This window comes from Fructilactobacillus sp. X2R1C3 (assembly GCF_059901425.1).
This window is the reverse complement of record NZ_JBWXUW010000005.1, coordinates 1-115,343: the sequence shown is the minus strand read 5'-3', so window position 1 is coordinate 115,343 and position 115,343 is coordinate 1. Positions and strand designations below refer to the sequence as shown.

Below are 115,343 nucleotides of genomic sequence, written 5' to 3'. Positions count from 1 at the left end.
CCCTTTCATTTTCTGGAGGGCAGCAACAACGAATCTGTATTGCCAGACTTTTGGCCATTCAACCCGATGTAATCCTCCTCGATGAACCAACCAGCGCATTAGACCCCATTTCGAGTCAGATGATTGAGGACACCCTCCTAAACATCAAGGACAAGTATACGATCATCATCGTGACTCATAACATGTCACAAGCTTCTCGAATCTCAGACAAAACGGCATTCATGCTGAACGGTCGACTGGTAGAAGTGGGCAAAACCAAAAAAATGTTTATGAACCCTGACAAGCAGGAAACAAGTGACTACCTCAACGGAAAATTTGGATAAGGAGAATGACTATGGGAGCATTATTTGATGATGAATTAAAGAAACTTAAGGGACACTTCATGGAAATGGGATTTGATAGTAGTGAACAAATCTATCAGGCCACCAAATCTTTCATTGATCATGATAAAGATCTGGCACGCAAGATCGTCGCCGAGGACCCCAAAATCAACAACGAAGAAATGGATTTAGAGAAACAGTCTTTACAACTGATTGCACTCCAGCAACCAGTTGCCAGTGACTTTCGCCAGATTATCAGCATCCTAAAGGCCAGTACCGATATTGAACGAATCGGTGACCACGCCAATACGATTGCGAGAGAAACCATTAACGCCAAGGGACACGAACGAATCTCAGCGGTTGAAAAAGTCATCAGCGAAATGACCGAGCAGGTCCGTTCAATGTTAGAACAGGTGCTCGAAGCTTTCTTTGAGGGAAATGCCTCTGAAGCAAAGGAAATTGCTGACCAGGATGAATCAATTGACAAGTATTACCATTCCACTAGAAAATTAGTGACCGAATCACTGAAAAAGAACAGTAAAACGGCGCAAGCAGCCCTAAGCTACTTAATGGTGATCCGATTACTCGAGCGGATTGGTGACCACGTCGTGAACCTCGCCGAGTGGCTCGTTTACAATCAAACCGGCAAGATGGTCGAACTAAGTCACAGCACCAATCACGATGAAGAATACTTTGAAAACAACAAGTAACAAAGAAACCACCCTGATATTTCTATCAAGGTGGTTTTCGCTATTTATTGGTTACTGATTCGCTCAAAGAAGTCGAGAAACAACCGTTCCTCTTTTGGATCGTTTTGCCACAATAATTCTGGATGCCACTGGATTCCCATGATACTAGCGTCCTCATTTTCAACTGCTTCGATGACGCCATCGGGAGATTGGGCCGTGACGGTCAGACTATCTCCGACCCTTTTTAGGGCCTGGTGATGAATTGAGTTCACCACCGGATGGTTGCCAACGGAATGGACCAACTGGCTTTTGGGTTCCACTTGCACCTCATGAAAATTATGCTTCGGGTCGTCGTGCTTCACGTGTTGCACGTTTGATTCGGGTAAATCAGTGGGGATATCTTGATAAAGACTCCCACCAAAAGCTACGTTTAAGACTTGAAGCCCCCGACAGATTCCTAAAAGTGGTTTTCTCCGGCGCACCATTTCTTTAATCAGTCCCATTTCCCACTCATCATGGGGTCGATAGTGGGCACCGTCTGGTTCGACTGATTTTTCGTGGAATAATTCCGGTTGAACATCTTGACCACCAGGAATAATTAAGCCGTCAACTAAGTCAACGTATTCGGAAATCATGTCAAGCTCAGCCATGGGAATAATAACAGGCAGGATGCCATGTCTTTGCAGTAAATCAATAAAAACTTGAGCGGTATAATTGGCGTAATCAAGGTTATAGTTAGGCGTCTTAATCCGGTTAACGTTTGCCGCAATTCCAATTCTCAAAATGAACCCCTCCATTACAATTTAGTAATTCCTAATGAATAAGAGCCATCCCGAATTAACGAGATAGCTCTTATTTGGTTTAGAAGTTAGTTTGGTCCAACTTCCCTATAATTGCAATAGCTTAATTAATTTTTTAACCTTTATTCGGAACTCAGACTCACAATTGGATCTAACTTAGCGGCCTTGGCTGCTGGTGCAAGTGCTGCCAGTAAGCAAATAATAATAAATACTAGCGCACCAATTATGGCATTGGCCGGTGAAATTTGAACAATTGCGTATTTAATCGCTCCATTTGAAATTACATCCGCACCCCATTCGGCCAGGTATGCGATGATAACCGCAAAGATCGACGAGAAGACTCCCAGAATAAAGGCCTCGGAGAAGAATAGGTTTCGAATGTTGCCCTTGGTAAATCCGAGTGCCCTTAGAATTCCAATCTCCTTGGTTCGTTCAGCAACACTAATGTAAAGCACCACGATGATCATGATTGCTGACACAAGGAGCGAGATTGCCGCAATTCCTGCTAGAACCCAAACAGCGACGTTAATGTAAGTGTTCAGTGTTGATACAATCGCACCCGCACCAGTAATTTGGTACTTAGCTTGTTTATTGGACCCCTTCAACGCCTTAATCTTATCTTGAACGGGTTGAACGTTTGGAACCCCACCAGCGATGTTCACCGCGGCAAAATTCGGTTCGTACTTCATTTTAGCCTCACTAAACATTGACTTCATCGTGTTGGAACTAATTAGTGCCATTGGATTCACGTCACTAGTTACCCCACTTACGGTAACTTCTTTTGATAGGACGTGCGGTTGACCGTTATCATCAGGAGCATTCGCAAACAACTTAATTTTTTGGCCTGTCATGTCGTATGGCTTCTTTTTGTTAAAGCTTTGGGCCGTCTTCTTATTAATTAACACCTGATTATCTTTAGTGGGAACCGCTCCGGACTTAATATTCTTCTTTAAAACCGCTCCCTGATAGTACGTCTGAATGTACTGGACGGACGCAGTTTTATCGGCCGCCTTAAACTGACCACCAGCTAAAAATTTACCCAACGTTGAACTTTTGACATTCTTTAGGTCCTGTAATTGTTGGTTATCTTGGTTGGTTAGAAGTGAATTTTTGGGGTTCGGATCCTCTCCCTGCTTCTGCTTTCGACTGACTTGAATGGTAGTAGGATTAACCTCTGAATAAATTTCATGGTTGATGTATCCCTTGACCCCATTGCCAAGCCCTAACATGAAAATGACCGAAAAGATGCCAATGGCCGCTCCAAAAATAATTAACAGGTTGCGCTTTAGGTTATAACGAAAGTGTTCAAAGGCCATCGTAAAGATGGAAGAAATCTTGGCAGGACGCGCCTGAAAGTCTGCCTGCGTTTTATTAACCGGGTAAGCGGGCTTTAAAATCTTATCTTCATCAATCTTCCCATCGGCTAAATGAACGATCCTCGTTCCATAATTAGCGACCACCTGGGAATGGGTGACAGCGATGACCAGCTTCCCATCTTCAGCAATTTCGTTCATTAGTTCTAAGATGTCATCGGTATTTTGCGCATCCAAGGCCCCAGTTGGCTCATCCGCAATGATGATATCCGGGTCAGACGCGAGCGCTCGAGCAATTGAAACCCGCTGCATTTGGCCGCCTGAGAGTTGATTAGGGTACTTGTTGCGGTGGTCATACAAACCAACCTTCTTTAAAAGCTCAGTAGCCCGTGCTTCTTGTTGTTTATGCGTTAACGTCGTCATTTCTAGTGAGACCATCACGTTCTCTTTAATGGTCAGATGATTCACGAGGTTAAAGTTTTGAAAGATAAAACCAATCGTGCTGCGCCGGTACTCATCAAGCTGTTTACTGGTATCTTTTTTTAACGATTTTCCGTCAATTAAAACGTCACCGGAATAATCACTGTCTAGTCCAGCGATAATATTCATCAGGGTCGTCTTTCCACCACCAGATTCTCCAAGGATGGAAACAAATTCCCCACGATCGAAGTTGAGACTGATCCCGTTTAAAACATGAAAATCCTGATTATCAACATGATAGGATTTCTTGATGTTTCTTAGTTCTAAATAAGCCATTTGGTTCTCTCCTTCTTTTTTAGTAGTGTCCATTTTAAACTAATTTAACCAAAAGTAAATTTTAACCTGAAAGTAAAGCCGTCCTTAAAAGAAAATTAAAAAAATAATTTTGTGAAATATTTTCGTACTTTTTTCATAACCACATTCAAAATTAATTGCTTAATTCCCACTCTAATGCCGTTATCTATTTCACTTATCAAATTCCCGCTTTGTTCAATTTTTACTGGATCCACTTCAGATGCCTAGATGCGCTTGCAAACAGCTTTCAAACGGTTTACATTATTACTTGTAAACATATCTAATATTGTTGGGTGGGGAACTTACATTTCCTCTTTTCAATTTAGTATGTTCAGATTGTAACGATATTAATTCATCAACTTTTCGAAAGGAAGTTATCTTATGTCAAAAATGAAAGCTTTAGTTATGACAGCTAAGCAACACATGGAGATTGAAGACAGAGATGTCCCAACCCCTAAAGACGACGAAGTCTTAGTTGAAACTGCCTACGCTGGTATCTGTGGTACCGACCATGCTTTGTACAATGGTCTCCCAGGTTCAGCCGATGCTACTCCTCCAATCGTGTTAGGTCACGAAAACTCTGGAGTTGTTTCAGCAGTTGGAAAGAACGTTAAGGACTTCAAGAAGGGTGACCGGGTTGTTGTTGACCCTAACATCTACTGTGACAAATGTTTCTACTGTCACACCGGCCGCTACGAATTATGTGAAAACTTATCAGCCGTTGGTGTAACTAGAGATGGTGGTCTTGAAGACTACTTCACTGCCCCAGAAAAGGTTGTTTACCACATTCCTGATGAACTATCACTTCAAACTGCATGCTCAATGGAACCACTTTCATGTGCCGTTCACACGATGAAGATTACCGAAAACATTACCCCTTACCAACACGCTTTAATCATTGGTGATGGATACATGGCTAAGTTGTTTGCACAACTACTTAGAATTTACGGAATCCAGAACATTGACATGACTGGTAGACATGATGAAAACCTTGCTTGGGAAAAGAAAGAACTTAACTTAAACAAAGTTATCAACACTACTAAGGAAAAGATCACTGACAAGTACGACATGGTAATCGAATGTGTTGGAAAACCTGAAACCCAAGAACAAGCTGTTGAAGCAACTAATCCTGGCGCTCAAGTTATGATGTTTGGTGTTGGTGCACCAGGTCAAACATTTAACATGAACACTTACGAAATCTTCAAGAAGCAATTAACCATCAAGGGTTCAATGATTAACCCCCACAGTTTCGAAGATTCAATTGCTTTACTTTCAGATGGTTCCGTTAAGGTTACACCTTTCCAACACAACATCCTTACTTTAGAACAAGTACCTGGTGTATTAGCCGGCACTGATAAGGTTCAAGGCAAGTCAATTGTTAAAGTTAATGGTAATCTTAAATAATTGAACCAAAATCTGATCGTGGAGGGAAACTATGGCGAAGAAAACTGCTAATAGAAAAGCCAAACGTACCATTTCCATGACAGCTTCAATTATGTTCTTTATCCTTTCATTAATAATTAACTCTGCTGGAAATGTTTTGACTCTAGTAACAACTGCTAAGATTCATCCATCTTTTCTAGGTTCAGCATACTGGACCGCAGCTGAAACCAACCTTGGAAATGCATTTCACTGGAACTTATTCTGGGCATTTCTAATCTTGGGAGTTGCCATTACCATTTTAAACGCCTTCTTAGTCGGACACTGGGACTGGGGACGTGCCATCGGGAACGTGATCTTCATGGTTCCGTTCTCAGCACTCATCCAGGTCTTTGATGATTTCTTCATGGATGGTTCGCTTCCGTTAATTGGAAAAGTATCATTCTTCTCTGGTTTTCCAGAAGCCAAGGGTTGGATGATGGTCGTTTTCTATGTCCTCTTGAACTTTTTCGGGGTGGCATTGATTGCGACTGCCATCTCAATCTACCAACGAGTCAACTTAGTCTTGCACCCTGCTGATGATTTGATGCAGATCCTGCGTTTTAAGTACTTCAATGGTGCTGCTGGAAAAGCCATGTGGGCTTCATATATCCCACCGACCGTCATGGCAGTTGTTGCCTTTGCAATGACCCGTCAATTTACCAACCTAGGAGTTGGAACGATCTTTGCGTTCCTATTCCAAGGTGGAATCACCGGATTAGCCGACAAATTCATCTTCCCTCATTTAAAACACCAAGCTTTAGATGTTGGTGATGAATCAACGGTTGCCACTGATATTGACGAAGACGAAACAACAAAGAAAAAATAGGCAAAATAAATAACCGATCTCAAATGAGATCGGTTATTTTTATTTAAACAACTATTTCAAACTTTTTAAAATCTCACTCAAGGCTGGTTGACCATAAACGTTATAACGTTTCTTGTAATCATCAATCGTCTTTTGGTCAAAGTGTTCTGGATCAAGGGGAACAAAACTCGTATCAATTGGATCAAACGCTTTAATCTTAGCGTCAATCACAATTGGCTTCGTGTTACCTTCGTCCAGCATCCGGTCAATCTCGACCATAACACTATTAAGCTCATCTTGACCAGAGACTTTAAAGCCATGTCCACCCAATCCTTCAGCAACTTGGGCAAAATCGGCTTGATAGAGGTCAACACCATAATCACTAATACCAGATTGAACGTCTTCGTGTTCAATGTAACCAAATCGTTCGTTTGACAAAACGACATTGATAATTGGCAAGTTGTACTTGGCCTGCGTAATCACGTCCTGCATGACCATCGCAAAACCACCATCACCTGAAATTGACCAAACCTGCCGCTTTGGATATGATAGCTTGGCAGCAATGGAAGCTGGTAGACCAAATCCCATCGTTCCAAACCACGGTGACATAGCGAACTTTTGTTGCTGATTAAACGGAAGTTGACGAATGGAGTGCATGGTGTTGTTTCCAACGTCCAGACCATAAACCGCATCCGACTTAGAGTGGTCGGCAACAGCCTTTAAGACCGTCTCGGCTCTAAGACCCTCGTCGTAGTCAGTCGCGATGCTATCAAGCCACTTCAACCAATTTTCACGATCAATTCGAGCGGCCTTAAGAAAATCATTCTTGGGGAGCTTAACCCCTGAATTAATCAACATTTCCAAGAATTCCTTGGCATCACCGTGAATTGTCAGGTTAGCCTGATACTGACGACCCAAATCAGCTAGATTATTATTAACCTGAATGATTTTCTTATCTTTCGGCATGAATCTCGCAAATGGAAAGTCGTTTCCAAGCATAATAATCAGATCGGCTGCTTGCGAAACTTCGAATCCGGGTTTCGTTCCAAGCCGACCACGAGCACCCATGTAACTCAGGTTGTCGTTGGGCATAATCCCGGTTGCTGGCGCTGTGGACAAGACCGGCATGCTGAACTGGTCGGAAACTTTTACAATCTCATCTCTAGCACCCTTGGCACCTCTTCCGTACCAAAGAACGGGATGCTTTGCTTCCTTAATCATCTTGATGGCTTCATCAACGTCAGCCTGTTTAGGGTGAACCGTTTTAATGCTACTTGAAACGTTGGCCGTCTTAGTTGGTTCATAGTCAATCTCAGTTCCAAGTAAATCATTAGGTAGGATGACGACCGCTGGACCCTTCTTTTGATAAGCCGTTCGAATGGCCTCGTCAATAATCTTCGGTATCTGATCAGCGGTTGATGCCTGACGGTTATAAACCGAAACGTCAGCAAACATCGGCAGTTCATCCATCTCCTGAAAGAACCGCGTGTTCATCATCGGTTGAGGAACTTGCCCAACGAGGGCTAACATTGGCGTATTGTCCTCTTTGGCATCGTATAAACCATTGAACATGTGAGTCGCACCAGGACCCGCCGAACCAAAGGCAACCCCAATCTTACCGGTATATTTATGGTCAGCAGAAGCGGCCAAAGAACCGACCTCTTCGTGTCTAACCTGAATATATTTAATGTTCTTTTTTTCCTCATCTAGTGCATTCAATAAGTTATTCAAAGAGCCAGCTGTGATGCCATACAAATGGTCGACATCCCAACTCTCAAGCACTTTCACCAGTGCTCTACTTGCTGTCATTTTACTCATAGAATCCCTCTTTTCGTTTTTCCAATTTAACTGTTGACCCAATTGAATTATAAACCACTCAATCCATTTATCCTATCAGAAGCAATAAAAAAGACTCTTAATCAGAGTCTCTCTACTTATTAATTCATATTTCTAAGCTGATCATTTTTAGTGTAAAAACTATGATAACCCATGTAACACGCGATGATTGAACTAACGGCTGTAATCCCAAGTAACATGAAAGTTACCATGATCTGATACTTAATGGCCTTAACGGGATCAACTCCAGCAAAGATTAGACCGGCCATCATCCCGGGTAGACTAACTAGTCCCACGGTCATCGCCGTATCAATCGTGGGTTGCATCCCAGTCTTAATGCTGTCACGCACAATGTCAGAACAGGACGTTTTCACGTCGGCTCCCAGAGCTAATTTCTCAATAATCTGCTGTCTCCGGTCTTTAAACATGGAGTTCATGCTGCGGTAACAAAGCCCCAGGGCAACCATTGAGTTACTGGCAACCATTCCGGTAATTGGCACCACTTGAGACGGGATAAACTTGATTGCTCCCGCAAAGACTAGTACAAAAATGACTACAATCGTGCTACTCCCTAACGCAATGATGGAAATGGGTAAGGCGTGTTCCATGCCGTCACTACGTCCCTTGGCGTTATAAGCCGCGTTAAACAAAATAATTAAGATTAAAATCAGGGTTAAAAAGACGTTATTCATCCGAAAAACGAATCGTAAAACGTACCCAACCACGAATAACTGAACCACACAACGGATGGTGGCAATGACGATTGACTTATCAATACCCAGCTTTTCTTTCCATCCAACAAATAACGCGATTAAGACCAGCAGTCCAGTTAGTGCGAGGGCTTGATTTGAAACAATTAAATTAGGCATCTTTATCTCCTTTAACTAGTCGTCCGTTAACAATTGTGACTAACTCGGTGGCATGGTCAATCTCACCTTGATCATGAGTAATCATGATGACCGTGGTGTGATCCTTTTGATTAATGTAGTTAATCATCTTATGCACACTTTCCTTGGTGTTTTCGTCCAAGCCAGTGGTAACCTCATCTAAAACGAGAACGTCGGGCACAAACATGATGTTGCGAATTAATGCGACCCGTTGGCGTTCTCCACCAGAAAGATTATCGACCGTCCGATCTAAATCACTATCACCTAGGTCGACGGTTTGAAGTGCCTTTAACGCATGCTCTTTATCAAACGGCTTATTTCGAATCTGATATGGGAACTCCAGATTATCCTTGACCGTATTTCCAAACAAGGTGGGCTGCTGAACGGCGTATGATACCTTTCTTCGATACTCAATTGGATTTAAATCAGCGACGTTTTGGCCTTCAAAAAGTACTTCACCCGAACTGGGAGTCAGAAGATCTGCCAAAAGTCTCACAAAAGTCGTCTTACCGCTTCCTGATGGTCCAGTGATCGTAACGATCTCTCCGGCATCAACGCTCCAGCTGATATCCTTGATAATCTCACGTCCATCAGCGTCGTAGCATAGGTTTTTAGTTTCTAATACTGCCATTTTGATACCTCTCTTTTCTTCTTAACAAATTAACAGTATGATTATACAACACTTTTGTATCATATATGAGTCTGCTATAATGGCGTAGACGTTGTTATGAAGAAAAAAGGAGTTCTAATGAGTTATAAAAGAGTTAGAAACGGTTCAAAAAAATCGTCAAATGTTTCGGTAGAACTCCACCAACGAGTTACAGTCACCATCAAGCGTCTCGGAATTAATGGTGAGGGAATTGGTTATTTTCACCGTAAACTAATCTTTATTCCCGGTGCGCTAGTTGGTGAATTAGTTCAAGCTGATGTAACCGAGATTAAACCCAAATACCTACGCGGAAAATTAGTTCAGATTGATAAGGAAAGTCCCTTTCGGGTTCAACCGCGTGACCCATATGCTGGAGAAGTTGGGGGTTTTGAACTAGAAGACCTCGCCTACCCGAAACAACTGGAATTCAAGCGTGATTTAGTTAAACAATCCCTTAGAAGATATCACCCGAGAGCTTACGATCACTACGACGTAAAAGAAACCATCGGGATGGATAATCCATACGAGTACCGGAACAAGGCTCAGTTTCAAGTTCGAACTGAAGCAAACGGGAAAATCATCGCCGGACTATATAAGGAAGGAACTCACGAAGTGGTCGACATGGAGACCTGCTCCGTTCAATACCCGGTGACAATGAAAGTCATGAATGCCTTAGTTGATATGGTTCAAGAGCTAAATATCCCAACGTTTGTTGAGTCCAATCATTCTGGTATTTTAAAGACGCTGGTGGTCCGAGCCGCCCTCAACACTAACGACGTCCAGGTGGTTTTCATCACTAACACGCCTAAACTAATTAAGAAAAATCAACTTTTAGACATGATTAGCGACCGCCTTCCAGAGGTCACCTCCGTCATGCAAAACATTAATCCCGGTGACTCACCCTTGATTTGGGGAGAAAAAACGGTTCACCTAGCTGGCAATGACAGTATTACCGAAAAAATCAACGGGTTATCGTTTGAACTGTCTCCAAGAGCTTTCCTCCAACTCAACAGCATCATGACACCAAAACTTTACGATTTAGCCGGAAAAGCCCTCAATCTTGACTCCGATGATCGTCTGATTGATGCATATTCGGGAGTGGGAACCATCGGTCTTTCGTTAGCAAACCAAGTTTCTGAGGTTAGAGGAATGGACACCATTAAAGAAGCCATCATCGACGCCAATCATAATGCAGCAATCAATCATATTGATAACGCCACTTACTACTTTGGCAGTGCCGAGGATTTGATGCCGCAGTGGATTAACGAGGGGTTTAAGCCCACGGCGCTAGTGGTTGACCCACCACGGGTTGGCCTTGATCAACACTTAATTGACGCCATTTTAACCGCTAAACCACAAAAATTTGTGTACGTTTCATGTAATCCATCAACACTCGCTCAGAACCTAGTTCAATTAACGAAGTCTTATAACGTGGACTACCTGCAACCAATTGATATGATGCCACAGACTCCGCACGTCGAAGTCGTCGTCAAATTTACTTTAAAGTCTTAGAAAGGTCCAATTGTCAATGAATCCATTCGATACCGGCAATAATAGTGGGAATAATGGCATGAACAACATGTTTCTGCCACCTAACTACGCTGTCGTGCAAAATAAAGAAACCCAAGAAGTCAAAGTCCAAAAGGTAGGCTTCTCATTCACTACGCTAGTTTTTGGAATCTGGCCTTCTGTTTTTCGTGGTGATTTCTATAATACCCTTTGTATGTTAGGGGTCGACTTTATCCTAGCGATGGCACTGACTATCCTAACTGGATTAAACATCGCAACCTCTGCTTATGAGATCTTCGCAATTATGCCCCTAGCATGGAGTTTCGTGTACAACATGATGTTTTTCAGACACCTCCAAAATAAGGGATTTGTTCCCATTGACAAACGTTCAGATGAACTTTTAAAACGAAGTCATTACTATAAATAATCAGGAGCACAAAAAAACACTTCACGTAATGTGAAGTGTTTTTAGTTTGAGATTAATGATTTTATAGCATAACGGTAACGGCAGCAGCTGCGATGATCAAAGCTAAACCGATCAAAGTAGCAACCATTTCCTTTGGAGTCTTCTTCTGGTGTAAGAAGTAAACACCGGTCAAGGTAGCAACAACTACTGATACCTGTGATAGAACGAATCCAGTTGAAAGACCTAACATGCCTGGTTGTGCAGCAATCAAGTATGAGAATGCGGCAATTGCAAAGAAGAAACCAGCAATAATCTGTTTGTATGAAACAGCTTCGGAGAAGACGTTTTCACTCTTCATGTTCATCAAACCGTAGATAACAGCCATCAGAACCATTCCCATTGCTTGTGGCAAGAATGCTTGCATTCCGCTCATTGGAGCAGTTTGTGGCAAGAAGCCCTTTGCCCAAGTCAAGTTATCAACTTGTGGTGCAGCTGAGTATAACCAGTAACCAATAACACCGATTAACTGTAAGATAACGGCTTTCTTCAAAGCACCTTTATCAACGTTTTCTTTGTTTTGGCTCCAAGTTGTAAGCGTAGCACCGATAATGATAACGATCAAAGCAAGGATTCCGATGATCTTGTGACCAATGCCAGGCCAACTACTTAATGCAAATGCACCCCACAAAGCAGTTACGATCAACTGAAATGCGGTCGTGATTGGCATAACTCTTGATGAACCGATCAAAGAGTAACCTTTAAAGGCCATGATTTGACCGAAGCCCCAACCCATACCAGACAAGATTCCGTAGACTAAGTTCCAGCCCATTGGGAAGCCAGCTTGTGTGAATAATAAGACCACAATCGCAAAAATCAATGTACCAACCGTGGCACCAAAGATTTGGTTAGTTGGTTTACCACCAATTTTTGATGAAATGGTTGGAAATAGCCCCCAACCAATCACTGGAATTAATCCAATTAATATTGCTTCAAAACTCATATCCCATACCTTCTTTTCAAAATACTTTTGTAACCCTTATTTACGAAATTAATTATAACACGTCAAAAATAAAAAGAAAACGTTTTCATTAAGAAAAATTTAAAAACTTGCTCAAGCAAGTTTTAATTAATGGGTTTAAAAGCTTGTGTGGCCTTAACCGCTCGCTTCCATCCCTGATACAATTTATCTCGTTCAGCCGCTTTCATTGAAGGAGTGAAAATCTTTCCTTCTTCATAAATGGACTGAACTTCATCTAAATCTTTCCAGAATCCGGTTGCTAGTCCACTCAAGATGGCAGCCCCAAATCCGGTCGTTTCTTCATCGCTAGCTCGTTGAACCGGGATATTCAAAATGTCAGATTGAAACTGCATTAAGTAACTATTGCGACTGGCTCCCCCATCAGCTCTAATCTGAAGGATATCAAGGTTGGTATCGGACTCCATCGTGTTGACAATATCCTTAGTTCCGTATGCAATCGACTGAAGAGTGGCTTTTACAAAGTCGTCACTGTTAGTCCCACGGGTAATGCCGAAGACGGCTCCTCTCACGTCCTGATCCCAATAAGGAGCTCCCAACCCATTAAAAGCTGGAACCACATAGATTTCATTGTGGTCGGTCGATCGTTTGGCCGCCTGTCTGGACTCAGGAACACTGGTAATAATCTTCATCTGGTCTCGAAGCCACGTCAAAGCACTCCCGGCAACAAAGATCGAACCCTCTAAAGCGTACGTGACTTCACCATTGATGCCGTACGCGATGGTCGTTAACAGATTTTCGTCTGAAAATTGGGGTTGATTTCCCGTGTTCATCATAATGAAGGCACCATCACCATAGGTGTTTTCAACCATTCCTTTTGAAAAGCCCATTTGTCCAATCAACGCCGCCTGCTGATCACCAGCAATTCCAGCAATTGGGACACTAACACCATAAAACTGGTAGTTTTCGGTTGTTCCGTAGACTTCATCAGAAGCATGAACGGTCGGAAGCATGACCTTGGGAATGTTTAGAATCTTCAAGATGTCGTCGTCCCACTTTAAATCATTGATGTTAAACATCATCGTTCGACTGGCGTTCGTATAATCGGTAATGTGATACTTCCCACCAGACAGCTTCCAGACGAGCCATGTATCAATGGTTCCAAACAACAATTCACCGTCATAAGCCCGCTTCTGTGACCCATTCACGTGGTCTAAAATCCACCTTACCTTGGTGGCAGAGAAGTACGAGTCAATGACGAGGCCCGTCTTTTTATGAATTAAGTCCTCGTACCCACCGTTCTTTAGGTCTTCAGCAATTGAATTAGTTTGTTTTGAAAGCCAACCAATGGCATTGTAAATGGGTTTGCCGGTCACTTTATCCCACACCACCGTGGTCTCACGCTGATTGGTAATTCCCACTGAGGCAATGTTTTCAGGGTGAATGGAGGCGTCAATCAAGGCACTCGCAATGGCAGACAGCACGGAGTTCCAAATCTCGTTTGGATCCTGTTCGACCCATCCGTCACTATTGATAATCTGAGGAACTTCCTTGTAACTTTCAATGACTTTTCTGCCACTATGATCATAGATAATCGCCCTCGTACTGGTCGATCCTTGGTCAATCGCTAAGACGTAATCTTTATCGTCAGCCAACTTATTCATCTCCGTTTCATCGTATTTTTGATACTCATGTTAGCACGATTCCATTCATCTCACTACTTAAAAATAAAAGAGAAAGTAGAATAAAATCTACTTTCTCTTTTATGGCACCGTTAATTAACGCTTAACTTCAACCCGAATGTCAGCATCAATATCTTTTGGCTCAACCTGTTCGTCATAAGAAAAATCAGCATCTTTAAAGTATTCCTTGATTTCAGCATTAATTTCGTTTAAATCACGGACATCGTTATCTTGACGCTTAATCAGTAACGTGTATTGCTTGTTATCTTCATCAACGTTTTCAAAATCATAACCAACGTCAACCGTGTTTAAGATTTCTTGAATCATTTGTCTTTCAGTCATTGCCATAATCCATACTCTCCTTAATAATCTTCATACGCTAAGCTTATTCTATTTTCTAATATTTGTAAAATCATATCTCAAAAAATCATGTGGAACACGGGCTTCATGATATAATTATATTACACTGACATTGAAAGGTGGGTTACATGGAAAACATGGAAAATAAAAGAGTTCTAGCCATTCCAACTGGTGAAAATTTTCGTGAGTTAGGTGGATACCAAGCCGCCGATGGTAAAACCACCAAGTGGCACAAGTTACTACGTGCGGGACACTTAGGCGAGCTCAGTGAAAATGATCTAAAAACCCTTGAGCATTATGGGGTTCGCTTTGACGTTGATCTTAGAAGTCAACCCGAAGTCGACATGCTGGCCGATCAAGTGGAAACTTCTGCGATCGACTACATTTTTGACCCGGTCTTTAAGGAAGACGCAACCGATAATTCAAAGAGTCCAGCTGAAATGAAGAAAATCCTGTGCAATCACCCTAGTTATGGTCATGATCATATGGAACAAGTCTATAGAAGCATGATTAAAACGGAACACTGTCGACTAGCCTTTAAAAAACTATTTGATATTCTACTAGAAAACAAGCAGGACAACCAGTCCGTGCTTTTTCACTGTACAGCTGGAAAAGACCGAACCGGAATGTCGGCGACCATGATTCTTTCTGCCCTTGGGGTCGATCGTAAAACCATCGAAGAAGATTACCTGTTAACCAACCAGGTGGCAAAACCAGTGATTGATGCTCGATTAGAGCAGGCCAAAGAAGAAGGATATAACGATGCAGCACTAAAGAGTCTAAGATCCCTTTATAGTGTCTCATTAGACTTCTTCAATGCCGCAATGGATGAAATCAACCAATTATACGGTGGAATGAACCAGTTTCTTCATGAGGGAATTGGTTTGACCGATTCCGACATTCATCAATTACGTCAAATTTACCTTGAATAATTTGCATATTGTTAATTCAGCTCGGTAATGATACGATAAGTTTATCAAAAGTAGTCTAATATTTAAGCGGTAAGAGAAGTGGCGGTTGGTGCAAGCCACACAGGATATTAGATGAACTACCTAAAATTACACATTAGATAAGTGCAGGTACTTCTGTATCTGAACGTGGGTGGTACCGCGCACAAGCGTCCCAGTAGTCAATCACTACTAGGACGCTTTTTATTTATCAACATAGGAGGAAAATAACGATGAACATCATTGAAGATTTAAAGTGGCGAGGTGCCATTAATCAAACAACTGACGAAAAGGGACTAGAGAAATTAACCAACGAGAAAAAGATTTCCCTATACTGTGGGGTCGATCCAACTGGTGACAGTATGCACATTGGTCACCTAATTCCGTTTATGATCATGGAACGCTTTTCACGGACGGGTTTTCATCCCTACATTTTAATTGGTGGAGCCACTGGTTCCATCGGTGACCCAAGTGGTCGAAACACCGAGCGTCCCCTTCAGACCAAACAGATGGTCAAACACAACGTCGACGCCCTAACGAAGCAGATGAAGCACCTCTTTGGCAGTGACAGTAACATTCACATCGTTAATAACTACGACTGGACGTCTAACATGTCGCTGCTTGATTTTCTCCGTGACTACGGAAAGCTCTTCAACGTGAACACCATGTTATCAAAGGAAGTGGTGGCCAGCCGCCTAGAAAAGGGCATCTCATTTACAGAATTCACCTACCAAATCCTACAGGCACTGGACTTTCTCACTCTTTACCGTGACCATGACGTTCAACTCCAGATTGGTGGTGGTGACCAATGGGGCAACATCACGGCCGGAATTGACCTCATTCATCGCGTTGAGGGTCAAGACGCTGAGGTATACGGATTGACCATCCCATTAATGCTTAAATCAGACGGAACCAAGTTTGGGAAGACCGCTGGTGGTGCCGTTTGGCTCGACCCCGAAAAGACCTCACCGTACGAATTCTATCAGTTCTGGCTAAACCAAAACGATGCTGACGTCATCAAGTACCTCAAATACTTCACCTTTTTACCTAAGGATCAAATTGATGAATTATCCCAAAAAGTCAAAGATGAGCCTTGGAAACGAGAAGCTCAGAAGACATTAGCACGTGAGGTCACAAAATTTGTACACGGTGAAGACGCCGTTAAGCAGGCCGAAAACATCTCAAAAATTCTTTTTAAGGGGAACGTTCAAGACCTGTCAGTAAAAGAAGTCAGTCAGGCATTTAACAGTGTCCCTACATCCGAAATTAGTTCCGATCCCGTAAACGTAATCAACCTAATCATTGCGGTTGGAGCAGATAAATCCAAACGTCAGGCTAGAGAAGACGTTAATAAAGGTGCCATTACCATTAATGGAGCAAAGGTTACCGACGTCAATACTGAAATTAACCCTCAAGTTCAATTTGACGGAAAGTTTATCATCATAAGACGCGGTAAGAAACGTTACTTCTTAGCTAAGGTAAAATAAATAAATCCCAGTATCATAAACATGGTACTGAGATTTTTTGGATTCAAAAAAGGGACGAAGAATTATTCTTCGTCCCCTTTTGCATCTTGTTTTTCGTTTGAGTAATCGTTAACTTGAAATTAAATCTTACCAGTAGTTGTGTGATGCTCTGAATTGAGCAGCGGCAGCGATTGAACCATAACGTGAAATTGCGTATTGACGTGCAACACGTTCTTGGTTAGCTGGAGAGTAATCACCATTTAGATATGATGAAGACAATTGGTATTTACCAATGTACTGACCATTTCGAGCACTGTATGAGTTACCAGATTCAACTTGTGCAATTGATGCTAACCCAGAGTTATCACCGGCATTGCTTGCATTATTGTTACTGCTTGCAGCAGGTTGAGTAGTGGTTGTAGTTGTTGCTTGTTGTGTTTGAGCAGGTTGTGCGTTTTGCTGTGGTGCAGCAGTGTATGAAGCATTGCTACTTACCTGAGCAGATGGTTGTGTTTGAGTATTGTTGCTTTGGTAAGTCATGTTGCTTGCGTTAGTAGGTAATGTTAACTTTTCTCCGACGTGAATCATGTTGACATTCTTAAGGTGGTTAACCTTAACAATGCTGTTGACACTAGTGTTGTGTTGCTTTGCGATTTTTGAGACTGTGTCACCGCTCTTAACGGTAATTTGATTAGTGTTAGTGGCAGCGTTGGCGTTGAAGCCTGCAGTCATTAACACACCGGTTACTGTGAAAATAGATGCTAAAAGCACCTTTACGTTTCTAGATTTTAATAAAATGATAAATCACTCCTATAAATTTTTGCTACTTCCGTTTTCTTAAAACTGAAATATACTCAAACAACAATTTCACATTCTAAATACTGATATTTACATGGCAAAAACAGCAATGTTAAAAAAACAGATTATTTTGTCACGTTGTAACGTCAATGTAACAAAACTCGCAATAATGCCCGTTTTCAAGGATTGATCAACACTTCACAACGCCATTTTTTAGCAAAAGAAAAAGCCTTCTGCCATAAAAAAAGTTATTAAAAGCATAAGACTTTACTTAATTTCATCATTTTTCCGCTAATTTTCGATTAAAATAGTGCTCTAATTTACTCTTAGGATAAACCCCGGTAACCTTCTCAACGCCCTTTCCGTTACGAAATAATACTAGGGTCGGAATACTCATAACCCGGTACTTTCTGGCAATCTCATGATTATCATCGACGTTAAGCCTTAAAAACTTGATCCGCCCTTGATACTCACATTCCAGTTCTAAAATCACCGGGTCCATCATTTTACACGGGCCACACCATGGTGCCCAGAAGTCAACCACGGTCATTGGTCCCGCAATTTCTGAGTCAAAATTATTCTGATTTAGATCCACTGCCATAGTCTTTCCCCCTCTTCACGTTAATCACATGGATAACTAAAGTAGCCACCAGCGTGACAATCACCAAGATTCCAAACCATCCCGCTGGAATTTCGATGTCAATCATTGGAATCGACAAGAAGAGTTTCAACGCAATGATAATAATCAAGAAGTAAGCCATCGGCTGTAATTCCGGAATCTTTTTCATCAACATCATAATGACTTCAGCTACCCCACGCATCGCTAAAATCCCAATCATTCCACCAATTAAGACGATCACCGGATTAGGTGAAATGGCTAACGACGCTAGCACCGAGTCAATTGAAAAAATAATGTCCATGAATTCAATCTGAACTACCACCCACCAGAAGTACTTGCGGGTGTGGTTCTTCTTATTTGGTTTAACCTGATGAGTTCGGCTCTTTTTATGCTTATTCTTGTGCATATTATAGAAGAAACTAAACGCCAGATAAAATAAATAAGCGGCACCTAAGACCTTAATGATCCAAAATTTAATGAGGTATACTCCAACCCCGATGATCAAGAAGCGGAAGATGTAAGCTCCCCACATTCCGTAAAATAAAGATTCTTCCTGCCACTTTTTGGTAGAAAGAACCTGAGTCTGGGCCGCAAGAACGACCGCATTATCAACGGATAAAAGACATTCAATCACTACCAATGAGAAAATAATCAACCAGTCATTTCCAGACGTTATGACGGTTTCCCAGTTGTGTAGATCAAAAAACGGACCATATAATTTAGCAAGTAGGTCGAACAATCAAAGACTCCTCCATTAATTAGTTGTAATTAGTAATTGTTAATTGCTTTAACGTCGTATTTCATTAATTGATGGTTCACGATGACACCGATTAGCTTATTAGCGTAATCAGGATCGGTGGCGTAACCATTCTTTTGCAACAAGTTGGCTTCTTGTCTAAAACTCGTGATGCCCGTTTTCTTTAAAAATTTGGTATTTAAAGTCTCGTTATGATCCTCGATGGCATCAGCAACCGATGGGTATTTTCTAAACTGACCCACTTCGGTCGTTTTCTTGTTATTAACGTACTCGGTTGTATCGTACGAGATTGACTGACCATTGTACGTTCCCTTGATTCCAAACGGATTATTAGCTTTCTTATAGAGTTCGGATTGACCCCAATTCGACTCGAGAATGGCCTGTCCGATCACGATACTTGGCAAAACTTGTTGCTTTTTCTCGTAAATCTTAACGGCTGGGTCACCAATCTTTTGAATAAACTCTTTGTGCTGAGTTTCGATCTCTTTATCACGTTTCTTGGTGGCGTTATTCATTTGTTCCTGACGAACTTGATATGAATGGTTAATCAACATGTGTCTAATCTTAAATGCAGCGAACACGAGTAGTAAGACGACAACTACTCCAATCACAATTGCAATCCACACGTTTTTCTTTTTACTGTGTTTCACGGACAACATCTCCCTATGTGGTTATTATACCTTAGCCAACTATTTTTTGTTGAGTATTTATGATTACTTAAAAAAGTTTCTTACTCATTTCCAATTACGCATTATAATGGAAGAAATGCCCACTAAAATCGACTAACTTAACCATTTAGTGTAGTATGAAGACATCTGACAATATAGTAACGGGAGTAGTTTTGCATTGATTAAAATTGAAAAAATCAACCAAAATATTAACTGGATTAAAACCATCGATTGCCGTCCAGCCGATAAGGAAATTTTAAAAACAGAATACCACTTAAACAACGAAATGCTCTATTATGCACTGGATCGTCACGAACGACCTCGGGTTGAATATTACGATGAAGAGGGAGTCCTCCTCTTCATTTTTGATGTGGCCGAACCAACTCGTTTTAACGGGGATGTTTCTGCTGAACCAATTGGAATCATAACTCACGGCAACATGTTATTCACGTTCACAGCCGATAAAACTAACTTCGTTAACGAACTCATTTCTTCCATTATAAAGAAAGCCAGTTCAAAACAACTCGCAGAATTACAACCAATTGACGTAATTAATAAAACGTTATACCAACTATCCGTCCAATACTTTGATTATATTAACCAAATCAACAGTGTCAGAACTAACATTCAGCGTAATTTACGTGGTAAGGCCAACAAAAGCGCTATTAACCACCTGCTTAATCTTCAGACCGACCTGGTGTATTTCCTAACGTCACTTGGATCAAACAACGACATGATTAACGACTTCAAGCGGCGTTTTACAAGGGACCTCACAGAGGATCAGAAAGCTGCCGTTGAAGATATCAGTATCGAACTTCAACAGGGACTTTCGATGGCAGAGATGGCGAACGCCGCGACCCAGCAAGTGGCAAGTGCTTATTCGAACCTCCTTGATAGTGACCTGAACAACACGATTAAATTTTTGACCGTTTTTTCGTTAATTCTAAGTGTTCCAAACATCGTATTTGGGTTCTATGGTGAAAACGTAAAACTTCCATTTATGGATAAACCATCAGCGTGGATTATAACCATTATCATCACGATCATTTTTATCATCATTGTGTTGCTGTTTTTACGCGCAAACCATTTCTTTAAGAACTAATTTAATATAAAATGAGCATGAGGGGGTAGTGAAATAAAATGAAAGGAATTTTCTTCGATGAAACATTTTATAAGGACGTTACACGAAAATAGGATTTTTTCTTTAATTATTTGGCTAGTTGTCATTTTTATGGCAATTGTCAGTCTCCCCAACCTGAGTCAGGTTGTGATGCAGGCTGGCAACCCGGAAATGAACTCAAAGTCCCAGATGTATAAAGCACAGAATTTACAGAACCAATGGGGCGAGGGTTTAGACGGAACCACCAGTATGAACATCGTTTACCACGCCAACAAGGGTAAAATTACCAATTCTGAACAAAAGGACATTTACAATCGGGTTGGTAAGATTCAGAAAAGTAACGGAGACAACGGCATTAGTCGGATCACCACCGCTCATACGAGTCCGAATGGTGCCTCGAAGTTTATCTCTAACGATCAATCAACCGAGATCGTGAATATTCATGTTCCAAAAAGCAATGCTACAAGTGCAAGTTTTGCTAACACGCTTCAAAAACAATTCAACGTTAATAATGGACTGAAGACGTACGTCACCGGTCCGCAATTAATTAATCAAGATAACAATGAGAAGATTTTAAGCGTCACTAACATTGTGACCATTGCAATCTTCATCCTTTCCTTAGTCTTCATTGCCATTGCATTTAGATCACTGTTAGCACCGGTCTTTACCTTTATCACCATGATCATCGCTTACCTGGTCTCATTAAGTGCAACAGCTTTAATGTCAACTCGACTTAGTCTCCCGTATTCGCCATATATTCCTTTAGTAACTGGCTTGGTAGTAACTTTATTTGGTACCCTTGCTAGTTTCTTTTTGTATCGACGTTTTGAATTGGCACTCAAAAACGAAAGCAATGACCCCAGTAAAACAGCCACTAAAAGTCTTACATATCCACTTGGGGCAACCGCGGTAATTACGTCATTAGCCTTTGGTTCCCTTTACCTGCTCAAGTTTAGCTCGGTTCGAGCCATTGGCAGCGTCGCCGTTGTCGTACTAATAACTCTATTCGCCGTGATGACCGTGACCCCAATGTTCATGCAGCTCCTTGGACCAACTTTCTTCTGGCCAAAGAAGAAGACTTTGAAACTGGCAAACGAGGGCTTCTGGAGCAAGCTCGCTCATGTCTCACTTTTAAAGCCACTTCTGGGTCTACTGATTGCCTTAATGATTACGGTTCCACTGGTTGCATTTTATCGTTCTAATGTAACCTATCTTACTAACAACAATTTAATTGCTAACGATCAGGCTGAAGTCGGTAGACACATCCTTCAAAATCACTTTAATAAAGGAAAACCAACTCCGGTCACTATTTACATCAAAAATAACCAACCCTTTAATAATGACAACACCATTAGTGCCATTGACCAGGTGACAACAAAGCTTCAATCTCAAAAAAACGTTGCGCAGGTGTATTCCGTGACTCAACCGGGTGGGGATGAAATTGATAAATACTATTTACGAGATCAATTGAATAAAACCACTTCAACGCTTAATGGCATTAGTAACTCTCTTAAGGGCTCACAAAGAACCCTTAAGGGTGCAAACAAGACGCTTCAGCAGAAAAACATTAAGAATCAGACTAAATCAGTCGATTCATTGATCAGACAACTTGATCGGATTAGTGATACGAGTGAACAAGCTGACACCAACAATTTCAGCACATTCACCCCACTTGAAACGGCTCAGTCATCTAATCAAGCCCAGAAATCCAAAAAGCTTCGCCAGAATCTCTCGCAAGTATCTGATCAGTTGAGTACCACCAGTCAAAGTTTGACTCAGTTAAGTAACCAAATCTCGGACGCCCAAAATTCTGGACTAGAAGCGCAAGAAGCGTTCCAGCAATACAACGAACAAGCGTCTAAGGTTCGTGGTGAAATTGCGTCCGTTAACCGAACTTTAAAGGAAAGCAAAGATAAGTTAACGCCCGTCACTGGTTACTTAAATGGTGTCAAGAAGTCAAGTGCTGGAAATACCTTCTACATCTCACCGCAACAGATTAATGACACCGACTTTTATCAAACCAAGTATAATTTTGCAAGTGAGAACCAAAAAATCACCAAGCTCGAAGTGGAATTTAACAATGAGCCCACTGGCAACACTAACTTAAATAACGTTCACAACATGCAAAACACCGTTAGAAACCAGTTACAAAACACCAGTCTGGAAAACGCTGAAGTCGCTTATACCGGACAACCAATTGAAAACGCCAACGTTCAAACTAACTTTGACCACGACTTTATTATTGGAATTATGATGCTTATCTTAATCGTTTTCGTCTCCCTCATCGTCGTTAGTCGTTCCATCCTCCAACCGTTTTGGTGGTTAATCACATACGTAATGAGCGTCTTCTCCGCACTTAAGGCCACCCAACTTATCATGTACTATGCCGCAAATGACGGTCAATTAAACTGGGAAGCATACGTTTCCATGCTGGTTCCCCTCTCAATAATTGGAATGTTTGAATTAACCTTTTTAGCCATTTCGTATCGAAAACAAAATCCGGACTTACTAGGATGGCTGACCAGTGGGATTAGTTCATTTACAAAAACGATTAGTTACGTGATGTTTGCCGTAATTATCATTACTTTCGGTCTCTTCGTTAGTTTGCTTCATTCGCTTGACTTCATCGGACTGACCGTCATCATCACGGTTATTATCTTTAATGTCATCCTGCCACTTGTCACGACTGGACTTGGCAAACTAGCAATCACGTTGCCCCGTTCTGATTTGCATCATTGGCATCTTCATAAAAACAAAAACTGAAAATAAATAAGCAAAAAGCCATCAGTTAAACTGATGGCTTTTATTATGCCCTAAAAATTCATTTTACGAATTGATTTAAAGTAAAGAAACAAAATGATCAAAGAACCAAGCATTGCCGTAACACCAAATAATACAAAAATCACCTGAATGTTAATAACTTTTGAAAAAGCACTGATAAACAATGATTCAAGTGCCATTAAAAGAGCCGTAATTAGATTGCAAAAAGACATCAACGTAACTCGCAATCGTTTCACCACTGTATCCTGTAGTTCCGCGTTTAACGTAGTATCCCACACTTCAAAAAGTGAACTAAAAACCACAAACGCAATTAACGCAACGATGAAATTTGAAATTCCTAAAAGTAGTGACATCAATAAGCCCATTGCCATGCTTAAAGAAATCACCCTCATTCGGCCATATTTAGCAACTACTTTAAAGACGTTCGCCGAAAAAACAGCGCCAATGATATCAACAATCGCCAGAATCATCGCAATGTTGCCGGTGCTAAATCTTGTAATGTGTGATAGATACAACGATCCGTATTGATACATAATCGAAGCCGTAGCCTGTGAGATCGCCACTACTAAGATTAACTTCTGGTAGTTTTTATTACTTACCAAGAAGGTCCGTAATTGCTTTAAGACATTTGGAGCGTCGGATTCATCAACTACTGGTCGGGGTTTAATCACTAGTACTGTCATGATTGAAAGAACGTGTGCCACAATTGAGGCGGTAAAGACCAGTGGCCACGAAACGTCAGCTAAATATCCGCCGACCAAGTTACTGAAAGCAACCGTACAAATCATGATGGCGTTGTATCGTCCCCAAAATTTCTGGTAGTGTTGTTTTTCATCCGCCTCATAGATGATGGCCTCATCGGTTCCCGAAATCAGCGAAAGTCCAATTCCAAACAAAACGAACCCGCCAAATACTAATAAATGATTACTCGCCACAAAAAAAGTCACCACGTATAAGACACACATTATCTGACCCAAAATCAAAGTGGTTTTGTAGCCAATTTTGTCTGCAATGACTCCGGATGGTAGTTCGCAAACAACCTGCGTTGCGTTGATCACAAGTTGCAATAATGCGATTTGGCCAACTGACCATCCCATATGTTTCAAGTAAAGCATCCAAATTACTAACTCAAAGGTCAAGTTAGAAAAGAATGCGTACGTATACATTTTCCTGATATTTTTCATAATTTCCCTCATTTCAGTTTAACGATTCATGATGAAGTTGAGGAAATTCAATGATTGATTCAGGATCAATGTTCACCCAAATAATCGAATGAAATTATGACTCAACTTCATTTCACAACTATTTGGGAAACAGTCTGTCTTTGAATAAATACCGTTACATGCCGTGCTGAAAACTTACTGCCAATTTCTTGAAATTTGTCTTCCATCGTTGACGCCTCCGCTATAATTAATGATTATCCAAAAGTATATACTTTTGGTCCTTAAAAACAAGGCTCCTAACAAAAAGGGAATCGGCATCTCTGCCGATTCCCCCACTGGGTTAAATTCTAAAATACTAACAAAACAGCAACTAGTATCAAAATTGATACCAATCCCAGCATTGTCAAAATGACTTTTTCAAGCAATGCCATTATCAAATGACCCTTCCTAGCACTCTACTTTTTCTACTGCCAATAAATATGCTACCGTACATGAGTCATTCCGTCAAAAAACGCCAAAACTAATTATCAGTTTTGGTGTCTTTGTGAGTAATTTTAGTTATCTTTTACGAGGTACTTAACTTCCCCGTCGTCATCAAGGTAGCCATACAGACGCTTCGTGTGTGCATCATCAAAGTATCCCATGTCTGCCATTCGTTTGCCATTCACTTCGTCACAACCATGATCCACTCGCTTGAAAAAGGAATACAAAAAAGCAATTCGTGATTTAAACTGCGTCGCCTTTTGATAGGCAGACGTCAGGGTGTAACCGTCATCTAGATATTCTTTCATTAACTTAATCAGTACAAAATTTGAAAAATCAAAGACTCGTGACGCTAATTTTTCAACCCGGGTACTCCTCACGTATCCTTTTTTCTCCCAGTATCGGAGTTGCCGTGGTGATACCCCCGTCATTTTACTAACTTCACCAATTCGAAAAATAAAGTCCTGCATGTTAAATGAATTGATGATCTTGTCATTAGCTTCATGCATTTGTCGCCTCGCCTCCACTACTTATTGTATTCAGTGACCTTGATTTGATTACCGTCAACACTCATCTTAGTAATACTGCCATTTTCGGGACGTTTTGTCATATCATACTGTCCGTCAGAAAAACGTTCTACTAAACTAAGCAGGGTATTCCCGTGACTAATCAAGAGGACGTTGTCGCCATCTTGAACCTTAGCGTCGTGAGTAATCATATCCAATCCTTTATCAAGTCGTTTCCAGTAATCAGCTGCGTTTTCAGCCATATGGAAAGGATCGGCTTCTTTCATATAGTCCTTAGCTGTATTGATATCATATTTGTTTACAATGTCTTTAAAAGTCGGTACTCCATGAGGTGCTCCAGCTTCGTACCACGCTTCATCCATGTTCAATCCTTCAAAATACCCATAAAATTGTTCACGAAAATTGGGAGATACGACAGGCTCATTGATATCGGAAACTAGATTATCGTTTAGAATAATTTTAGCGGTATCTTCCGCACGAGTAGTATCACTGCAGTAAGCTTGAACAAATTTGATGTTAGATAAACGTTTAGCGGTCTTTTTGGCACCGGTAATTCCCTTGTCGGTTAGTGGTGAATTACTCCAGCCTTGTAATTTGTTAAAAATATTGAAATAAGTTTGTCCGTGTCGGACAACGTATAGGGTAAATTTTGCCATTGTATCTCCTCCATTCACACTCTAAGTATATCACTTGTGAGCTTTAACTTTTCCCTAAGATTCCCCTCAATCCTACCCAAATTTAATAAATCTGATAAGATAGAGGTTGGACTTAAAAAGGGGACTTTATACCTTGAAAACGATCAAGAAAATTCTGTCCAAATGCAATACTAGAATCGGCTTTTTCGTCTTACTAGTAGTGCTTTTTTGGGCTAAAACAATCTACGCATATTTCACTGACTTTAATTTGGGTGTTGACAGTATCTTTCAACTGTTTTTGCTCCTAATTAATCCAATCGCAACCACCGTTATTATGTTAGGGCTGGCACTTTATCTAAAGCCAGCTAAACTTTTTTATCCAGCAATTTTATTTCTGGATTTCCTAAACACGGTTCTTTTATACTTAAACGTAATTTACTTTCGTGAATTCACCGACTTTATGACGGTGTCGACCATGACCGGTTATTCCAAGGTCAACCAGGGACTGAGTGGCAGCTCATTAGCACTGACTTCACCCCACGACGTGTTTTACTGGATTGACATCGTGATCGTCATCCTCTTACTTCTGTTTAAAGTGATTAAGATTGACAAACGACCACTACAGGCCCGAGTTGGATTCGCAGTCTTCTCACTTGGAGCTCTCATGTTAGTCGGTAACATTACCTTAGCCGACATGGATCGGCCCCAGTTATTGACCAGAACCTTTGACCGAACTTACATCGTTAAATACCTTGGGCTGGATTCGTTTACCGTCTATGACGGGATCAAGTCCCAACAAACCAACAACATGCGAGCCAACGCCAATAAGTCTGATTTAACGGGCATTCTTAAATTCAAAAAAGAACACTACGCCGCTCCTAACAAAAAAATGTACGGCATTGCCAAGGGTAAAAATGTCATTATCATTCATCTAGAAAGTTTCCAACAGTTCGTGATTGATAAAAAGATCAATGGCCAGGAAGTTACCCCATTTTTAAATAAGTTATATCACAGTAAATCAACTTATTCCTTTGATAACTTCTTCCATCAGGTCGGCCAGGGTAAGACGTCCGATGCAGAAAACATGCTCGAGACTAGTACTTACGGTCTCCCACAGGGATCCTTATTTGCTCAACTGGGAAGCGACAACACCTTTCAGGGTGCTCCTGCCATCCTTGGTCAAAAGGGATACACGTCCGCCGTCTTCCACGGAAACGTCGCTAGTTTCTGGAACCGAAACAACACGTATAAAAACCTAGGATATGACTACTTCTTTGACGCCAGTTACTACGATACCTCGGGTGATAAATCAACCGGATACGGACTGAAGGATAAGCTCTTATTTAAAGATTCAACCAATTACCTCCAGCACCTCCAGCAACCGTTCTATGCTAAATACATCACGGTTACCAATCACTTCCCGTATCAACTAGACGCTGAGGATCAGAAGGATTCTGATTTCAAGGCCCCTGATACTAATGATGAAGCCGTTAACAACTACTTTGTAACGGCCCACTACCTCGACCAATCCGTTCAGGAACTTTACGAGTACCTTGACAAGTCTGGTTTACTAAAGAACTCTGTGATCGTCCTATACGGAGACCACTATGGATTGTCTAACTCCGAAAACACCAGCTTAGCACCACTACTTGGAAAAGATCCTAACGACTGGAATGACTTCGACAATGCCCAGTTGCAACGAGTACCATTCATGATTAACATGCAGGGCATTAAGAATGGTCATGTGGATCACACCTATGGTGGAGAAATTGACGTTCTTCCTACTTTAATGCATCTCCTTGGAATTAGTTCTAAGAAGTACATTCAATTTGGGACCGACCTCTTCTCAAAGCATCATGATCAGGTCGTTGCTTTTAGAAATCGTGACTGGGTCTCCCCTGAGTACACATCGGTCAACGGAACGGTCTACGATAATAAGACCCAAAAGGTCATCCATCCGAATAAGCAATTAAAGGAGAAGTTAGAAAAGACGCAGGATAAGGTCAATCAGGAACTATCGTTATCGGATACGTTGAATGAACAAAATCTGCTTCGTTTCTATCATCCTAAGGGCTTTAAACCAGTTAACCCGCAAAAGTACAATTATGCTAATGGGCTGGATCACGAAGAGAACATTGAAAAGAAGCTTGGAAAAGCTTCAACCAGTCTCTACTCAGAACGACACGATAAGAGTACGAACGGTTTATACCATACTGATGCTCCGGAGCTTTACCATAGTTCCACTAACTCTAATCGAATTCAGATCACCAATCCTGATTCAAATAAAGAATAGCCACAAAGAACCCACACCGCTTGGTGTGGGTTCTTTTGTTGGTGCTCACATGCTTCTCAGCTGTGCTATAATACGGGTAAATCTAGGGATGAAAGGTCCAAAATCATGAATAAATATACAGTTACTCAACGAGCCAAGCAATACAAACAACCACGTGGTGGCTTCGTACCGGTCTCATCCCTTAACATTAAGCAGTTTACGCCCAACGATTTCTTGCCAATCGCAAGTGAAAACATCACGCCCAGTTTGATGGGACTGGTTGTCGACTACCTAACCAGGTTTGAAGTTACCGGTGAAGTCGTGAACGCGTTCGGTATTCCCGAAATCGGGGCCCATAACGTTGACTTACTAGCGGCCGAAAAGACCGGTCACCATTACGATGGCAACATGAAACGTTTTAAACAATTAACCAGTGAAATCAATCCCGGACTTGATGATGACAGCATTCAGTGCGCCATTCAACTCGTTAATTATGACATTGCCTACCGGATGGGACCTGGTTACTACGTTCCGCGTCCTAAGTATCAGGCGAACGAGGTCACCATTGATCACATTAAACAGATGGTCAACCGGAGCGTTAAGTTCTTAAAAGAAGCATCAGAAGGCGGACCCATTATAACCGATTTTGATTTTCCCGGAGCATACACTGATACCGTCGTAAACGGGGACGGCGACTACCTGACTAAGAATGGTCTGTGGGATTTCAAGGTGTCAAAAGCCAAGCCAACCAATAAATTCACCCTTCAGATCCTGATGTACTACATTATGGGACTCCATTCAGAAAATAAGTCTTATTTTGAAATGGTTAAACAGTTAGGCTTGTTTTATCCACGCCAAAACTGCCTGTACTGGATTAACGTAGCCGATATCAAAACCAAGACGCTAGAAACGGTGGCAGAAGATGTCATTGGATACTAAAATACCACTATCATTGAGATAGTGGTATTTTGTCATATCTTAGTTTGCGGTTGTTTGAATAATTCGGAGGTTCCCCTTTAACTGATACGTTTTGGCTTGCACCGGCAAAATGTAGGTACTACCCTTTTCAAGCGAATATGATTGGTTATCAACAATTAGCGTCCCCGTCCCGTCAATAACAACGTTCACTGAATAAGTCTGCATGTCCTTAATTTCGGTTTGACCGTGAACCACAATTTGATAAACATTAAAGTACTTTGACTTCAATAGACGCGTCCGAGCTGGATTATCTGGATCGACAACCAGTTGGGTTTGCTTGGGGTCTGGTAGAACATTCGGGGTGTTCGTCACCTTAATGGCATCTTCTACTTGAAGTGGTCGCTTCTTCCCTGTCTTCTGATCCACCCGTTCAAAATCATAAAACCGAAGCGTGTTATCAGAATTTTGTTCGACTTCAAGAGCAACAATGCCTGCTCCCAAAGAATGAAGCGTCCCCGCTGGTACGTAAATCATCTCACCTGGTTGAACCGTTTTTGTTTCGAGAATCTGGTCTAACTGGTGGTCTTTAATCGCCTGCCGAATCTCGTCCTTACTTTTGGCAGAATGACCGTAGTAAACCTTTGAATCTGGCTTGGTGTCTAAAATGTACCAACATTCAGTCTTCCCATTCTTTTCGTTAAAATATTTCTGCGCGTTTTTGTCACTTGGATGAACTTGAATTGACAAGTTTTCCTTGGCATCCAAAATTTTAACCAATAGTGGAAAGGATGCGTGAGCCGGATGCCCACCAAATAGTTCCGGATGTTTCTTCCAAACTTCTTTTAAAGTTTTTTCCTCGTAGGGTCCATTCTCAACCATTGATAAGTCATCACCATAGGTCGAAGCAATCCACGCCTCCCCAACGTGGTCACTATCTAACTGATAGTGATACCGTTTTAGTTCGGTGCCACCCCACACCTTATTCTGTAAAACAGGTTTTAAAAATAAGGGAAATACTTCATTTGTCATGACCATCATCCTCCAGTTAAGAAATTTCAACTAGTTTCATGATAGCATCATGTTAATGATTTCACAACATTTGTCCTCCTTGAACCTACTTACGGTGAAGCGAAGTACTGTGGACGGGTCCCCTTCGGTCGGGATAAATTTCTTTCATTAAAACATTAATGGCGGTGGGAGCTTCACCAAATCCAGTCGCAATCAAGTCTTGTTTGCCGGGATAAGTGATCTGATCCCCAATCGCAAAGACCCCTGGCACACTGGTCTCAAAAGATTGATCAACCTCAAGTAAGCGATGATCAAGGGCTGGTTGAATCTGCCATTCCTTTAACTGGCGATTATTCGAAATAAACCCGTAGTTCACCACGAGATCATCCACCATCATTTCCATCTCGTCATCTTCAGTCTTAACCTTTTTACTGGTAACCCTTAGACGATTATCAACCTCATCCAGTCGTTTAATCAAGTATGGGGTAACCACCTCAACTGATGATTCTTTCAATCGGTCAACCATGTACTCAAGACCACGAAATTCGTCCCTACGGTGCAATAAAAACACCTTATTTGCAACCCGTTCCAGCATTAAAGCCATGTCAACGGCGGAATCACCACCACCAGCGACCATGACGTCTCGCCCCTTGAACTGGTTTAAATCATTGATACTGTAAAAAAGGCGTTTCCCAGTGAGTTCTTCGGCATTTTCAGCCCGTAGTTCACGCGGCTTAAAGGCACCGTTTCCGGTCGCAATGATGACGGTTTTACTCTTAGTGGTTCCCTTACTGGTTTCAATCTCAAAATAACCGTCTTTCTTGGTCACATCGAGTACTTTACTTTCGACCTTTTGGTCAACATCAACGGTGTCAAGTTGCTTTTGCAATCGTGCAATCAGCTCGTCACCCGTGACACCCGCAAAACCAGCAACGTCCAAAATGGTCTTTTCAGGATAAAGCGCTTTGACCTGGCCCCCAAGTTCAGGGAGACTCTCAATAATCTGTGTTTTAGCATCCCGCAAGCCAGCGTAAAACCCCGCAAACATCCCAACGGGACCGCCACCAATAATTGTTATATCGTACATATTTTCCATTTTTATCACTCTTTATCTAATTTTATCTTTAATCAAAGTTTACCATGCGAAGACAAAATAAAAAAACCAATCTCATATCTATCGCAATTTCCCACATATTAAAGTATTATAAAGTTGTACTGTAACTGAAGTTATATAGGAGGACTTTAAATGAGTACCAAAAAAATGATTTTGGACCTTGATACTGGAATCGATGACTCAATGGCACTAACCTACGCGGTTGGCAATCCGGAGATTGATTTAATCGGGGTCATTGCTTCGTTTGGCAACATCGAAGCCGAACGGGCAGCCGTTAATACCCTTAAGATTTTAGATTTACTTGGTGCTTCAGACGTTCCGGTCTTCATTAGTGAAACTCATCCATTAAGTGAAGATTATGTCAGAATGCAAGTCAGCGCTGACATTCACGGTGAAAATGGGATTGGCGACGTCGACCTTCCCGAACCAAGCGGTGCGGTTCAAAGCCAAAACGGCGTCGATTTCATGATTGAATCCGCTCAAAAATACGGCAACAATCTAACGATTGTGCCAACTGGTCCTCTTACTAACTTAGCCAAAGCAATCAAACAAGCACCAAAAGCCATGGAGAAGGTTGGCAATGTGACTTTAATGGGCGGTGCTTTAACCGTTCCAGGCAATGTCACCCCCGTCGCCGAGGCCAACATCAACCAAGATGCCATCTCAGCCAACGCAGTTTTTACTAGTAACCTTCACATCAACATGGTCGGCCTTGACGTGACGTTACGAACCCTTTTGACCAAGCAAGAAACCCAAAAGTGGCGTGAATCTGGGACAATGGCTGGAAAGAAAATGGCCGACATCGTGGATTTCTACATCAACATCTACGCTGATATGTATCCGGAACTTGGTGGCTGCTCGCTCCATGACCCACTTGCGGTTGGCGTCGCCGTTGATCCTAGTTTCGTAAAATTTATCGACATGAACATGATCGTCACTACTAAACCAGACGCATACTATGCTAGAACGATTGGTGACAAGAATCGATTAGATGATCCTCACACCAACGTTAAGGTAGCTGTGGCGGTTGACTCCAAACGTTACCTAAAAGAATTTATGAAAAATATGAATAATGCGTTTGAAACCATGTAAAACTAAATAAAAATGAGCTAAACATAATTGTTTAGCTCATTTTTTTATTCGTTGTGCTTATATTTATTGGTCCGCTTTAAAATACTTCTTTAAAAAAACTGCCACGCCATCATCGTCATTCGATTTGGTGACATCCGTCGCGATTTTCTTGATCGGTTCCTGCGCATTTGCCATCGCAACTCCAACCTTGGCCTTCTTAATCATCCCGGCATCGTTTTCAGCATCACCAAATGCCATTAGATTAGAAAAATCATCACCATAGTGACTAAGCAAGGCGCCTAATCCATAAGCTTTATCAACACTGGGTGCCAAAAACTCTAAGATTTTGGGTTGTGAACGAACAATGTGATACTGCTTTTTCACATCTTTGGGCATCTCACTAACCGCTTTATCAAGAACGTCTGGTTCGGCTGCGATAACCGCCTTAGAGTAACTTTCGTCTGGCATCTCAGAAAACTTAGTTGGTACAAACTGCATGTCAGCATTCAACATTTGTTGATAAATCGACGGTTTTAAATCAGAGATTGGATAGACCTGGGTAAAATCAAGAATATCTAATGGGAGGCCGTTTCTTTGAGCGTACTCATAGAGTAATTTGAACGCATCTCGATTCATCCCACGCTTAAATAATTCATACTTATCGGCATTTCGAACCACGAGCCCGCCATTAAAGGTGATGGTATAGTCATCTGGCTCATCAAGGTCCAGTTGCTTAATGTACTTCCAAATGGCATTAATTGGACGACCAGTACAGAGCACCACTTTGATCCCCTGTCGGTGTAATTTTTTTAACTCGTCTTCGTTTATTTTACTGATCTTCTTATCACTTGTAAGCAGTGTGTTGTCAAGATCGAGCGCGATCATTTTAATCATATTAATTCCTCATCATTTAAATTATTCATAAAAAAACGCCCATACCGGGCGTTTTCATATCTTAAGAAGTTAACTTCGACTCTAATTGTCTCAATTCTGCTTCACGAACATCTCGCGGTAAGAACCGTCTAATTTCTTCTTCGTTATAGCCAACTTCAAGACGTTTGTCATCAAAAATGATCGGACGCTTGATTAGGTCAGGGTACTTTACTAATAAATCAACTAACTCGGTTAAAGATAAGTCATCTAAGTTCAAGTGCAGTTTCTTAAAAACATTTGATCTTGTTGAAATAATATCCTCACTGCCATTTTCGGTTAAACGAAGAATTTGTTTTACTTCGTCAGCGTTAAGTGGGTTTGAATTGATGTTTCGTTCCTTAAATGGAATATTATGGTCTTTCAACCAAGCACGTGCTTTACGACTTGATGCGCTGCTTGGTGCAACATATAAATTCAACATGTAATAACCTCCTCATGTCTAACATTTAACATGACTTGTTTAAATGAGTACGAATGTACTTATTAAACAACTAAATTGTATCATATATTATTACTTCGTCAACGTTATTTTAAACTTAAATAAAGCCTGATTTCTAGCTTTTATTTACACTTTCCTTAATAAATATTATAATTTGTACTATATAAAAGGGAGAGGCCAAACTATGAAACTCAAAATACTATGTACGAGCGATATTCACGGTTATTTAGCGCCAACAAATTACGTTAAACCAAATGAAAATATGCCCTTTGGTTTAGAAAAGGCAGCAACCACAATTAAGCACGAACAGGAGGGCTTCGACCACACCTTAATTTTAGATAATGGTGATTTTTTAGAGGGGTCTCCTCTCGCCTACTACACGGCCGAAGTTTTAAAGCTTCCAAGTGCTCAAGCGATTAACGAAGCATACGATACGATTGACTATGACTTTGGCTCGCTCGGTAATCACGAATTTAACTACGGACAAAGCTACCTCAAAAATACCATCAAAAACACTAAACGTCAGTTTATTTGCGCCAACATCCTAAACGAAAAGGATGAGCCAGCCTTTGGATCGGCATATGCCATTAAAGACTTTGGGGATCTAAAGGTTGGAGTCTTGGGACTGACTACTCAGGCCATTAACCAGTGGGAAAATAAAGCCAACGTCAAAGGGCTTAAGTTTAAATCTGGTCTAGAAACGGCCCAAAAATACGTCCCAATTCTTCGCCAAAAGGCTGACGTAGTGGTTATTTTGTATCACGGGGGGTTTGAAAGAGACAAGGTCGGTAAACTTAGTGAAAAATTCACTGGCGAAAACGAAAGTTATCAAATTTTAAAAAAAGTTCCCGGAATTGATGCTTTAGTGACGGGTCACCAGCACCGAAAGCTCGCTAACCATCTCTTTGGCGTTCCGTACGTTCAACCCGGACATCGTGGTGATTACGTGGGCCAAATCACCCTTGATATTAATGATGACGATAAAACGGTGTTTGATAGTAATGCCAAACTAATCTCAACGGCTCAAAATAAACCATTTCAACCGACCAAAAACGTCGTTGATCCAGTCGACCAAGACGTTGAAAAATGGCTCTCCAAACCACTCTCAAAGATTAAGGGCAATCTCAAATATAAAGATCCTTTCGAAGTTAGAACGCATGGATCGGCCTTTATCAATTTCATTCAAAGGGTCCAAATGGAGACGATGGGAGTTGATATTTCGGCAACCGCGCTCTTTACCGACGAAGCCCATGGATTCGAAAATCCAATCACCATGAGAAACATCATCACCAACTATGTCTATCCAAACACGTTAGCGGTCTTAAACATTACTGGAGCGGACTTAAAAGCTGCCCTTGAAAAAACGGCTGACTACTTTGCCTTAAAGGACAATCAAATCATCGTTAACCCGGCGTACACTTATCCGAAACATCGGGACTATAACTATGACATGTACGCTGGCATTGATTATACCATTGACGTCTCCCGGCCGATTGGTTCCAGAATCGTTAACTTAACCTATCACGGTCGCCCCGTTTTAGACCATCAGCCCTTAAAAATTGTCTTAAACGCGTACCGCGCCGTTGGTGGCGGACACTATCCAATGTATGATGAGAGTAAGATCATTTCCTATAACACCATTACCATGAGTAATTTGATTGCGAAGTACCTTCAGGACCATCCCGTAGTCGACGCCAACACCCAACAAAACTTTAAAGTGATCAAATAAAAAAATTCTTTACCACGTAAATATCATCAGTGGTAAAGAATTTTTTTAGCCAACTTTTTTCTTCTTATTATTTTTAGGTTTACCGCCCACGTACTGAACGGCTTGTAACTGCCGAATCGTAGTCACCTTAATCTTACCAGGATAGGTCAATTCGTTTTCAATCTGGTCCTTTACTTCATTGGTTAACTCACTACTCTGCGTGTCGTCAACCTTCTTTGGATCGACCATGATTCGAATCTCACGACCGGCCTGAATGGCGTAACTATCCTTAACGCCCGGATGTTCATTGGCAATCTTTTCCAGACTCTTTAGTCGATTGATGTACTCCTCGACCGATTCGCTTCTAGCACCTGGTCGAGCTCCTGACATTCCATCAGCCACCGCAACCAAAATAGCGTATGGGTTATCTGGTTCAACGTCACCATGATGAGACGCAATCGAGTTTATGACAATCGGGTCTTCACCGTACGCCTGGGTCAACTTAACTCCTAGTTCAACGTGCGTTCCAGAGACCTCCCTGTCAATCGCCTTTCCGATATCATGGAATAATCCAGCTCGTTTAGCCATTCTCACATCTAAACCAAGCTCAGCAGCCATCACAGCTGATAATTCGGCAACTTCAATGGAATGCTCTAAGACGTTTTGACCATACGACGTTCGAAACTTCAAGCGTCCAACCGTCTTCATTAGGTCCGGATGAACCCAGCCAAGGTGCAAGTGACTCACGGTCATCTCACCGGTCTTCCTTAGTTCATCCAAAACTTCCTGTTGCGTTTGGTTGATTTCATTTTCAATCACACCATTATTAACTTGTTTAATGGCCAACAGATCGTTAATGGAATTGCGCGCAATCTCTCTTCTAACCGGATCACTGGTATTAATGATCAGTGTTTCCGGGTGTTCTGGATCAAAGATTAAGTCAACCCCGGTAAGGGTCTCAATTAGCCGCAATCGTTGGTCATCTTTACCCGTAATCTTGGCACGCATCCCAGCATCTGGAATGATCACAGAGCGCTCAATGTGGTCACGAGGAACATCAACTGGTCCCTCTTGAACTGCTTCAATCATAAGATTACGAGCCTGTTTGGCAGCGTTAAACGCCATTAAGTCGTTATTTTCCTTAACGGTAGTATCGAAATCACGTTTTAAATCAGCTTCCAGGCTGGCCAAGACGAGTTGTTTGGCCTGACTTTCAGTTAACTCACCCCGATCGTGGATGACTTGTTTTCTTTGCTGCTCAAGTTCTAAGACATCATTACGAGCTTTTTTAAGGTTTTCAACTAAAAGGTGATTACTGTTCTTTTTAGTTGTTAAAGCGGCCTCTGATTTGTCCAAGCGGGCAATGGAAGTCTCCAGGCTTTTTTCTCTATGATCAACTCGTAGTCTGCGACTCTCATTCTCTTGAACTTGGGCATCGAGTTCAGTTTCTTCTTCTTTACGATATTTCTCAGCAGCTGCTTTGCTTTTATCTTCAAGTTTTCTTTTAGTATCATTAATCTTAACTTGGTTATTATCCTTAATCTTACTAGCGGCGGTTCTGGCGGCTATCAGTCCCTTGTCGATGTGGTTTCTTCGTACGTAATAGCCACACGCTGCTCCAAGTAAGAGGGCAATAATAATCGCAATGGAAGTTATCAATTTGACACTTCCTTTCTTTTCAATTCATTTTAATCTATTTAAATAATAACATTTAAATCTTTATTTTAAAATAAGTCACTCGTGCTTTTTGATGATATCATGAAGTATAATGGTATTAAGGAGTGATTCTATGTTTCCTGAAAGACTCAGAGCTTTACGAACTGGTCAGAAAATCACATTGACTGACCTTGCAAACGGATTAAACACAATGTTTCCCACTGACAAAGAGCATGAGAATACCGCCTCACAAATCGGTAACTGGGAACGTGGAATCCGTAATCCTTCTTACATTGAAGTCAAAAAATTAGCTGAATTTTTTGGTGTATCAATGGATTATTTGAGTGGCCGAGTTGACCATGAAGAATCCGATCTTTCCAAGCTATTTATCTCTGGAAAGCAACTCTTCTTTAACGGCGAAGCCATTAACAACAACGATCGGTACGAGATTTTTCAACTTATCAACGGCTACCTTCACGGCAAACAAAACCGTGATGATGACCACAAAAATCACCAAGAATCGCTTGATTTACACTACTAAGGACACCACATGGATAAACGTAAACTCAGAAAAAAACTTAAAAAACGTCATCAGCTGAAACGGGCAACTCCACCGTACATTCATCAAATGGAACACTATCGTGACGAGTATCGGGAGTATCCTGAGATCAAGTACTTGATTAACAATGTTTTAGCGGCCGACCAATTACTAACGGATGGTAGACTACCTCAAGACCTACCCAAGCTGATTCTTCCCGATAACATTCAGGATCAAATTTATCAAAAAATCAATTCCAAGTACGCCATGAATGATCCTCGAGGTGATTCCGAGTGGAACCAGCTTTCAGGCGATCTATCTGACCTTGATAAGCACCTGCGTGACTTTCGTGATTATCTCGAAAATCAATACGGGATGTGGGCCTACATTTCTTCATCGTTTACCTACCATCTCGCAAGATACTTAGACGGTCATCCTGCCCTTGAAGTAATGGCAGGGAACGGCTACATCTCAAAGGGACTTCGTGACAACCACGCAACCGTCATCGCAACTGACAGCTTAGATTGGCAAAACGAGAACGAAACTGGTCGCCACCCCGTGACTAACGTGGAAAAGTTATCCGCACTAGACGCATTTAACAAGTATCAAGACCAGATTGACTACGTAATTATGTCGTGGTCTCCAGATGGTGTCCCAATCGATAATGAACTTCTTGAAGCAATCAGAAAATCAAATCGTGACATTAAACTGATCGTCATTGGTGAAAAGAATGGCGCCACCGATTCAAAGGAATTCTGGCAGAATGCACAACTTTATGATGACGAGGGGATTAAGAACCTGAATCAACGCTATTCAAACTTCGATTTAATCCAAGATCACGTTTATTTAGCAAAATAAAAGAGCCTCCAACAAAAGTTGGAAGCTCTTTTTTGGCATCTGAACAAATCAGACGGACTAACTAGGTGTTCACATCACCTGCTAACCAAACCATCTGCAATCCGGCAGATAAACATGGTTCCCACAATCAGACTAAAAAGTCTGCTCGGCTCTTCGCATACGATTATTATATCATAATTAGCAATTAAAAGCTATTTGGAACTTTCATCATCCTGTTCATTAGCCGCAATCTGATCTAATTTATCCTGAGTCCAGTCAACAAACTGCGCCAAATAAGTCCCATCGGGCTCTTTTTCAAAACTAGTTGAATCCGCCAACTCATCAATTCGCATCTTGGAACGGTTGACATCTGGTGAGGCAATAATCATATAAACGTTGACAGGCTTCATTCCATCTCCCACCGTTATCTTGGCAATGTTTTTGGCGTAGTCTAACGGTAAATTAATGACCGAAGTTTGCAATTTCAGCTGAATGTCATGATCAGAAACGTTGATTTCCGCACTAGCAATACTGTCTTCTTTCAAATTACTTGCGATAAAATCAGTCATCTTCTTCAGGTTTCCCTTTAGGTCAGATTGTAAATCTTTCAAAGACACTTCCGACTCTTGTTTCTGAAAATCATCATTTCCAGCCGCTTCAACAAACTCTTTTTCATCAATTTTCATTTCATTCACCTAACTTTATTTTCTAAACTTCATATAATGGGCCACACGCTCTTTCGTCGTCGCCTTTCGGACCTGATAAGCAATCGTGAACCAGTAAATATTTACACCAATGGCTCCTACTACCAGCACTATAACGGCAATTCGAAGTGGCCACGTCGCATGACTAATGGTAATCATCGCAATAATCGCTGCAATTAAGCCAATCGTGTAAATGACCTGAACGGCTGCCAACAAATAATATCCTAAACGACTTTTAAACGCAACCAGAATCATCGGAATCAGATACATAACGGCCGCAATTGCTGACGTGCGAACTAAGCCACTGACACTTGTCTTAACCGTTAATTTCATGATTGGCATGGTCATAACCATGTTTACGATCCAGAACAGTATCAGTGAAATAAGCGCCCACGTTAACGTCTGTTTTCTTTTCATTTTACTCATCCTTTTAGCTTCAGTATAACGAACTTCTTAATTTGATACCAACAATTTTTGTTTTAGCTAAATCCGTTACGTAAATTCTTAAAACATGGTATAGTTAGTGTATAAGAAAACAAATGAGGTGAGCTAAATGGCCAAGAATTACAAGAGGATTTTAGCACCGGTGGATGGTGCTGAAGATACAATGCCTGTTATGAGTCGTGCAATCACAATGGCTAAACAAAATGACAGTCACTTAGATATTTTAAATGTAATTGAAGTTAACCAATTCAACCGTAGTTACGGGGATGCAATTACCGCCGACGCTGTTTACCAGTTAACTGATAAGACAAAAAAGATTCTTGAAACTTTGAAACAACAAGCAATTGACGCTGGGGTAACCGACGTATCAATCCATATGCGTTTTGGCAATCCTAAGAAAGTCATTGCCAAGGAATTTCCAAGCGATCACCACGATGACTTAATCATCATCGGTGCTACTGGTCTTTCAGCCGTTGAACGTTTGATGGTTGGCTCGGTCACTAGCTACGTCACACGTGCTGCTACTCAAGACGTATTAGTAGTTAAATAGTCACAAAATCTCTACCCACTTATTAAGTGGGTTTTTTATTTTGAGAAATTTTTTGAGGAATTTTATGAAGAAATGGAAATATGAATTAACCGTTCCTAAATCATTTGATCAACAAACCGTCCGGGCGTATCTGCACGAATATCTCTTAATTCCCAAGCATTTGATTTTTTCACTAAGAAAAAATCACCGCGTGTTAATTAACGGTCAGTATCTGCCCATGAACTTTCTGGTTAAGCAAAATGATCGCGTCTCACTCGAATTTATTGCTGCCGATTTTAAAGCACCGTTCCCACACGTTCCGCCAAATTCATCGAAACCACTGAACGTTGTTTACGAAGACTCTGACTTTTTAATCGTAAACAAAAATCGCGGCGACAAGACCCATGCCAATCAACCTCACGAGATTGGTACCACGCTGAACTTTGCTTCAAATTACCTTCAACCAACAAACGACGCTTACATGGTTCATCGCTTAGATCAACAAACCAGTGGTGCCCTTATCATCGGCAAGAATCCAGCCGTGGTTCCCATCCTAGTCAAAATGATTGAAGATAAGGCGGTCAAACGAACCTATCTGGCGTGGGTGCATGGTCATTTTCAGACTAAATCAGGCCAAATCAATCAACCAATTGGGTTTGATCCTTATGACAAGCGCAAACGTCAAATTAACGGACCGAATTCCAAATCCGCCATTACAAACTACAAGGTAATAAAAACGAATGCGGACAAAACCCTCGTGGCCTTACAACTTCAAACTGGGCGAACCCATCAAATCAGGGTGCATCTGGCTTATATTGGTCATCCGATCATTGATGATCCCCTGTACGCCCCGAACGGCGATCCTAATCGTCCCATGTTGCTTCATTCTTGGCGGGTCCAAATGATGACACCGTTCTACCATCAGCCACTTGAAGTTATTGCCCCACTACCGCCTGAATTCAATATGTAAACAAAAAGAGCGAACTCTTATGAGTTCACTCTTTTCTAATTAATCGTCTAAATTAATTATTTTTTAAGTGGTTCCCATTTCCAGTTAACAACCTCTGGCAAGTCGGTACCGTACTCTCTAATGTAGTGGTCGTGCTTGTCGAGCATGTTGTTCATTTCTTGGATAAATCCAGTACCCTTAAGGGCGTATTCTGGAATATCGGAAACAACTTCCTTAGACAAATTGAATCGGTCTAATTGGTTCAAGACACGCATGTCAAATGGTGTAGTAATGTCACCATTTTCACGGTATCCATGAACGTGAACGTTCTTGTTGTGACGATCAAAGAAGATGGTTCTGATAATATCTTCGAAACCGTGGAATGCGAATACAACTGGTTTGTCTTTAGTAAAGAGTTGATCGAATTCCTTGTCACTAATACCACGAGGGTCTAGTTCTGGGTTACGTAACTTAAGCAAATCAACAACGTTGATGTAACGAATCTTCATTTCAGGGAAGCGCTTGTGCAAGATTGAAATTGCGGCAAGAGTTTCAAGAGTTGATTCAACACCAGCAGATGCCATAACAACGTCAGGTTCTTCACCATTGTCAGTTGAAGCCCAGTCAATGTAGCCAAGACCATTCTTAACAAGGTTAGAAGCTTCGTCAATGTTAAACCATTGTGGACGTGGGTGCTTTGAAGTAGTAATCAAGTTAATTCTTTCGTAACTATCAAATGCTTCGTTACCTACAGCCAATAATGTGTTTGCGTCAGCTGGGAAGTATTCACGGATGAACTCAGGTTTCTTTTCAGCCAAGTGAGTAATCATACCTGGATCTTGGTGAGTGTAACCATTGTGATCTTGTTGGAATACCGTTGATGAATCGATGAAGTTCAATGAAGGATACTTGTTTCTCCATTCGAGTTCAGAAGCTTTTCTCAACCACTTGAAGTGTTGGGTAAGCATTGAATCTACTACTCGACCGAATGCTTCGTAAGTTGCGAAGAATCCATGACGACCAGTGATTACATAACCTTCAAGCCAACCCTCGTCTTGGTGTTCTGATAGTTGTGAATCAATCAAACGACCATAGTGAGCCATGTATTCGTCATATGGAGGGTTGATCTTTGGCAACCATTGACGACGAGTTACATCGAATAAGTGCCATAATCTGTTAGACCATGTTTCATCAGGACCAAAGCCACGGAAGTTATTAGGGTTTCTCTTAGTAACGTCACGTAGCCATTCTGACCAAACAACCATGTCTTCGTTTTCAGTAGCACCTGGAGTTTGAATATCAAGAGCGTAATCGCGGTAATCTGGTAAGTCCAAAGGCTTAGGATCAATACCACCGTTAGTGATTGGGTTCATTGACATCCGCTTGTTACCCTTAGGAGCTAATTCTCTAAGGTATGGCTTTAAAGTACCATTTTCATCAAATGATTCTTCAGGCTTGTAACTCTTCATCCATTCTACGAATTCGTCAGCAGTACCCATGTCATCTGCTGATAGAGGTAGTGGAACTTGGTGAGCTCTGAATGAGCCTTCGATTGGAAGACCTTCAGCGTTCTTCTTAGGACCAGTCCAACCCTTAGGTGAACGGAAGATGATCATTGGCCATTTTGGTTCTGTAGCAGTTTCTGCAGTTTGGTTCTCACGAGCGTTCTTTTGAATAGCTTTAATTTCTTCAATTGAAGCATCCATAACTTTAGCAAGCTTTTCGTGAGTTTCCATTTGGTCAGTACCGTAAGGCATGTTGGTTTCAACGAAACGAGGCTTCCAGCCCATTCCTTCAAGGTACTTAGTAATGTCTTCGTCAGTCATTCGACCTAAGACAGTTGGGTTAGCAATTTTGTATCCATTTAAGTTAATGATTGGTAAAACAGCACCATCAGTAACGGGGTTGATGAACTTACTTGACATCCATGAACCAGCCAAAGGACCAGTTTCTGATTCACCGTCACCGATTTCAACGGCAGCGATAACATCTGGGTTATCAAAGATCGCACCAACACCATGTGAAAGTGAGTAACCTAATTCTCCACCTTCATGAACTGAACCTGGAGTTTCAGGTGCAGCATGTGATGCAATTCCACCTGGGAATGAGAATTGCTTGAACAGGCGAGCCATTCCGGTTTCATCTTGAGTAATCTTAGGATAGATTTCTGTGTAGCTACCATCCATGTAAGAATTTGAAACCATAACTTGGCCACCGTGACCTGAACCTTCAATATAGAACATATTAAGGTCATACTTGTTGATGACACGGTTCAAATGGGTGTAAACAAAGTTTTGTGAGGCAATTGTTCCCCAATGTCCAATTGGCTTAACCTTTACATCTTCAGAAGTCAAAGGCTTCTTAAGCAAAGGATTAGCACGTAAAAATAGCTGACCTACTGACAAGTAATTTGCAGTATTCCAGTATTGTTGCATTTTTTCAAAATATGATTTGGAATCATAATCTACTGCCATGCTATAACACTCCTTTTAAATAATCGGCAGCTCGTTTTCGAGCTGGATCTAATCTGTTTTTGAAAGCGCCAAACTTATTGGCTTACCTACAACAACTATGATAAAGACTTTTGGTGAAATGTCAACCATTTCGACAATTGATACGAACCAATTTAAAGCCCTTAAAAACCCTAATTTCAAGCAATTTTAAGCACCAAAAAAGTCTCCAATTTTTCAATCGGAGACTTAAAATATTTTATTCAATTCCACGGAGTGCTTTATTAATTAACGCACTAATCACCGATGGAGAAAATAGTCCCATAATTTGGGCAACTTGAGGAGCAGACGTGTCCCCGGTAAAGATGACGTTTAATGGGAAGTAGAGTTGTTTACCCTTCATCCCCGTTTCTTTGCCAACCTCATTAACAATTGGGCCATAATCAAGACCCTTATTTTGACCATTCTCACTGGCCTCATGAATCTTGTCTTCTAGCGCATTGAATAACTTCTCTAAATCATCGTGTGAAAAGTCGCTTAACTTTGAGTAATCAATGTTTTGACCCAAAATGTTGTAATAGAAATCAATGTATTCCATGATTTCCGTCAACTTGAACACACTGTGTTTGTAAATATCAATCACCTGTTCAGCGTAATCGTGAAGATTGGGAATGTCGTCTTCCTGGATCTTCTTGGCAATGTCGGTCTGTCCCTCGTCAACGAGTTCAACTACTCGATCGGCAAGCTCGCTGGAAGGCATGCTCTTAATGTACTGCGAATTAATCCAGTCTAATTTGTGTTGATCAAAGAAGGCTGGTGATTTTGACATCCGCTTTGGATCATACGCCTTAATCAGTTCGTCCTTTGAAAAGATTTCCTTTTCACCAACCGGTGACCAACCAAGAAATGCGATGAAGTTAAAGATTGCTTCACGCAAGTACCCTTCACGCTTGTACTCACTGATAAACTGCAACGTATCCTTGTCACGCTTACTTAATTTTTTACCGGTCTTCGGATTATAAATCAGTGAGATGTGACCGAAGTTAGGGTGTTGCCATCCTAACGCATCATAAACGGCCATTTGCTTCGGCGTGTTAGCAATGTGATCGTCACCCCTTAAAACGTCGGTGATGTCCATTAGGTGATCATCAACCACCACGGCAAAGTTGTAGGTTGGTAATCCATCACTCTTCTGAATGATAAAATCGCCACCTAAGTTGTCAGAGTTAAATTCAACTTTGCCTCTAACAATATCGTCCCATTCGTAGGTATGATCCTTTGGCAAATGTAAACGAATTGTGTAAGGTAATCCTTTATCTTCAGCGGCTTGAATATCAGCTTCAGAGGCACCGTACCAACGCCCATCGTAATGTGGAGCCTCTTTATTAGCCCGTTGCTTTTCCCGCATCTCTTTTAGTTCGTCTTCAGTGGCAAAGTCCTTGTATGCCAGACCTTTGTCCATCAATTCACTGATGTATTTATCATACAAAGCTCTTCGCTCGGTCTGGTGGTAGGGAGCGTACTTAGGATTAGGCTTATCAGGACCCTCATCCCAGTCAATCCCTAACCAGCGCAAGTTGTCCATCTGGCTTTTTTCACCACTGTCAACGTTGCGCTTTAAATCAGTATCTTCGATTCGAAGAACCATCGTTCCGTTGAAATGTTTTGCAAACAGATAATTAAATAAAGCAGACTGTGCATTTCCGATGTGTAAAAAACCAGTTGGGCTTGGTGCATATCTAACTCTAACGTTCTTTTTCGCCATCTTAATACTTCCTTTTTTGCCAGCATTGGCACTCTTTTAAATCTCTTCGTACATTCTTACATTACGTTAATTCTGAACTAATGTACGTGCTTACAACAATTCTATTATATCACTTTTGGACTAACTCAAAAAATTGAGTAGAAGCCGATCCTAGTTATTCAAATCAACAAACGTGTTGTAATTAAAGTACTTATAATGAATGCGCATGTTGGAAATCTCAAACGGGGTCCCATCGTCTAAAAAGAAAATTCCACCCATGACCACGACGGGTTCATCAGGTTTTAAGTTCAATAGTCTTTGATCATCAATTGTGGACGGTTGAGCCTCAATCGACATGTAAGATTTGGTTCCCGTCTTATTCAACTTCTCCTCCAAATAGTTAAAAATTGAACCCTTAACCACTCGCTCACTCATCTTGGGCGCCACTTTAACCGGAATGTAACCCGACTCAATAATAATCGGTGTCGAGTCAACCGAGCGGAGGCGTTTAATCTCATACACCTCATCACCTTGATTTAGAAAAAGATCTTCCAAAATTTCAGCGGTGGGCGCAACCACTTTAAATTCTAATAAATCAATTTTAGGGTCGTACCCCTCAATCTTTAGATTATTGGTAATTCCAAGGTTCGATCCCTCATAACTAAAAATGGATTTATTCTTCAAATAAAGTGGATTAATAAAGGTCCCAGAGCCACGTTTTTTAAAGATAATCCCCTGTTCCGCTAGGATCCCTAAAGCCTGTTTAACCGAGCTCCGACTGACGTGGTACCTCGAACTTAACGTCCGTTCATCCGGCAAACGATTATTTTTGAAGTAGTTGGATTCAATCTTCTTTTTTAAGTCATCCATTACCCGTTTATAAACTAGATCAGCCATTCAATACTCCTTATTAGACGTTTCTTAACCATTATTTTAACATATTAAAAATAATAAATTTTGGCTAAAAAAAAGAGCTTCGATCGAATCGAAGTTCTATTCTTTAGTTAATTATTCGTACTGATCGACTTCTTTTTCTGCGTTCTGATGCTCTTTCATGAAACGTCTGTTACTCTTGTACAAGTCCCAAACGACCCAGGTCAAGAGGGCCAGAACTAGAACAATCAAAATGTAGGCAATCCAGTTCCCCATGTCGGTTTGAGCTGGAGTTGGATTATCACCAAAGAAACTGACAATCTGACTTGGCAAACCATAGAGGTTCAAGAAAGTCAAAGCAATTACAGAGGCCCAACCAGCAATTTTAACCCAGAGGGCATTAACGAATCGTTTCCCACGCATTTCAAACTTACTATCGGTAAAGATCAGAAGTGGCAACATGGAGAACGGCAAGGCAAACGCTAAGAAGACCTGCGAGTTATTCATCAGCGTATTTAGCGCTTCATGTTCCTGAACCGCTGGTTTCCCACTACTCAAAAGCACACAGATAACAACTGGGATGATTGAGATAACACGGGTAACCAAACGACGGGCCCACAAAGGCATTCTCATGTGAATGAAACCTTCCATAACCACCTGTCCGGTCAAGGTCCCAGTAATAGTTGAGTTTTGACCAGAAGCAAGCAAGGCAACGGCAAACAGAATTGAAAGAACTCCGGTCTTAGCAACACTTGCTAGTAATGGATTGGTCATAAATTCAGGATTCTTCAAGGCTTCAAACAAACCGAAGAATGAAGGATCTTTAACGGCACCAGACTTGAAGACCGCAACACCCATGATTAATAGCAAGGCATTAACAAAAAATGCCATTGATAATTGGATGTTTGAGTCCCAGGCTGAAAACTTAACTGAACGTGCCACTGAATCCTCGTCGTTATTATCAGTTTTTCTGGTCTGGGAAATGGCAGAATGTAAGTATAGATTATGTGGCATAACGGTAGCACCAATGATACCTAAGGCACCACTTAATGGAGTCTGACCTCCAACATATGGATGAGTTTGAACCGTCTTAATGTTTGGAACTAAGTTCAAGAAGACCTGTGACCAACGTGGGTTTGAAAGGGCAACTTCATAGGCAAATACCAAGAAGATAACACAAATCAAACAAACAACAATGGCTTCAATCTTTCTAAATCCAATACTAGTAAGTAATAACAGTACCAAAACATCTAGAACCGTAATCAAAACGGCAATCAACAATGGAATATGGAACAGCAAGTACAAAGCAATCGCGGCACCGATAACTTCCGCGATATCGGTCGCCATAATCGCTAACTCAGTTGTTATCCAAAGGACAACCCCCAATGTCTTACTAGTTCTTGCACGAATCGCCTGCGCTAAATCCATTTGTGTCACGATACCAAGTTTAGCCGCCATGTATTGAAGTAACATCGCGATCAAACTTGAAATCAAGATAATTGACATCAGCAAGTATCCAAAGTTTTGACCACCGGTAATTGACGTTGACCAATTTCCGGGATCCATGTACCCCACCGCAACTAACGCTCCAGGTCCTGAATACATGAATAATGTTTTCCAAAATCCTAATCCTTCAGGGACATCAACACTCCCGTTAATTTCTTGAAGGGATTTACCGTTCGCATACTCAATCAGCGCATGTTTTTTCTTTGGTTCTTGTTTCTCGTCTTTTTCACTCATTTTCCTTTGCATCTCCTTCCACGTTGATTCTACATAAATAAGAATTAAAAGTAAATGAAATTTTTACTTATATTTTATTAATATGATAAAATACCTCCGAGAGGTGAGCCATTTGTCAAAGAAAAAAAAGAATCAAGTTCACAAAACCTTAGTTGAACAAATCCTAGAAAAACACCAAATTCCCTTTCAACAGATGATTTTTGCCACGCATCAAGAGGGCGACGTTCAACAAATCACCACGAACGAAGCTGATGTTGATCAACATTTAATTTACAAGACGTTAGCACTGACCGGAAAAACGACTGGTCCCGTCATTGGAGTGGTTCCCTTAGACGAACGCTTGAGTTACAAAAAGTTAGCTAAGGCTTCTGGCAACAAAAAAGTGGGCATGGTTCCCCTAAAAGATCTAGTTAATACGACCGGATACGAGCACGGCGCAAACACGCCCATCGGAATTTATGAACAAAAGGGTTATCCCATCTACATCGATGAAGAAGCCCAAAAACAGGGCGACATCATCGTGTCGTCAGGCCAGATTGGTCGTTCCGTCAAGGTCAACGCCGAAGACGTCAAAAAATTAGTCAACGGAACTTTTGCTGATATCACTGAATAAACTAAAAACGTCGATCCGTTTGGATCGGCGTTTTTTTATCCATCCCATTCGTTTTTGAATTCAGCAACAAATTCACGCATGTACTGGGTTCTCTTCTTCCCAATCTGTTTGGCGGCATCGGTATTTAAGTCGGACGCAATCTTAAACAACTTTTCGTAAAAATGATTGATGGTAGTATCGTCAGTTGCATTACGGTAGTCCGCCTTAGTCGTTAAAGTCCGTGGCTTAATTGTCGGATCGTAAATGGTCCGATGATGTGCCCCGCCATACTGAAAGGCCCGCGCAATTCCAATCGCACCCAGAGCATCTAATCGATCAGCATCTTGAACGATTTGACCCTCTTTTGATAACGGTTGTTTGTGTTCGATGTTGTCACTAAAAGACATGTGATTGATGATGTCCATCACCTGCAAAATCTCATCGGGACTAAAACCAAATTCAGCTAACTTATTTTTGACTTCCTCCCTTTTAGCGTTTGGATCATCCACCAACTTGTCGTCAAAAACGTCGTGCAAGTAGGCAGCCGACAGGGCAATTTCACCGTTAGCTGGTTCGGTCCCCATCAACTGTAAGACCATGTTTGCGACCCGCTGGATGTGGTCAAAGCCGTGCCCACTCTTATCCTTACTCATGTTTTCTTTGGCGTACTCTTTTACTTTGGTAATTTTGTCGTTCAAGTCTCTCACTCCTACTAAATTAATTTCCCACATTATAAATATATAACTAAAAAAGAAGCCATCCAATAGCTTCCTTTACTTACATAATAAAATTAATAATTTCCATCAGGATCGGAACCACGATCACGAACAGCACGGTGCTGGTTACCACTAAATTAGTGGCGTAGTCCACGTCTCCGTGAGACTGACTAACTAAAATCGGCAAAACCGCTAGTTCTGGTGTCGCCGATTGAATTACCAACGTCCCAAATTCTGGCAAAGCCATGTTCACACCAAAGTGCATAAACGTTAAAAGCGTTCCAATCATGATTGCTGGTGCAATCACAAATCTTCCTACCAATCCGGCAATCGTGTCCTTGTCAAAGTGAATTGAAGATAAGCCGGCATCGGCTAAAATGATTCCAATGTAGATCAGTGCCAACGGTGTTACTAGTCCACCAATCATGTTACAGGTCTTATCAATCCACACTGGCAACTTAACGTTAACAATCACGATCCAAGCGAGACCCAAGATAAATCCAACTAGTGGCGGCGGTAAAATCTGTTTGAGGGTAACCTTCTTTTTCTTTCCACCCTTTTGTTTCGTTGGGTCATCTCCTGAAATAAAGAAGATTCCGATCGCCCAGGTTGAGACGGTGTTCATCACATAGTAGACCAAGAAATAGGTCATCCCGGCGTTTCCAAACAACGCAATGTTTAAGGGTAATCCCATAAAAATTGTGTTGGCGTTGACCGACATGTTGATAAACGCTCCTCTGCGACCCTTTCTGATCCTTAAAACAAAAACCAATGCGATTGCGATTACATAACCCAGGGTAAAACTAATCAGCGTGTACAGTAGTCCGCCAACTAGTCCAACTAACTTTCCCCGATTCAGATTATCCAAAACGGAAATAAAAATCGAGACCGGTAAGGCAATGTTCATAATCAGGAACGAAACATTTCCCTTAAAGCCATCCGTCATTTTGTTGGAACGACGAAGAAAATAACCTAAAGCAATAATAATGACAATCTCAGCGACACTCTCTAGTGAGGCAATAAATGCGGTCACTGTTTAATCCCTCCAATTAATTAATAAATGAAATTGTGCATACTTCTACGTTACCACTTTCAAACCGGGCCAGTGACCTGGGCACACAAAAAAGAAGCCAGATTGAACGTCTGACTTCTTTATTAATTACTTAATTTATACAATGAAGTTGATAATGGCCATCAAGATTGGAACCACGATCACGAACAGAATCGTACTGGTTACGACCAGGTTAGTAGCGTAATCAACGTCACCGTGGGACTGACTAACCAGAATTGGAAGCACAGCCAAACCAGGGGTGGCTGATTGAATTACTAAGGTGCCAAATTCGATGTTTGGAATCCCAGCACCAGTGTGCATGAAGACCAGTAAGGTTCCGATCATAATTGCCGGGGCAATCACGAAACGAGCAAGCAATGCGGCAATGGAATCCTTATCAAAGTGAATTGATGAAAGACCAGCATCAGCCAAAATAATCCCAATGTAGATTAGTGACAATGGCGTTACCAAGCCACCAATCATGTTACAGGTCTTGTCGATCCACATGGGTAACTTGACGTTAACAATCAAAATCCAAGCTAACGCAACCAAGAAACCAATCAGTGGAGCTGGAAGTAACTTCTTCCAGTTAAAGTTCCCCTTGCTTTCCCCCTTCTTCTTGGTGGGATCGTCTCCTGAAATGAAGAAGATTCCGATCGCCCAAGTCGAGATGGTGTTCATTACATAGTAAATCAGGAAGTAAGTCATCCCAGAAGTTCCAAACAGAGCCAGGTTCAATGGCAGTCCAATGAAGATGGTATTGGCGTTAACCGCCATGTTAATGAAAGTCCCCCTGCGACCCTTTCTAATTTTTAGGATGTAGACCAGGGCAATGGCGACAATGTAACCTAACGCGAAACTAATCACGGTGTATAACAGTCCGCCAGCCAGACCGACTAACTTTCCACGAGTCAAATTATCTAGTACGGATACAAAGATTGAAATGGGCAAAGCCACATTCATGATTAAGAACGAGATGTTTCCCTTGAAACTGTCGGCAAACTTGCCTGACTTTCTCAAAAAATATCCCAGTGCAATAACAATGACAATCTCAGCGACACTTTCTAGTGAAGTAATAAACGCTGCCAATGTAACATTCCTCCAATTATTTGTTTAAATTAGTTAAATCCCGGTATTCTGGATACCATTTTTCGTCATCAACGGCTGACTTAACGTCCGTAATCTTTTCTCTGGTAATGTTTTGGTCAACCGCGCTCTGAGCGACGGCAATTGCAACGGTCTCGGAGAATTCGGTTAACTGGTCAACTGGTGGCAAAATCGCAGCACCTGGAACGGTTGAATCGACAATGCCACCAAGGGAGTGAGCGGCAGCACTAATCATGTCGTCGTTAAGTTTAGTGGCGGTAGCAGCAATGGCACCTAATCCAATTCCTGGGTAAACTAAAGCGTTGTTAGCCTGTCCAATCTCGTACTTCACTCCGTTATATTCAACGGGTGCACTAGGAACTCCGGTCGCAACTAAGGCGCGACCATCAGTCCACTTAATCAAATCGGAAGCGGTTGCTTCAGCTAACTTAGTTGGATTAGAGATTGGCATGATAATAGGACGGTCAGTATGAGCGGCCATTTCCTTAATAACGTCTTCAGTGAAAGCGCCATGTTGAGTAGAAGTTCCAACCATAATTGATGGGTGAACGGCCTTCACGATTGAGAGTAAGTCGGTCAGACTTTCTGATTCAGAAAATTCGGAACGGCTTCTCGCAAATTCTTTTTGACCAGGAGTTAAATCGGACATGTCGTCAAACAAGAGTCCCTGCTTGTCAACCATGTAGAAGTGTTTCTTGGCTTCTTCCTCGGATAAGCCAGCTTGGACCATTTCTTCATAAACCCGCTCGGCAATTCCAACGCCGGCAGTCCCGGCACCAAAGCACAGGTACTTTTGATCGGTCATCTTTTCGCCAGAAATCTTAAGGCCACCGAGAACTCCGGCGAGCACAATGATTCCAGTCCCTTGAATGTCATCGTTAAAGACCAAGTAGTCATCCTTGTACTTATCCAGGATGTTTGAAGCGTTAGCACGCCCAAAGTCTTCAAAGTGAAGGTACAAGTTTGGGAATAAGTCTTCTGCTTCTTTAACAAACTTGTCAACGAAGTCGTAGTACTTTTGACCATAATCGCGATCCTGGTGATTACCAAGGTAAAGTGGATTGTCCAGTAAACTCTTGTTAGTAGTACCAACGTCTAGGACAACTGGTAGAACTTCAGATGGATCAATCCCGGCAGCGGCACTGTAAACCATCAACTTACCAACTGGAATGTCAATTCCTTGAGTTCCCCAATCACCAATTCCGAGGATTCCCTCACCATCGGTGACAACAATTAACTTGATGTTGCGTCCGCCGGCAGTGTTCTTCAAACTTTCACGGATCGTTTCAGGGTCATCGTGATTGATTGATAAAAACGCTGCGTTCTGTGGGTTAACGTATAATCTGGAATAGTTTTCAATTGAGTCAGCGATCGTTGGGTCGTAAACGACCGGCATGAATTCGGTGACGTGTTTAGCGAAGGTCGCATAGAATAGCACCCGGTTTTCGTTGAAAATACTCATCAGGTAGATCCGTTTTTCAAGGTCACTACCCTTGTGTTGGTATTCGTCATAAACGTTTTCAACCTGTTCGTCTAAGGTCTGCACGTTCGGTGGAAGCATCCCCACCAGTCCCAATGTTTTTCGTTCATCATCAGTAAATGCAGTCCCCTTATTGATAAAGGGATTGTTCAATATTTCTTCACCTTTAGCCATATTTTAAGACTCCTTTTTGTAGTAAAATAGTCCGTAATTGATTCTTTTAAATACTAATTCACTATCAAAAAGATAGTCAAACGCGATTTATTCATAAATTTAATTTATATGAGGCCATCATGAAGCTAAAAGATTTAATGTACTTCAACAAGTTAACCGAGCTCAAGAATTACACCGACGTCTCCAAGTATTATCACGTTAAACAGCCTACCATTACCATGGCCATTAAACGCCTAGAGGATAATTTCCACGTCGAATTAATTAATCGAAACCAGTCCCACCACCAAATCAAGCTCACAAAGGCCGGCGTCAATCTTGAAAAACACGTCCAGGTAATTGTGAAAGAAGTAGACGAAATTAACGACGAAATGGGAAGCATCAGTGACCATGTCATTCGATTTGGCCTCCCACCAATCATTGGGAACTATTATTTTCCAAAGCTTGCTTCCGAACTATTCTCACTTGGGATCTTAAATGATCTTGATAACTCGGAGAGTGGTTCCAAAAAGCTTTTGGGAGAATTAAAGGACGGTCAGATCGACCTAGCGCTTTTAGGATCATCTCAGCCACTTGAAAGTAGCGGGATTAATGCAACGGTTTTAACCAAAGACCGCTTCATGCTGGTCGTAAATCACCAATCACCACTGGCAGATGCTCACTCCGTTAAATTTTCCGACCTCAAAAACGAAGAGTTTGTGGGGCTCTCCAGTGACTTCGTTCACACCCAGGTCTTTTCGGATCTTTCTAAGCTTCACTCGATTCACCCCAAGATTAAGTATCAAACGTCTGACATTGAGTTGGCCAAACGACTGGTGTATGAAAACGTAGGAACTACTTTTTTGGTTAGTAAAGCCATTAAACCTTCCGACAACCTCGTCTCCATCCCCATTGACGATGAAAGTTTACCCCCGTTTTACGTTTCGGTGGCTTTTCGTAAAAGTCACGTGCTCTCACCGGAAGAAAAAGAATTAATCAACGTTTTAACCAAATCAATTGCACAAAAAAAGTAGGAATTCCACTTGGAATTCCTACTTTTAATTTTTTATGACTTAGAAACTAAACTTCTTTATCAGTTTGCGTTTCGACCCCGACACCTTCGTATTCATCAAGAATCATATTCTTGAGATCTGCGATTAGTGGTTCCTTCGGGTTAGCAGTTGTACATTGATCAGCGTATGCCAGTTCGGCAAGGTGATCAGCGGCAGCTTCAAGTTCTTGTTTACTTACACCTTGTGACTTCAGATCGAGTTCAACTCCAACCGAGTGAGCTAATTCGATGAAGCGGTGAACCAAGGCTTCCTTTAATTCTTCATTGGAGTTTCCTGGAAGACCAAGGTAGCTAGCGATGTTAGCGTAATCATCATCGGCTCTAAATGATTCGTACTTAGGCCATGTGGCAATCTTCTTTGGCTTCTTAAAGTTGTATCTGATAACGTGTGGCAAGGTAATGGCGATGGCAAGCCCGTGGGTGATGCCGAATTGTCCACCAATCTTATGAGCAATTGAGTGGGTAATTCCAAGAAAGGCGTTCGCAAATGCCATCCCGGCAATCGTTGAGGCGGTGTGCATCTTGTCTCGAGCTTCCATGTTGCCGTTGTATGAATCAGTCAAGTTATCAAAGATCATCTTGATGGCCTGCAGTGACATTGGACGAGTGTAGTCTGATGCCATGGTTGATACGTATGACTCAATCGCATGAGTTAAGGCATCAAGTCCTGAGGCAGCAATGGTGCCTTTTGGTACCGTCTTAACAAACTGTGGATCAACGATGGCAACGTCAGGTGTCAAAGCGTAATCAGCTAATGGATACTTAACGTGAAGCTTTGAATCAGTGATAACTGAGAATGGCGTTACTTCTGAACCAGTTCCGGAAGTACTTGGAATGGCAACCATTTGTGATTTTTCTGGTTTGTTGTATCTGTAAGCACGTTTTCTAATATCCAAGAACTTCTGTTTTGCACCGAAGAAGTCAGTTTCAGGGTTTTCGTAAATCAACCACATCATCTTAGCGGCATCAAGTGGTGATCCACCACCAAGGGCAATGATGGTGTCAGGCTTAAAGGCATTCATTTGGGTAACTCCAGCGTTCACCATGTCAGTTGTTGGTTCACCGTGAATGTCATCAAAGATGTAGTACTGAACGTCATCTTCTCTTCGGTTCAATTCATCTAAGACTTTGTCAACGTAGTGATACTTAACCATGGAAGGACTCGTAACGATAAAGGCCTTCTTGATACCTGGCATGTCGTGGAGGTAGCGAACTGAGTTCTTTTCGAAGTAGATTCGAGGTAATTTAATCCATTGCATATTATTTCTTCTCTTTGCGATAGTTTTAATGTTCAACAAGTCATAATCAGTAACGTTATGGGAGATTGAGTTTTTACCCCATGATCCAGTTCCAAGCGTAAGTGATGGGGTCATGTTGTTGTACAAATTACCAACTCCAGCAAGGCCAGCTGGTGAGTTGACAATTACTCTCGAAGCCTTAACGGCCACCCCAAAGTCAACGGCTAACTGGTCATCTGAAGTTTGAATTGCTGCGGTATGGCCTAATCCACCGTAGTTTAGAAGTTCAGCACAAATTCTGAAAGCATCCTTGTGGTCCTTTGACTTGTAGACCGAAAGAACTGGTGATAATTTTTCCCCTGACATTGGGTACTTAGGACCAATTCCGGTCATCTCAACGGCCAGCACTTGAGTGTCTTTTGGGATCTTAATCTTAGCCATGTCAGCAATTTGTTGGGCAGTGGCACCAGCAATCGGACCCTTAACACTAAGACGCTTGCTATCAAACATGGCGTCAGTCAACTTTTGTTTTTCGTTTTCAGGAACGAAGTAGACCCGGTTTAATTCGAGTTGTTCTTTTACATCCTTGTAGATGTCGGCGTCGATTACGGCACTGTTTTCAGTGGCACAAATCATCCCGTTATCAAAGGTCTTTGATAAAACGATATCGTTAACGGCACGTGGGATGTTAGCGGTTTTTTCAACGTAGACCGGGCCATTACCAGGACCAACTCCTAAAGCTGGTTTTCCAGCGGAGTAAGCGGCCTTAACCAATCCGGGACCACCAGTTGCAAGGGTAATGTCAACGCCAGGGTTCTGAATTAAAGCGTTGGTAGCTTCACGACTAGGCTTTTCAATCCATTGAATGGCATCCTTAGGAGCGCCAGCTTTAACCGCAGCGTCGCGCACGATTCGAGCAGCTTCAATTGATGATTGAAGGGCTTGTGGGTGCAAACTAAAGATGATGGCGTTTCTAGTCTTCATTGAAATAATCGCTTTGAATAAAGTAGTTGAGGTTGGGTTAGTAACCGGAGTGATCCCAGCAATAACACCGAGTGGTTCAGCAACTTTAATCAGGTCATTTTCAGAATCTTCTGAGATGATGCCAACGGTTTTATCATTACGAATATCGTGCCAAATTTCTTCAGTGGCAAACAAGTTCTTGATGGCCTTGTCTTCTTCAACACCACGTCCCGTTTCTTCATAAGCCATTTTAGCTAACTTTTGGTGGGCGTTAACTCCAGCAAGTACCATTGCGTGGGTAATCTTATCAACCTTATCCTGGTCGAAATTACTCATCTCATCTACGGCAATGCGCGCTTTTTGAACTTTTGCATCAATATTCTTATCGATCTCTTCAACATTGGGTTGTTGCTTTGCATCTGTCATACTTCCAGCCTCCAATATTTTCTTGTTATTTTCTTCACAACTAATATCATATCATCATCTTTTGCAAAAAGCAATGGTTCATTGTTATTTTTATCACTTATTATTCTGACGGTTATTAAACTCTTAAAAAATAATTAATTAATTGGACGGATGCTATTGTTACATAATGCACTAACTGTTAATTAAAAAGACAGGTAACGCCCTCATGACGCTATCTGTCTAAATCCTTATTTGTTAAAAAGTTTGTGTCTAACTAATCTGACGCACTTTTGCACCCCAACAAACGTGAAGTCGGTCGTAAGTGCCAGAAGTAATCCAATTCCCCCGACGGACCACGTAAAAATCGTGACCAGTGAGAAAATCTTGCCAAGAAAGATGAACACCGACAAAAAGAGCGTGATACTCAAAACGACGATGGCCAGTTTGTAGCGGTTAAATGGTCGACAAACCATTGTCAAAGCCAACCAACAGATGACACCAGTAATCAAGACACTCAGTGATGAGGTAATGGAGGTAAATAGTCCGAGAACATCACCAATCACGCCAATCACTAAAATGTAGAAGACGACACTTAGTGCAGCTGGAAGTGAAATTTCGTAAATGTTGGAAGCAAATCGGTCCTTTAGAGCACGATAATTCGGTTCAAGCGCCAAGAGGAACGATGGGATTCCGACCATTAAGTCATTAATCGGTGTGAGTTGAATTGGTTGAAACGGATAGTTTCTGGCAAAAAACAGAAAGAGCACACTGAGCATGACCGAGAACATGGTCTTAATTAGGTACAGGCAGGCGATGCTATCAATGTTGTTGATCACCCTCCGACCTTCATTTAACACCTTAATGAGGGCGTCGAAGTTGGAATCAATAATCACGAAGTCGGCAATACTCTTAACACTTTCAGATCCCGATGCCATTGCAATCCCACAGTCCGACTGCTTTAAGGCCAATAAGTCATTGACCCCGTCACCAGTCATGGCAACCGTCCGACCGTTGGCTTGTAAGGCCTTAATCAGCCGTTGCTTCTGATCGGGTTTGACGCGTCCGAACACCACGTACTGCTTGACCAAATCACGGTAGTTGGCGTCGTCCTCGATTGTCGTCATGTCAACGTAATCATCGGAATTGTGAATGCCGACCCGGTTGGCAATGCTTGAAACGGTGACCGGATCATCGCCAGAAATGACCTTTAAGTCCACCCCCTGGTTATAGAAAAATTGCAGGGTTTCAGAAGCATTTGGTCGGATGACATCCGTAATCAAGATTAGGGCAATCAGTTCACTACCCGCGATACTATCCTCGTTTAGTTGATCCACTTTTGCGAGCGCAATGACCCGAAAGCCCTGTGCGGCGTAGTGTTTAACTTCTTGTTGTTGCTTATCGGTTAAATCCAAAATGAACTGGGGTGCTCCGAAGACGTATTTTCCCTTGTCGTCTAACTCGGCCCCACTCCACTTTCTTGCCGAAGAAAACGGTACAATCATACTGGCAGCGTACGGGTGCTGCTTGAATTCGTTTTTAAGTGCTGAAGCGGTCTCGTTATTGTCATCAATTTCATGAACCAAAGATCCCATGATTTCGGCAATTTGTTGATCAGTGTAATTAGGGGCCTCTTTCACCATCTGTTTAAATTTCAATTCGCCACTGGTAATGGTTCCGGTCTTATCCAGACAGATCGTGTTCACCCGTGCCAGAGTTTCAATGGAAGAAAGGTCTCTGACCAGGACCCGTTTTTTGGCCAGGTGATAGGCAGAGATTGCGAGGGTCACTGAGGTCAAAAGAACCAACCCTTCCGGAATCATCCCAATCATGGCCGCCACGGTTCCCAGAATGGCATTATTAACGCTCACCCCGTGCATCAAACGGGAAACAAAAAGTGCTACTCCTAGTGGAATGATAATGAACGTCAGAATTTTAATGATTTTTTTAATCAGTGAGATTAAGACACTGTTCTTACTCTTGTCGGTCTTGGCCTGGTTTGTAATCGTGTTAACAAAGGTCTTATCGCCAACTTTAGTTGCAAGCATGAATGCTTTTCCACTAACCAGAAAACTACCAGACGTCAGTTCATCGCCGGTGGTTTTCTCGATTGGATTGGATTCACCGGTGATTTGGGACTCGTCAACTTCAATCCCCTTGGTCTGTTTTACGACTCCGTCAACCGGCACCTGGTCACCACGGTCCAACTCAACGATGTCTCCTAACACAATCTGGTCTGGTTGAATAAGTTCAATTTTTCCGTTCCGTCGAACTTTAACTTTGCTTTGAGACAACAACGCCATTTTGTCAACCTGGCGCTTAGAACGAATCTCCTGAAAGATTCCGATGGTAGTGTTCGCTATGGCAATCACCAAGAACAACATGTTGATGTAGCTACCGGTATAAAATACTAGCGCGCCAAGGACTACGTTGATTACGTTAAACAGCGTAAAGATGTTTTCCACCAAGATCTGCTTCACAGACTTCGTCAGTGGTTTAGGCGCCGTATTCTTATAACCGTCTGCCACCTGTTGTTTAACTTCCGTACTCGTTAGTCCCTCACTCGGATTCACGTTATTAATATCGATCTGGTCACTTGCCACAGTTACACCTCCTTATGTAATTAATTCATTTCTAATTAGTATTGTATAAGAAGGAATTAAATTTTGCACCACTAATGAAAGAAAAGCGCAAAGTTTTAAAAATAGTTAAAAAAAGAGATGATCTAATTGGATCATCTCTTAACACTTAATCTAAATTAAATTAGTCAATTTCAACGTGATGGTTTTGGGTTTCGTCATCTTGTGATTTTGGCAAAGTAATGGTCAAAACACCGCCATCGTAATCAGCTGAAATCTTAGTTTCATCAACATCAGGGATATAGAACGAACGGTTAACGTCACTTGATGAACGTTCTCTACTTAAGATGCGGCCGTTGTCACCCTTGTTTTCCTTGTCAATGTCATGAACAGCATGAATTGATAGGTTATCGTTATCATAACTAATGTCAATATCGTTTTTTCTAAAGCCAGGCAATTCGGCCTTTACGACGTAGTCATCACCTTGGTCTAAAACATCAGTTTTCATTCTATTGTTTCCAGCAACTGAGTTTAATAAACTCTTACCAAAGTCACCAAAAAAGTCATCCATTGGATCGTAACTAGTTCTTCTCAAATCGTTTGCCATAACTAAAACCCCTTTTTTATTATTTTATTTGCTAATCTCTTAGCACCTTCTATACTAGGATGTAAAGCCCCTTTCGCACAAGAAATTAGCTCATAATCTATAATAAATTTGCAGATAAATTAACTGTCGTGATAGAAATTTCAAAATATTTAAAAAGCAAAAGAAAAGCTAATTTCATCAAATTAATTTAGGAACTACTTAGAATAAATTTCTATAAACTAGAAAATAAATATATGACTAAACTAATGCACTAATAAAAACAATGCAATAACTCTTAATTAACTTTTACTTTTATATGATCATGTGTGTTATATATATAACAAAAAAGCGCAAAACAATTAAGACAGATAAAAAGACTAAAAAAACCCATTGTCCATGAAACATTAGGATTAAGCATGATGAAATTCCATGCATTTACGTAATGATGCGCGTTATTTAGCTTATTTAAAATCATTAATAAAACATAATAACAAGGAAATTCGACTAAAAATGAAAATACAATTCTTATTATGTTAATCATAAACGCCATAGGTCCAACTATTTCATTACCTTCCATTCTTTCTTGAATACTAGGAATGCCAGTAATAATACAATAAAAAATAAATAATACAACTCCTATACAAAGAATTGGAATATAAATTAATTTTATAATTCCTAAAAATTCATAACCTAATTCAAGTATTTTAGACACTATAGTTAAGTTAAGAATTAAGTTAAGAACATCCAAACCATTACTAATAAACTCTTGTACTGGCTTACATAATAAAATAATTATCACAATGAATGAACAATACATAGAAAAAACACTATGTTCTTTAAATAATATTTTAACCAATTTTTCCTTCATAATTAACTACCACCTCATTGACTAGTAATGTTTTGCACCATTATGCTATAAAATAATAGCTTAGACAATAAATTTATCTTCACTCAAGCTATTGTGATAAAATCAATTGATTATGCCATTCATCTTAAATACTTAAAAAAATGGATAAGTACGTTATAATATACTTACTGTTTAAAATTTTGAAATGAGGAATGAAATTTGAATACCGGTCAGATAATACTTGATCTAATAATTATTTTAATAACGTTCTTCTTTGCTGCGTTTTTCGTCGCGTGTGAGTTCTCACTGGTCCAATCAAGGCCAAGTGCCCTCCAAGAAAAACTCGATGATGAAGATATCAGTGACAAAAAGAAGAAAAAAATTAATCGTGAAATGAAAATGGTAACCAATCTTAACGAGTACCTTTCGACAACCCAAGTGGGTGTTTCACTTGCGGGAATCATTCTTGGTTGGATTGGTGAATCATTCGTAATTGGAATCCTGGTTTCCATCATGGAATTAAGGGATTTCAGTGTTAATCCCGCTACCGCTCATAGCATTGGTGCGATTGTCGGGGTGCTGTTACTTACCTATCTAGAGGTGGTCTTTACTGAGATTGTTCCCAAAAACATCAGTATTGACATGCCACTGAAAGTTTTAAGCGTGATTGCTGGTCCGCTTCACTTCTTTCACATTTTATTCTACCCATTTGTGTGGTTACTAAATGTGTCAGCAACTGGTGTAGTTAAGTTACTGGGAATTCCAGTTGCAAACGAAAACGACGAGGCCTTCTCACAATCAGAAATTTTGAGTCTCTCAAAGGATGCCGTTAAAAATGGTGACCTGGAGCGAAACGACTATCTGTACATGCAGCGGTCGTTTGAATTAAACGACAAAGTGGCCAGAGACATCATGATTGACCGAACCCAATTAGTTACGATCGACATCAACGACACGGTCCAGGACGCTATTAACGTCTACATTCAAAAAAAATTTAGTCGAATTCCCGTTGTTAAAGACAATGATAAGGATAATATCCTGGGTTACGTCTACAGTTACGACTTGGTTAGACAATCGCAGGTTGATTCAAACGTTAAGGTTGGAAAACTAATCCGAAAGATTAGTACGACCCCCGAAACCACCCCCATTACGATGGTACTTCAACAAATGATTAAGATGCACCAACCGATTGTCGTGGTCATCGACGAATACGGTGGAACTTCAGGATTAATTACCGATAAGGATATTTACGAAGAGTTGTTTGGAACCGTTCGAGACGAGATTGACCCACAGGTTAACGAATACATCTTCAAGCAGCCCAATGGCACTTTCCAAGTCAACGGAAAATTAAACACGTACGACTTTGAAAAGTACTTTGACGTTGAAATGCCCGCCTTTGACGATTCTGACATCGTCACGATTGCCGGTTTCATCATCGAACAAAATCCTCACATTAAAGTGGGTGACGTGGTTACCATTGACGGCTTTCAGTTTAAAGTTCTTGACTACAAGAACTCGTTCATTAATTGGTTAGAGGTCAATAAATTAGAACCAACTGATGATGAATCAGACACAGATGACGATCAAAAAGATTAATAACTAATATCAATAAAGCCGAGGATCCTCCTCGGCTTTACTAATACATAGGGGTAATAGAAACAATGAAAACAGTTTTAAAAAAATGTCCGGCCTGGCTTTTTTACAGTCTAATTTTTCTGATTATTATTGTGGCTTACATCTGGACGTTCTACTTAACCGGTAACTCACTAATCTGGGGCATGGACGGAATTGCCCAACACTACCCCATCCTCGTAAACTTTAAACACATGCTAACTGAATTTTTCACCCATCCCAGTCATGGCTTTACCAACTGGTCGTTTAACATTGGCCTCGGTGCTGATCAGTTAACCAGTTTTTCGTACTACGTAGTCGGTGATCTCTTCAACTACCTGATTGTTTTATTCCCAGACCACTTACTGGAACTGGGTTACGGACTTCTGGTAATCCTACGACTGTACGTTGCCGGATTGGCCTTTTTATTATTCATCAAACAATTTCATTTTAAAAAATACAGTGTTGTACTCGGAACTTTGACCTACACGTTTGCGGGTTACGCCCTTTATTCTGGGATGCACCATCCTTTTTTTATTCTACCGATGATTTTCTTCCCGTTGATTTGCTACGGCGTCGAACGCATCATTTCTAACCATTCCTTTATCCCACTGATGCTGGCCGTTTCTTTAACTTTTTTAAGTAACTTCTACTTTGCCTACATCATTGGGCTTGGCAGTATTATTTACGTCATCATCAGGTATTTCAGCATTCGTAAAAACCCCGACTTTCATTTTGTGCGTTCACTGGCCAAAATGATTGCGGCCATTCTGTCGGGTATCTTGATTAGTGCCGTCATTTTCGTTCCAACCCTCTTATTTGCCCTAAGTTCCACGAGAACCACCTCCACCTTTGCGAACGGCTATCTTTTCTATCCCCTCTACTATTACCTCTCCATTCCAAGTAAAATTCTCGGAAATGGTTACCTGACCATCAGCTTCTGGCTCATTGTTGGAATTAGTGGACTCGGATTCTTAGGAATCGTCTATACGATGACCCACTTTAAGAAATACCTTTACCTAAACATCGGCCTACTGGTGGTTTTCATTGGTGCTCTGATTCCGGCTTTTGGAGCGGTCTTTAACGCCATATCGACCCCATCAAACCGGTGGATGTGTTTAGGCTTACTCCCAATTGGCATGGCTGCCACGATTCTTTCAGATCATCTCACCACGTTAACGAAGCGTGACGTGGAAGTCATGATTGTCGCCATTATCGCCCTCATTGTGCTTATTTGGGCTTCGCGCGGATTCATCATGAAGTTAAGTGCGCATGACTACGGTGAAATTGTCCTTCTGCTAATTTTAATGGGGGTCATTCTATGTAGTCAGCTCTTTCATTTAAAGCCGGTGACAACCATCGGAAGTGTGACCGCCGTTTTGATAATAAACCTTATCTCACTTGGCGTTGGCTACTACAGTCCCAACGTTGCCGGCTTTTCAAAGGGCATGCTTAATAAGCACGTTGCCACTAACTTCATCAATAATTTCTATGACGGGGCCAACAAGTACGTTGAACCACGGTTGGGTGGATATCGGACCTCACTTGGTAACCGATACCACTATGCTGGGAGAAATGACGTCAACTTATCGAACTACTCTAACATCAATACCAACATCCCGATGTTATTTTCGACCCGTGATATTTCATCATATCTGACGGTGGAAAATGGGGCCATTGGCCAACTTGAAAATTCCGTTCAAAATAACCAACGGACCTTTAACGCTCCGGTCGCTCAAAATGACTACCGCACCACCCTCGATAATCTAATGGGCGTCAAGTACCTCTTTATTCGCACGGGCCAACAAAACAAATCACAACCATTTGGCTTCAAGATGGTCAAGGGTAAGGACAAAAAGCCACTCTTGTTTGCGTCTGATAATCCGCTCGTAAACCAAAAAGATCCCGACGGAACCTACGTTTTAAAAAACAAGAACGCGCTCCCAATTGCTTACACCCAGGATCAAATGATCTCAAACCAGCAGTACCAAAAATTATCACCAACCGAGCGTGAACAAGCAATGATCAGTGGGGTCCACGTTGATTCGCCAATTAAGGGCATCAAATCAGCCAAGCTAAAACAGAACCAGAAACAACTTAGTTATGAGGTGAAACCGGACTACGAAAAGACCCTCGATAACTACGATAAATTAACGGCGTTCACCAACAATTCTAAGAGCGTTGAGTACAACGAACCAACCATTAACCACACGTCTCAAAAAGAAGCTTTAAAGATCCTTTCCGAAAACGTGCAACTGGAAAATGACACCAAGAAGCAAAATCAAGATGGTCTCCACGTCATAACTAAGGATGCCCTCGGTAAATCAGTCCCGTATTTTCTTAAGATTAAGCAACCTAACCGCACCAAAAATGCCGAAATTTACTTACAATTAGAGGGCATTCAGAGTCACGATTACTCGTCGGCCTCAAAGGAAAGCATGACCAAGCGCCAACACGCCATCAAAAATCAACCGTACACGAAGATGATGAAACTAAACGAGAAACGAAAGAACCTTCACACTCCGTTTGTTGGTCAGTATTCCTTAAATGCCGCAACGAAAGGAATGAAAAACGGCTACTCGCAGTACGGACGCGACAATCTTTCAAACTACACGCAAAAGAAAAATGCTTTGATTAACCTGGGGTATTCCACCAAGCGCCGTAATCAAATTAAGTTAACGTTTGATGGTGTCCACCAGATTAATTTTAAACACGTAAAGATTATCGCCGTTCCGTTTGGTAATTCATATGAACAACAGATTCAAAAACTCCAGGACAACCGACTACAAAACCTTCAGGTTAAAAAGAATGAAGTCAAGGGAATCAGTAATAACCCGAAGAAGTCCGTTTTAACCACCTCCATTCCCTATTCAACGGGATGGAAACTCTTCGTCGACGGCAAACAGGTACCAACTACCCGGGTCAACACTGGCTTTGTCGGAGCACCTATTAAGGCTGGTAAACACCGGATTGAACTGAAATACCAAACCCCTGGACTGCTATTAGGATCAATCGCTAGCGCCTTTGGAATTTTAATCCTCATTATTAGTGGAATCGTAATCTGGATTGTAAAGAAACGAAATTAAATTAAAAGCGTACGGATGACTAATTCCGTACGCTTTTTGGCTGCTTTAATTGCTAAGATTCTGTGCATTTAAACTTGTTAAAGGTTACACTAATAGTGACTATTTTTCATATTTAAGGAGGTAGTAATCATCAAACCCATTCGAATTTTATACATCTCAATTGCCGGAAACACCCGTAACTTCGTGCAAAATTTAGAGGACTACGCGGAGACCCAGCACCAAAAAGATGCTAGTAACCCACTAATTGAACCCACCGAAATCTCAGATCAAAGTGACTTTTTTGACGAAACATCACCCTACTTTGTTTTTGTGCCCACCTACCTTGACGGTGGCAATGGAATCGATAACGGAGTCAAAGAACTCATGACCAACACCATGGGCGAATACGTTGCTTACGACCATAACGCCGATTACTGCATGGGAATTGTCGGCAGTGGGAATCGTAATTTTAACATCCAATTTTGTCTCACGGCCAGAAGATATGCGGAACGTTTTAACGTCCCTGAAATTGCAGAATACGAATTAAGGGGCACCGATCGTGATGTCGTTTGCATTTATCAAACTATGTGTGAAAGAGCCAGCGAGTACAGTAATGAAGTCGCTTCCAAAAAATAATAAATAAGAACCATTTTATGAGTGTATTGATTAGCATTTCACAATTTTATCTGGTAGGATAACCTATAATTCATGAATATTGTTTCACACTTAGGAGGTAAGTTGCATCATGAAAATTATTGTTGTTGGTTGTACCCACGCGGGAACTTTTGCGGTTAAACAAATCTTAAAAGAGCATCCCGATTATGATTTAACTGTCTATGAAAAAAATGACAATATCTCATTTCTATCATGTGGAATCGCACTTTATTTAGGTGGCGAAGTTAAGGATCCAAAGGGTCTCTTCTATTCCGATCCAAAGGAACTAAAGGGCCTAGGTGCTGACGTGCAGATGAAGCACGAAGTCACTAACATTGACTCAAATAACAAAGAAATCACCGTTAAGGATTTAGAATCCGGTGAAAGCAAGACCGAGCATTACGACAAGCTGGTAATGACCAGTGGTTCACTTCCTGTCGTTCCTCCAATCAAGGGCGTTCATAGCGACCACGTCAAACTTTGCAAGAACTGGACCGACGCTCAGGTGCTCTTTGATGACGCCAAGGACGCTAAGCGTATCGCAGTCATCGGGGCTGGATACATTGGAGCCGAACTAGCCGAAGCTTATTCTAAGACCGGCCACGAAGTTACTCTGATTGACGGGGTTGACCGGGTCCTAAGTAAGTACTACGACCCTAAGTTTACCGACATCGTCGAAAAAGACTACAAGGACCACGGCGTTAAGTTTGAAGGAAACCAAATGGTACAAGAGTTCACTGATAACGGTAATACGGTCTCAATCAAGACCAGCAGTGACGAATTCACGGCTGACCTCGCCATTTTGTGCATTGGTTTCAAACCCAACACGAGTCTACTCAAAGGTCAAGTTGACATGCTTGAAAATGGTGCAATCATCACCGATGATTACATGCATGCTTCTAACAAGGAGATCTTTGCTGCCGGTGACAGTGCCGCCGTTCACTACAACCCAACCCACAAAAACGCCTACATTCCGCTGGCAACTAATGCGGTTCGTCAAGGAATCTTGGTTGGAAAGAACATCGAAAACGACACCGAAAAATACATGGGAACGCAGTCCTCATCTGGTCTAAAGTTGTACGACCGAAACCTCGCCTCAACCGGATTAACCATGAGTGCCGCTAAGGCTCAGGGCATTAACGCTCATCAAGTCATTGTTGAAGACAACTATCGTCCTGAATTCATGCCTACCACGACCCCCGTGTTAATGTCATTGGTTTACAGCCCTGATACCCGTAAAATCTTGGGTGGCGCATTGACCAGTCTCTACGACATTTCGCAATCCGCAAACGTGCTTTCGGTTGCCATTCAAAACGAAAACACCATCGACGACCTAGCCATGGTTGACATGCTGTTTCAACCAAACTTTGACCGTCCGTTTAACTACCTCAACATCTTGGGTCAAGCTGCTCAAGAAAAAGAGGCCAAAAACAAGCAATTGGACGTAAAATAAAATACACCGCAAAAGAGCCCTTAACTATCATAAGTAGTTAAGGGCTTTTAATTATTTATAACAAATAATGTAATTAACTATGATAATTACATTAAACCAATTCAACTGATATTTCATTATCGATTTTGTTTGCCATCTTCTTCAAAGAATCAGAATCATCACCCGCTAAAATATAATAACCTAGTCGATCATCTGAGTTTTGTGGGGCTTGAACTTTTGATCCTTTATCCACATTAATTTTAAACTTTTTAACATTTGGCGTGTTTTTTAAAACTTCAACATTTTTAATTCCCTTAAAAATACCACTGTGATCGGCAAAAATATATCTAATTAACGCAGCTCCATTTTTAGTCCTCTTGATATTGATATTTTCACCAAGATATAACTTAACTGTTTCTTCAAAAATATCAATTCCGTATGCGTCTTTAATCAAATCAGATGTGATATTATCTCCCCCAGGCCGACCATTGACTTCAACAATTCTAGGACCATTTTTAGTAAATTTAACTTCAACATGAGTAGGACCATCACTAAAACCTAAAGAAAGAGCTGCTTTAAATGCAGCATTTATAATTGAATCTTTTTTACCGACATCAACTGTAGTCGGAAATACATGCATTATTTCACTAAAATAAGGCGGTTTAGTGGTGTGTTTTTCTGTCACTTCAGCAAATGCAATTTTGTTCTTATACAAAAACAATTCCACACTAAATTCAGGACCACTTAGAAATTCTTCAATTAAAAATTCTGGTCTAACCTTAAATCCCATATAACTCTTTTTAAATTCCTGGATTTCTTTAAATCGTTGTTTTAACTCGTTAGCATTCTTAATATAAAAGACATCTAAACTACTGGCAGCATTTGTTGGTTTTAAAATAATCGGATATCCAATTCGTTCACTTTCTCTAACAGCATCTTTTACATTATTTACAACGGCATACTTAGCCGAGGGAACCCCCTTTTGTCTAAACGCTTTTCTAGCTCGATCTTTATTTCTAGCGTTTTTAGCCGTCTCAACACTAGTTCCAAACTTATTAAAATGCTTAGCAACTTCAGCAGTAACCGTTGTCACATAATCAGTTGCCGGAATGATAGTATCAAAATCTTTATAAGAACTGTTTTCAATAACTTTAATAATCGAATTTGCATCATGAATATCTGCTATTAATAAATCATCAAAATAATTTTCATAATCATATTTTTTAGGGTCGTTTTCATCTTGAACAATACTAACAACTTTTAAGCCAAGTTTCTTAGATGCTTTAACGAAACTAACCCCATAAAAACTTGGTTCAACTAATAAAACAGTTTTTCTTTTATCCATTATTAAGACCCCTATTTTTAAGTATCAAACTACAAAATAAACCAATCAGCATAATTAGAAACATGCAAAAAAATCCATAGTTGGATCCGAAGCTATCATTTAATTTGCCAATGAATGTGGAAGAAAAAATTTCTATGAATTGTGCTCCACCTGTCCAAATAGAAGTGGTTCTTCCCATATATTTTTTATTAACTTTATTCATTAGGATAGTATTAATGACTACTCGCAATGCAGAATTAGAAAGTCCAATTAAGAAAGTAGCCACAAATGCTAACCCAATAAATTGGAAAATAAATAAGACAAACAATGCCACACTAGCAAGGGCAAAGAAATTCACTAACAAACTCTTCCTGCGAAATTTCTCTAATAGTTTCCCAGTAACTAGACCTGCAACTAAACCACCAATGCCATAGCACATATCAGTAAATCCATAGATGGTACTATTGGAATGCAATATTGTGCTGACATAACCTGGCATCGAAACGTTAAATAGTTGGGTAACTAATAATGGTAAAATTGAAAGTAACCCAATTATTAAAATCATTTTATTTTTAAAAATATATTTAATGACTGAATTATCTTCTTTTTTACTATGATCATTTGAGATCCCAATGACATCATAATTATCCGCTGGAGCATTTAACATCAGTATGATCGCAATGGCAAATAAGAACACGTTAATGATTAATATAGAAATAAAGCCAATATGACTAATCAAAATTCCAGAAACTCCACCTGCCATGAACATTCCTACTTGTAATGACACTTCAATAAATGAATTGGCACTTCCAAGAAGTTCTTTAGGAACAGTTGCTTGAATATATCCACGAGACGATGCCATATAAGTTACCCATCCGATTCCTGTTACGATCGCTAATAGATACATAGCTAGCAAATTAAATTTAAAAAGATACAACCAAATTGCAATAATTGCAATGGGAACCGCACGAAATAAAAATGTTGATATGACCACGTTTCTTCGAATAAATTTATCCGTTATATATCCTGCAATGGGTGCAATCAGAAAACCAGCTAACACATTAATAGCCAAAAATGTTCCCACGACACTATCTGATTTAGTTTGTTGTAAAACATACCAGTTAGCCCCAACGGTTGTCATCCCAACACCAAACCCAGAAATAATGTCAGAAAGAAAAAAGTTCCTGAATTCTTTTCGCCTTAACAAAGTGAATTTCATTAATTAACCTCCATAACTATTCTTTTTGAGATTCACGTTGATTCTGTGAGCATTTTGAATGGCATTTGAATCATCAAATATTTCGCCATACTTATTCGCTTTCCCAATGACAAAATCAATCAATTGCATATTTAGAAAATTACATATATATCTAAATTGCTGAATAATGATCTTTGCTTTTCGACGAGGTTTATCTCCACCAACCAAAACTAATATTATTTTTTTGTTTCTCATATTTTCTTTAAACAATGAATCAATTTCCAACATTTCCGACCATCGATCAATAAAAAGCTTTAATTGAGAAGAAATTGAGTACCAATAAATTGGTGAGGAAAAGATAACTAAATCACTAGTTTCAACTTGATCAATAACATCATAGAAATCATCACCAGAGTTTGGCCAATTACCTTTAAATCGACAGTCTTTAATTGGTTGAATATTTTTATCTCTCAACCTTATATCTTGATATACAACATTCTTTAGTGCTAATTCGGCTAACATTTTCGAATTTGATGGATTCCTACTAGAAGAATCGATTAAAACTATTTTTTCCACGTTCATCACACTTCCCTTAAATGAGTTGAACATAGTTTACAGCATGACCACATGGAGAGTACCATTATGTAAAGTGTTTCGTCATAATTCATTCTATGTACTGATATGAAAGGAAAGTGTTACTCATGACTAATGGAGAATTAATTCGGAAATTACGTAAGGAACGTGGGATGTCTCAAATACAACTCTCCTCAGGTATTTCTACAAGAACTACTCTTTCCTCTTTTGAAAACAACCGATCCCGAATTTCCAGTGACATTTTATTTTCCTATTTACAAAGAATGAATATCACAGTTCAAGAATACACATTCTATTTGAATAACAGCTCAAAAACTGAAAAAGAATATGCTCTTCAATATTTCAACGAAAATATTTATAAAGAAAAAGACCATGAGATCCAAAGTCGAATTGTAGATTATCAAACCAAGTATAAGGATTATCATGACTTTTTCTTCTGTTGCTTATCAATTGAATTAAAACTGTTTATGAATAAATCTCATGAAAGGAAGATTTTTGACGTAAATGAAGATACGGAATTAATCAAAAACTATTTAAATGGTATCCAGCAATGGGGACATTTTGAGGTGTCATTATTTTCCAATTGCTTGTACATTTTTAATAGTGATTATATTCGTGCCACATTTAATACTTTATTTAAAAAGACTAAAATATTGAGTCAAATTGACACTTATAAAAATGACATTGCTATTTTTGTAAATAATTGCATTATCTTATCCTTTGAAAGAAAGGAATACAAAAACGCTAATTTCTACATTGGATATTTGAACAGTATTTCGCAGGATTCACCAAGAAAAATGTATGACAAATTGATGTGTAATTATTATATAGAACTCCTGAAACAATTAGTAACGAAACATTCATCAGTAAATAACGCTATCTTAGAATTTGAAAAGTTAGGCTTTGATGAACATGCCAATAGATTGTTAGAGTTTAAAGAGAAAATGCAGTTTATGAATTCAGGAAAAATATATAAATAAAAAAGTTGTCATTAATGAAGCACTATATGGAAGTTAGACATCTTATACTTTCTAGGATTCATACCGATATTCAATCGGTGTGAGTCCTTTTTTATTGCCAGAAATTATTTTAGTATTCAACCACTCACCATATTCATGAAGCGTTTGCTTTAATGTAGTTAAAAACAATGATTTAGTTCGGTTTAAAAATGCTCGTTTTTAGAAGATTAAAACAATTTTAGATTGGCCATTATCGTAATAATTCACTGTTGATACTCACTAATTAATTGGAATTTAAAATATTTGAATATTTAACCATAAAAATACAACATAATGAAAGGCTCCAAATCGGTTAGTTTTTACCTAACTTTTTTGGAGCCCATTAATGTCTAACAATTATGGTTCACTTCAATTTTGTGTCACCACTATTTTTTCTTTTCTTTTTCGACATACTGACTAATTCGGTTCATGGCTTCTTTTAAATTTTCCATTGAGGTAGCATAACTAATACGGACGTAACCTTCACCGCCTGGTCCAAACGCACTTCCGGGAATAACGGCTACCTTAGCTTTACGAGCAAAGTCATAACTAAAGTCCATACTATTTTGAATTAAGCCAGCCGGGATTTTAGCGAAAATGTAAAAAGCTCCATCGGGGCTAGCCATCTTAAAGCCCATCGCACTCAATTTCTCGTAAACAAAATCACGTCGTTTTCGGTACTCCTTTTTCATGGCATCAGTATCATTCATTCCGTTCCCAAGTGCTTCTGCGGCCGCAGCTTGCGCGTTCGTGGTGGTCGAAGTGATCGTAAATTGATCGATTTTTTCAAGTTGACTGGTGATGTCTTTAGGCGCCGCCATGATTCCAATTCTCCATCCGGTCATCGCGTGTGACTTTGAAACTCCATTCAATAAAATGGTTTGTTCGGGAAGATATTTAGCGATTGAGGCGTGTTTGCCGTCATAAGTCAGTTCGCTGTAAATTTCGTCAGAAATCACAAAAATATCATGCTTTTTAATCACATCGGCCAGTTTTTGAAGTTCGTCAGGATGATAAGTTTTGCCAGTGGGATTAGTGGGAAAATTCAAGACAATCGCCTTGGTTTTGGGATGCTCCTTTAAATTTTGTTCTAACTGTTCTGGAGTGAGAACAAAGTCAGTTTTAGAGGTGTCCATAAAAATCGGGGTGGCTCCCCGCAGTTTAATAATCGGAAAGTAGAGTGGAAAAATCGGCGTTGGAATTAAAACCTCATCCCCGGGATTTAAGACCGACGTTAACGCCGTATAAATTCCGCCGGTGGCACCAGCGGTCATAATGATCTCCGTCTCCTGGTCGTAGTTTAAATCGTATTTACTTTGTAAAAAGTGCGCAGCTGCATCCCGAAGTCGCTTAGTTCCCTTTGTGGGAGCGTAGTGACTCTCATTTTGTTGAATGCTTTTAATTGCGGCATCCTTAACGTGTTCAGGGGTGTTAAAGTCTGGTTCACCTAACGTTAGCGGAATAATATCAGGAATCTGGCCCACCTCATCATTAAATTTTAAAATCGACGATGGGGATAACTGCAACATTTCGTGGTTCATTTTACTTATTAAATCAGCTGACATAATAGTGCTCCTTTCGATAGACAAAAAAATCCCAGTTAACATTCGATGCTAACTGGGATTAAAAACACATTCGTTATTAGAAATATCCAACGATAATCTGTAATCAACCTAGTTAGTATCCTTACGGTATCTAACCAGGCCCTCAAAACAACCTTACTTAGATACGCACTCGTACCAAGTAAAGTAAGCATAAAGATTGTTTTGATGATTAATATGATTATTCATGGAATATTCCTCCTCTTCTTTAATTGCCACTAATTAAACAACTCAAATCACTTTCTGTCAATCATTTTTAAAATATTTATTTCAAAAACGCCATAAAAAAAGAGCTAACACCAAGGTGTCAACTCTCTTTACATTTAATCTTATTGTTCGTTAAATTGTAAGTCCAAGCTAATGTGCTTACCATCTTTACTATCAATAACACGTGAATCAACAAAGACACTGTTCTTCTTAGTCTTAGTTATGTTGTCAGTTGGGTCAACGTCAACTAAAGTTTGAAAAGCGGCATCAGTTAATTTTGATAGTGGAACGTAAGGGATGAATGGAACACCCAAGTATGAGTGTAATGTTTCATCGTATTGGTCACGCAAAACGTTCATTTGGTCTAAAACATCTTGAAGGTCTTTTCCAAAATCAGTTACATCCAAGAAGTAAACGTTTCGAACTTCATCAGTTTGTTCCCAAGGTTGGTCAGTCAAGATTGCTGATACTAAATCAGCCATTTTGTCTTCGTAATCTTTAATGTCATCGAGTTTTTCAATAATCTTTTTTTCGCTCATGTCATTCTTCCTCTCAATATTCAGTCTGATAGTTAATGACTATCACTTACAGTAATCATGATATCACATTTGAAGCGACTAATCGACACCTGATCTCCCATTAAGGTGCGGGAAATTAGGTTGGATTCTTTTTGTTAGATTGCGAAATAATGGTAAGATAATGCATATAAACTGATTAAAGGAGCACTCAATCAATGAACAATGAAACAGTTGGTAGCCGGATGGACCGAAATGTCGGAAACGTAATCATTAACGTTGTTGATAAAAACGGTCAAAATCTGACTAACCCATTAAAATATACGCAAACTCCCGGTGCAGCTTTCTCAATCGAGGTCCCTGACTTAAAGGGATACGTCGTTCAGGGACTTAGTGGCGATCAGAATGCCGTCAGTTACCTCACTAACGTCACCTTTAAACGAAACGTTGACTACCCGGCCAACATGGGTCGAGTCGTTACCGTCAATCCGAACGAGAACATTAACGGAACTTTTGCACGAGGAACGCTCAATTACAACTTAGTGTATGCCCCAAGTGCACAGGTTGTTTCCCCTGGTGCTGATAGAACAGCACCCAATCAAACACAGTACCAAAGTGCTCCCAAAAAGAAGAAACACCACTGGTTCCGCTGGATCGTCATTATTTTTCTAATTATCATTTTGTTGGGAATCTTTGGCTTATACCGTTCCGGAAAGAGTGCACAACAACAGGTTAAACAAAATCCGCCTGTGGTGGTTAAAAATTATAATAATAAACCAGAGAATAATGCTGATAATGGCGGCAACAATGGCAGTAATGCAGCTAACCAAAAAACTCAAGATGTTATTGAAAGGGCCAAACAAGAAATCGAACAAAATGCTAAAGAACGGGATAATAATGCTCTTCAACAAATTATCATGACCATCCAAGATGGTATCAATATGATAAAAGCCAAAATTGAGTCGTACTTTGAATTCTAATTTAAAAAGAGATCATCACTGATAGGAGTGATGATCTCTTTTTGTTTATCTTTCTTTATAAGGTAACATGTACTTTTTAAGGGCTTTCCCGGTAAACGATTGGGGAACTTTTTCAGATCCCTCGGGAATCCCACTGTACAGGACGTTTCCACCGTACGTCCCGGCTCCTGGTCCCATGTCAATCAACCAGTCAGCTTGACTGATTACATCAAGGTTGTGTTCAACGATAATTAAGGAGTCACCCTCAGCAACCATTCGTTTAAACAGCTTTAGCAATCGTTGCGTATCATTCATGTGCAGACCAGCCATTGGTTCATCAAGAAAGTAAATCTTGCCCTTCTCTTCTAGCATCTGGGCTAACCGCAGTCGTTGCAGTTCACCACCGGATAACGTGGTCAGAGCTTGGTTTAACGCTAAATAATCCAATCCGACCTCGCTCATCTGTTTCAACGGATTAGCGATTTCAGGAACATCCTTGAAGAATTCAGCCGCGTAAGCAACTGACATCGACAAAACGTCGGCGATGTCTTGACCGTGATACTTGTATCCCAAGGCTTCCTGACTGTAGCGTTTTCCGTGACACAACTCACAGGTCTGAACGACCGGATCCATAAAGGCCATGTTGGTAATTGTGACCCCTTTTCCCTTACAACGCGGACAAGCACCCTTGCCGTTGTAACTAAAGAGCTGGGTCGAAACGTTGTTGGCCTTCGCAAAAAGCCTTCGAATTGGGTTTAAAATGTTGAGATAGGTCACAGGAGTAGAACGAATACTGATGCCGGCTTGCTTTTGCGTCAGATCAACGTAATCGCCGTTTAAATGGTCCTTCATGGCTTCAGCCAGTGAACTTTTACCTGACCCGGCAACTCCCGACAGAACGGTCATAATCCCAGTTGGCACCTTGACACTCACGTCATCAATGTTATGCATGTGAACATGCTCCAAGTCTACAAACCCCTTAGGTTGAAGTGGTTTGGCGAAATGATGGGGTGCCCTTAACCATTTTCCGGTCAGAGTGTCAGAATCCAACACTTCGGGATAGCTCCCGGTAAAGGTAATCTTTCCACCGTCAGCCCCAGATTTCGGGCCAACTTCGACCACGTGATCGGCAATCGACATGATCTCAGGATTGTGGTCAACGATAAAGATGGTGTTACCCTTCTTCTTTAGATTAATCATGGCTTTTTTAATCAAAGCGATGTCGTGAGGATGAAGTCCCACACTTGGTTCGTCAAAAACGTACAGAATATCTGAGAGTGAATTGGTCAGGTGTTTGGCAATCTTAATTCGTTGAACCTCACCACCCGATAACGTGCTGGTGGTTCGATCAAGAGTCAAGTACCCTAATCCAATGTCAATTAACGGCTTAATCTTGGACTCTAAACCCCGGATGATTTCATCTCCAAGGTTATCTTTAATGGACTCCAAAAAGTCTAAGAACTGCACCAAATCCATCCCAGAGACGTCGTTAATGTTGTCGCCGTTAATCTTAACGCTCAATGATCTGGGGTTAAGTCGAGCTCCCTTACATACCGGGCAAACTTCACGGGTCACAATCTCACTAATGGCTTCTTTGTGGTGCTTACCCTCACGACTGTTGATGATTGAACGTTTGATTCTAGGAACCACACCCTCGTACTGGCTCGTTTTGTAGTAAGCGGGCGCATTGTAGAGTTTCTGTTGCGGCGCGTGCATCAACAAGTCGTACTCTTCGGGAGTATAATCTTTAATTGGTTTGTCATTATCAAACAAACCGCTGTAACCGTATCCCCGCCAACGCCAGGTTCCGGGTCCAAAACTAACGAAGGTAATCGCTCCATCATTAAGTGACTTCTCTGGGTCAATTAACTTCGACTCATCAACTTCATCGACGTAGCCTAACCCCTGGCAGTACGGACACATCCCCTGCGGCAGGTTAAACGAAAAGACCTCCGAGTAACCCACAAACGGCTTTCCAACTCGTGAGAATAAGAGCCGTAATAACGAGTAGATTCCAGTGTAGGTGGCAAGCGTTGACCGGGCGTTTCCGGTCAGTTGTTTCTGCTCAATCGCAATGGCAACCGGCAGATTTTTGATGTCACCAACGTGCGGCTGCCCGTACTTTGGGAGATACTGTTGTGAAAAACTGGGAAATGTTTCGTTTAGTTCACGACGTGACATGGCCGCAATCGTGTCGAATACTAACGACGATTTCCCCGATCCGGACTCACCGACAAAAACGGTGATTTCATGCTTAGGGAGCTTGACGTTAACGTGCTTTAAATTATTTTGGTGTGCGTCAGACACATCAATTGAATCCTTATAATAAGTGTCGACCATGGTTTACCTCACTAATCTTGACGTGTTTTACTTAACTTTCTTGATTCGCTCATCACACAGAACAATGCGAATAAAATCAGTCCGCCGGATACGATAAATAAAGCGGGATAGTTGAAAAATTCAACCATTAATCCACCAAAGAGTGGGCCCACAGATCTTCCAAGTGACATAAAAATGTTAAATAGTCCCTGAAACTTTCCCTTTTGTCTGGGGTCCGCTAACGTATCAATCCACGCCGGAATTCCCGGCAATCCGTTCATTTCACCAAAGGTCAAAATGACCATGATAATTACGAAAACGGCGTACTGTCTAGCAAATATTAACATAAAGAAGCTTACCGCGAAAATGATTACCCCAAAGGCAATCTGACGACTCATCTTAAACCGAGCCCCGATTTTATTAATAATCGGTTGAATGAAGACAATCAGTAAGCCATTAATCGTCCACAAGAAACTGTAATTTTCAAATGAGATTCCTAGTTGCGTCATGTGGACCGACATGACACTTTCCCAAAGGGTGTAACTCATATAAATACAAAAAACCATGATGCAGATGAGCCAAATCAACTTTAATCCACGACTTTTTTTCTCTGAAACCTCATCGTCATCTTGCGAACGCTTAACGGCCGTTGGTGCTGGCCGATGTAATTTAATGTTGAATTCAAAAATCGTCATCAGTAACAACACAATGTAAAAGCCCGTTGCCACGATGAAAACAATCGAAATACCGTACTTCATTAAGAAACCAACCAACGCGGTTCCGACAACGACCCCTAGGTTAAGTCCCACGTACAACGAATTAAAAACGTATCGTGTACTTTTAGAAGTGATCATCGATGCGTATGAATTTAAGAGCGTCATGCTGGACCCGTTACCCAGTCCGTACAGCAGTAACATAATGCCAAAGATGGGCCAGCCGTGAAAGAAGATCAGAGTCACAATCGAAGTCATCGTAATTAGGACACTGATGATGGCAGTCTTATATGGTGACCAGTGATCGAAAAGATAACCACCTAGATAATTCCCAATAATCATGAACATCGACATGGCAAACAGCACGATGCCGGCCGTTGTCAGGGATTCATGAAGATAGTTATGCATGTAAACCGTGGTTAACGGCCACATGAAGGATGACCCGGTGTTTAGTAGTAACGAATAGATTAAAACGGTACTAAGCCTTAATTCTTTTTTCTTTCCCTTTACCATTTGCTTGCCTCATTTCATTATTTATTTTTTATTTAATTTCAACGTTTACACGATCGACCATAATAAAAGGGGAAACTCAACCGTAGTTGAAATCCCCCTAATAATCAGCAATGCTCACTTTTTTGTCGCATGCTTCTTTTCGTTATCACGCTTTTTGGCAACCACTCCGGCTACCATTGAACCCGCTACCAGCACCGAAACAACACTGGTTAACAGGATTTTCATTTTATTTTTCATGATGAAACTCCCTGCTTTTCTCCCTAATATAGTTATATCTTGTTTGCGACAAAAAAGCTACTTCTTTCTCTAATTTATAATTTTTATAATGTAATCACCAATCGGTTACACCATCCCAACTGTGTAACCGCTAGAATTCATACCGAATTACCAACGTTGTCATAAACGACGGCCCTGGCTAAAATTAAATCCAATTTTAACTGGGAAAAAACCGATCCTTCTACTATAATTAAAGTCCATAAGGCAAATTAACGAAACGTTAATTGGAGGGAGAAACACATGATTCATATTGTTACTGATTCAACTGCTCAATTAACCCCAGATGAAATCCAAAAAAATAATCTAACGGTCGTGCCACTTCAGGTTACCATTGATGGTAAAACCTACGAAGACGGTGTCGACATTACCAGAAAAGAATTCTCCGATCATCTCGCAAACGACAAAGAATTTCCAAAGACCAGTCAACCTTCTCTGGGACAATTCATTGAAGCCTACGAAAAAATCCAAAAGGAAGATCCAGACGCTTCAATCATCTCCATCCATTTAACCAAGGTCTTAAGTGGAACGGTTGAGACGGCTAGAACCGCTGCTAAACAGGTCGGAGGAGACATCTCAGTCCTAGACAGTGATTCCACCGATAGTGGCCTTACTTTTGCCGTCATGCGCGCTAAAAAATTGGCCGATCAAGGCAAGTCCGTTAACGAAATTATGGACAACTTAAAAGCATTTGTGCCAACCATCATGACCTACGTTTTCATCAACAGTTTTGATTACATGGTCAAGGGTGGACGTGCCAGCCGTGCCGTGGGCTTTATTTCCTCACTAATTCAACTAAAGCCGGTTATTCAACTAACCGAAGGAACCCTCAAACTCAAGTATAAGTGTCGTGGCATCAAGAAAATGACCAAGATTGCCAATCAGGTCACTGATGAAATCATCAATAATAAGGACATTTCCGAAGTTGGTCTTTCATACGTTGATGACGGAACGGCGCCAAAGAAAATCGCCGCTAAGATCAAGGAAGCCCGACCTGACATCGACGTCACCTGCCGTTTGACAAGTCCCATCGTTATGACCCACGTTGGTCCCGGTGGATTTGGCTACATCTTCGCATAACTTAATACTAACAATTAAGATCGGACATTTATGTTCGGTCTTTTATTATGAAAAGAGGAAATCATGGAATCATTGTTAATTGATTCGAACTTCTAATGAACCAATTATGCTAAATTAGCGGTTAACACCGTGTCAACATGTGGGTATAATTAAATTATTACATAGAAGGAAGGATTTTTTATGCCATCATCAACTTTTTTAAACCTCCCACAGGCAAAAAAGGATCGCATCAACACGGCCCTTTTAAATGAATTTTCCGCTCATCCCTTCGCTGACGCCCAGGTTGCCAGGATCATCAAGGATGCCAAAATCTCACGTGGAGCCTACTATAAATACTTCATTACTTTAAAGGGTGGCTATGATTACACGCGCAGACTGGTTTTATCAACAATTCACCGGCCTTTCACAAATAAAAAGCTTGATGAACTGAAACCAAGCGACTACGTTGATGCCGCCCGTTCCTTTCTAGAAGATAGTTCTGAAAGTGAATACTTTGAATTCATTCAGATGGACATCCTGCATAATCAGAAAAACATTGATGATTCGGCAATCATAAAGTTACCGGCCAAACGGTGGGCCATTACCATTCTGTGCCACCAAACGATTAAAGAAGCCATGGAATCTCCTAATGATTCTGAAAAATTACTCCATCGGCTTCAAAAAGTTCTTGAAATTATTTATTAATTAATCCGTAAAAAAAGGAGACCCAGAAGTGGGTCTCCTTTATTAATTGATTTCAATCATTAATCAATCTAAAATTCTTCGTAAGTGGCTGGATCTTGATTATGAGTTCGACCATCTGGTTTGGTTAACGAATCAATCGTTTCCATATCTTCAGGAGTAATCTCAAAGTCAAAGACGTTCAGGTTGCCACTCTGTCTACCAGGATGAGCTGACTTAGGAATTGGCAGCGTCCCTAACTGAATCTCCCAGCGTAAAATCAATTGACCAACGTTTTTATGGTACTTAGCGGCCATATCAACCAGAACTGGGTTCTTTAACATCTCACTAGCACGACCAAGTGGACTCCAGTCCTCGGTTAAAATGCCGTGTTCCTCATCATAGTGACGCATATCAGCCTGATTAAAGTAGGGATGAAGTTCAATCTGGTTAATTGATGGCATGACACCCGTCTCATCAACTAACTTGTCCAGATAGTCTGGTAAGAAGTTGCAGACTCCAATCGTCCGAATCAAACCGTACTGTTGAGCATCAATCAGTGCTTGCCATGCTTCAACGTAGTTACCCTCTTTAGGATTAGGCCAGTGCAACAAGTAGATATCAAAGTAGTCTAGACCAGCCCGATAAAGTGACTCCTGAATGGCATTAATGGCGCTCTTTCGGTCGTAGTAACGGCCTGGCAACTTTGAAGTTACCAACAAATCAGAACGGCGCACGTTCGAATTTTCAATTCCACGACCAACGGCCCCTTCGTTTTCGTAGTTATAGGCAGTGTCGATCAACCGGTAACCCTTATGAATGGCAGAAGTAATCGCCATTGCACCTTCAAAACCTTTTAAAAGATAGGTTCCAAAACCAATCTTTGGAACTTGCATTCCGTTATTTAACGTATAATACTCATATTCCATGATGAGAACTCCTCTCAATGTGTTTCTACGATTAGGATAAGCGGAATGAATATTCGTTTCAAGCAAGTCGATTTGTGATAGGATAGTAGTTACGATTTAAGGAGTGATAACGTGAAAAAGAAAAACCAAAAAAATAACGGATCCTTCAACTTTCGAGGATTCTTCCATTTAATTCGACAAACTAAACCCCACTACTGGCAACTAATGATCGGACTAGTTCTTGGTCTAGTCGCTACCGGAACCCAACTGACGGTCCCAAAGATTGCCCAGGTCATGGTAAACGACTTCGCCAAGGGCGTGAGTCTAGTATTGATTTTTGCCATGGTTATTTTATTCGTCTTAAGTGCCCTCATTAACGCGGGCTCAGGAACGCTCTTGGGGTTCTTTGGTGAAGACGTCGTGGCTAACCTTCGAGAACTACTATGGGAGAAAATGGTGAAGTTAAACGTTCACTATTTTGACAGCGTGAAGACCGGAAAAATGACCTCACGGCTCGTGAGTGACACGGACCAGATCAAGGACTTACTGTCAGTTTCATTTCCCAACACGATTACGTCGATCTTTCAACTAATTGGAGCCTTAATCATCATGCTCATCATGGATTGGCGAATGGCCTTAATCATGTTCATTGCTATCCCCATCGTCATGACCGTGATGCGACCAATCATTCACAAGTCAAGCCAGATTGGAAAGTCGCGTCAGGACCAAATGGCAGATTTCAGTGGAAAAGCTCAGGAAACTTTAAACGAAATTCGTTTAGTCAAATCATCAAATGCCGAGCCGTACGAAACCAAGGCTGGTTCTAACTTGATTCACAATCTGTATCGAATCGGGCTCAAAGAATCGGTCTACGATTCCATTGCAGGTCCCATCTTGAACACGGTCATGATGGCCATGATCGTCGGTATTTTAGCCTATGGTGCTCATCGGGTTGCCATTGGCGCCATGACCATTGGAACCATGTTCGCCTTTCTAATGTACCTGTTTCAAATCATTGGGCCCGTTAGCATGCTGGGTCGTTTCGTCACTGACCTTTCTAAAGCCAATGGTTCTACCGAACACGTCCGAGAACTCCTCATTGAGCCCGAAGAAGACTTTGCGTCAGGCTTCTCAGATGATATTGGTGGTAAAACATTGCGCCTCAATGACGTTAGTTTCGCCTACGACCCCGACGAACCGGTCCTAAGAAACGTCAACGTTGCGGCCAAGCCCAATCAAACCACGGCCTTCGTCGGACCTTCTGGAAGTGGAAAATCAACCATCTTCAGTTTGATTGAACGTTACTACCAGCCAACGTCTGGCACCCTTACGATTGGGAAAGAAAACATCGAAGACATTAACCTTTCTAACTGGCGGCATCAAATCGGACTGGTTAGTCAGGATTCAGCCATCATGGCGGGGACGATTCGCCATAACTTGACCTATGGACTAGACGAACAGTTCACTGATGAACAACTCTGGCACGTCCTAAGCCTGGCGTACGCGGAGGGTTTTGTAAGGGAGATGCCTGAAGGACTTTCCACTCAAGTTGGCGAACGAGGAATCAAGGTCAGTGGTGGTCAAAGACAACGACTAGCGATCGCCCGGGCCTTTTTGCGGGATCCAAAGATTTTGATGCTTGACGAAGCTACCGCCAGTCTTGATTCACAATCAGAGGCCATGGTTCAAAAGGCACTTCATCAACTTATGAAGGGTCGTACCACTCTCATCATTGCTCACCGATTGAGTACCATCGTTGATTCAGACGACATTTACTTTGTTGATCACGGTGAAATCAGTGGGCATGGAACTCATGAAGAGTTAATCAAGACCCTGCCCAAGTATCGCGAATACGTTAAAATTCAATTTAAAAAATAAAGAATTCAGCAATGAATTCTTTTTTTGTGTCACAAATCGGGGTTTTCCTGTTATACTTTAAGAATTATTTAAGAAATTGGAGGTTACATTTGATGGACAATAAAAAGTTATCATTATTTGCGTTAGTCTTAATGATCTTTACATCCGTCTTCGGATCAGCGAACATTTCCAGAGCGTTCTACCTAATGGGGTATGCCTCAATCATCTGGTACATCTTGGCAGCGCTCTGCTTCTTCATCCCGTTCGCGTTCATGATTGCGGAGTTTGGTGCGGCTTTTTCAGAAAAGCACGGTGGCATCTACACTTGGATGAGCGAATCGGTTAATCCTAAATTCGCCTTCACGGGAATCTCCATGTGGTATGCTTCCGCCATCATCTGGATGGTCAACACCAGTTCCGCCATCTGGGTCCCACTTTCAAATGCAATCTTCGGCGTTGATAAAACGTCAGATGCTCACCTCTTTGGACTTTCAAGCGTTGAAACCATCGGCCTTTTAGCCGTCCTCTTGATGATCGTAATTACGTTCATCGCTACCCGTGGAATCAGTCAAATTCAGAAGGTCACTTCAATCGGTGGGTTTGCGGCCATGTTAACCAACGTAATCCTAATTGTTGGGGGTGCCATCATTCTTTTAATTAACGGACACACCTTTCAGCCGCTCTCCTGGAAAGCCGTCTTAGTGTCACCTAATCCGCAATACGATTCATTGATTAACGTCCTCGGATTTATCGTATACGCCATCTTTGCCTACGGTGGACTAGAAACCATTGGAGGCCTCGTCGATCAAACCAAGACTCCCGAAAAGACTTTCCCTAAGGGAATCACCATCTCGGCCATCACCATTTCCGTTGTCTATTCGATTGGCATTTTCATGGTCGGAGCTTTTACGAACTGGAACCAGGTCTTGGGTTCAAAACACAACATTAACCTAGTCAACATCCCCTTTGTCATCATGAATAACTTTGGTTATCAACTGGGGACCGCCCTGAACTTTCCTCATGGTGTCTCCGTTCAAATCGGAATGTGGGTCAGCCGTTACGTTGGGGTTTCCATTTTTCTTGCGTTAAGTGGGGCCTTTATTACGCTCGTTATTTCGCCAATCAAGACGATCGTGGAGGGTACTCCCAAAGAAATCTGGCCGAAGTTCTTTACCAAAATCAACCGACACAACGTACCAGGTAACGCCATGATGATTCAGGGACTCTTAGTCATCTTGTTCATCCTCGTAATCTCGTTTGGAGGACAAAGTGCCAAAGCTTTCTTCAACATTCTAGTTCAGATGACCAACGTGGCCATGGTAATTCCGTACCTGTTCATTGCCTTCTCGTTCATTGGTTTTAAAGCCAACCAGAAAATCAAGAAGCCCTTTGTCTTCTACAAAAATTCACTGGTCGCTAAATTAGCAGTCTGTGTCGTAATGTTGACGGTCGGGTTTGCGATCATCTTTACGATTATTGCCCCCGCTTTGAGCGGCAACTACGTAAGCAGTATCTGGATGGTCGTTGGGCCAGTACTGTTTGGTATTGTGGGTTATCTTTTGTACCACCACTACGAAAAGAAATATCTAAGTAAATAAGCAAAAATGAGACGTGCCCTTTGGTGAGGGGCGTCTCATTTTTTATTAATAAATAATACTTTAATTTAAATTTATTACATCCAATAAGGACACAAAGTTATCTAAAGATATAGCGTATACTGTGTGTAGACAACTTCAATGATATTTTGATCAAAATAAAGAGAGAAGTAAAAGTCATGAGCAATAGACATTTATATAATTGTCAGGAAGGCTGCCCAGTCGAAAGTACATTACAAATAATCTCTGGCAAGTGGAAAAGTGTTATTTTATATCACTTATTTAAAAGCAAAGTAGTTAGATTTAATTATTTAAATAAACAGATCAATGGCTGCTCAAAACGTATGTTGGCACTACAATTAAAAGAACTAGAAAACGATAATATCATTGAAAAGAAGGTCTACCCTGTCGTTCCACCAAAAACAGAATACAAAATCACTAAATTTGGTGAATCACTAAAACCGGTCATTGATGAGATGGAAAAATGGGGAAAACTGTATAATTCAATCAACGACGACCAAAGATAAAGCTTTCAGCCACAGTAATCTAAATTATTTAGTGAAAATCTTGTAACCTAGTAACAAAAATTACATTATTGTAAAGCATCATTTTCTCCTTAAAATTAACAGTAACTTAAATAAGGAGATTATATAGATAATGAAAAAGAACATGAAGGCAATTGGCTTTACTAAATATTTATCAATTAAAGATCCAGAAAGTCTATTTGAATTTAGTACAGAGGTTCCCACCCCTAAACCACATGATTTATTGGTTAAGGTAGAGGCTGTGTCGGTAAATCCTGTTGATGTGTATACTAGACGTGCTCAACGAAAGCAACTTGCTCATCCCAAGATAATGGGATGGGATGCATACGGAACTGTCATTACGACTGGAGCGGAGACGAGCATTTTTAAAGCCGGTGATAAAGTTTTCTATGCTGGATCGTATAAGCGTCCTGGAAGCGACAGTGAGTATCAATTAGTCGACGAAAGAATCGTAGGGCATGCACCTCAAAAATTAAGTATTGAAGAAATTGCTGCGATGCCACTAACCAGCATAACGGCATGGGAAGCAATGTTTGAACAGATGGATATCGATATTAATGATACCGAAGGTAACGCGTCAAAATCTATTTTAATCATTAACGGAGCTGGGGGAGTTGGTTCGGTAGCAACACAATTAGCCCATCTGGCAAATTTGAACATCATTGCAACTGCAGGAAACGAAACGACTAAGCAATGGGAATTACATCATGGAACTGATCATGTTGTTGACTATCACGACAATATTGTTGATCAGGTTCATGATTTAGGGTTTAAGCACGTTGATTATATTTTAGAATTAGTAAATCTCGACGCTTACTGGTCAACCATCACAAAATTAATTGGTCCAAACGGAAACATTGCATCCACCACTGGATCCGGTCGAAATTTGAACTTTAGTTCATTAAAGTCACGGATGGTAAGATTTGGCTGGGAATGGATGTACGAAAAATCGTGGTACCAAACACCCAACATGATTACACAACACCAAATCTTGGATAAAATAGGAAAACTACTTGATGAGGGCAAAATTAAAAGTACACTAACTAAAACAATGAGTCCCATTTCTGCCAAAAATCTTCGTGAAGCAACCAGTATGGTAGAGTCCCATCAAATGATGGGAAAAGTTGTTGTAAAACGATAATCAAATAATTAATTCGTACCATAAAAAGGGCTAATCTTTAATGATTAGCCTTTTTTATTTCTAAAACTCCTTGAAAATAACCCGCTTCGCTTGAAGCTTCTAACTCATGTATAATAGTTATAAGACATCGTTTACCGCAAAGCACTAAGAGGAGAAAACATTATATGGAATTATTAGTTTCAATGTTTCCGATACTAGTCCCAATAATTCTGCTGGGCTTTTTAAACATGCCAGCTTTAAAGGGAATGAGTGTAACGGCAATACTTGTTATTTTAGCTAGTTTATTAGTTTGGAAAATGCCAGTGAAGGCTCTGGCAGCTTCGGCCATTCAAGGAGTCCACAAAAGCCTGACAATTGCTTGGATCCTTCTTGGGGCACTGTTATTACTAAGAGCACTGGAATATACCGGATCAGTTGACCGGATTAACGCTGGCTTCACCAATTTAACCACCGACATGCGCCTGCAAGCCATCCTAATTGTCTTTTTATTTGGTTCCCTAATCGAGGGGGTCTCAGGCTTCGGTGCACCAGCCATGGTCACCGCGCCACTGCTAATTGCTTTGGGATTTAAACCGCTCTCTTCAATCGTTTTAGCCCTTGTGGCCGACTCAACGGCCGCCTCGTTTGGAGCCGTTGGGACTCCTTTAACAGTTGGTCTAAGTAACACCGTTAATACGGCTGAGATGGGAAAAGTCGGGTTAAAGATTGCTAACCTCGAGTTAATCAGTGGGACCCTTGTTCCACTAATCCTAATCGTGATGCTAGTCTTTTTGCTTCCCAACCAATACACCAAAAACCGCTTCAAATCAGTTTTACAGGTCACCCCATGGTGCATTGCCATTGGCTTAATCTATTCCGTTTCAACCATTATCAGTCAATTATTACTGGGGTACGAACTAACATCCGTTATCAGCCCCATCATTGCACTAATCTTTGCCATCCTAAGTATTAAGTTCAACATCTTACTCCCAAAGGATGTTAAGAAAAATCCATGGAAGCAGTCCGAAAAAGTAACCATCAAAGAGCCCCGAACCGATATTTCACTAGTAAGGGCATGGTTACCCTACGTCCTTGTGGTCGTTTTACTGGTAATTCCCAAACTCGTCAAACCGGTCCACAACTGGTTAAACAGTCACGTCAACCTATCATTAACCAACATTCTTGGCTTTAAGGCAATTGACTCGAGCTGGCTCCTTTTATCTTCACCGGGAACCGTCCTCTTGATCGTTGCCATACTAACGGTCCTGCTTCGTGAAGAATCATTTCGCTCGTTTTCACACGAAGCGTGGGACGTGGTGAAGTCAATGAAGACCACACTTTTGACCCTAATTGTGACTTTAATCATGGTCCAAGTCTTTACTAACACCAATTTTAACGGCGCTAAGCTAGACAGCATGCCCGGTTACTTGGCATCGTTTATGGCTACGCACCTGCATGGCGTCTGGTTAGCAATCGCACCAATCTTAGGTGCGGTTGGATCATTTGTCACCGGGAGCACCACCGTATCTACCCTGACTTTCTCGTCAATTCAGGCTGATGTCGCCGTGGACGCTGGCTTAGACAAATTTCTTATCCTTGCCGGTCAGGTCATCGGCGCCGCCGTTGGAAACATGATTTGTGTTTACAACATTGTTTCCGTGAGTGGCGTAGTTGGATTGAAGGGGCAAGAGGGCACGGTAATGAGGAAGACGGCCATTCCGGCGGCGGCCTACCTCTTCTTCCTCATTATCTCCATCTTCGTATTTAAATAATTACAGGTAAACAAAAATCCATCCCAATTAATTTTGGGATGGATTTTTTTCAGATTTAGTTGTCGAAATTTTTAATCTTTAAACGTCCAAACTTCGTTAAGTAAAAAGCCAATAAATCCTAGAATCAGGATTAAATCAGTCCACATGACGGAAAGATGAGAAATTCCGATTATTACCAAAAGAAACACCAGCAGGGTCACAACCCCACCCCAAACACGTTGCTTGGAGGTAATTTCACCCGCAATCTCCATCGCTGGATTCTTAATAAATAAAGTGACCGCCCAAATGATGATACAGAGGGCACTTAAAATAATCAAAATCCAGTCAATGAAACCAATGGGAAAACCGTAGATGATTTCCTGGATCCCCTCAACCACGCTGGTTCCAAATAAAATCATGGCCATGGCCGTCCACAGTAAACTGATACGACTAGTAAATGCGTTTTTCTTCATATTTAACACCTACCTTTAGATAAATTTTAACATATATTTAACTTTGAAAGGAAAATGTTGAAGAAAAAGGGACTGACATCGCCTGTTCAACAATGTCAGTCCCTAAAAATACTTTATAGCGCTGCTTTAAGTTTTATCTCTGATCAGCGGCCCACTTAGCAAAATCAGTCCAAATTTGCCGCTTTTGTTCCTCATCATCAGCGCCCTTTGACTCCTTAATCGTCGAAGCTAACTTGGTCTTTAAGGATTTCTTCTGATCAGCCGTCAAATTCTTCACCGATTCGGTTAAATTAACCTGGCCCTTTTCCATTCCCTGAGTAGCCAAGTTCAAGGTCCCATGCTCGTGGCTGTTTTCAATAAACGACCAAATTGGGATGATGATAAATAATGTCAGCGCAATTCTCGGAAAGAAAAACGCCAGAATAATCAAAATGACGTACGCCGCGATTGAATAGTTAAAGTTACGGGCAAAAATATAGTTGAAAACTTCATGTTGCTTGGAGTGCTTTCGGTACTTGACTTCCGCAATTTGCGACACAATGATGCGAAAGACCACCAACAAAATCAGTGAAAGGGCGCCATAAAGCATCACCGTGATTTGCGATGTATCGTCGGTCATAAGCTTTGTAAAAGTCGGAATTAACGACATGAAAAAGAGGAACACCAGGTCCATGACAACCGTCTTGTTGGCGACTTTTTCGGTATCGTTGAATACTTGAGCATGCTGGTACCACAAGTTCCCAACAAAACAGAAACTAACGGCATAGATTCCAATGGCACGAAATAGAACCAGATACTCAACGTTTCCACCCATTTTCTCAATCGGCAATTCCAACACCATTACGGTAATAATGATGGCAATAATGGCGTCACTGAAGGCATCAAGTCGATCTTTCATTTTTTTCTTGATTTCACCCATAACGTTTCCTCACTTTGATAGATTTACGCTAATTATAGCACGCCATTATGGAGATTTTAAGCCCATCAGAAAAGCGTTTCACAATTACCAACGTTATGTTTAATTTACATGAAACAAAAAAGGCTATCAATTATTTGATAGCCTTTCGTTTGGCAAAACATCTCATAATTACAATCACTGATTGACCGTCTTTATGGTGTTCCACTATCTTTTGAACCATACTTGATGCTCCAATTAAGCGTAGCATCATATCCTCCGGTACTACCGACGGCACTTCCACTCTGGTTCATCCTTAAATCAAGTCCTTGATTAGCATTCCATTTAATTGGAGTCGTAATCTTACCATCTTCCTTTTTCCCAGGATAGTTGTAAACCTGGACGTTGCCAGATCCTGGGTTCAAAATGGTGGGTTGCTTGCTGCTTAAGGCAAAGTAAGCCAGTGAAAATGGTGAACCGGGTCTTCCAATCTCATGTGGATTTTCAGGAGTATTCTCCTGAGAGAGCCAGACACTGTACGGACTCTTAACACGACGATCATCGGTTAAACTAGCAACCTCATAACCCTTGTTGATGTCAATCGGAGTCTTTTTCTTACCGAGGTTTCTCGGTTGCATGTATTGATCCTTAAAGAAGTAGTCATTTTGAAATCCGTAATCTAAATCTTGCGGTTGATTCAAAACAACTGATCCATTATAGAAATTATACGTTTCTTTTCGTCCTTGAAACTTAAGTGAATCCTGGTTGCGATCGGTTCCCGTCAATTCAGGAATTGAACTCATATTATCAGGATTATTGTCACCAAGTTGAATATCAGCGGTAATATTAGTTACCTCTCTACCATTCATGTCTGGAAGGTTCTTAATCGTAATCTTCTTCGCGTTCTTAAAGTTAGGATTGGAATCCTTCCCACTAACCTTATAATCGGTGGTGTCACTGACCGTGTAATCACTACTACTAATTGGTTCTCCGTTAACATCAATATTCTTGATGTCTTTAATACTTGGAACCACAAACGAATACGAACCGTCCTTAAACTGCGTACCTTCAATCATGTTATGAAGGGCAATCTTGTACTGAACTTCACTTCCGTCTTTGACGTCGGTCAGATTATTAGTCCAAGTCTTGCCGCCATCGTTTGACATCTGGTTCTGCAGAATAACCCGCGGCTTAACGTTGTCGTATGGGTTACTCGACATTTCAACGGTTGCTTGACTCGACTTAACAACTCCGTCATCCGGTGCCGTAAAGTTACTTCCCTTAGCGGTTACCGTATTCTGTTTGGTACTAGGATCTGGGTCGGTAATAATCGTTCGAAATCCAACTGAATCAGGTTTCCCGTCATCGTCGATGGGTTCAATTCCGTTAGGATACTCAGCCACGATTTGATCGTTATCGTCCAGGCCACGCATCCCTAGATTGGTCATATCATCCGTGACCTTAACGTTATCCCAGGTATTTCCTAAACCATTATCCTTATAGTTGTAGGTGTCGACCTTATAAAGCATCACGTCTCCAACCTTAGCGTTGGTGACAAGATCCTTAAATTCACTCGGATCGATTTCCTTAATCATGTCATTAGCGGCACCGGTATCACTATCGTAAGGATTAATATCTTTATACTTCCCCTCACGTTGAAGTGCACTTAAATCACACACTAATTTCTTAACACCAGGAATCTGTGGGATTTCGGTGTTAGCAATCGCACTAACCATGTTTAACGCACCAGTGGCACCAGTAAATCCCCACCAGGCGTAGTTACCGTTAAACTGACTTAGAGGAACGTTCTCGGTCGTCGTGTGCTCCGTTACGCCACTAATTGGATGACCGGATTTAGGGTCATTATAAGTAACCGTTGCGGTGGCATGATTCGACCTAGAATTACTGTCTGGCTGCCAGTTATTAGGCATCCACTTGTAGGTGACCGGAATCCATGCTCCCTGATTAGCCGTCAGTGAAGGCGTCTGGCTATAGTCTCGATGGTGAATCCCAATGTGGTCTTGGTTGTGCCAATTAAACGGCCCGTTAAACTCATCGGGATAAATGAAGGCCGTATGCGGAATTCCTCGGGGTAACTTATGGTCACTATAATCACCGTTGTAGTACGGATCAAACTCAAACGACAAGGCATTGTGAATATACTGCGTATCCAGATAAGCCTCTTCGGGGTCTTCACCCTTATTGATCTTGACTGATGATGTTCGCACGTTTCCGTATGACCCTAGTGATTCACCCGATGATCCGATGGCATTAGGATTGTCATTTTGCAGGGTAAACGTTAGTCCATCAGCTAAAGTCTTGACTTTTTTGGGATTCTTCATGTAAACATAAAACTTAATTGTAAACGGTTTTTGTAAATCAACTTGGTTCTTCCACCACATGGTTTGGGCAGAATGATCATCACCAGTATTATCAGTTACCACCTGGACGTTGGGATATCTTTTTTGAATGCTCTCATTCGGTTGAACCCCAGCAAACATAAATTCGTCCATTGATGGACCTGATTCTGGCGGTGCAGGAATGTTATACGGATTATCTGGATCCGCATTAACACTCATCATCGCGCCACAAATCATAAATACAGCAGTACAAACCACTCCTATTAATAGCTTATAAAGTACTTCTCTTTTTATTCTCATTTTTTCTCAATTCTTTTTATTTTTCTTTTTGTGATAGAACATCCGACAAATCCAAAAAATAATCCAAATCTCGATGGTCAAAAATACCACAATTAGAACCGGTACGTATGACCCTACTTGGTTTGATAACTTTAGTGGGGTAAACGTCTTGTGCAATCGAACCATTTGCTTGTCAGAATGGATCATAACATCCATCCGATACCTACCAGGCTGCAATTTTTGATTGGGAATTGTCCACACCAAAGGAGTATTCGGAGCAATACTGACATCTGAATATTCCTTTACCGTATCCAATTTTTCGTTATGAAAAACTTTGACTCGCACCCTCGCATGTTGAATCAGCTGTGGGTAATTATTCTTAATCGTAACTTTAAACGCATTTAATCCATCATAATTTCCACTCTCAATGTTTGAAATTTTTAAACGATCTAATTTCAATCCATCCTGTCCATTTAACGAAACTCCAATAACATAACTGGCTAAACTGTTAACCTTCTCGTTTGAAACGGAAGGATCCACTCCCGTAGCAGTGATACCAGCAAGTTCTGTTCCCATAACTCGTGAATTCGTCCTGATTCGGTAATTGACTACCTTACTTGAACCTGGGGCTAAATTCACGTCTCTTTTAAGCTTTCCAACAACTTGTTTAGAAACCGAATTCTGATCATTTTTAAGCACGCTTGGATTAGCGTATGAAATACTGCCACTCGACGTGGTCGTTGCATTATTCAGCGTTAACCTAATTTTAAGGGGACGGTCGTCGTGATTTTTCAAAAGAAGCGGGAGCTGGTATTCCCGATTCGGTTTAGCTTGAATCGCAAAATACTCCTTACCCTTTTGAAGCGGAAGTCCACCCAAAACTGGCGTGACAGAAAATGACGTATAGTCATCCGAATTGGCCTTAGAAGTTATTGGCACAAATAGTTCAATCAACAAAACTCCAACTAAAATTATAATTTTAATTAGTTTTCGCATTTGAATTTTATTTCGAATTCTTCAATTCTAATTTTTTAATGAAATGACGGTTTAATATAATCAGAAAAGCAATAAAGAGAAAAATTACTCCGGCTACCATTGTTCCCCATTGGAGCATTTGTCCTGTTTGAGGTAACGTACCGTGTTGCTCTCCACTAACAGCAATGGTTGGTGGAATTTTAGTGCCTTCTGATTCAGAGGGACCCGGAGTTTTACTAGCCATGTCTTCGGGCTGACCACCCTGTCCATTGGGTGCCGGGGTTACATTTCTACCAACACGAATTGTGGTGTTTGAATTAGATTCGCTCTTTGCAAACGAAGCAACGTTCAACCCTAATCCAATGGCCACTAAAATCGTTAATCCAGTTAACAATACCATCCTTAAAAACTTAGAAAATTGTATTCGCATTTGTACATCTCCCAACCTAGTTATTTAGATTGATCGTTTCTTTTATCAAGTTCTGCTTGCTGTGAGGCAATCAACTTCTTTTGTTTTTGGTGTTGACGGTACAGAACGTAGCTTAAGATCAAGATTAAGATTAACAAGATAATCAATAGGATGATCCACCACCAGTTTTTATTAGCATTATTGATTGCTGCTTGAGCAATTGAAATATGGAAATCTTTTTCAATGTCCCACTTATTTCCGTTAATGTCCGAAGCCTGCAAACTCAAATGATAATTACCGGGTAACAACGCATTTTTGCCAAAATTATTCATAAAATTAAAGTTGGAATTTGGTGCCATACTCAAGCTACCCTGATTTGCCTTACTCAAGACCTTCTTCGGATTACTCTTTCGGTAAATCTTGTCTTTTAAATGCATTTGACTAATCGTCGTGGGCTTCTCGTTTGCCAACTTGGTATAAATCACCGGTTCACTAGCTACCTTTCCCGGTTTAATGGTTTGGGCCGTGAGCTTCGGCTTAATGGCTTGATTAGTGTTGTCACGAAGATAGACGGGCATTGCTAAAGCAAACTTATTATTAACACTAACTCCCCTTAACTTAGCTGCAGAAGGTGGCAATTGTGGGCTAACGTACAGTCCACCCATGATGACACCCTGATAGGTCTTGTCCGGAGCTTTGACGTTAAAGTTAACGTTGGTTCCCTTGTTAGGAGCTAAGTTAATCGTCTGCTTCTTGTCGCCTTGGACTAAATCTTTGAATTTATACTTCAAAGTCTTATCAGTCGGAAACTTATTGGTGGGATTGAGCGCAATGGCACCACCACCGGAAGTAAAAGCAGTCGTCGGTTCAATACTAAAGGACTGGGGTGACTTGGATAAATTAACGATGCTCAAACTAATTTGTTGGGTTTGACCCGGCTTGGTTTGAACAAAAATCACTCCATCTTGCTTAATTTGATTCTTAGTGTAATTTGGTTTAACCGCAATTGATGGACCTTGGGCTGCATTCGTTTTTAAGGTTCCAAGGACTGGAATCATCAAAAGAATGGTTGCAACGGCAAGTAAAAACGGTAACCAGGCTTTTTTTAATCTTGATAAAATTACAATCACGTCCTAATTACTTAATTAATTTTCTTGTTTATTAAAAAGAAGACAAACCGCACTTGGCCTGTCTTCTCGGTTATATAATACATCTTTAAAAAGAACTATTAGGCAGTTGGGTTTTGTGGGCCTTGTGCGTTAAGAGTCCAAATAATTGGTGCGTTGTAATCAGCTGGGGTAACGTTAGCTGGCATGTTCAAACTAGCGTCAGTACTCTTTGAGTAGTTAACTGAAGTCGTTCCTAAACCTTGACCAGCGTTAGCTGAAAGAACTTGGGAAGCATTGTTAGATCCAGCGTTAAGTAATGGAGTATTAACTTCAACGTCACTTCCGACAGTATTCGTATGAGCAGTTTGATTTAATTGAACACCCCAACCATTGCCAGGTTGATCATTAAATTGACCTAAAGCGGCTGAAACACTCCAACCAGCACCATTTGGTTGATCTTTAACGGTACGTCCATCAACAACCACTAATTGTGGCTTACCATTACCGGTTTGGTTATCATGCAATGGAATCCCGAATTGTGGATTATTGTTGTTAGCTGCTTCACCGAAGTTTAAATCAGGAACTTCTTGCAAAGTTAAGTATCCGGTTCTTACTTGAACGTGAGCCTTTGATTGCCCTTGTACAGAACCAGTAGTGTCATTAGGAGTTGCACTAGTGTCTGCTGGAAGAGCAACAGGAGCAGCATTTACATTAATGTTCTCCATGGCCACTGACAAACCTAAAACGGCTGCTAATGATGCCACACCCAAAACTAATTTCTTACCAATATTTGCTTCCATAAAAAACTACCTCCAAAAAATATATTATTTTATTGCTAGTAAATTGTATGTTTGTGATGGTGATAAAGCACCACAGACACGCAATCTAATAACATCTTTCACAAAGACATTATACCATAGAATAAAATCCTTGTGCAATAAAAATAGGAAAAATTTCACAACACCCACTTCTTTTCACAATATTCTAACAGAATACTGGCTTCATGCAAAAGTCTACTATTAGTATAACTTATATATCGATTATTTTTCAAGCTAAAAAAATCACGGTGACCAATTCGATCACCGTGACTTCAATTAATTCTTAATAATTAGTTAGTATAAATCTATCTTAGTACCAACCGTGTGATTGCCAGAATGCTTGAGCACCTGACCATGAACCGTAACGTGAAGTTACGTATTGGTTAGCAACACGATCTTGGTTAGCAGCTGAGTAGTCACCGTTTAAGTATGACTTAGATAATTGGTACTTACCGTAGTAGTTACCATTTGAAGCAGTGTATGAGCCACCTGATTCACGTGAAGTGATCCAAGCTTTGGCTGCATCGTCACCACCGTTGTTTGAGTAGCTAACGTTAGCTGGTTTAACATTAGTTTGTACAGCGTAAGTTCTTTGGTTAGTTTGTGGTGCTGCTGGAGCTGGAGTGCTCTTTTGAACTGGTGCTTGTACATTAGCCTTTGGTGCTTGGGTTGATTGAGCATTAGCTTGTTGTTGTGCTGGTTGTGCTTGTTGTACAGGAGCTTGAGCTGGTTGAGCAGCTGGGGCTTGTACATTAGCCTTTGGTGCTTGAGCTGGTTGAGCAGCAACTGGTTGTTGTACAGGTTGTGCAACCTTAGCAGCTGGGGCTTTAACAGCTGGAGTAGTCTTTGGTGCTTGGTAACTAGTAGTTTGTGCTGGTTGTGATACTGCGTTTGGAACAGTAACGCCAGTTGGGATTACTAATCTTTGTCCAACTGAGATTTGATCAACATTTTGTAAATGGTTAGCTTTGGCGATTTGGTTAGCAGAAACTTTGTATTGTTGAGCAATTTCTGAAACAGTGTCACCTGCTTTAACTGTAACGTTTGTTGAAGCGTGGGTGGTGTTAGCACCTACTGCTAATAAACCTAATGCTGCGGCACTTGATAAAACTACGGCCTTGATACTTTTTGACTTCATAATAATAATCACTCCTATATCTAAATTTCTTAACTAATTTTCGTTTTCCGGTTTTCTGTTTTTTAAATTCGTTGATCTCCTGTATCAATCAACAATGTATATACTAAACGGTAAACATTACACACAAATAACACAGTGTTTAAAAAAATCGCCGATTTCTGTTATTTTGTAACATAAGTAACATCTTTTGCAACATAACCCTAAAAATCACCGGATTATTGAGTGTTTTCTGTGTCATTTTGTAATTTTCGCTCGTTTTTTTGCCATATATCCCCTTCAATTTCTGCAAAATTACTCCAAAAAAAGTTTGACAACCATGTTTTCAGGTTAATTCAAGCTAGATTTTCCGTTTTTGACCAGTTTCTACTATAGTAGTGTAAAGATCATTAGATTCATATCGTCCTCATCCTCAGCTTTAACTTTCTCACTATCATTTCAATTTTAACCGCTCAGTTTCTACTAATTTTCTATTATTATGGTAGAAAACTTTTTTATGCTGTTTAAATTACCAGTATATTTTTGACGGTTAAACTTTTTATGACCTGTACCAATTTAGTAATCAAAAAATTATTTTGACCTTCTTATAATGAAGAAATGCGTCAAGTTAGGAATACTTTAGATAGCGCTTTCATATGTGGAACAATAAGGAATAAACCACTTTTTTTGGTAGCAGTAGTGTTATATAATTGGTCTTGTATACGAATAACTATAATTATTAAAAGGAGTGAGTATTAATGGCAACTGCTAACCGTGCATTATTCATGCTTTTCGGTGGCACTGGTGACCTTGCTTTGCGAAAGTTGTATCCAGCCTTATTTGAACTTTACAAAAAGGGCAGTATTGACAATCATTTTGCACTGCTGGGATTAGCTAGACGACCCCACACCGATGAGGAATTTCAAAAAATGGTTTTGGATTCCATCTCATCAGAAGCAGATAATCAAGAACAAGCTGAAGAGTTTGCTAGTCATTTTTACTTCAGATCTCATGATGTTACCAACGTGGAACATTATCAGGCCTTAAGTAAATTAGCCGACGAACTTGACAAGAAATACGAACTTAATGGTAATCGGATCTTTTATGTTTCAATGGCCCCAAGGTTCTTTGGAACCGTTGCTAAAAATCTGAAGGAACAACACGTTCTTTCAGACAATGGTGGCTTTAACCGCTTGGTAATTGAAAAACCATTCGGTCGAGACTACGAATCTGCTGAAAAACTAAATGATGAATTAACCGCTGCATTTAAGGAAGACCAAATCTTCCGCATCGATCATTATTTAGGCAAAGAAATGGTTCAAAGTATCCCAGTTATTCGATTCGGTAACCCCATCATCGATGCTGTTTGGAATCATAACTACATCGATAACGTCCAGATCACCCTATCCGAAAAACTTGGGGTTGAAGACCGTGCCGGATATTATGACACAGCTGGTGCTTTACGTGATATGATTCAAAACCATACCATGCAAATCATGACCCTCCTTGCAATGGACAAACCAGAATCATTTGTTGACACTGACGTTCGTGCTACGAAAGTCAAAACCCTTGAAAGCATGAACTTCTACGATACCGAGGGTGTCAAAGAAAACTTCGTTCGTGGTCAGTACGGAGCTGGTAGTGGTTCAGCTGCCTACCGTGACGAACCAGACGTTCCACACGATTCTAATAATGATACATTTGTTGCTGGAAAAGTAACTTACAATCTTCCGAGATGGGAGGGCACTCCTTTCTACGTTCGAACTGGTAAGAAGTTAAAAGCCAAGGCCACTAGAGTTGACATTGTCTTCAAAAAAGACATTAACAACATCTTCAGTAAAGCCGGTTTGCCAGATACTCTTAAAACCAACGTCCTCTCAATTTTAATTGACCCTCGTGGTGGAATTACATTGAGAGTCAACGTCAAGGACTCCAAACAAGGTTTCCACACCGAAACCATTGACCTCAGCTATCTACAAAATGATGCTCGAGCTTCAGAAGTTCCTCAACCATACGAGCGTCTTTTCCATGACATCTTAAATGGTGATCACACCAACTTCGCAAGCTGGCCAGAAGTCGCCGCCGCTTGGAAGTACGTTGACCCCATTCAGAAGTACTGGGACGAAACCAAACCTGATTTTCCTAACTACGAACCAGGCTCAATGGGACCAAAGGCAGCAGACGAGTTATTAGCTCGCGATGGTCACAGTTGGTACTTCCCTGCTGAAAAGTAAAGAAAGTGCTTACAAAATTTGAAGTTTCTATTTCACAATTCTAATGTGAAATGGTAAACTACTAGTGTAATGAATTAACATATATATTCGAAAAGGAAGGTATATTATGGCTGATAAAAAAGCAAACATCGGTGTTGTTGGTATGGCTGTTATGGGTAAGAACCTTGCCCTCAACATTGAAAGTCGCGGTTACACAGTTGCAATCTATAACCGTAGTGCAAGTAAGACTGAACAAGTAATGAAGGATCATGGCGACAAGCACTTGATTCCTAGTTACAACGTCAAGGATTTTGTTGAATCAATTCAAAAACCTCGTACGATCTTATTAATGGTTAAAGCTGGTAAGCCAACTGATGCTGTTATTGACGAATTACTACCATTGCTTGACAAGGGTGACACCCTTATTGATGGTGGTAACACTAACTTCCACGATACGATGGCTCGAAGTGAAAAACTTGCTAAGTCAGGTATTAACTTTATCGGAATGGGTGTTTCTGGTGGTGAACTTGGTGCCCTTAAAGGTCCTTCACTAATGCCCGGTGGTCAAAAAGAAGCCTACGACCGTGTTGCTCCAATCCTTGAAAAGATTGCTGCTAAAGCCGAAGACGGCGAACCATGTGTTACTTACATCGGCCCTAATGGTGCTGGTCACTACGTAAAGATGGTTCATAACGGTATCGAATACGGTGACGAAGAGTTAATTGACGAAACTTTCAATCTTTTAAGAAACGCTGCTGGTTACTCAGTTGACGACCTAGCAAAGATCTTCAAAGACTGGGACAAAGGTGAATTAAACTCATACTTGATCGAAATCACTGCTGACATCTTGACTAGAAAAGATGACTTAGGTGACGACAAGAACAAGCCAATCGTTGACGCAATCTTAGACCGTGGTGCCAACAAGGGTACTGGTAAGTGGAGTTCAATCGATGCCTTAGACATTGGTGCTCCTCAATCAGTTATCACTGAAGCTGTTTACGCTCGTTTCATCTCAATGATGAAAGACGAACGAATGGCTGCTTCAAAGGTCCTTCATGGTCCTGCCAAAGAACCTAAATTTGACAGCGACGAAATCGTTGAAAAGGCTCGTCAAGCATTATACTTCGGTAAAATCATGAGTTATGCTCAAGGTTTCGAACAAATGCGAATGGCCTCAGAACACTACGGTTGGGACTTGAAGTACGATGAATTAGCTAAGATTTGGCGTGCTGGATGCATTATCCGTGCCCAATTCCTTCAAAACATCACTGATGCCTTTGATAAAGATCCTAAGTTAACTAACTTGTTAATGGACCCTTACTTCTCAGACATCGCCAACAAGTACCAAGGTGCAGCTAGAGAAATCGTTGCTTTTGCTACTGAAGCTGGAATTCCGGTTCCATCATTGTCAGCTGCTGTTTCATACTTCGACTCATACAGAGCTCAAGTACTTCCAGCTAACTTGCTTCAAGCACAACGTGATTACTTCGGTGCTCACACTTACGAACGTACTGACCGTCCAGGTAACTTCCATTACCCATGGTACAAAGAACAATAAAATCAACGTTTTAAAAAGATCGACTTTAATAGTCGATCTTTTTCTATGTTTTTAGCTAACAAACAAGCATTATAGTCTAAAAAGCTGTATTATGATGATGTAGTAGATAGTTAAACAATTAGGGAGGAACAAAACAATGTCCGAACGAAAAGTATACAACGATTATTTCTATGACGAACCAGCTTTTAACACCCATGACGGTGGATACATTCCACTCGAGGTGCCCGATGTCCCAGAACACAAATTAAACATCCCTGAAGTCTTGAAGCCCGATAAAGAAACCGATACCGACATGTGGTACACGGTGGACGCTCAACCAGGCGAGACCCAGATCCTACCCGGTGAAAAGACTAAGACTTGGGGTTACAACGCTAGTATTTTAGGTAAGACCATCATTTTAAAAGAGGGTAAACACATGCACGTAACCTTGAAAAATGACTTACCAGTATTAACCACCTTCCATTGGCACGGACTAAATGTTTCCGGACCATACGTTGACGGTGGTTGTCACGCACCAGTTTACCCTGGTGAAAGCAGTGAAATTGAATTTACGGTGGATCAACCTGCTGCCACACTGTGGTTGCACGCTCATCCATGTCCAGAAACTTCTGAACAAGTCTACAAGGGCCTTGCAACTCCAGTAGTGGTTCAAGATGATATTGAGTCTAAATTACCCTTCCCAAGAAATTACGGGGTTGATGACATTCCCGTTGTCTTACAAGACCGTCATTTCCACAAGGGTAACCAACTAAACTACAAAGAAGACTATGACCCAGATGGTGTTCAGGGTCCAACGGCCATGATTAATGGTACCGTGAACCCTTACTTTGACGTTACCACCCAACGAGTACGACTCAGATTTCTTGACGGCTCCAACCGTCGTGAATGGCGTCTTCACTTCGATGACGACCTGAAGTTCACTCAGATTGGTTCTGACGGTGGAATTCTTCCTGAACCAGTTGAGTTTACTCATCTCATGATGGTTTGTGCCGAACGTGATGAAGTCATCGTTGACTTCAGTGGTTACAAGCCTGGTGATGAAGTTCAACTTTACTCCGATGATGTTCCCATCATGACGTTTAAGATTCATGAATTCGCACCAGATGACACCAAGTTGCCAGATCACCTCGTTGACATGCCACCATTTGCCAAGATTGACAAAGACGCTCCCGTTCATAAGGCAGCTATGTCTGGAATGGACGAATCCGTTGAAATCAACGGCAAGAAGTTTGACATGCAACGAATCGACGATCGCCAAGAAGTTGGCAAAGAACGAATTTGGGAAGTATCTAACTCCAACGAAATGGATGGCGGGATGGTTCACCCATACCACATGCATGGAACTCAATTCCGAGTACTTTCCAGAAACGGTGGTGACCCTTATCCAAACGAACACGGTTGGAAGGACACCATTGGAGTTAACCCCGGTGAAGTAGTTCGCCTGCAAGTTAAATTCGACTTCCCTGGCGTTTACATGTATCACTGTCACATCACGGAACACGAAGACGGTGGCATGATGCTCCAGATTCAAGCTTATGACAAGAATGATCCACACAAGAAGTACAAGTTAATGAACATGGATACCCTTTTGAACGCTCTTTCAAAAGAAGAGGGCATCCCAGTGAAGGACTTAGACATCCCAGCTATGAATTCATACAAAAAGATGGGAATCCACATGTGTTAATTAAAGATTATAAAACAGCTGCAGTGATGCGGCTGTTTTTTTGTGGGTAAAATCATTTATGTAATTTATTAATGTTAAAAATAAGCGTTATGATGCAAATTCAACCAATTATCATCTAATAATTACAAACTTGTCCCGTTGCATTTTATTAAGTTTATGATAATATTAATTACAATATAAAGCTTTAAATGGTTCAGAGAAGCCACAAGCATAACATGTTATCCATATAATGATTGAACGATTGTGTTCTCATGCTATTTTGTGCGGCGAATCTGGACCCTACAGAATTAAATGGGAGGACAATTTTTTTATGCCAAAATTGACAAAGTATCAAAAGCGAATCACGTGGTCAACTGGGATTGGGTTCATCCTGGAACGAATGGACGCCATGTTCATGTCACTGGCACTGGCTTCAATCATCATTAGCTTACATATTTCAAAGGCTCAGGGTGGTTTACTGCCAGCCATTACTGCCATCGGATCCATTTTCGGTGGCATTGGTTTTGGCGCAATTGCTGACCGTTATGGCAGAGTCAAAACCCTCTGCTGGACGATCATCATCTACGCCATTGGAACCGCCGGAATGGGACTTACCAACTCGTTCTGGATGCTATGTCTCTTTCGCATCATCATCGGGGTCGGTAATTCTGGTGAGTACGGGATTGCGATTACCATGCTAAGTGAGGCCTTCTCCAAGAAATACCTCGGTCGCTTGTCGGCCGCTGCTGGAGTCTGCGGTCAGGTTGGTTCAATTATTGCCTCCCTCCTATCTGCCTTTATCCTTCCTCACTTCGGTTGGCACGTCCTCTTCTTCATTGGGATCGTTCCCGTTATCTTAGCTTGGTTTATCAGATTTCACTTACCTGAGAGTAAAGAATTTACCGAGAACCGGAACGCCATCGAAAAAGATCCTAACCGTGATTTCAGCCACTGGACCGAATTATTCGCCACTCCAGCAGAATGCTTTCTAACGGTCAGAATCATGATTATGTTCATGATCCACATTGCCGGATACAACGGTCTGATTAGTTGGCTTCCCTCAATTGCTCAAGAAAGAATGCACATCTCAGTGGCCGGTTCATCCCTCTGGATGATTGCGACCATCGTCGGCATGTCACTAGGAATCATGTGCTTCGGAATCGTTCAGGATCACCTCGGCAGTCGCCTAGCATACGGCATCTGGCTACTAGCCGCCGCTGCATCGGTCTTTTTGCTGATTATCGCCCAAAATAAGTTGGAATTCCTAATCGGTGGTGGAATCGTTGGTTTCTGTTCCGACGGGATGTATAGTGGTTATGGAACCATCGTCAGCAAGCTCTATCCAACCGAGATTCGGGCAACCGCCAACAACACCATCATGAGTATTGCCAAAAGTGTCGGTAGTTTTTCCACCGTCCTGATTGGATTCTTGATGGATCGCTTTAACCTCATGGCGGTGATCCTCTTTTTAAGCGGGATTTACCTCGTTAGCTTCGTAATCATGCTGTCAATCAAGGAATTAAAACACGAAAACAAGGCGCCAATCACAACGTCAGAAAACACGGAAAAGGTGGCATAATAACTTGAAAGTTCGAATTTTATCAACCAGTGACGTGCACGGATACGTGTACCCCACCAACTACACCACCCGTAATAACCACGCTTCACTTGGCATGCTTCAAGCGGGTGCCATCATCAAAAAAGCAAAACAGGACGAAAAGGCCGACGAAATTGTCGTAGCAATTGAAAATGGGGATTGGATTCAGGGATCACCATTCTCAACCTTTTTGTCAGAACAAGGTGCAGACAAACGTCGTCTTCTCAGTCAAATAACGGCTGACGTTGGATACGATGCTGCTACCCTAGGAAATCACGAGTTCAACTACGGTCAACAGTACATTAGGGACACTGAGAGTGAACGCAACTACCCCATTTTAAACGCCAACATCGAGGGTGCCATTTCGAACAAGATTGCCGACCATCCGTACGTAATTATCGAGAAAAAAGGCGTCAAGTTTGCCATTTTGGGACTGACGACCGCCTTTATTCCCAATTGGGAGCGTCCCGATAACATTCAAGGATTAAAATTTAACTCAGCATTAGCGACGGCCAAACAATATGTCCCCGAATTACGGCAAAAGGCTGATGTGGTCATCGTTGCTTATCATGGTGGGATTGAAGCCGATTCCAAAACCGGTCAGCCAACCGAAAAGGACACGTTAGAAAACGAAGGCTACCGCATCGCGAAGGAAGTCCCTGGAATCGACGCCCTCATTACGGGTCATCAGCACCGTCAGTTATCCGGAAAGATTAATGGTGTTCCATTCACTCAACCGGGAGTTAACGGAAGTGACGTCGGTGAAATTGACCTGGAACTAACTCCCAACAAACAGTCTGTCGCTAGTTCAAGTCACCTCATTTCAACGGCTGACACCCAGCCTGACTATGACCTAATTCCCGATCATCAAATCGAAAACGAGGTGGAAGACTGGCTGGATCAACCAATGGGCCAGACCACCGGAGCAAGCATGCTGATTGATGATCCCATGAGGGTCCGAATGAACAATCATCCATACATCGACTTTATCAATCGGGTGGAGATGGACGCGATGAACGTCGACATCGCCGGAACCGCCCTCTTCAACGATGACATTAAGGGTTTTCATCATGACATCTCAATGCGGGAAATCATCAACGGTTACAGTTATCCCAACACCATCATGGCCGAAAAAATTACCGGAGCGGATTTAAAACGCGCTCTCGAAAAATGTGCCGAATTTTTCACCATTCAAAACGGCAAGATTGTCATTGACCCCAAATTCATCACCCCCAAAATGCAACTATTCAACTACGACATTTACAGTGGAATTGACTATGAATTTGACATCTCCCAACCAGTTGGCAACCGGGTGGTTAAACTCAACTATCACGATCAACCCGTTGCTTATAATCAAGAATTAAAGGTCGCGTTAAATAACTATCGGGCCATTGGTGGTGGCGACTATGACATGTTTAACGCCCGGAAGGTAATCAACGAAAGTCCAGACAGTGCTTCCGACTTAATTGTGCAGTACCTAAAACGACATGACCCCTATGTCGCCACCATCCCGAATAATTTAACGGTCAGAAAATAAAAAGAGCTTCCATTTGGAAGCTCTTTTTATTTACTCATCTTCATTAATAATTTTATCGATAAACTCTTTGGTTCGCTGGTTTTGGGGATGGTCAAAGAGCTGATCCGGCGTATTCTTTTCCTGGATGTAACCATTAGCCATAAACCAGACTTCGTCAGCCACCTTTTTCGCAAAGCCCATCTCATGGGTCACAACTATCATCGTCATGCCCTCATTAGCCAGTCCCTGCATGACATGAAGCACTTCACCGACCATCTCGGGATCAAGTGCACTCGTGGGTTCATCAAACAACATAACCTGAGGATTCATGGCAAGTGCTCTAGCCATGGCAACTCTTTGGGCTTGCCCACCAGAGAGACTGGACGGATAAACATTGGCCTTTCCCTTTAATCCCACTCGGTCTAGTAATTTCAATCCAATTGAAGCCGCTTCCTTGTCCTTTAAGTGTTTCACTTTCTTAGGAGCCAACTTTAAATTTTCTAAAACAGTCATGTTAGGAAAAAGATTAAAGCTTTGAAACACCATGCCAATCCGTTCCCCTAAAGTAGCCACTTCTTTGTGGTTAAACTTCGTTAGGTCCTTTCCATCAAAGATAATTTGTCCACTGGTGGGTTCTTCTAACATGTTCAGACACCGCAGAAAAGTACTCTTCCCGGAACCAGACGGTCCAATCACACAGATGACCTGCCCCGTTTTAATGGTACCGTCGATGCCCTTTAAGACCTCATTTGCTCCAAAATCTTTTTTCAAATCGTTGACTTGAATCAACGCTTCATTATCAGTTTTAGTCATGGTTCATCCTTCTTTCAAAGTAGTTCAGCACTCTTGACAACGAGAACGAGAGGATAAAGTACAGGATCATTGCGACGGCAATTGGTGCCACTCCTCTGTAAGTGTCAGCACGAACGATGTTTAGTTCGTACACGATTTCTGTTACTCCAATGATTGAAACGATGGAACTGTCCTTGATAATGGTGATAAATTCATTTCCAAGGGCGGGCCAAATGTTCTTAAAGGCCTGCGGTAAAATGACCGAAGCCATCATGTCTTTTTTGGAGAGACCCAGACTTCTTGATGCTTCGGACTGGCCCTTGTCGACGGCGTTAATCCCACCTCTGATAATCTCACTGACATAAGCGCCACTGTTTAGAGAAACGGCGATGATTCCGGCGGTTAACGCGGGAATGTTGACCAGAACGCCTAATCCAAAGTAAACGAACAGGACCTGCACCATCATGGGTGTTCCTCTGACAAACTCGGTGTAGGCAACTGACGGCCAACTCAAGAACTTGTATTTCGAGAGTCTCATCAGTACCAAGATGATTCCAAGAATGATCCCGAAGAAGACGGAAACGACCGAGATAATTAAAGTGTACTCAACCCCAGTGGCGAAGTATTTCCAGTAGTGCCACATTGACGTGTTGTGGGTATTAACCTTCATGTGTTTCCCGGCGTCCTTTAGGTACTGTGGTATCAGATTCTTTTTATGGATCTGATCAATACTTTGATTGACGGCGTTTACAAGTGACGTATTGCCCTTCTTAAACGCAATCGCAGTCCCAACGTCGTTTTTATTTAGTTTATAACCAGAATCAACGGCCTTTAAAGCATGATCGTTTGCGACATAGGCTTGAGCCACCGGCTTTTCAACCCCGACGGCAGCAACCTTGTGGGTCTTAAGCGCCAGGACCAAATCCGGCGTCTTGTCCATCCCAACCACGTGTGCGTTGGGGATGTACTGTTTGGCTAAACTTTGTTGCAGGGTCCCGGTCTGCGTTCCAACCTTTTGCCCCTTTAAACTATTTTTGTTTTTAATTTTGCCGGCATCATTTTTGTTGATGAGAAAATCTTGCCCACCGCTATAGTAAATTTTGGAAAAATCAGCATTCTGCTTCCGTTCGGGAGTGGGATTAATTCCTCCAATCGCCATGTCAATCTTGCCCGACTGAACAGCTACTAGCAAAGAATCAAAGCTCATGTTCTTAATCTTCAGCTTAACGTGTAAATTCTTCGCAATCTGTTTGGCAATGTCAATATCAAGTCCAACGTCGTCCTGTTCCCCATTCTTATTAACCTGAAACTCAAACGGAGGATAATCCGGGGCGGTGCCGACCGTCAGCGTGCCCGATTGCTTGACTCGGTTCAACGATTGGTCATCCGCGTGTGCTGGTCGTCGTGTTAACAAGGTACCCATTCCAACAATGACAACGACCAACAACAACTGCATGACAGTCTTTAACTTCGACTTACTCATTGAACTTCATCTCCTTAACAATTTCTTAATTAATTTTTCAAAGTGTACCACCTGTGAAATGAAAAGCAAATCTAATTTAAGAAAATTTGCTACCAAAGAACGCAAAAAGACTGAAGTCATGCGGCTTCAGTCTTTTTTGCTTTTTTTATTTTAATTCAGCTTTAGCCTTGTCAATCTGCGCTCTGACCTGCTTAAATCCAGTTCCACCTTCGGAGTTGCGGCGCTTTACGGCCACTTCTGGATCAAGTTCATGATAGACATCGTCCTGGATTACAGATGAGGCTTTCTGTAACTCTTCTAGGCTCATGTCCTGTAAGTCACGATGGGTTTGAATGCAGTTCAAGACCAATTTACCAACAATTCCATGGGCCTCACGAAACGGAACCCCCTTGGCGGCCAAGTAGTCAGCCAGTTCGGTTGCGTTTGATAAATCATGCTTGGTACTATCACGCATCTTGTCCTTATTGACCTTTAGGGTGGAAAGCATCCCGTTGAACACCTTGAGTGCTGGCAAGACGGTCTTAACCGCGTCAAAGACCCCTTCTTTGTCTTCCTGTAAGTCCTTGTTATAGGCCAGAGGTAGTGACTTCATGGTTGACAGAAGTCCCATCAAGTCACCGTACACGCGCCCGGTCTTCCCCCGAATCAGTTCGGCCATGTCTGGATTTTTCTTCTGCGGCATGATCGAGCTTCCGGTCGAATACTCGTCACTGATTTCTAAGTACTGAAACTCGTAACTAACCCACATACTAATCTCTTCACAGAAACGGGATAGATGCATCATCAAGATGGAACAGTTACTCAGAAATTCCAGGGCAAAGTCACGGTCAGAAACGGCGTCTAACGAATTGGCATAGACCTCATCAAAACCAAGTTCTTGAGCAGTAAACTGGCGATCAATGGGAAACGTCGTCCCGGCAAGGGCTGCCGCGCCCAGTGGCAACATGTCCGTGTGCTTCTTGTTGAATTCAAAACGTTCCTTGTCACGCTTCAGCATCTGGTAGTACGCCATTAAATAGTGGCCGTATGAGATGGGCTGGGCATGCTGGAGATGCGTATAACCCGGCATGATGGTTTCCACGTTTTCATCCGCCATCTTCACCAACGTCTTCTGTAAAGTCGTAATCTCGTCAATGATTTTGGGAAGCCGTTTTTTTAGGTATAAATGAAAATCCGTTGCCACCTGATCGTTTCTGGAACGCGCCGTGTGGAGTTTTCCTGCTACAGGACCAATCCGATCGGTGAGGATCTTTTCAATATTCATATGAATATCTTCATTTGCCTTGGAGAACTTGATTTTACCAGCGTGCAAGTCGGTTTGAATGCCCTCTAAGCCGCTGACAATCTGTTTAACGTCGCCAGCGGGAAGAATGCCAGTCTTTTTTAGCATTTTCACGTGAGCCAGTGATCCCTCAATATCCTCGTCGGCCATTAACTGGTCAAAAGAGATTGACGAACCAAAATTATCAACCGATTCATCAGGTTGCTCGGTAAAGCGACCACCCCATAGTTTATCGCTCATTTACTTTTGTCCTTTTGCTTTTGATTTTTAATCTGAACCTGAGAGTTCACCTTGGTTGGAAGACCCCACAATTTGATAAAGCCCTTGGAAGCCACCTGGTCGAATGAATCCGATGAGGTGTAGGTAGCAAGATCCTTATCATACAGCGAGTTCTCTGACTTTCTGCCAAGGACGGTGACGTTACCCTTAAATAACTTAACTCTGACCACTCCACTGACGTGTTTCTGTGAATCCTTCAAAAAGGCCTGAAGGGACTCCATTAGTGGTGAGAACCAGAGTCCGTCGTAGATGACCTCACTGATTTCGTTTTCAACAATGGGCTTGAAGTGTGCCAAGCCTCTTTCAAAGGTCAAATCTTCGAGTTCTTTGTGAGCTTTAAGGAGTACCGTTGCTCCAGGAGTCTCATAGACTTCTCTGGATTTAATCCCAACTAACCGATTCTCAATGTGGTCAATTCGACCGATTCCATTTTCACCGGCAATCGTATTTAACTCCTTGATGATATCAGCGAACTTCATGGGTTTGCCATTCAACGCAACTGGAAGACCCTTTTTAAACGTAATTTCTAGTTCGGTTGGTTCATCGGGAGTTTCTTCAACCGGTTTGGTCATATCAAAGGCATCTTCTGGGGCACTCACCCATGGATCTTCTAAGACCCCGGCTTCGTTAGCACGACCCCAGATATTACTATCAATTGAATATGGCGAATCTAAATCAATTGGGATATCAATATTGTGATCCTTGGCGTACTCAATCTCGTCTTCTCTAGACCAGTGCCAGTCACGAACTGGACTTAACACGTCTAAGTCGGGGGCAAGGGCATGAATAGCAACCTCAAACCGGACCTGATCGTTTCCCTTTCCGGTACAACCATGAGCGATCGCTTCGGCGCCTTCGTTCTTTGCGACCTCAACCAATTTCTTTACAATCAAGGGTCTTGATAAAGCAGAAACAAGCGGATACGATCCTTCGTACATGGCGTTGGCCTGTAAGTCGATGGAAGCATAATCATCAGCGAATTCATCTTGAGCGTCAATGACGTATGAGCGGACGGCACCCACCTTTAGCGCTTTATTTTTAATGAATTCGGGGTCCTTGTTTTCGCCAACGTTGACGCAAGTCGCAATGACGTCGTAACCTTTATCAGTCAACCAAGCGATGGCAACTGAAGTATCAAGACCACCAGAATATGCTAGAACAACTTTTTTCCTTTTATCTGACATTACTAATTCACCCTTTTCTTTTAAGATTGTTCTAAGAGTACTACGCGAATATTGATTTTTCAACCACCTTTGGGATAAAAGTCACATATTCAAAACTTAAAGGTTCTCGTCAATCTCTTGATCATCACTGTCGGGAATCTTGGAGTCGGCGTGACGCATACCGTAAACGAAGTAAATAATGACACCCAACAGGAACCAAACGACCGCATAAATTTTAGCCTGAATATCAAGTCCCATAAAGACAGCGAGGGAACCCAAAAAGCCTAATGCTGGCAAGATTGGATAAAAAGGAATCCGGTAAGCCGCCTTGGGGAGGGTTTTCCCCTCGCGTCGTCTGAGTGGATACATGGCCAGCGAGACCGCCATGAAGGCAATTAACGTACCAGCTGAAATCAATTGAGCGAGGAAGGTAAAGGGAAAAACGGCTCCCAGAATGATTCCAATGATGGTAATAATCCAGAGTGCGTTACTTGGAATTTTTTTCTGATTCAGTTTGCCAACGGCTTTGGGCAACATTTTGTCACGCCCAAAGGAATAGATTAAACGAGAACCGGCCATCATCATTCCAATCAAAGCCACTAACATCCCGGCAACCGCTACGGCCTGAACGACGGTGGCAACAATGGTGTGACCACTCTGTCGAAGGGCCCAGCCAACCGGCTCGGCGTTGTTGGTGTACAAGGTGTACTTAAACATCCCTACCAACACTAGTGAAACACAGATGAAGAAGATCGTAGCGATCACTAGCGAACCAATGATGCCGCGTGGCATCGTTTTTTGCGGGTTCTTCGCCTCACCAGAGTTAGAGGCAATGGAATCAAAACCAATGTAAGAGAGAAAAATCGTTGAGATTCCGGCGTAGATTCCTTGCCAACCACCGAAGACCGTCCCATCAGGATTCGGGTGACTTTTCGGGAAAAATGGAACGTAGTTTTGAGCCTTGATGGCGGTCGCACCAACCACGATAAAGGCAACGATTGCCAGCAGTTTCAACACTACCAACACGTTTGAGATCCGAGTTGTTTGTTGATCCCCACGCATCAAGATGTAGGTGACAAGTGCCAACACCAAAACAGCAATAATATCAATGACCCCACCATTAGTTCCAAGTGGAGAAGAAATTGCCTTTGGTAGCGTAATTCCAAGTGGCGAAATTAGTCCTTGAACGTTTGATGAGAGTCCAGCGGCAACGAAGGCCACGGCTATTAGGTATTCCGCAAGTAGCGCCCAGCCAACGATCCAACCCCAAAACTTACCGAACAGGACCGAAATCCACGAATAAGCAGAGCCGGCAAAGGGCAAGACGGACGCCATCTCGGCGTAATTCATTGCCACCAGGCCAGCTACTAGTGCTGCCAGGATGAACGAAATGACAACGGCCGGACCCGTGTACTTAGCGGCTACAATCCCCGGTAACGTGAAAATTGACGTTGACAGGATGGTGCCAAGACCAAGGGCCAAAAAGTCTTTTACGGTCATGGTTTTTTCCAAGTGTTTGTCCTTGGAGATGTAAAAATGAAAATCAACTTTCTCATTCATCTTGTGCCAAATATTCTTCATGCTTCAAACTCCTTTTGATTACCAACCCATGTTTGCGGGTGATTTAGTTAATTTTCCGTCGTTTAATTCTTGCATTGCTCGTTCAATAATTGAAAAGGCCCTTTTTAAATCAGCTTCTTTAATTACCAATGGTGGTTGAAATCGTAAAATATTGCCACGAACGGTAATCATGATCGCACCCAACTCAAAAATCCGATAAATCAGTTTGTTAGCAGCATCACCGTCTGGTTTCTTGGTCTGCGGGTCAACAATGTCAATTCCACCATTTAATCCATACATCCGAACGTCACCAATAAAGGGAAACCGGTTTTCCATTTGCTTAAAGAATTGGTTGGCCAGTTTGCCCAATCTTGCGCTTCGTTCTACTAAGTGCTCATTTTTAATGACATCTAGAGTAGCGTTAGCAGCGGCCGCCGACACTGGATTACCAGCCGTAGTAAAGGTATTCCCAGGCGCATCAAGAGCATCCATAATTTCTTTTCGACCCGCAACGGCACTGAGCGGCAATCCAGACGCAATTTATTTCCCAATTGCAACTAAATCTGGATGAACATCCTTGAAGTAGTCGATTGACCACATCTTCCCACTGCGTCCAAGGCCTTGATTAACCTCATCTACGGCAAATAGGATCCCGTGATCATTGGCAAATCGATACACACGATTTAAAAATCGTTCTGGTGCTTTAATAAAACCGCCATCACCCTGAATGGCCTCGACCTCAATGACCGCCGTCTCTTCAGCTGGTAAATAAGTTTCAAATGGCAACTTAAAGGCCTCAAACATCCGATCGCTGAATTCATCATCACTTTCACCCTTTAGACGATTCCATGGACTTGGGTAGGGAACCTTAACCACGCCAGGTAAGAGTGGCCCAATTTTTCGTGACATGTTAAGACTAACGGCGGAAGTGCTGATTGCACCATACGTGGAACCATGATAAGCACCAGTAAAACTCACAATGTATTGCCGGTCCGTGAACGCTCTCGCAAATTTAATGATCGCATCGTTCGCGTCAGATCCAGAATTACCAAAAGCCACTTTAGTTGGTCCATCAATTGGGGCTAATTTAGCTAATCGTGGCGCTAACTTAGCTTCCTCAGAAGTCGCAAAATAGGCGGGAGTGTATTGAATCAACCGGCTAGCTTGGTCTGAAATGGCTTTGACAACTTTCTGATGACAATGTCCGGTATTAGTTGATGATGCACTGGATAAGAGATCAATGTAAGTGCGGCCATCTTCATCCGTTAAAATGGCTCCTGTCCCTGATTTAATTACAATATCAAAATACTCAATTCGTGCCGCCTTTGAATAGGCCTGCTGTTCGTGATCCAGCGTTTCTTTATTTGTCATTTCAAACCCTCCTTAAACTATTTATTAAAGTTAACTTCTTGATAATAAAAAAAGCCCCCCAGTTCACGTAACTGGAGGACTTTACCTACTTACCCTCGCAGTTACCAACAAAACTGTGAGGACTTAAAGAAGAAGTTAGCTCTGACTTAAAAGCATCTTATTATCCACACAATTTTTAATTATCACTGTGACTAAAATGAATAATAAAACGCTAATCATGGAAAATACTGGTGTCGTCATCGCTAAAACTTCCTTTCATTAGTTTCACTGATTGTAAATTGAAACGACCAATCCTGTCAATGCTTTTTTATCAATTTCTTAACAAACGACAAAAGAAAAGCTGAGGTCAGATTAAACTTCCAACCTCAGCTTTTATCATTATGCTTTTTTTGATTTAACTTGTTTAACGTAACTATTCGCTTGCTTCCGGTTAAATTCATGTTCAGAACTTCCAATTACCACCGTCGCAAGTGAGTTGCCGACCACGTTGACTGCGGTTCGACCCATATCAATGAACCGATCAATGCCCGCAATGAAGGTCAGACCGGACATTGGAACCCCAATGGTTGAGATGGTTGCAAGCAACACGACAAAGGAGGCGCCTGGGACTCCGGCCATTCCCTTTGAAGTAATCATCAACACAATCAGCAAGGTGACCTGTTGTCCTATGGATAAGTGAATGTTATAGGCCTGGGCAAGAAAAAGAGCCGCTAGTGACTGGTAGATTGCCGAACCGTCAAGATTAAAGGTGTATCCGGTTGGGATAACAAACGAAACGATTGATGGACTAACGCCAAAGTGATCCATTTTTTGAATCATCTTTGGTAGAACCGCCTCGGAGCTGGCAGTCGAAAAGGCTAACACAATTTCATTCTTGATAACTGCCAAAAGGTCCGAGAGCTTGAAATGGCAGAGACGTGCCACTACTCCCATCACTACGAGAACGAAGACAAGCATGGTGAGGTAAACTAAGAAAACAAAATAACCTAATGGCAACAGGGCCTTAATTCCTAGTTCGGCCAAGGTCACGCCAATTAAAGCACATACTCCGATGGGAGCTAGGTGCATAACCCAGTTCGTGATCTTAAACATAACTTCTGAGACGGCACTCATGAAGTTAATGATAATTTGACCCTTTTCACCAATCGCAGCGGTCCCCAAACCGAAGAAGACCGAGAAGACGATAATCGGCATCATATCACCCTTGCTTAATGACGCAAAGATGTTAGTAGGAATTAAGTTCATAATCATGGACCAGATCCCCGTGTTCTTAGACTGTTTGGCAGTCGCTATGTATTGACTAATGTCAGTCGATCCATGCATTTGATGGACGTTGATGTAAGTTCCAGGATGAGCGATGTTAGCGACCAGGAGACCCAAAATAATGGCAACAGTGGTCATCAATTCAAAGTAAACTAGGGTCTTGACTCCAATTCGTCCGACCTTTTTGATATCACCCATTCCGGCAATTCCAACCGTCAAACAGGAAACCACAATTGGTAAAACAATCATTTGAATCAAGCTAATAAACATGGTCCCAATGTTTTGCATCACGTTAATGGCATCTTTATTCTGATAAAAAATAACACCTAAAATAATCCCTAAAAACAAGCCAAATACAATTTGCCAACCGAGTGAAAAACGGTACCAGCGTTGCTTTTTCATAAAATCACTACCCTTATGACTTAATTGTTGGTAATTATACACCTAATTTACGACACAAAAAAAGAGTTCCTAACCAAATTGGTTAAAAACTCTGGGTTGCGTGGCAACGTCCTACCCTCGCAGGGGGCGATCCCCCAACTACTCTTGGCGTGCTGAAGCTTAACTTCTGTGTTCG

At 41.4% G+C, this 115,343-nt stretch carries 96 protein-coding genes and 1 pseudogene (1 of these 97 running past the window's edge); 38 read left to right on the top strand and 59 right to left on the bottom strand.

Annotated elements, in window-relative coordinates; all coding sequences use genetic code 11:
- Positions 1-323 carry the 3' portion of a phosphate ABC transporter ATP-binding protein PstB gene (gene pstB, locus AC6UDD_RS06450; RefSeq protein WP_500719833.1) on the top strand. The gene continues 451 nt to the left of window position 1, outside the view, so the window shows 323 of its 774 coding nt (coding positions 452-774); the start codon falls outside the window, past its left edge; its stop codon occupies positions 321-323.
- Positions 324-334: 11 nt separating this feature from the next.
- Complete coding sequence (gene phoU, locus AC6UDD_RS06445) at positions 335-1,030, top strand: phosphate signaling complex protein PhoU (RefSeq protein WP_500719831.1); 696 nt, start codon at positions 335-337, stop codon at positions 1,028-1,030.
- A gap of 44 nt (positions 1,031-1,074) precedes the next feature.
- Here the strand turns inward: phoU and AC6UDD_RS06440 are convergent, their stop codons facing one another.
- A complete protein-coding gene (locus tag AC6UDD_RS06440) occupies positions 1,075-1,791 on the bottom strand; it encodes a gamma-glutamyl-gamma-aminobutyrate hydrolase family protein (protein WP_500719829.1) in 717 nt (238 codons plus the stop codon).
- 140 nt (positions 1,792-1,931) lie between these two features.
- Entirely contained in the window at positions 1,932-3,878 is a 1,947-nt protein-coding gene (locus AC6UDD_RS06435) for an ABC transporter ATP-binding protein/permease (protein WP_500719827.1), read from the bottom strand.
- Between the two features lie 408 nt (positions 3,879-4,286).
- Between AC6UDD_RS06435 and AC6UDD_RS06430 the strand changes: the two genes are divergently transcribed.
- The gene (locus AC6UDD_RS06430; protein ID WP_500694138.1) at positions 4,287-5,300 is read left to right on the top strand and encodes a zinc-dependent alcohol dehydrogenase family protein; all 1,014 of its coding nucleotides are present in this window, start codon (positions 4,287-4,289) and stop codon (positions 5,298-5,300) included.
- A gap of 31 nt (positions 5,301-5,331) precedes the next feature.
- The gene (locus tag AC6UDD_RS06425; protein ID WP_500719825.1) at positions 5,332-6,144 is read left to right on the top strand and encodes a DUF6198 family protein; all 813 of its coding nucleotides are present in this window, start codon (positions 5,332-5,334) and stop codon (positions 6,142-6,144) included.
- Positions 6,145-6,195: 51 nt separating this feature from the next.
- Here the strand turns inward: AC6UDD_RS06425 and spxB are convergent, their stop codons facing one another.
- The 3 genes from spxB to AC6UDD_RS06410 all read right to left on the bottom strand — a co-directional run bounded on the left by spxB (position 6,196) and on the right by AC6UDD_RS06410 (position 9,477).
- Entirely contained in the window at positions 6,196-7,941 is a 1,746-nt protein-coding gene (spxB, locus tag AC6UDD_RS06420; protein ID WP_500719823.1) for a pyruvate oxidase, read from the bottom strand.
- A 119-nt stretch (positions 7,942-8,060) separates the two neighbouring features.
- A complete protein-coding gene (locus AC6UDD_RS06415) occupies positions 8,061-8,828 on the bottom strand; it encodes an ABC transporter permease (RefSeq protein WP_500719821.1) in 768 nt (255 codons plus the stop codon).
- Positions 8,821-9,477, bottom strand: coding sequence for an ABC transporter ATP-binding protein (locus AC6UDD_RS06410; RefSeq protein ID WP_500719816.1), 657 nt, complete (start codon positions 9,475-9,477; stop codon positions 8,821-8,823). The genes AC6UDD_RS06415 and AC6UDD_RS06410 overlap by 8 nt, the downstream gene beginning before the upstream one ends.
- 117 nt (positions 9,478-9,594) lie before the next feature.
- On the opposite strand from AC6UDD_RS06410, the gene rlmD reads away from it, so the two are divergent.
- Together rlmD and AC6UDD_RS06400 are read left to right on the top strand one after the other, a co-directional pair.
- A complete protein-coding gene (rlmD, locus tag AC6UDD_RS06405) occupies positions 9,595-11,007 on the top strand; it encodes a 23S rRNA (uracil(1939)-C(5))-methyltransferase RlmD (RefSeq protein WP_500719812.1) in 1,413 nt (470 codons plus the stop codon).
- Positions 11,008-11,023: 16 nt separating this feature from the next.
- Positions 11,024-11,431: a hypothetical protein gene (locus tag AC6UDD_RS06400; protein WP_500719809.1), complete on the top strand. Its 408-nt coding sequence runs from the start codon at positions 11,024-11,026 to the stop codon at positions 11,429-11,431.
- A gap of 61 nt (positions 11,432-11,492) precedes the next feature.
- Here AC6UDD_RS06400 and rbsU read toward each other — a convergent pair whose 3' ends face one another.
- The 3 genes from rbsU to AC6UDD_RS06385 all read right to left on the bottom strand — a co-directional run bounded on the left by rbsU (position 11,493) and on the right by AC6UDD_RS06385 (position 14,416).
- Positions 11,493-12,410, bottom strand: coding sequence for a ribose/proton symporter RbsU (gene rbsU, locus AC6UDD_RS06395; RefSeq protein ID WP_500719807.1), 918 nt, complete (start codon positions 12,408-12,410; stop codon positions 11,493-11,495).
- 122 nt (positions 12,411-12,532) lie between these two features.
- The gene (gene glpK, locus AC6UDD_RS06390) at positions 12,533-14,050 is read right to left on the bottom strand and encodes a glycerol kinase GlpK (RefSeq protein WP_500719803.1); all 1,518 of its coding nucleotides are present in this window, start codon (positions 14,048-14,050) and stop codon (positions 12,533-12,535) included.
- Positions 14,051-14,164: 114 nt separating this feature from the next.
- Complete coding sequence (locus tag AC6UDD_RS06385; protein ID WP_010022943.1) at positions 14,165-14,416, bottom strand: hypothetical protein; 252 nt, start codon at positions 14,414-14,416, stop codon at positions 14,165-14,167.
- Between the two features lie 140 nt (positions 14,417-14,556).
- Here AC6UDD_RS06385 and AC6UDD_RS06380 point away from each other — a divergent pair, with 140 nt between their 5' ends.
- On the top strand, positions 14,557-15,360 hold the full coding sequence (locus AC6UDD_RS06380; RefSeq protein WP_500719801.1) for a tyrosine-protein phosphatase: 804 nt from the start codon (positions 14,557-14,559) through the stop codon (positions 15,358-15,360).
- 248 nt (positions 15,361-15,608) lie between these two features.
- The gene (tyrS, locus tag AC6UDD_RS06375; RefSeq protein WP_500719798.1) at positions 15,609-16,862 is read left to right on the top strand and encodes a tyrosine--tRNA ligase; all 1,254 of its coding nucleotides are present in this window, start codon (positions 15,609-15,611) and stop codon (positions 16,860-16,862) included.
- Positions 16,863-16,988: 126 nt separating this feature from the next.
- Here tyrS and apf (AC6UDD_RS06370) read toward each other — a convergent pair whose 3' ends face one another.
- From apf (AC6UDD_RS06370) to AC6UDD_RS06355, 4 genes are all read right to left on the bottom strand, one after another.
- Complete coding sequence (gene apf, locus AC6UDD_RS06370) at positions 16,989-17,612, bottom strand: aggregation-promoting factor (RefSeq protein ID WP_500719796.1); 624 nt, start codon at positions 17,610-17,612, stop codon at positions 16,989-16,991.
- A gap of 307 nt (positions 17,613-17,919) precedes the next feature.
- Positions 17,920-18,240, bottom strand: coding sequence for a thioredoxin (trxA, locus tag AC6UDD_RS06365; protein ID WP_500719794.1), 321 nt, complete (start codon positions 18,238-18,240; stop codon positions 17,920-17,922).
- Positions 18,215-18,997 (bottom strand): TerC family protein, encoded by a 783-nt coding sequence (locus AC6UDD_RS06360; RefSeq protein WP_500719791.1) that lies wholly within the window; start codon positions 18,995-18,997, stop codon positions 18,215-18,217. Before AC6UDD_RS06360 ends, trxA begins: the two co-directional genes overlap by 26 nt.
- Before the next feature lie 29 nt (positions 18,998-19,026).
- Complete coding sequence (locus AC6UDD_RS06355; RefSeq protein WP_500719789.1) at positions 19,027-19,674, bottom strand: glycoside hydrolase family 73 protein; 648 nt, start codon at positions 19,672-19,674, stop codon at positions 19,027-19,029.
- A gap of 187 nt (positions 19,675-19,861) precedes the next feature.
- Between AC6UDD_RS06355 and AC6UDD_RS06350 the strand changes: the two genes are divergently transcribed.
- Positions 19,862-20,785: a magnesium transporter CorA family protein gene (locus AC6UDD_RS06350; RefSeq protein WP_500719787.1), complete on the top strand. Its 924-nt coding sequence runs from the start codon at positions 19,862-19,864 to the stop codon at positions 20,783-20,785.
- Positions 20,786-20,842: 57 nt separating this feature from the next.
- Entirely contained in the window at positions 20,843-23,566 is a 2,724-nt protein-coding gene (locus AC6UDD_RS06345) for an MMPL family transporter (protein ID WP_500719785.1), read from the top strand.
- A 50-nt stretch (positions 23,567-23,616) separates the two neighbouring features.
- Here the strand turns inward: AC6UDD_RS06345 and AC6UDD_RS06340 are convergent, their stop codons facing one another.
- The 3 genes from AC6UDD_RS06340 to AC6UDD_RS06330 all read right to left on the bottom strand — a co-directional run bounded on the left by AC6UDD_RS06340 (position 23,617) and on the right by AC6UDD_RS06330 (position 26,413).
- Complete coding sequence (locus AC6UDD_RS06340; protein ID WP_500719782.1) at positions 23,617-24,768, bottom strand: MFS transporter; 1,152 nt, start codon at positions 24,766-24,768, stop codon at positions 23,617-23,619.
- Positions 24,769-25,301: 533 nt separating this feature from the next.
- Positions 25,302-25,739: a MerR family transcriptional regulator gene (locus AC6UDD_RS06335; protein WP_500719780.1), complete on the bottom strand. Its 438-nt coding sequence runs from the start codon at positions 25,737-25,739 to the stop codon at positions 25,302-25,304.
- 17 nt (positions 25,740-25,756) lie between these two features.
- Positions 25,757-26,413 (bottom strand): histidine phosphatase family protein, encoded by a 657-nt coding sequence (locus AC6UDD_RS06330; RefSeq protein ID WP_500695822.1) that lies wholly within the window; start codon positions 26,411-26,413, stop codon positions 25,757-25,759.
- 133 nt (positions 26,414-26,546) lie between these two features.
- Between AC6UDD_RS06330 and AC6UDD_RS06325 the strand changes: the two genes are divergently transcribed.
- Together AC6UDD_RS06325 and AC6UDD_RS06320 are read left to right on the top strand one after the other, a co-directional pair.
- Positions 26,547-28,685, top strand: coding sequence for an LTA synthase family protein (locus AC6UDD_RS06325; protein ID WP_500719777.1), 2,139 nt, complete (start codon positions 26,547-26,549; stop codon positions 28,683-28,685).
- A gap of 105 nt (positions 28,686-28,790) precedes the next feature.
- The gene (locus AC6UDD_RS06320; protein ID WP_500719774.1) at positions 28,791-29,603 is read left to right on the top strand and encodes a hypothetical protein; all 813 of its coding nucleotides are present in this window, start codon (positions 28,791-28,793) and stop codon (positions 29,601-29,603) included.
- Between the two features lie 39 nt (positions 29,604-29,642).
- On the opposite strand, the gene AC6UDD_RS06315 is transcribed toward AC6UDD_RS06320, so the two are convergent.
- The gene (locus AC6UDD_RS06315) at positions 29,643-30,611 is read right to left on the bottom strand and encodes a type I phosphomannose isomerase catalytic subunit (protein WP_500719772.1); all 969 of its coding nucleotides are present in this window, start codon (positions 30,609-30,611) and stop codon (positions 29,643-29,645) included.
- A gap of 85 nt (positions 30,612-30,696) precedes the next feature.
- Complete coding sequence (locus AC6UDD_RS06310; protein ID WP_500719770.1) at positions 30,697-31,686, bottom strand: NAD(P)/FAD-dependent oxidoreductase; 990 nt, start codon at positions 31,684-31,686, stop codon at positions 30,697-30,699.
- Between the two features lie 150 nt (positions 31,687-31,836).
- Here AC6UDD_RS06310 and AC6UDD_RS06305 point away from each other — a divergent pair, with 150 nt between their 5' ends.
- Positions 31,837-32,796: a nucleoside hydrolase gene (locus AC6UDD_RS06305; protein WP_500719768.1), complete on the top strand. Its 960-nt coding sequence runs from the start codon at positions 31,837-31,839 to the stop codon at positions 32,794-32,796.
- A 63-nt stretch (positions 32,797-32,859) separates the two neighbouring features.
- On the opposite strand, the gene AC6UDD_RS06300 is transcribed toward AC6UDD_RS06305, so the two are convergent.
- Positions 32,860-33,669 (bottom strand): Cof-type HAD-IIB family hydrolase, encoded by an 810-nt coding sequence (locus AC6UDD_RS06300; RefSeq protein WP_500719766.1) that lies wholly within the window; start codon positions 33,667-33,669, stop codon positions 32,860-32,862.
- Positions 33,670-33,730: 61 nt separating this feature from the next.
- The gene (gene spx, locus AC6UDD_RS06295; protein ID WP_010022968.1) at positions 33,731-34,129 is read right to left on the bottom strand and encodes a transcriptional regulator Spx; all 399 of its coding nucleotides are present in this window, start codon (positions 34,127-34,129) and stop codon (positions 33,731-33,733) included.
- A 202-nt stretch (positions 34,130-34,331) separates the two neighbouring features.
- Here spx and AC6UDD_RS06290 point away from each other — a divergent pair, with 202 nt between their 5' ends.
- Positions 34,332-35,876: a bifunctional metallophosphatase/5'-nucleotidase gene (locus AC6UDD_RS06290; RefSeq protein ID WP_500719764.1), complete on the top strand. Its 1,545-nt coding sequence runs from the start codon at positions 34,332-34,334 to the stop codon at positions 35,874-35,876.
- 45 nt (positions 35,877-35,921) lie between these two features.
- Here the strand turns inward: AC6UDD_RS06290 and rny are convergent, their stop codons facing one another.
- Positions 35,922-37,514, bottom strand: a complete 1,593-nt coding sequence (gene rny / locus AC6UDD_RS06285; protein ID WP_500719761.1) for a ribonuclease Y — start codon at positions 37,512-37,514, stop codon at positions 35,922-35,924.
- Positions 37,515-37,644: 130 nt separating this feature from the next.
- Here rny and AC6UDD_RS06280 point away from each other — a divergent pair, with 130 nt between their 5' ends.
- A complete protein-coding gene (locus AC6UDD_RS06280; protein ID WP_500694080.1) occupies positions 37,645-38,052 on the top strand; it encodes a helix-turn-helix domain-containing protein in 408 nt (135 codons plus the stop codon).
- A gap of 9 nt (positions 38,053-38,061) precedes the next feature.
- Positions 38,062-38,907, top strand: a complete 846-nt coding sequence (locus AC6UDD_RS06275) for an SAM-dependent methyltransferase (RefSeq protein ID WP_500719759.1) — start codon at positions 38,062-38,064, stop codon at positions 38,905-38,907.
- A gap of 191 nt (positions 38,908-39,098) precedes the next feature.
- Here the strand turns inward: AC6UDD_RS06275 and AC6UDD_RS06270 are convergent, their stop codons facing one another.
- Together AC6UDD_RS06270 and AC6UDD_RS06265 are read right to left on the bottom strand one after the other, a co-directional pair.
- Complete coding sequence (locus AC6UDD_RS06270) at positions 39,099-39,581, bottom strand: hypothetical protein (RefSeq protein WP_500719757.1); 483 nt, start codon at positions 39,579-39,581, stop codon at positions 39,099-39,101.
- A gap of 6 nt (positions 39,582-39,587) precedes the next feature.
- Positions 39,588-40,007 carry a hypothetical protein gene (locus AC6UDD_RS06265; RefSeq protein WP_500719755.1) on the bottom strand — a complete coding sequence of 140 codons (420 nt, stop codon included), beginning with the start codon at positions 40,005-40,007 and terminating at the stop codon, positions 39,588-39,590.
- Positions 40,008-40,143: 136 nt separating this feature from the next.
- Between AC6UDD_RS06265 and AC6UDD_RS06260 the strand changes: the two genes are divergently transcribed.
- Together AC6UDD_RS06260 and AC6UDD_RS06255 are read left to right on the top strand one after the other, a co-directional pair.
- Positions 40,144-40,584 (top strand): universal stress protein, encoded by a 441-nt coding sequence (locus AC6UDD_RS06260; protein ID WP_500694084.1) that lies wholly within the window; start codon positions 40,144-40,146, stop codon positions 40,582-40,584.
- Positions 40,585-40,648: 64 nt separating this feature from the next.
- The gene (locus tag AC6UDD_RS06255; RefSeq protein WP_500719753.1) at positions 40,649-41,533 is read left to right on the top strand and encodes an RluA family pseudouridine synthase; all 885 of its coding nucleotides are present in this window, start codon (positions 40,649-40,651) and stop codon (positions 41,531-41,533) included.
- A gap of 56 nt (positions 41,534-41,589) precedes the next feature.
- Here AC6UDD_RS06255 and AC6UDD_RS06250 read toward each other — a convergent pair whose 3' ends face one another.
- The 4 genes from AC6UDD_RS06250 to AC6UDD_RS06235 all read right to left on the bottom strand — a co-directional run bounded on the left by AC6UDD_RS06250 (position 41,590) and on the right by AC6UDD_RS06235 (position 48,319).
- Positions 41,590-43,986, bottom strand: coding sequence for a phosphoketolase family protein (locus tag AC6UDD_RS06250; protein WP_500719751.1), 2,397 nt, complete (start codon positions 43,984-43,986; stop codon positions 41,590-41,592).
- Positions 43,987-44,221: 235 nt separating this feature from the next.
- Positions 44,222-45,727, bottom strand: coding sequence for a glutamate--tRNA ligase (gene gltX / locus AC6UDD_RS06245; RefSeq protein WP_500719749.1), 1,506 nt, complete (start codon positions 45,725-45,727; stop codon positions 44,222-44,224).
- Positions 45,728-45,877: 150 nt separating this feature from the next.
- Positions 45,878-46,603 carry a GntR family transcriptional regulator gene (locus tag AC6UDD_RS06240; RefSeq protein WP_500719747.1) on the bottom strand — a complete coding sequence of 242 codons (726 nt, stop codon included), beginning with the start codon at positions 46,601-46,603 and terminating at the stop codon, positions 45,878-45,880.
- A 111-nt stretch (positions 46,604-46,714) separates the two neighbouring features.
- Positions 46,715-48,319, bottom strand: coding sequence for an Nramp family divalent metal transporter (locus tag AC6UDD_RS06235; protein ID WP_500719745.1), 1,605 nt, complete (start codon positions 48,317-48,319; stop codon positions 46,715-46,717).
- Positions 48,320-48,431: 112 nt separating this feature from the next.
- On the opposite strand from AC6UDD_RS06235, the gene AC6UDD_RS06230 reads away from it, so the two are divergent.
- Positions 48,432-48,932, top strand: coding sequence for an aminoacyl-tRNA deacylase (locus tag AC6UDD_RS06230; RefSeq protein ID WP_500719742.1), 501 nt, complete (start codon positions 48,432-48,434; stop codon positions 48,930-48,932).
- 35 nt (positions 48,933-48,967) lie between these two features.
- Here AC6UDD_RS06230 and AC6UDD_RS06225 read toward each other — a convergent pair whose 3' ends face one another.
- From AC6UDD_RS06225 to AC6UDD_RS06210, 4 genes are all read right to left on the bottom strand, one after another.
- Positions 48,968-49,618, bottom strand: a complete 651-nt coding sequence (locus AC6UDD_RS06225) for an HD domain-containing protein (protein WP_500719740.1) — start codon at positions 49,616-49,618, stop codon at positions 48,968-48,970.
- A gap of 70 nt (positions 49,619-49,688) precedes the next feature.
- Positions 49,689-50,660 (bottom strand): AEC family transporter, encoded by a 972-nt coding sequence (locus tag AC6UDD_RS06220; protein WP_500719737.1) that lies wholly within the window; start codon positions 50,658-50,660, stop codon positions 49,689-49,691.
- Between the two features lie 135 nt (positions 50,661-50,795).
- Positions 50,796-51,767 (bottom strand): AEC family transporter, encoded by a 972-nt coding sequence (locus AC6UDD_RS06215; protein ID WP_500719735.1) that lies wholly within the window; start codon positions 51,765-51,767, stop codon positions 50,796-50,798.
- A 16-nt stretch (positions 51,768-51,783) separates the two neighbouring features.
- A complete protein-coding gene (locus AC6UDD_RS06210; protein WP_500719733.1) occupies positions 51,784-53,439 on the bottom strand; it encodes a malolactic enzyme in 1,656 nt (551 codons plus the stop codon).
- A gap of 119 nt (positions 53,440-53,558) precedes the next feature.
- On the opposite strand from AC6UDD_RS06210, the gene AC6UDD_RS06205 reads away from it, so the two are divergent.
- Complete coding sequence (locus AC6UDD_RS06205) at positions 53,559-54,449, top strand: LysR family transcriptional regulator (RefSeq protein WP_500719731.1); 891 nt, start codon at positions 53,559-53,561, stop codon at positions 54,447-54,449.
- Between the two features lie 46 nt (positions 54,450-54,495).
- Here AC6UDD_RS06205 and adhE read toward each other — a convergent pair whose 3' ends face one another.
- From adhE to AC6UDD_RS06185, 4 genes are all read right to left on the bottom strand, one after another.
- Complete coding sequence (gene adhE, locus AC6UDD_RS06200; RefSeq protein WP_500719729.1) at positions 54,496-57,114, bottom strand: bifunctional acetaldehyde-CoA/alcohol dehydrogenase; 2,619 nt, start codon at positions 57,112-57,114, stop codon at positions 54,496-54,498.
- Between the two features lie 227 nt (positions 57,115-57,341).
- Positions 57,342-59,693 (bottom strand): HAD-IC family P-type ATPase, encoded by a 2,352-nt coding sequence (locus AC6UDD_RS06195; RefSeq protein WP_500719727.1) that lies wholly within the window; start codon positions 59,691-59,693, stop codon positions 57,342-57,344.
- 160 nt (positions 59,694-59,853) lie between these two features.
- On the bottom strand, positions 59,854-60,276 hold the full coding sequence (locus AC6UDD_RS06190) for an Hsp20/alpha crystallin family protein (protein ID WP_500719725.1): 423 nt from the start codon (positions 60,274-60,276) through the stop codon (positions 59,854-59,856).
- Between the two features lie 274 nt (positions 60,277-60,550).
- Entirely contained in the window at positions 60,551-61,123 is a 573-nt protein-coding gene (locus tag AC6UDD_RS06185; RefSeq protein WP_500719722.1) for a hypothetical protein, read from the bottom strand.
- Between the two features lie 198 nt (positions 61,124-61,321).
- On the opposite strand from AC6UDD_RS06185, the gene AC6UDD_RS06180 reads away from it, so the two are divergent.
- The 4 genes from AC6UDD_RS06180 to AC6UDD_RS06165 all read left to right on the top strand — a co-directional run bounded on the left by AC6UDD_RS06180 (position 61,322) and on the right by AC6UDD_RS06165 (position 67,885).
- Positions 61,322-62,698 carry a hemolysin family protein gene (locus AC6UDD_RS06180; protein ID WP_500719720.1) on the top strand — a complete coding sequence of 459 codons (1,377 nt, stop codon included), beginning with the start codon at positions 61,322-61,324 and terminating at the stop codon, positions 62,696-62,698.
- A 65-nt stretch (positions 62,699-62,763) separates the two neighbouring features.
- Complete coding sequence (locus AC6UDD_RS06175) at positions 62,764-65,799, top strand: YfhO family protein (protein ID WP_500719717.1); 3,036 nt, start codon at positions 62,764-62,766, stop codon at positions 65,797-65,799.
- Positions 65,800-65,928: 129 nt separating this feature from the next.
- Positions 65,929-66,414, top strand: a complete 486-nt coding sequence (gene nrdI, locus AC6UDD_RS06170; protein ID WP_500720040.1) for a class Ib ribonucleoside-diphosphate reductase assembly flavoprotein NrdI — start codon at positions 65,929-65,931, stop codon at positions 66,412-66,414.
- A gap of 109 nt (positions 66,415-66,523) precedes the next feature.
- On the top strand, positions 66,524-67,885 hold the full coding sequence (locus AC6UDD_RS06165) for an FAD-dependent oxidoreductase (protein ID WP_500719714.1): 1,362 nt from the start codon (positions 66,524-66,526) through the stop codon (positions 67,883-67,885).
- Between the two features lie 91 nt (positions 67,886-67,976).
- Here AC6UDD_RS06165 and AC6UDD_RS06160 read toward each other — a convergent pair whose 3' ends face one another.
- From AC6UDD_RS06160 to AC6UDD_RS06150, 3 genes are read right to left on the bottom strand one after another with little or no spacing between them, the layout of a single operon-like run.
- Positions 67,977-69,209 (bottom strand): ATP-grasp domain-containing protein, encoded by a 1,233-nt coding sequence (locus tag AC6UDD_RS06160; protein ID WP_500719712.1) that lies wholly within the window; start codon positions 69,207-69,209, stop codon positions 67,977-67,979.
- A complete protein-coding gene (locus tag AC6UDD_RS06155; protein ID WP_500719709.1) occupies positions 69,202-70,407 on the bottom strand; it encodes an MFS transporter in 1,206 nt (401 codons plus the stop codon). The genes AC6UDD_RS06160 and AC6UDD_RS06155 overlap by 8 nt, the downstream gene beginning before the upstream one ends.
- Before the next feature lie 3 nt (positions 70,408-70,410).
- A complete protein-coding gene (locus AC6UDD_RS06150; RefSeq protein WP_500719707.1) occupies positions 70,411-70,968 on the bottom strand; it encodes a flavodoxin family protein in 558 nt (185 codons plus the stop codon).
- A gap of 119 nt (positions 70,969-71,087) precedes the next feature.
- On the opposite strand from AC6UDD_RS06150, the gene AC6UDD_RS06145 reads away from it, so the two are divergent.
- On the top strand, positions 71,088-71,960 hold the full coding sequence (locus AC6UDD_RS06145) for a helix-turn-helix domain-containing protein (protein ID WP_500719705.1): 873 nt from the start codon (positions 71,088-71,090) through the stop codon (positions 71,958-71,960).
- A 51-nt stretch (positions 71,961-72,011) separates the two neighbouring features.
- Here the strand turns inward: AC6UDD_RS06145 and AC6UDD_RS06140 are convergent, their stop codons facing one another.
- The 3 genes from AC6UDD_RS06140 to AC6UDD_RS06130 form a co-directional block, all read right to left on the bottom strand.
- On the bottom strand, positions 72,012-72,128 hold the full coding sequence (locus tag AC6UDD_RS06140; RefSeq protein ID WP_500719702.1) for an IS3 family transposase: 117 nt from the start codon (positions 72,126-72,128) through the stop codon (positions 72,012-72,014).
- A gap of 236 nt (positions 72,129-72,364) precedes the next feature.
- Positions 72,365-73,543, bottom strand: a complete 1,179-nt coding sequence (locus tag AC6UDD_RS06135; RefSeq protein WP_500719699.1) for an aminotransferase class I/II-fold pyridoxal phosphate-dependent enzyme — start codon at positions 73,541-73,543, stop codon at positions 72,365-72,367.
- Positions 73,544-73,908: 365 nt separating this feature from the next.
- Positions 73,909-74,325 (bottom strand): hypothetical protein, encoded by a 417-nt coding sequence (locus AC6UDD_RS06130; protein WP_500694103.1) that lies wholly within the window; start codon positions 74,323-74,325, stop codon positions 73,909-73,911.
- A gap of 194 nt (positions 74,326-74,519) precedes the next feature.
- Between AC6UDD_RS06130 and AC6UDD_RS06125 the strand changes: the two genes are divergently transcribed.
- Positions 74,520-75,281 (top strand): hypothetical protein, encoded by a 762-nt coding sequence (locus AC6UDD_RS06125; RefSeq protein ID WP_500719697.1) that lies wholly within the window; start codon positions 74,520-74,522, stop codon positions 75,279-75,281.
- 45 nt (positions 75,282-75,326) lie between these two features.
- Here AC6UDD_RS06125 and AC6UDD_RS06120 read toward each other — a convergent pair whose 3' ends face one another.
- From AC6UDD_RS06120 to AC6UDD_RS06110, 3 genes are all read right to left on the bottom strand, one after another.
- Positions 75,327-77,600, bottom strand: coding sequence for an ATP-binding cassette domain-containing protein (locus tag AC6UDD_RS06120; RefSeq protein ID WP_500719694.1), 2,274 nt, complete (start codon positions 77,598-77,600; stop codon positions 75,327-75,329).
- A gap of 11 nt (positions 77,601-77,611) precedes the next feature.
- Positions 77,612-78,805 (bottom strand): MDR family MFS transporter, encoded by a 1,194-nt coding sequence (locus AC6UDD_RS06115; protein WP_500719691.1) that lies wholly within the window; start codon positions 78,803-78,805, stop codon positions 77,612-77,614.
- A gap of 114 nt (positions 78,806-78,919) precedes the next feature.
- Entirely contained in the window at positions 78,920-79,042 is a 123-nt protein-coding gene (locus tag AC6UDD_RS06110; protein ID WP_500719689.1) for a hypothetical protein, read from the bottom strand.
- 279 nt (positions 79,043-79,321) lie between these two features.
- Between AC6UDD_RS06110 and AC6UDD_RS06105 the strand changes: the two genes are divergently transcribed.
- On the top strand, positions 79,322-80,158 hold the full coding sequence (locus tag AC6UDD_RS06105; protein WP_500719687.1) for a DegV family protein: 837 nt from the start codon (positions 79,322-79,324) through the stop codon (positions 80,156-80,158).
- 180 nt (positions 80,159-80,338) lie between these two features.
- Positions 80,339-80,842 (top strand): TetR/AcrR family transcriptional regulator, encoded by a 504-nt coding sequence (locus AC6UDD_RS06100; RefSeq protein WP_500719685.1) that lies wholly within the window; start codon positions 80,339-80,341, stop codon positions 80,840-80,842.
- 68 nt (positions 80,843-80,910) lie between these two features.
- Here AC6UDD_RS06100 and AC6UDD_RS06095 read toward each other — a convergent pair whose 3' ends face one another.
- Entirely contained in the window at positions 80,911-81,747 is an 837-nt protein-coding gene (locus tag AC6UDD_RS06095) for an aldo/keto reductase (RefSeq protein ID WP_500695847.1), read from the bottom strand.
- A 111-nt stretch (positions 81,748-81,858) separates the two neighbouring features.
- On the opposite strand from AC6UDD_RS06095, the gene AC6UDD_RS06090 reads away from it, so the two are divergent.
- The 5 genes from AC6UDD_RS06090 (at position 81,859) to AC6UDD_RS06070 (ending at position 88,615) form a co-directional block, all read left to right on the top strand.
- Complete coding sequence (locus tag AC6UDD_RS06090; RefSeq protein ID WP_500719682.1) at positions 81,859-83,604, top strand: ABC transporter ATP-binding protein; 1,746 nt, start codon at positions 81,859-81,861, stop codon at positions 83,602-83,604.
- Positions 83,605-83,696: 92 nt separating this feature from the next.
- Positions 83,697-85,181 (top strand): glutamate/gamma-aminobutyrate family transporter YjeM, encoded by a 1,485-nt coding sequence (yjeM, locus tag AC6UDD_RS06085; RefSeq protein ID WP_500719680.1) that lies wholly within the window; start codon positions 83,697-83,699, stop codon positions 85,179-85,181.
- Positions 85,182-85,357: 176 nt separating this feature from the next.
- Positions 85,358-85,705, top strand: a complete 348-nt coding sequence (locus AC6UDD_RS06080; protein WP_500695850.1) for a winged helix-turn-helix transcriptional regulator — start codon at positions 85,358-85,360, stop codon at positions 85,703-85,705.
- A gap of 130 nt (positions 85,706-85,835) precedes the next feature.
- The gene (locus AC6UDD_RS06075; RefSeq protein WP_500719678.1) at positions 85,836-86,864 is read left to right on the top strand and encodes a zinc-binding alcohol dehydrogenase family protein; all 1,029 of its coding nucleotides are present in this window, start codon (positions 85,836-85,838) and stop codon (positions 86,862-86,864) included.
- 164 nt (positions 86,865-87,028) lie between these two features.
- On the top strand, positions 87,029-88,615 hold the full coding sequence (locus AC6UDD_RS06070; protein WP_500719676.1) for an L-lactate permease: 1,587 nt from the start codon (positions 87,029-87,031) through the stop codon (positions 88,613-88,615).
- Positions 88,616-88,686: 71 nt separating this feature from the next.
- Here the strand turns inward: AC6UDD_RS06070 and AC6UDD_RS06065 are convergent, their stop codons facing one another.
- The 8 genes from AC6UDD_RS06065 to apf (AC6UDD_RS06030) form a co-directional block, all read right to left on the bottom strand.
- Positions 88,687-89,067: a hypothetical protein gene (locus AC6UDD_RS06065; RefSeq protein WP_500694116.1), complete on the bottom strand. Its 381-nt coding sequence runs from the start codon at positions 89,065-89,067 to the stop codon at positions 88,687-88,689.
- A 133-nt stretch (positions 89,068-89,200) separates the two neighbouring features.
- Positions 89,201-89,986, bottom strand: coding sequence for a TMEM175 family protein (locus AC6UDD_RS06060; RefSeq protein WP_500719673.1), 786 nt, complete (start codon positions 89,984-89,986; stop codon positions 89,201-89,203).
- Between the two features lie 191 nt (positions 89,987-90,177).
- Positions 90,178-92,622 (bottom strand): lectin-like domain-containing protein, encoded by a 2,445-nt coding sequence (locus AC6UDD_RS06055; protein ID WP_500719671.1) that lies wholly within the window; start codon positions 92,620-92,622, stop codon positions 90,178-90,180.
- Between the two features lie 6 nt (positions 92,623-92,628).
- Entirely contained in the window at positions 92,629-93,597 is a 969-nt protein-coding gene (locus tag AC6UDD_RS06050; protein ID WP_500719668.1) for a WxL protein host-binding domain-containing protein, read from the bottom strand.
- A 7-nt stretch (positions 93,598-93,604) separates the two neighbouring features.
- Positions 93,605-94,006 (bottom strand): LPXTG cell wall anchor domain-containing protein, encoded by a 402-nt coding sequence (locus AC6UDD_RS06045; RefSeq protein WP_500719666.1) that lies wholly within the window; start codon positions 94,004-94,006, stop codon positions 93,605-93,607.
- A gap of 20 nt (positions 94,007-94,026) precedes the next feature.
- A complete protein-coding gene (locus tag AC6UDD_RS06040; RefSeq protein WP_500719662.1) occupies positions 94,027-95,115 on the bottom strand; it encodes a DUF916 domain-containing protein in 1,089 nt (362 codons plus the stop codon).
- Positions 95,116-95,213: 98 nt separating this feature from the next.
- A complete protein-coding gene (locus tag AC6UDD_RS06035) occupies positions 95,214-95,894 on the bottom strand; it encodes a WxL domain-containing protein (protein WP_500719660.1) in 681 nt (226 codons plus the stop codon).
- Positions 95,895-96,222: 328 nt separating this feature from the next.
- Positions 96,223-97,050 carry an aggregation-promoting factor gene (apf, locus tag AC6UDD_RS06030; protein ID WP_500719658.1) on the bottom strand — a complete coding sequence of 276 codons (828 nt, stop codon included), beginning with the start codon at positions 97,048-97,050 and terminating at the stop codon, positions 96,223-96,225.
- A 734-nt stretch (positions 97,051-97,784) separates the two neighbouring features.
- Between apf (AC6UDD_RS06030) and zwf the strand changes: the two genes are divergently transcribed.
- The 5 genes from zwf to AC6UDD_RS06005 all read left to right on the top strand — a co-directional run bounded on the left by zwf (position 97,785) and on the right by AC6UDD_RS06005 (position 105,594).
- Positions 97,785-99,260 (top strand): glucose-6-phosphate dehydrogenase, encoded by a 1,476-nt coding sequence (gene zwf, locus AC6UDD_RS06025; RefSeq protein ID WP_500719656.1) that lies wholly within the window; start codon positions 97,785-97,787, stop codon positions 99,258-99,260.
- 106 nt (positions 99,261-99,366) lie between these two features.
- Positions 99,367-100,797, top strand: a complete 1,431-nt coding sequence (gene gnd, locus AC6UDD_RS06020; protein WP_500719654.1) for an NADP-dependent phosphogluconate dehydrogenase — start codon at positions 99,367-99,369, stop codon at positions 100,795-100,797.
- Positions 100,798-100,933: 136 nt separating this feature from the next.
- Positions 100,934-102,481 carry a multicopper oxidase family protein gene (locus tag AC6UDD_RS06015; RefSeq protein ID WP_500719652.1) on the top strand — a complete coding sequence of 516 codons (1,548 nt, stop codon included), beginning with the start codon at positions 100,934-100,936 and terminating at the stop codon, positions 102,479-102,481.
- A gap of 310 nt (positions 102,482-102,791) precedes the next feature.
- Positions 102,792-104,039, top strand: a complete 1,248-nt coding sequence (locus AC6UDD_RS06010; RefSeq protein ID WP_500719651.1) for an MFS transporter — start codon at positions 102,792-102,794, stop codon at positions 104,037-104,039.
- 4 nt (positions 104,040-104,043) lie between these two features.
- Positions 104,044-105,594 carry a bifunctional metallophosphatase/5'-nucleotidase gene (locus AC6UDD_RS06005; protein WP_500719649.1) on the top strand — a complete coding sequence of 517 codons (1,551 nt, stop codon included), beginning with the start codon at positions 104,044-104,046 and terminating at the stop codon, positions 105,592-105,594.
- Between the two features lie 30 nt (positions 105,595-105,624).
- On the opposite strand, the gene AC6UDD_RS06000 is transcribed toward AC6UDD_RS06005, so the two are convergent.
- From AC6UDD_RS06000 to AC6UDD_RS05970, 7 genes and pseudogenes are all read right to left on the bottom strand, one after another.
- Positions 105,625-106,386, bottom strand: coding sequence for an amino acid ABC transporter ATP-binding protein (locus AC6UDD_RS06000; RefSeq protein ID WP_500719647.1), 762 nt, complete (start codon positions 106,384-106,386; stop codon positions 105,625-105,627).
- Positions 106,379-107,848 carry an ABC transporter substrate-binding protein/permease gene (locus tag AC6UDD_RS05995; protein WP_500719645.1) on the bottom strand — a complete coding sequence of 490 codons (1,470 nt, stop codon included), beginning with the start codon at positions 107,846-107,848 and terminating at the stop codon, positions 106,379-106,381. The genes AC6UDD_RS06000 and AC6UDD_RS05995 overlap by 8 nt, the downstream gene beginning before the upstream one ends.
- A 145-nt stretch (positions 107,849-107,993) precedes the next feature.
- Positions 107,994-109,370, bottom strand: coding sequence for an argininosuccinate lyase (gene argH / locus AC6UDD_RS05990; protein ID WP_500719643.1), 1,377 nt, complete (start codon positions 109,368-109,370; stop codon positions 107,994-107,996).
- Positions 109,367-110,593, bottom strand: coding sequence for an argininosuccinate synthase (locus tag AC6UDD_RS05985; protein WP_500719641.1), 1,227 nt, complete (start codon positions 110,591-110,593; stop codon positions 109,367-109,369). Before AC6UDD_RS05985 ends, argH begins: the two co-directional genes overlap by 4 nt.
- Positions 110,594-110,689: 96 nt before the next feature.
- Entirely contained in the window at positions 110,690-112,153 is a 1,464-nt protein-coding gene (locus AC6UDD_RS05980) for an APC family permease (RefSeq protein WP_500719640.1), read from the bottom strand.
- Positions 112,154-112,171: 18 nt separating this feature from the next.
- Positions 112,172-113,503 (bottom strand): annotated as a pseudogene (locus AC6UDD_RS05975) (aspartate aminotransferase family protein).
- Between the two features lie 378 nt (positions 113,504-113,881).
- The gene (locus AC6UDD_RS05970; RefSeq protein WP_500697021.1) at positions 113,882-115,168 is read right to left on the bottom strand and encodes a cation:dicarboxylate symporter family transporter; all 1,287 of its coding nucleotides are present in this window, start codon (positions 115,166-115,168) and stop codon (positions 113,882-113,884) included.
- Positions 115,169-115,343 lie beyond the last annotated feature (175 nt).

Bases quoted from the DNA above. Each gene is read 5' to 3' on its own strand.
- AC6UDD_RS06415 (WP_500719821.1), bottom strand. From the start codon at position 8,828: ATGCCTAATTTAATTGTTTCAAATCAAGCCCTCGCACTAACTGGACTG.
- AC6UDD_RS06000 (WP_500719647.1), bottom strand. From the start codon at position 106,386: ATGACTAAAACTGATAATGAAGCGTTGATTCAAGTCAACGATTTGAAA.
- AC6UDD_RS06300 (WP_500719766.1), bottom strand. From the start codon at position 33,669: ATGATTAAAATGATCGCGCTCGATCTTGACAACACACTGCTTACAAGT.
- AC6UDD_RS06050 (WP_500719668.1), bottom strand. From the start codon at position 93,597: ATGCGAAAACTAATTAAAATTATAATTTTAGTTGGAGTTTTGTTGATT.
- AC6UDD_RS06275 (WP_500719759.1), top strand. From the start codon at position 38,062: ATGGATAAACGTAAACTCAGAAAAAAACTTAAAAAACGTCATCAGCTG.
- AC6UDD_RS05970 (WP_500697021.1), bottom strand. From the start codon at position 115,168: ATGAAAAAGCAACGCTGGTACCGTTTTTCACTCGGTTGGCAAATTGTA.
- gltX (WP_500719749.1), bottom strand. From the start codon at position 45,727: ATGGCGAAAAAGAACGTTAGAGTTAGATATGCACCAAGCCCAACTGGT.
- glpK (WP_500719803.1), bottom strand. From the start codon at position 14,050: ATGAATAAGTTGGCTGACGATAAAGATTACGTCTTAGCGATTGACCAA.
- AC6UDD_RS06145 (WP_500719705.1), top strand. From the start codon at position 71,088: ATGACTAATGGAGAATTAATTCGGAAATTACGTAAGGAACGTGGGATG.
- AC6UDD_RS06185 (WP_500719722.1), bottom strand. From the start codon at position 61,123: ATGAAGGAAAAATTGGTTAAAATATTATTTAAAGAACATAGTGTTTTT.
- AC6UDD_RS06165 (WP_500719714.1), top strand. From the start codon at position 66,524: ATGAAAATTATTGTTGTTGGTTGTACCCACGCGGGAACTTTTGCGGTT.
- AC6UDD_RS06355 (WP_500719789.1), bottom strand. From the start codon at position 19,674: ATGTTGTCCGTGAAACACAGTAAAAAGAAAAACGTGTGGATTGCAATT.
- AC6UDD_RS06410 (WP_500719816.1), bottom strand. From the start codon at position 9,477: ATGGCAGTATTAGAAACTAAAAACCTATGCTACGACGCTGATGGACGT.
- AC6UDD_RS06125 (WP_500719697.1), top strand. From the start codon at position 74,520: ATGAACAATGAAACAGTTGGTAGCCGGATGGACCGAAATGTCGGAAAC.
- AC6UDD_RS06250 (WP_500719751.1), bottom strand. From the start codon at position 43,986: ATGGCAGTAGATTATGATTCCAAATCATATTTTGAAAAAATGCAACAA.
- AC6UDD_RS06135 (WP_500719699.1), bottom strand. From the start codon at position 73,543: ATGTCAGCTGATTTAATAAGTAAAATGAACCACGAAATGTTGCAGTTA.
- AC6UDD_RS06385 (WP_010022943.1), bottom strand. From the start codon at position 14,416: ATGGCAATGACTGAAAGACAAATGATTCAAGAAATCTTAAACACGGTT.
- AC6UDD_RS06155 (WP_500719709.1), bottom strand. From the start codon at position 70,407: ATGAAATTCACTTTGTTAAGGCGAAAAGAATTCAGGAACTTTTTTCTT.
- trxA (WP_500719794.1), bottom strand. From the start codon at position 18,240: ATGGCAGTGGATCTAAATCAGAATAATTTTGACTCAGAAATTGCGGGA.
- spxB (WP_500719823.1), bottom strand. From the start codon at position 7,941: ATGAGTAAAATGACAGCAAGTAGAGCACTGGTGAAAGTGCTTGAGAGT.
- AC6UDD_RS06100 (WP_500719685.1), top strand. From the start codon at position 80,339: ATGCCATCATCAACTTTTTTAAACCTCCCACAGGCAAAAAAGGATCGC.
- adhE (WP_500719729.1), bottom strand. From the start codon at position 57,114: ATGACAGATGCAAAGCAACAACCCAATGTTGAAGAGATCGATAAGAAT.
- AC6UDD_RS06175 (WP_500719717.1), top strand. From the start codon at position 62,764: ATGAAAACAGTTTTAAAAAAATGTCCGGCCTGGCTTTTTTACAGTCTA.
- AC6UDD_RS06115 (WP_500719691.1), bottom strand. From the start codon at position 78,805: ATGGTAAAGGGAAAGAAAAAAGAATTAAGGCTTAGTACCGTTTTAATC.
- AC6UDD_RS06075 (WP_500719678.1), top strand. From the start codon at position 85,836: ATGAAAAAGAACATGAAGGCAATTGGCTTTACTAAATATTTATCAATT.
- yjeM (WP_500719680.1), top strand. From the start codon at position 83,697: ATGGACAATAAAAAGTTATCATTATTTGCGTTAGTCTTAATGATCTTT.
- AC6UDD_RS06235 (WP_500719745.1), bottom strand. From the start codon at position 48,319: ATGAGTGAAAAAGACGAGAAACAAGAACCAAAGAAAAAACATGCGCTG.
- AC6UDD_RS06055 (WP_500719671.1), bottom strand. From the start codon at position 92,622: ATGAGAATAAAAAGAGAAGTACTTTATAAGCTATTAATAGGAGTGGTT.
- AC6UDD_RS06425 (WP_500719825.1), top strand. From the start codon at position 5,332: ATGGCGAAGAAAACTGCTAATAGAAAAGCCAAACGTACCATTTCCATG.
- AC6UDD_RS06035 (WP_500719660.1), bottom strand. From the start codon at position 95,894: ATGGAAGCAAATATTGGTAAGAAATTAGTTTTGGGTGTGGCATCATTA.
- AC6UDD_RS06280 (WP_500694080.1), top strand. From the start codon at position 37,645: ATGTTTCCTGAAAGACTCAGAGCTTTACGAACTGGTCAGAAAATCACA.
- gnd (WP_500719654.1), top strand. From the start codon at position 99,367: ATGGCTGATAAAAAAGCAAACATCGGTGTTGTTGGTATGGCTGTTATG.
- AC6UDD_RS06435 (WP_500719827.1), bottom strand. From the start codon at position 3,878: ATGGCTTATTTAGAACTAAGAAACATCAAGAAATCCTATCATGTTGAT.
- AC6UDD_RS06130 (WP_500694103.1), bottom strand. From the start codon at position 74,325: ATGAGCGAAAAAAAGATTATTGAAAAACTCGATGACATTAAAGATTAC.
- tyrS (WP_500719798.1), top strand. From the start codon at position 15,609: ATGAACATCATTGAAGATTTAAAGTGGCGAGGTGCCATTAATCAAACA.
- AC6UDD_RS06265 (WP_500719755.1), bottom strand. From the start codon at position 40,007: ATGAAAAGAAAACAGACGTTAACGTGGGCGCTTATTTCACTGATACTG.
- AC6UDD_RS06150 (WP_500719707.1), bottom strand. From the start codon at position 70,968: ATGAACGTGGAAAAAATAGTTTTAATCGATTCTTCTAGTAGGAATCCA.
- AC6UDD_RS06335 (WP_500719780.1), bottom strand. From the start codon at position 25,739: ATGCATGAAGCTAATGACAAGATCATCAATTCATTTAACATGCAGGAC.
- AC6UDD_RS06210 (WP_500719733.1), bottom strand. From the start codon at position 53,439: ATGGCTAAAGGTGAAGAAATATTGAACAATCCCTTTATCAATAAGGGG.
- AC6UDD_RS06095 (WP_500695847.1), bottom strand. From the start codon at position 81,747: ATGGAATATGAGTATTATACGTTAAATAACGGAATGCAAGTTCCAAAG.
- AC6UDD_RS06315 (WP_500719772.1), bottom strand. From the start codon at position 30,611: ATGACAAATGAAGTATTTCCCTTATTTTTAAAACCTGTTTTACAGAAT.
- AC6UDD_RS06320 (WP_500719774.1), top strand. From the start codon at position 28,791: ATGAATAAATATACAGTTACTCAACGAGCCAAGCAATACAAACAACCA.
- AC6UDD_RS06345 (WP_500719785.1), top strand. From the start codon at position 20,843: ATGAAACATTTTATAAGGACGTTACACGAAAATAGGATTTTTTCTTTA.
- apf (WP_500719658.1), bottom strand. From the start codon at position 97,050: ATGAAGTCAAAAAGTATCAAGGCCGTAGTTTTATCAAGTGCCGCAGCA.
- AC6UDD_RS06105 (WP_500719687.1), top strand. From the start codon at position 79,322: ATGATTCATATTGTTACTGATTCAACTGCTCAATTAACCCCAGATGAA.
- AC6UDD_RS06310 (WP_500719770.1), bottom strand. From the start codon at position 31,686: ATGGAAAATATGTACGATATAACAATTATTGGTGGCGGTCCCGTTGGG.
- AC6UDD_RS06260 (WP_500694084.1), top strand. From the start codon at position 40,144: ATGGCCAAGAATTACAAGAGGATTTTAGCACCGGTGGATGGTGCTGAA.
- AC6UDD_RS06190 (WP_500719725.1), bottom strand. From the start codon at position 60,276: ATGGCAAACGATTTGAGAAGAACTAGTTACGATCCAATGGATGACTTT.
- AC6UDD_RS06290 (WP_500719764.1), top strand. From the start codon at position 34,332: ATGAAACTCAAAATACTATGTACGAGCGATATTCACGGTTATTTAGCG.
- AC6UDD_RS06110 (WP_500719689.1), bottom strand. From the start codon at position 79,042: ATGAAAAATAAAATGAAAATCCTGTTAACCAGTGTTGTTTCGGTGCTG.
- AC6UDD_RS06120 (WP_500719694.1), bottom strand. From the start codon at position 77,600: ATGGTCGACACTTATTATAAGGATTCAATTGATGTGTCTGACGCACAC.
- rbsU (WP_500719807.1), bottom strand. From the start codon at position 12,410: ATGAGTTTTGAAGCAATATTAATTGGATTAATTCCAGTGATTGGTTGG.
- AC6UDD_RS06045 (WP_500719666.1), bottom strand. From the start codon at position 94,006: ATGCGAATACAATTTTCTAAGTTTTTAAGGATGGTATTGTTAACTGGA.
- AC6UDD_RS05995 (WP_500719645.1), bottom strand. From the start codon at position 107,848: ATGAGTAAGTCGAAGTTAAAGACTGTCATGCAGTTGTTGTTGGTCGTT.
- AC6UDD_RS06240 (WP_500719747.1), bottom strand. From the start codon at position 46,603: ATGGCTGATCTAGTTTATAAACGGGTAATGGATGACTTAAAAAAGAAG.
- AC6UDD_RS06080 (WP_500695850.1), top strand. From the start codon at position 85,358: ATGAGCAATAGACATTTATATAATTGTCAGGAAGGCTGCCCAGTCGAA.
- phoU (WP_500719831.1), top strand. From the start codon at position 335: ATGGGAGCATTATTTGATGATGAATTAAAGAAACTTAAGGGACACTTC.
- AC6UDD_RS06255 (WP_500719753.1), top strand. From the start codon at position 40,649: ATGAAGAAATGGAAATATGAATTAACCGTTCCTAAATCATTTGATCAA.
- AC6UDD_RS06340 (WP_500719782.1), bottom strand. From the start codon at position 24,768: ATGAAAAATATCAGGAAAATGTATACGTACGCATTCTTTTCTAACTTG.
- AC6UDD_RS06010 (WP_500719651.1), top strand. From the start codon at position 102,792: ATGCCAAAATTGACAAAGTATCAAAAGCGAATCACGTGGTCAACTGGG.
- AC6UDD_RS05985 (WP_500719641.1), bottom strand. From the start codon at position 110,593: ATGTCAGATAAAAGGAAAAAAGTTGTTCTAGCATATTCTGGTGGTCTT.
- AC6UDD_RS06380 (WP_500719801.1), top strand. From the start codon at position 14,557: ATGGAAAACATGGAAAATAAAAGAGTTCTAGCCATTCCAACTGGTGAA.
- AC6UDD_RS06060 (WP_500719673.1), bottom strand. From the start codon at position 89,986: ATGGGTGAAATCAAGAAAAAAATGAAAGATCGACTTGATGCCTTCAGT.
- AC6UDD_RS06400 (WP_500719809.1), top strand. From the start codon at position 11,024: ATGAATCCATTCGATACCGGCAATAATAGTGGGAATAATGGCATGAAC.
- AC6UDD_RS06065 (WP_500694116.1), bottom strand. From the start codon at position 89,067: ATGAAGAAAAACGCATTTACTAGTCGTATCAGTTTACTGTGGACGGCC.
- rlmD (WP_500719812.1), top strand. From the start codon at position 9,595: ATGAGTTATAAAAGAGTTAGAAACGGTTCAAAAAAATCGTCAAATGTT.
- spx (WP_010022968.1), bottom strand. From the start codon at position 34,129: ATGTTGAATTTATATGTTGCACCAAGCAGCGCATCAAGTCGTAAAGCA.
- AC6UDD_RS06160 (WP_500719712.1), bottom strand. From the start codon at position 69,209: ATGGATAAAAGAAAAACTGTTTTATTAGTTGAACCAAGTTTTTATGGG.
- AC6UDD_RS05980 (WP_500719640.1), bottom strand. From the start codon at position 112,153: ATGAAGAATATTTGGCACAAGATGAATGAGAAAGTTGATTTTCATTTT.
- argH (WP_500719643.1), bottom strand. From the start codon at position 109,370: ATGAGCGATAAACTATGGGGTGGTCGCTTTACCGAGCAACCTGATGAA.
- AC6UDD_RS06330 (WP_500695822.1), bottom strand. From the start codon at position 26,413: ATGGCAAAATTTACCCTATACGTTGTCCGACACGGACAAACTTATTTC.
- zwf (WP_500719656.1), top strand. From the start codon at position 97,785: ATGGCAACTGCTAACCGTGCATTATTCATGCTTTTCGGTGGCACTGGT.
- AC6UDD_RS06305 (WP_500719768.1), top strand. From the start codon at position 31,837: ATGAGTACCAAAAAAATGATTTTGGACCTTGATACTGGAATCGATGAC.
- AC6UDD_RS06430 (WP_500694138.1), top strand. From the start codon at position 4,287: ATGAAAGCTTTAGTTATGACAGCTAAGCAACACATGGAGATTGAAGAC.
- AC6UDD_RS06015 (WP_500719652.1), top strand. From the start codon at position 100,934: ATGTCCGAACGAAAAGTATACAACGATTATTTCTATGACGAACCAGCT.
- AC6UDD_RS06205 (WP_500719731.1), top strand. From the start codon at position 53,559: ATGAAGCTAAAAGATTTAATGTACTTCAACAAGTTAACCGAGCTCAAG.
- AC6UDD_RS06070 (WP_500719676.1), top strand. From the start codon at position 87,029: ATGGAATTATTAGTTTCAATGTTTCCGATACTAGTCCCAATAATTCTG.